Consider the following 115343-nt stretch of genomic DNA (forward strand, 5'->3'; position numbering starts at 1 on the left):
TCGCCGAGGCCGGCGCCAAGGGAGGCACGGCCGTCAGCCCGGCCGTCGCGCTCATCGTCAACTCGGGCGAGTCGACGACCGCGCGCCTCGGCACCGGTCCCGCCATCGACATCAACGGCGCCCTCACGATCGAGGCCGTGCACACCTCCGACCTCACCGAGACCCAGGCCAACGGCGACGTCAAGGCGACGAACGTCGGCGTCGGCATGGCGATCGCCCTGCCGATCGTCATCGGCTGGACGACGCTCGCCGAGCTCTCGCGCAGCGCGACGGTCGACAGCGCCTCCATCACCGCCGAGTCGCGCATCGCCGCGCTCGCCCAGGCCAACGCGAGCTCGGTCGGCCAGGCGAAGACGTCGACGACGAAGACCGCGGACGCCACGGCGACCGACACGGTCAAGAACGACCCCAACGCCGGCGGCAAGGGCGCCGACGCCCCGCCCAAGGCGAACGACGCGGCCAAGGCCGGCTCCTCCGCCTCGAGCGCCCAGTCCGGCCAAGGCAGCAGCTCGGTCGGCATCGCCGCCGCCTTCGGCGTCGTGTGGGTGCAGTCGACCAACATCGCGCGCGTCGTGAACGGCGTGACGATCGACGCGGCCGGCCCGATCACCGTCGGCGCCTACCAGCTGACCGACATCACCTCGCGCGGCACCGGCACCTCGCTCAACACCGACGCCAACTCGACCGGCTTCGGCATCGGCGTGGGCTTCGCCCACCTCGACATCGCGAGCTCCGCCCTCGTCGGCACCGGGACCACCCTCAGCGGTGACGCGATCACCGTCGAGGCGACGACGCCGCTCGACGAGACCACCGGCCTCCCGCTCGGGAACGCCGTCACCGTCTGGGGCATCGCGGCGGCGGGCGGCAAGGGTGACCCGCAGATCGCCGGGTCGGCCGGGATCATCGTCGTGAAGTACGTGACCACCGCCTCGGTCGGCGCCGGTTCCACCCTCACCTCGACGGGCGACCTCACGGTCCGCGCCACCAACCCGATGGGCATGCAGAACCTCGCGCTCGCCGCCGGCCTCGCCTCGAACGGCCAGGGTGTCGGCGCCGCCATCGCGATCACCGTCCTCACCGCGGTCACGACGACGGCGCTCATCGACTCGAGCGCGGCCACGCCGACGACGACGAACGCCTCCGGCGCGACGACCGTCGAGGCCACGGCCCACCTCTCGCCGCTGCCCTTCGACATCATTCACGACCTGCTGAGCGAGTTCGCCGACACGATCAAGAGCCTGCCGGTGCTCGGCATGGACAGCCTCCAGACGCCGCCCTTCTCGTCGGTGGCGCTCGGCGGCGGCGCGGGCTCGGGCGACCTCGGCGTCGGCGGCTCCTTCGTCGTCATCGTCGGCAACCGCTCGACGAGCGCCCGCATCGGCACCGCTGCCCTCGTCAACCAGACCGACCACGGCGACACCGGCCAGAGCGTCACCGTGCTCGCCCGCGACGACGTGTCGACCATCGCCATCGCCGGCGGCATCGGCCTGTCGACGAAGGGCACCGGGGTCGGCGTCGCCGTCATCGTCGCGGTCACCAACCAGGACGTGCGGGCCGGCATCGCGAACGGCGCCAAGGTCTGGGCCGGGGGCGACGTCCGCGTCCGCGCCATCGCCACCGACCCCGTGCTCGCCGCCGCCGCCTCGCTCGGCGTCGCCAAGCAGAACGCCGCCGCCGGCTCCTTCATCGTCATCGTCCAGAACCAGGGCTCCGGCGCGCCCGGCACCTACGCGAGCCTCGGCGGCGGCGCCTCCGCGGCCGACCGCGTCACCGTCACCGCCGGCGGCGACCTCGAGGTGAGCGCCCGCAGTGCCATCGACGACGCCGGCAAGGCCACCACCATCAGGCTGTATGCCGGTGGGCTGGCCATCGGGGCCGGCAACGCAGGCATCGGGCTGGCAGCCTCCGTCCTCGTGCGGGCCAGCCGCGTCAGCGCGACCACCGGGCAGGGCGCCACGCTCGCCGCCCGTGCGGCCACCGCCAGCACGACCCCGGGCCTCACCGTCTCGGCGACCCAGCTCGGCGACATCATGCTCATCGCGATCGCGGGCGGCGCGGGCAAGAGCGTCGGCATCGCCGGCTCGACGACCGTCAACGTGCTCACCGACACGACGACCGCGAGCATCGGCGCCGACTCCCAGGTCAACCAGGCGAACGCCGGCGCACCCGGGCGTCAGGACGTCGTCGTCATCGCCTCCGACCGCACGACGATCGTCGCCGCGGCGGGCATGGTCGCGATCGGCGGCACGGCCGGCATCGGCGCCGGCGCCGACGTCGAGGTCATCACGAAGACGACGACCTCCTCGGTCGGCGACCGCACCCGCATCACCGCCAACGGCGACGTCGTCGTCTCGGCCGTCTCGAGCGAGAAGATCACCTCGATCTCCGTCGGCGGCGCGGTCGGTGGCGACGTCGCGATCGCCCTCAACGCCGGCGTCTCCGTCATGACCGTGACGACCACGGCGACGCTCGGCGCGAGCACCGTCGTCGTCGCCGGCGGCAACGTCCTCGTCACGGCCGACGAGGTGCTCGAGCTGCTCATCGTCGCCGGCAACGTCACCGCCTCCGGCAGCGCGTCGGTCGGCGCGGGCGCGGCCGTCCCGGTCCTCACGAAGACGACGACGGCCACGGTCGGCGACGGAGCCAAGGTCACGGCATACGGCCTCGTGGGGCGGGTTGCCCACGGCACGGTCAACAGCGGCGGCTACACGATGACCCAGCAGGACCCGCGCTTCGACCCGCGCGGCTTCACCGACGGCAACCCCGTGCCGCAGGGTCTCGACCCGAGCGACCCCAACCACTTCGCCATCGTCATGCCGACCCCGCACGGCTTCAGCACGGGCCAGCAGGTCATCTACGACAACGGCGGCGGCGCCGACATCACCGGCCTGCACGACGGCAACACCTACTACGTCAACGTCCTCACCCCGACGCGCTTCACCCTCTCGCTCACGGCCCGCGGACCCCCGCTCGCCCTCAGCCTGCCCAACGCGCTCATGGGCGAGTCCCAGCGCCTCGTGCCGACCAACAGCGCCCAGCCGACCAAGGACGCCTCGCCGCGGTTCATCCCGGCCAAGGACGTCAGCGGCAACACGATCACCCTCCCCTACTCCTTCATCACCCCGATCGCGACCGGCGACGCCGTCATCTACAGCTCCGGCGGCGGCACCCCGATCGGCGGGCTGACCGACGGACAGACCTACTACGCGATCGTCCTCGCGACCACCGGTCCCTTCGGAGCCCAGCAGATCCGCCTCGCGACGACGCGCGACCGCGCCATCTCCGGCCTCGCCATCACGCTGACGGCCTCCGCCGCGACCGGCACCTCCCACAGCCTCGTGCCCTCCGGCGTCCTCCCGGCGCCCGACCCGCGCACGACGAACCCGCAGACCGCCACGCTGACGACGCAGACCGGCTTCAGCGGTGTGGCCGTCACCGCGACGAACAGCGACTCGATCAACGCGATCGGCATCAGCGCCGGCGTCTCCGGCAGCGTCGCCGTCAACGTCTCCGGCACCGTCTCGGTCATCACCGTGACGACGACCGCGAGCATCGGCGCCTCGGCGAGGGTCAACTGCGCCTCCGAGAGCGACTGCAGCACGAACGTCGCGGGTGCCGACCCGGCGCAGTCGGTCATCGTCCTCGCGGGCAACAGCTTCCACCAGCTCGGCATCGCCGCCGCCGCGGCCGGGGCGGGCTCGGTCGCCGCCGGTGCCGGTGTCGCCGTCGGCGTCATCGAGATCACGACCACCTCGAGCATCGGCAACACCACCGTCGTCAACGCCAAGGGCGACATCGTCGTCGAGGCCGACGCGAGCGAGTCGTTCGTGTCGGTGGCCGCCTCGGCCGCCATCGGTGGCGACGCGGGCCTCGCCGGCGCGGTCGGCGTCACCGTCCTCGACCTCACGACGAGCGCGACCACCGGCACCGGCGTCACCCTCCGGGCCGACAACAACGTGCTCGTGATCGCGAACGACACGACCGACCTCGTCCTCGTGGCCGCCTCGCTCGGTGCCGGCGTCTGGGCCGGGCTCGGCGCGGGCGTCTCGGTGGCCGTCGTGACGAAGACGACCGAGGCCCACCTCGGCGGCAACAACGTCGTCGTCGTCCTCGCGAAGGGCGCAGCCGCCTCCGGCATCTCGGACGGCACGTCGACCGCCGCGGGCAGCTTCGGCACGAAGAGCGCCTTCCACGGCCTCGCCGTCCAGGCGGACTCCTCCGAGGAGCTCTTCGGCCTCACCGCGGGCATCGCCGGCGGCTTCGTCGGCATCGCCGGCGGCATCGGCGTCAACATCTTCACCGTCGTCGTCAAGGCCTTCATCGCCGGCGGCACGACGGTCAACAAGGGCACCTCGGGCATCATCGCCGGCGTCGCGTCGGGCCAGTCGGTCGTCGTCGCGGCCACCGACTACCTCGAGACGCTCACCATCGCCGGTGGCGTGGGCATCGGTGCCGGCGGCATCGGTGGCGGCGTCGACGTCGGGGTCGCCAACATCACCGTCCAGGCCTACCTCGGGGTGGGCAGCGACGTCTGGGCCGACGGCACCGTCGAGATCGACGCGCTCGCGACCAAGCACGTGCAGACGTATGCCGTGAGCCTCGGTGGCGGCGTCGTCGGCGTCGCCGGGTCGGTGACCGTCTGGACCGTCGGCACCGCGGCGACGAACACCTACCAGAGCGCCGTGAGCGGGCCGGACCGCGGGGTCTGGAGCTCGGGCACGACCTACGAGGCCGGCGACATCGTCTCCGTGGGTGGCGTGAAGTACTTCGCCCGCAGCCGCAACGTCGGCAAGAACCCCACGAGCAACCCGACCGTCTGGGTGCCGCGGGCGTGGAGCTCCACCGTCACCTACGAGGCCGGCGACGTCGTCACCTACAGCGGCAAGACGTATGCCGCGAAGACGCGGACCGTCGGGGACACCCCGTCGTCGTCGCCCGGTGACTGGGCCCTCGGCGACCAGTCCCCGACCGGCACGTCGACCGGCAGCGCCGACTCGCTCGCCTCGGGCGGCGACACCAACGGCGGCAGCGGCAACGGGTGGGGCAGCGTGCTCGGCGGCTCGGGCAGCATCGAGGGTTGGGTCAGCGGCACCGACTACGTGCAGGGCCAGCTCGTCAGCTCCGGCGGCCACTACTACGTCGCGCTCACCGACATCACCAACTCCCTCGTGGCACCCGAGACGGACGCAGCCTCGGCCACCCCGTCGTGGGCGCTCAGCGACGACAACTACCAGGTGCGCCAGCTGTCGAGCACGAGCGACGCCTCCTCGTCGGTGACCGGCGCGAGCCCCGGCGGGTCCGTCGCCTCGAGTCCCTTCACCCAGCCGGCGCCCCCGTCGGGCACGTCGGCGACGATCTACGGGTCGGTCCACGCCGGCGGCGACGTGCAGGTGCGCGCGACCGACCGGATCGACGTCACGAGCCTCGCGGGCGTCGCCGCTGTCGGCCTCGGCGCGCTCGGCGCCGGCGTCTCGATCGTCACCCTGGGCCTGTCGACCGACGCCGGCATCGCCTCGACCGGGTCGGTGAGCTCGGGAGCCACCGTCGGTGTGCACGCGGTGCTCGACGAGCGCGTCGACGGGCTCGCCGCGGCCGGCGCCCTCGGCGGTCTCGCCATCAGCGGCCAGGTCGTCGTCATCACCGACAGCAGCAGCCAGAGCGCTCACATCGACACCGGCGCGACCGTGCCCAAGGCGGTCACGAAGATCGCCGTCGACACCGTCGCGACCCGCACCATCTCGGCGCGCACCTTCGGCGTGAGCATCGCGGCCGGGGCGGTCGGTGCGGCCATCGCCGTCGCCGTCATCAGCGGCGACACGACTGCCCTCGTCGGCGACGTCGCCATCGGCGCGGACGGCGCCGTCGGCGGCCTCATCGTCTCCTCGACCGACACGATCATCCCGACGAACCAGGCGGTGTCGGTCCAGGGCGGCGTCGGTGCCGCGATCAGCGGAGCCGTCGCGGTCATCACCTACTCCGGCTCGACCCGTGCGGCTTCGGGGGCGCACGGGACGGTCACCATCGGCGGCCTCGGTGTCTCCGTGACCGCGACCGGCAACCACGCGGGCATCTATGCCAACACCCTCAACATCGCGGTCTCGGGCGGCGTCAGTGCCGGCCTCACCCTGGCCTGGGCCACGAACGCCCGCTCGACCGACGCCGCGCTCACCTCGACGAGCAACGTCACGACGTCGGGGGCCGTCTCGGTCGTCGCCACCGCGTGGAACGAGGCACGGGCCGACGCACCCGGCGGCTCGGGCGGTGCCGTCTCCGTCGTCATCGTGCTGCCCGAGGCAACCGTGTCCGGTCACACCCGCGCCCAGCTCGACGGGCAGGCCAGTGGCGCGTCCGTCACGGTCCGGGCCGCAGCGACGAACACCGCCTCGGCGACGACCGTCCTCGTCTCGCTCTCGGTCATCGGTGGGGGCGCCGGCGCCTATGCCCACTCCGTCATCACGCGCGACGCCGACACGAGCGCCTGCGTGGGATCCTTCTCCGCCGCCGGGCTCTGCACGGCCTCCGCCGCCGACATCACCTCCGGCGGAGCCGTGACCGTGCGCGCCGGACGGCCCGACACGACGAGCACCGGCACGGCGCTCGCCCCGACCGACCTCGCCTGCACGACCTCGAGCGTCAACACGATCACCAACCACGGCACGAACTGTGCCTCGTCGGTCGCCTCGGGCGGCGCCGGCGGCATCCTGGCTGCGGCCACCGTCTTCGTCTCCGACGCGAGCGTCGATGCCGGCGTGCGCGCCACCCTCACCGGCATCGTGCGCTCCTCGTCGCGCACCGACGTCACCTCGACCGGGTCGACCTCGGTGACGGCGAAGACGGTGGCCGTCTCGGTCGGCGGCTACGGCGCCCTGGCCGGCTCGGCGTCCCTCGCGAGCATCGGGCAGACCGCCGGCATCACGGCCGTCGTGGCCGCGACGTCTGTGGCGTCGGCCGGCACGGCCACGGTCGCGGCGGCCGGCACGAACACCGCCACGTCGACCGCCGGCGTGGGATCGGGGTCGGTCGGCCTCGCCATCGGCGTCACGGTGCCGACCGCGACCATCGCAGCGCCCGTCACCGCCAGCTTCACCGCCGGCGGCAACGTCAAGGGCCTCTCCGTCACGGCGTCGGCGACCGACACGGCAACGGTCGACGCCGCAACCGGTGCCGTCGCGATCGCGGCCGGCGCGGCGGTCAAGGGCGACGCCGAGATCACCGGCACCGCCGACACCAGCGCCACGGTCGGGCAGGGCTCGCTCACGGTCGGGTCGAGCGGCATCACGGTGACGGCCACGGCCACGAACACCGCGACCGCGACCGCCGGCGGCGGGTCGGGCGGCCTGCTCGGCATCACCGTCATCCTCGCGACGGCCGTCGTCGACGCCGCCGTCAGCGCCTCCTTCGACGCGGCCATGCCGACCGGCGCCGTCGCCACCGGCGCGGTCAGCGTCACGGCCACCGGCACCAACACGGCCACGGCGAGCGGTGTCTCCGTCGCCGTCGGCCTCGGGGCCGGCACCGGCGTGGGTGCCGAGGCGCTCATCGGCAGCGCCGCCATCGTCTCCGCGACCGTCGGCCAGAACGCCGTGCTCCGGGCTGCGGGTGCCGTCACGGTCTCGGCCTCGGCCACCGACAAGGCGAGCGCCACGGGCAACGGCGGCGCGGGCGGCGGCATCTCGATCAGCGCGATGATCCCCAAGGCCGAGGACCGCGGCGGCGCGGCTGCTGCCTACAACGGCGACCTGCTCGGTGCCGCGAGCCTGTCCGTCACCGCCGAGTCGCAGAACCAGGCCACCGCAGACCTGCTCACCGTCGCCATCGGCCTCGGCGCCGGCGCCGGCGGCAGTGCGTGCGCGACGGTCGGCGCGGCCAGCACCGAGACCAACTGCACCCTCGAGCACAGCGACTCCGGCACCGGCGGCGCCGTCACCGCGACCATCGGCGGCACCGCCTCCATCACCGGCCTCGGCACGACGATCGACGTCGGGGCGACGCACACCCAGACCGCCGCGGCGACCGCCAAGGGCGGCGGCGGTGGTGGCGTGGCCATCAGCGTCCTCAACAGCTACGCCCAGGTGCGCGGCACGACGAGCGCCTCGGTCGCCGCCGGCGCCACGATCGGCACCACCGCGAGCAAGGCGGGCGGCCTCAGCGTCACGGCCGACGACACCTCGACGGCGACGTCGACGAGCATCCTCGGAGCCGGTGGAGTCGTGGCCGGCGGTGGCAGCTACGCGACGAGCTCGGTCACCCCCACGGTCACCGCCTTCATCGGCACGGCTGGCACCTCCCAGACGATCGTCCTCTCCGGCGACCTCGAGATCTCGGCCCTGTCGCACCGCGCCGAGTCCAACGCCACGGCGAAGAGCTACGGCGGCGGCGGGGTGTCGGTCGGCGTCGCGAGGTCGAACGTCACGACGAACCCGACGGTCACGGCATACCTCGCTCGTGGCGTCGACGCCCGGATCGGCGGCAACGCCACCGTCAAGGCGGAGTCGCGCAGCGACTCGGGCACGGGCGCGCTGCCCGACACGTACACCGCCAACGGGACGCACGAGGAGCGCGCGCCCGGCGGCCAGCCCGGCGACGTCGTCAACGTCGCGAACGTCAACCTCACGACCAACACCGTCTACTTCCAGTCGCACGGCCTGCAGACCGGTGACACCGTCCTCTACATCGGCACGTCGATCGGTGGCCTGACGACGGCACGGGTCTACACGGTCATCGGCATCGACGACAACTACCTCGCCTTCGGCAACACCTTCGCGACCGGCCAGGTCAACTCCGGCGACCTCGCCGGGGGCCCGGGCGTCGACCCGGTGCGCGACGTCATCCGCTTCGCGACGCCGCACAACTTCGTCACGGGTGACGCCGTCATCCTCTCCGGTGACGCCACCCTCAACGGCTCCATCGCGAGCGGCCAGCGGCTCTTCGTCCGCGTCATCGACGCCTACCGCGTCCAGCTCTACACGAGCCTCACCGCCGCCCAGGCAGCCGCACTGACGTTCGCCCCGAGCGCTGCCTCCGGCACGACGATCACCCTCGGCAACACCTTCGCCCCCGGCCAGCGCGTCACCTACCAGGCACCTGCGGCGGTCGCCTTCGACCCGGGTTCGGTCGACGTCACCGGGTGCCCCGACAAGGACCACTGCTACCTCACGGACACCAGCGCCAACACGATCATGGTCGCGCCGATCATCGGCTACAACACCGACGGTAGCGGCAACCCGACGACGCCGATCCAGACGCCGCACAGCTTCGTGTCCGGCCAGAAGGTGCAGTACATCGGCTCCGGCGGCACCGTCGGCGGTCTCACGAGCGGCAGCTTCTACTACGTCATCGTCGTCGACAGCTACCGCATCCAGCTCGCCGCGTCGCGCTACGAGGCCACCTCGCACACCTACAACTGCGGCACCGCGAGCGACCCCGGCAAGACGTGCACGGACAACCCGGTGGCCATCCCGATCTCGGCACCGAGCGCCGGCAACCACTGGATCGTCCCCGCGCCCATCGGCGGCCTGACGAGCGGGCAGACCTACGTCGTGACGACCCCCAACGGCTCCGGCTTCGGGCTCGCGCCGATCACGTCGTATGCCGCTGACGGCAGCGCCGTCGCCGGCACCCCCATCACGTTCTCGACGTCCGAGACGTACACGATCGCGGGCAAGGGCACCTTCACCGACACCGTCCTCTTCGGCACCCAGAGCATCTGGGCGACCGGCCTGCACCTCACCCCCTCCTGCCTCACCGACGGGTGCTCCGGCCCGACCGACGAGCTGCGCATCGACCTCACGAGCGTCTCGGGCGGCACCTACGGCCTCTACCAGGGCGACCGCAACCCGCTCGACACGACACCCGCCTCACCGGTCTCGCTCCGCACCCTCAACCCGCCCACCGGTGACGGCGAGTCACGCTCGACGGCCGCCGGCGGTGGTGGCGCTGGCGTCGGGGTCACCGTGCCGACGGCCGACCTCAGCAACAGCCCGACCGCGCTCGCCTACCTCGCCGGGTCGGTCACCGCGGGTGGCAACGTCACCGTCACCTCGCACGTCGAGACGAACAACACCTCGTGGGTCACCAACGGCTCCGGTGGCGTCATCGCGGTCGGCGTCGTCAACGCCAGCGTCACGGTCAACGCCAAGAGCACCGCGCTCATCGGCAGCCTCGTGACGCCGGGCGCCGCCATCTCGGGCGACTCGGCCGTCGCGCAGGTCGCAGGCTCGGGCGCGAACGTCACCGCCGGTGGGGACGTCGCGGTGCTCGCCGACAGCAACCACCTGAGCACCGACCACGCGAGCTCCTCGGGCGGCGGCCTCGTCGGCGGCTACACCGCGGGTGCCAACACGACCATCACCGACCGCACGGCCGCCGCGACCGGTGCCGGCGCCCAGATCGCCGGTGACACCGTGCGGGTCAACGCCCACTCCGGGGGAGCCCACTTCCTCTACACCCACGCCGTCATGGGCGCGCTCTTCGGCGGCACGAACACCTTCCCCTACTACACGCTCACCTCGAGCGACATCGCGCTGCTCGACGGCATCGCGAGCAGCGGCGGCTCCGTCACCGGCCGCTACGGCGTCGACGTGCGGGCCTGGCACGACCTGCTCGCTGCCTCGCTCGACGACCACTCGGCGTGCTACTGCATCGGCCCGTCGCTCCACAGCGGCTCGGCGACGGTCAATGCCGACGCCAAGGTCTTCGGGCACCAGGGCGTCGTCATCCACGCCGGCCCGCGCCTCATCCCCGGAGTCAACACGTCCTCGAACGCCCCGGCCTCGCCGCTGATCACCCTGCCGGGCCAACCGAACGCCGCCCACCTCGTGCTCTACGTGCAGGCGGAGAACCCGGCCGGTGTCCAGAGCACCGACGGCGGCATCACGCAGACGCGCCTCATCGACTGGAACTCCGACGTCGTGGTCAACTCCGGACCCGACCCCTACCTGCTCATCGACAGCCAGGGCAAGGTCGTCAAGGCCGTGAACGTCACCGTCAACGGCGTCGCCAACCCCGACATCGGCACGACCTACTCCGGCACGATCATCGTCGGCGACATCCGCAACACCGGCAGCGGCGACATCTGGATGACGTCGAACGACGGCACCATCCAGGGCGGCTGCGCGAGCAACCCACCGGCCGGCACGCACTGCTGGGGCACGTTCACCTTCCACGAGAACTTCCGCACCGTCACGCTGCTCAACAACTCGGCCTTCGCCCTCGTCGTCAACGACATCGACGTCATCAACCGCACGGGCCAGCCGCACGTCACGCTCGCGACGAGCAGCACGGCCTCCGACGCGATCCGCTTCGACCTCGTGCAGGATGCGACGCCGAGCCAGGTCGTCATCGACAACACCGGCGCCTCGGACCTCACGCTGCGCGGCGCGATCACCAACCCGCTCGGGTCGACGTGGGTGCACGCGACCTACGGCTCCATCCTCGCGGCGACGAGCCGTGGCGTTCCGGTCTCGGGTGGCGACGCGCACACGACCCTCATCCAGAGCAACATCGTGCACGTCGACGCCGAGCGCGGCTCGATCGGCACCGCGGCCGCACGCCTCGCGATCGACCTCGTGCAGTATGCCGCCCACGACCTCGCGCTCAGCGTGACCGCGGGCGTCGACGCCCACCTCGACCTGCGCACCTGGCTGCGCGACCCGACGATCCCCGACCCCGCCCTCGCCGCGAACCCTGCCTACGTCGTCACCATCGACTCGCTCGTCGCCGGCGGCGACCTCGATGTCATCCTCCGCGCGACGCTGTGGGGCACGGGACGCACCGGGCTGCCGGGCGTCAGTGTCATCAACCAGCACAACGCGTCGCTGACGAAGACGTACTACAGCTTCTACCACCCCGACGCCGTCAACTGCGTGACGACGCCGCAGGCCGAGGACTGCCTCTTCGCCGTCGCCGTGACGGGCGGCAACAGCCACGCCGTCAAGAGCACCTACGACTTCGCGACGCTCGACTCGGGCTCGGGAGCGAGCACGCCGAACGGCAGCATCACCGTCGCCGCGGCGGACGACTCGCCGAGCGCCACCCGGATCAACGTCATCGGGCTCGTCGCAGTCCACGGCAACGGCACCACGAACGTCGACACCAACGGCTTCATCACGCTGACCGCGACCGCTGCCGCGAGCACCGCCCGCCGGGTCGTCGTGGCCCAGGCGTTCAGCCCCATCGACCCGGCCTTCGTCACGACCTCGGATGTCACCGTCGCGTTCGGCCCGAACCCCGACCTGCGCCTCGGCCTCGTCCGCTCCACCGATGACGACGTGACGCTCACCTCGCCCGCCTCCATCGTCGACGCCCCCGTGGGCAGCGCCATCCCGCCGGTCACCGGCGACGCGGCCGCGGACGTCGTCGGCGTCGACATCACGATGACTGCGGGCACCGGTGGCCCGGGCAGCATCGGCACCGACACGAACTTCGTCGAGATCGACTCGTCCTACGCGCGGTACGGCGTCCTCGACGCCGACGCCGCCGGCGTCATCCGCATCACCGAGACGCCGAGCAGCCCGGCGGGGGCGTATGCCGCCGCCACCCCGGCGCTCGCCGGTGACCTCCACGTCGACACCGTCACGACGTGCGTGCGCTCGAGCGCGACCGCGTGCGCCGATGTCACGCTGACGACGACCGTGGGCTCGATCCTCGACGGGCACAACTCCGGCTCGGGCGGCACGACGGTCAACGTCACCGGCAACTCCATCGACCTGCTCGCCCTCGGCGGCAGCATCGGCACCTTCACCGACGCCGCCACCGGGGTCTTCACCGGCGACCTCAAGGTCGACTCGGCCAAGGGGACCGGGTGCCAGGCCACCTATACCCTCCGCTGGTTCCAGGCGAGCGCCGCCGACCGGGCCGTCACGGCGACCTGCGACATCGCGGCCCAGGCCGACGCCACCATCTACCTCACCGAGCTCGACGGCCCGGCCGCGATCCTGCTGGCTCGCACGCAGGCCGGCGACATCCGCCTGACGACGACCGAGACGACCGCCCCTGGAAACGACCTGCTCGTGCTCCACTCCGGCGGCACGCTCGTCCGTGAGCCGGCGAGCCCGTCGGCCGTGCCGAACGTCCAGGCCGTGCCGAACGGCCTCATCGAGGCGCAGGCGGGCAACGTGCTGCTCCTCTCGGCCGATGACGTCGTCACCGACCCGAGCGCGCAGATCCTCGCGACCGTGGCGTCCGCAGACGCGGGCACCGGCAACACGACCGACCCGAACCGCCCCCGCACGCTGACCGGCACCATCGACATCCACGGCGACTGGCACCCCGGCGTCACGGACGCGACGGCCAACGAGGGCACGGTCATCGTCCTCCGCGGCGAGGTCACCCCGGGCACCGGCGGCCTGACGCGCGTCTTCGGCAACGCGGACGACGACCAGATCGTCTTCGACCAGACGCTGCTCGGCGGCAACACCCGCGCCTACGGCTCGGCCGTCGCGACGTCGCCGGGCGTCTTCGCCCCGGCCGGCGACGGCTCCGACACGCTCACCGTCTACCTCCTGCAGACGATGCCCGTGGCCGGCACGACGCTCACGCTCGATGGCCAGGACGGCACCGACGCCTACGTCGTCTGGACCCACGGCAGCGCGGGTGGCGCCTACCACTACGTGCTCAACGTCCTCGACAGCGGCGCCCCCGACCGCGGAGCCGACACGCTCGAGGTCCACGGCGCCGACAGTCTCCTGGGCGGGATCAACCCGGCGACCGGGCTGCCGTGGACGACCGACGACATCTTCCTCCTGCGCTCCTCGTCCTACATCCCCGGCGAGAGCTCGGCCCGCCCGTCGGTCTACTGCGGCACGACGGCGACGGCGGCGTGCGCCAACCACTCCGGCTACGTCTCGGTGCTCCACCCTGCAGCCCTGGGCGGCCTCGACCCGCTCACCGTCGCCCGCCTCAGCGCCCACCTCGGCGTCGTCGAGCGGATCAACTACGACAACGCCGTCAACGGCCGCTTCGCGGTGCTCGGCCACGGCGGCAACGACCACTTCGCCGTCGACGACACCGTCGCCGTGGCGACGCTCGACGGCGGCGCCGGGAACGACAGCTTCCAGATCGGGCAGGTCTACGGCATGCGCCGCGACGACGCCCACAGCGGTCTCTCGCCTCCCGACTGGTTCGCGACGATCGCCACGACCCGTGGCTACCTCTCGGTGGGCTCGAGCGCGCCGATCGTGGCCCAGGGTGGCAGCGGCGACGACAGCTTCACGGTCTACAGCAACCACGCGGCCCTGCGGCTCGAGGGGAACGACGGCAACGACCTCTTCGCCGTCCAGGCCTTCGCCCTCGCCCAGACCCGCACCGACGGCTCGATCATCATGGGCCCGCTCTTCACGGGCGCCGTCACGATCACCAGCGCGACGAGCACCATCAGCCGCAGCAGCGGCAGCTTCCTCACCGATGGCTTCGCCGTCGGCCAGACCCTCGTCGTCAAGGGAGCCGGAGCCCTCAACGACAACACGACGACGACGGCATACGTCATCTCGGCCGTCACGGCCACCACGATCACCCTGGCCCGCACGCTGACGACCGTCCCGCCGCTGCGCACCTCGGGCACCTTCGCCGGCGTCTCGCTGAGCAGCGGCCCGCTCGCCCGGTCCGGCCTCACCATCGCCGCCGGCGCGACTGCCGGCACGAGCACCATCACCCGTAGCAGCGGCAGCTTCCTCACCGACGGCTTCCTCGTCGGCCAGACGGTCGCCCTCGCCGGCACCGGCACGGGCAACGACAACCTCGCGGGCGTCCCCTACGTCGTCACCGCCGTCACCGCGCTCACGCTCACCGTGTCGTCGGTGCTGACGCCGGGCAGCTTCGCCGACGCCACCGTCAGCGGCGTCCTGCCGAGCCCGAAGCTCACCTCCGGGTTCTCGACCGCGGCCCAGACCGACATCCGTACGGGCAACGGCAACAACCAGGTGCAGTACAACATCAACGCACCGGTCTCGGTCGACGGCGGCACGGGCTTCAACAAGCTCGTCGTCCTCGGCACGGAGTTCGCCGACCACATCGTCGTCACGGCGACCGCGATCTACGGGGCCGGCATCCAGGTCAGCTTCCGCAACATCCAGGTCGTCGAGGTCGACGCCCTGCAGGGCGACGACACGATCGACGTGCTCTCGACGGCCCCCGGTGTCGCCACCCGGGTGCTCGGCGGCCTCGGCAGCGACGTCATCAACGTCGCGGGCGACGTCGTCGGCGACGTCGTGAGCCGCGACCCGAACGGCTCGAGCGCGACGATCAACCACCTCGTCCTCAGCTCCGACGCCGACTACAACGCCATCATCGCGGCCGGCCTCAACGTCTCGGTGGCGCGGCCCTCGCAGGGCGTCGTCATCGTCACCGAGTCAGGCGGCTTCAGCTCGGTGCGCCGCCAGGACAACGGCACGGCGATCGGCACCGTCGACAGCCACGGCGTGCGCCTCGCCAAGGCCCCGACCTCCGACGTGTGGATCACGGTCTCGGCCGCGGCCAGCCCGCGCGAGCAGCGGCCCTACGACGCGCTGCACCCGTTCGACCAGGGCAACCCCTTCGGCGACACCGTCTACGTCTGCACGACCTCCGCCGCCGTATGCGCGACCGCCGCCGGCTACTTCCACACCGTCTACGACGAGCTCGGCGTCGCCCACCTCGTGCCCAACCGTGCCGCGGTGCTGCACTTCACGTCGGCGAACTGGCAGACGACGCAGACGGTCTGGTTCGCCGCCGCCAACGACACCCTGCCGCAGGGCACGATCGTCATGGCGATCAGCCACACCGTCATCAGCGCCGACCCCGTCTTCGCCGGAGCGGTCGTGCGCAACGTCGAGGTCACCGTCATCGACAACCTCACGCCGGACGTCGTCGTCACGCAGCTCGACAACGGCGCCCCCGACACGAACACGACCGTCATCAAGGGCACGCCGACGACGCGCCTCACCGACACCTTCACCGTGCAGCCGTCGAGCCAGCCGAGCGGCACGGTCACCTACGTCCTCACGCCGTCTGACGCGCGGATCCTCCTCTCCAGCAGCGACGCCCGCTTCGCCCTCGGCCCGGTCGTCGGCGGGGTCCAGACCTACCGGGTCACGATCTGCGTCGTCTGCGCCGCAGGCATCCCGGGCTGGACCGTGCCGGTGCTCATCACCGTGACGGCCGTCGACAACTTCCTCGTGCAGGACCCGCACCACACGATGGTCGCCATCACCGTCGACGGCACGGTCTCCGGCCGCGACGCCACCTACGACCAGGTCACCGGGTCGCTCGATGTGCTCGTCCTCGACGACAACTCGCCCGGCGTCTACGTCAAGCAGAGCGGCGGCACGACCGTCGTCAGCCTGCCCGACGGCTCCACTGCCGGCATCACCGACACGTATGCCGTCCGGTTGCTCAAGGCGCCCAAGGCGGCGGTCTCGATCGGCATCGTCACCGACGGCCAGACCTCGATCGTCACCGACCCGACCTGCGGCTCCGGCATCCTCGGCAAGGTCTGCCTCGCCGCCGTCGGGCGCCTCGCGGCCAAGGAGCTCTTCCGCGGCAACGTCACGATCTCCGGCGCGACGCTGTCGCGGGCGGCGGGCTCCGAGCTCGGCAGCTTCCTCGCCGACGGCTTCCGCACCGGTCAGAAGCTGCTCGTCACGGGAGCCGGCGCGTCGAGCAACACGATCGCGACGGCATACACCATCGTCGGCGTCACGGCCGGCACGATCACGCTGTCGTCGGCGCTGCCGGCCGGCGGCACCTTCACCGGCGTGAGCCTCCAGCGGGTTGCTCCTGCAGGCCTGTTCACCGGTGCGGTCACGTGGGACCCGACGGCCAAGGTGCTGAGCCGCACCGACGGCGTCAGCTGGCTCGACAACGGCTTCCTCGAGGGCCAGCTCGTCCAGGTCGCCGGTGTGAGCGGCACCTTCAAGATCCAGTCGATCTTCGGCACCAACCTCGAGAAGATGTCGTTCACCGTGGCGCCCACGCTGGCGAGCGGCACCGTGAGCATGACGCAGTACGCCGCGGTCGCGACCTTCGACGCGACGAACTGGTGGGTGCCGATCACCGTCACCGTCGCGGCCGACGACGCCTACGTGCTGCCGGCCGGGCGCGGCGACCTCATCGTCTTCCCGAAGCAGCCGCACCTGCTCTCCGACATCCGCGGCCCGCTCCAGGTCGACGGTGGCACGGGCGGCCTGAAGCGTGGCCTCGAGTCGGCCGTCATCGCACCCGACGAGATCAACACCCCGCCCTTCGGCATCGGCCAGCAGCCGTCCGAGGCGCGGCAGGTCGACGTGCTCAACATCTTCAATGACGGCAGCCGCGAGAACCTCTCGGGCGACCTGACGAGCACCGCCCTCACCGGCTTCGGGATGGGCCCGTCGATCACCTTCCCGGGCACGACGGCCTTCGGTGAACCGAACGCCTTCCCCGGCGGCATCAGCTACGGCACGATCCGCACCAACGCGGACGGCACCTTCAGCACCGACGGCTCGGTGTCGACCATCGAGTCGCTCAACATCCTGCTCGGCGAGGGCAACGACACCCTGACGATCCACAGCACCCTCGTGCCGGGCGCCGACACGGCCGAGGACGACAAGCTCGCGACCGGCATACCGGCGCTGCACGGTGGCCTGACGGCCGTGCACGGCGGCGGCAACCAGCTGCTCGCGGTCACGGGCTCCTTCACCGTGACGACGTCGGGTGGCGTCGGCCGGGTCACGCGCACCGACGGCGTCGCCTGGGCCACCGCGGGCTTCGCGGTCGGCAACCGTGTCAACCTGCCGGGGTATGCCGTGGGCGCCTTCACCGTCACCGGCTTCGCCGACGGTGGCGCGACCCTGCTGCTGAGCGGACCGGCGGGCGGACCGGTCCTGACGACGGCGACGTGGACCGACGTCACCGTGTCGGTGTACGACCCGAAGTCGCCCGAGACGGGCTACGCCCGGGTCGGCGGCGACCACATCATCGTCCTCGGCGGCGGCGGCCCGACGTCACCGCTCGTCATCTTCGGCGACACCTCGCAGGACGGCATCTGGTACAGCGGCGACCCGACGGCCCAGACCGGCCACCTCTTCGGCCCGAAGCCGACGATCGAGCCGGTCGGCAACGCGCCGAACTACGTCTTCCCCGTCGCGGCGCCGTTCGCCCACGCCGGCAACGACTTCATCGACGCGGGCGCCCTCTTCGCCTCCGTGCCCAGCGGGCAGCTGCCGACGATCGGCCTGACGATCTACGGTGGCGCCGGCCAGGACACGATCATCGGCAGCCAGACCGGCGACATCCTCGCGGGCGGCTCCGGCGACGACCTCATCCTCGGCCAGCGCGGACGCGACCTCATCTACGGCGACTCCGGTCTCAACGTCGACGTCATCACCCGGGTCCTCACCGTCGTCACGGCCAACGCGAGCTCGCTCCAGAGCGCCGACTCGCTCTTCGCCGGCCACGACGTGCTCATCGGCGAGGGCTTCGGCTCGGCCCCGAGCACGGCCACCGGCCAGGCCGACAACGCCGACGTCATCTTCGGTGACCACGGGCAGGTCGTGCAGGACGTGCAGGACGCGCGCACCTGGCGCCTCGACGAGTCGACCGGCACGTTCGCGCCCGACGACGGCGTGCGCCTCCAGCGCCTCCAGACGACGCTCGAGCTCATGCACCTCGCGGTCGTCCAGCCGCAGAACGGCGTCAGCGACACCATCGAGGGCGACCTCGGCAACGACCTGCTTCTCGGCGGTGGCGGCAGCGACACGATCTGGGGCAACGCCGGCAACGACCTCGTCTTCGGCGACCACGGCCAGGTCGACTGCACTCAGGTGCAGGCCGACCCCGGCACGACCGGCTGCCGCATCGAGCCGGCGGGCCTGCCCTTCGACGTGGCCCTCAACAACCACCTCTTCACGTGGACGTCGATCTACACCGGACCGACCGCGAACTGGGGCAACGACCTCGTCACGGGCGACTCCGGCAACGACATCCTCATCGGCGGCGCCGGCTCCGACCGGATGACCGGCGGCGCGGGCGACGACGACCTCATCGGCGGCAACACCGGGGCACCTCTCTCCGCAGCGCCGGGGGCGACGAACGCCGGGCTGCCGGTCCCGGGTGCGGCCGGTTCGGGTGGCGCCGGCGGCTACAACGCCGGGGTCGACTTCAGCGCCGGCGGCGTCGGCTACGGCGACGTCTACGGCGGCACCGGCGGCACGGACGGGCCGCACAGCGCCTGCGTCGGCGCGGGCGCCTGCACCTACGGCGACTACCTCGACGGCGGCTCCGGCAACGACGTCATCGCCGGCGACAACGCGACGATCCTGCGCACCGGAACCACCCTCAGCCCGCGCTTCCGGCTCCTCGCGGGCACGACGATCCTCTCGACCGTCGACGGCTCCGCCCAGACGACGGGCACCAACTACGACGGCACGTCGACGCCGTGCGAGTGGCTCGACGGCAGCGCCTCCGCGGCGACCGCGGCACCGAGCTGCACGGCATACGGCTTCCAGCAGGACCCGCGCGGCGCGGCGGTGCGCTTCGTCACCCTCTTCGACCAGAGCTTCGCGCCGAACCCCGCCACCTTCTCCGACTCGAGCCTCGCGGGCGGCGCAGGCGACGACGTGCTCTTCGGCCAGCTCGGCAACGACTGGATCCAGGGCGACGCCTCCGTCATCAACGACCAGGGTGGCGTCACCGTCGACGTGCAGACGCGCGACACCGTGAACGACCCCCGGGCATCGGTGGAGGACCAGGCCGGGCCGGGCACCGACGGCGCCGACTACGTCGAGGGCAACGGCGGCAACGACGTCGTCTACGGCGGCCTCGGGCAGGACGACCTCGTCGGCGGAAGCTCCACGATGTTCGGGCTCGTGAGCCGGGACCAGCGGCCCGACGGCACCGACTCGATCTACGGCGGCGCCGGCACCCGCGTCGGCATCAACGACCTCGGCGACCTGTCGGCGACCGGTCACGCCCACGACGCCGACGCGATCCTCGGCGACAACGGCAACCTCTACCGCCTCGTCGGCGCGCGCGGCAGCGTGACGACGGACGCCAACGGCACCACGAAGGCGGCGCTCGCGTTCCTCGCCTTCACCTACGACAACTACTCGTCCGTCGAGCGGATCGTGCCGCGGGCGTGGACGCTGCTCGACTACACGTACCGCACCGCCGCGGCCGGCGACATCGGCGGCGCGGACCTCGTCCACGGCGAGGGCGGCGACGACCTCGTCATCGGACAGGTCGGCAACGACGTGCTCTTCGGCGACGGGCAGCACGACACCGTCATCGGCAGCACCGGCAACGACCGCATCTACGGCGGCACCGGCGACGACGCGCTCATCGGCGACGACGGCTACTACAAGACGAGCCGCAACGGCCTCACCGAGCCGCTCTGGGACGTCACGGTCGCGCACGCGACGAACGTGCTCGAGGCGATCCCCGGACCGTTCACGCAGGCCCTCACCTACCCCGTGGGCGAGCTCTTCCACGAGGCGCGGCTCTTCGTCTACCCGAGCGCCGACGCGACGGCCACGGGCTACGCCGACATCGTCTACGGCGGCCTCGGCAACGACTGGATCCACGGCAACGAGGGCGACGACGCCATCTCGGGCGCCGAGGCCCTGCCGTTCTTCTTCAGCGACCTCCAGCAGTCGATGATCCTCTCGCGCTGGGGCATCAACCCCGCCGACCCGCTGCGCTACGACCCGGCGACGACGAAGTTCGCCGACTACAACGCCGACGACCCGTGGTCCAAGATCTTCGACTGCACCGACGGGACGCGCGACATCGGTCTCACGGGCACCTGCGCGGCCGGCCAGAAGGTCGACTTCTTCCTCAACTTCACGCCGTTCGTGCTCGACGCGGCCGGACAGCCGATGCGCGACGCCGCGGGCGGCTTCCTCAAGAGCGACGACGGCTGCGACATCGTCTACGGCGACGTCGGCAACGACTGGCTCGTCGGTGGCACCGACACGAACTGGCTCTTCGGCGGCTTCGGCGACGACCTGCTCCAGTCCTCGCCCTACCTCGAGGTCGACGGCGGCACGAACCGCCAGCCCGTTCCCGAGCGGTGGTCGGCCCCGACCTTCGCCTACGGTGGCTCTGGTCGCGACGTGCTCATCGCCGGCACCGGCCGGGCCCGGATGTTCGACTGGGGCGGCGAGTTCAACAGCTTCGTCGTGCCGTTCGCCCCGTTCGGCGCCCCGGTCGTCAACCGCTCCTTCAGCCCCTGGATCCAGGACTTCATCCGGGCCCTGTCGGTCGCGGGTGGCATGGACATGACCTTCGCGCCGGCGACGCCGCTCGACGAGCTGTCGCTCTCGACGCCGAAGGACTCGTTCTGGAACGCCCAGCACGGCGGTCCGCGGGACCCGCAGCCCGGCAACGTCGGCGGCGTGCAGATCGACTACCGCGGACTCGTCGACCTCGGCGCCGACTGCCCGTGCCACCCGGGCATCGTCATCGCGGTCAACGGTGCGGTCAACGCCGCGAACCCGCTGGCGCCGACGACCATCGAGGACGCCGACGTGCCGCCCGGACGCCTGCTCCCTCCGGGTGGCAGCCTCGCCCTCACCTACCTCGTCACGAACCCGGGCACGACTTCGCTGCAGGTGCTCTCCGTCACCGACGACAACGCCACAGCGAGCACAGCCGACGACGTCCACCCCCGCTACGTCTCCGGCGACGCGAACGGCAACCAGCTGCTCGACCCGGGTGAGGTCTGGTACTACACCGCGGTCGGCGTCGCGGGTGCCCCGCAGACCGCCCTCCCCGGCGACCACCAGCACGTCGTCACCGTGCAGGGCTACGACCCCGTCGCGAGCACCCTCGTCACAGCGGCCGACCCGACGAACTACTCGACGAGCCCCAGGCTGGTCTCGATCGCCAAGGACCTCAACGCCGTCAACATCCTCAACCCGTCGGTGACGGAGCAGGCCGACACGACGGCGACCGCGCCACGCCTCGCGGCCGGCTCGCCGGTGCGCTGGACCTACCGCCTCACGACGACCTCCCTGACGCCGGTGACCGTCGTGTCCGTCACCGACGACAACGGCACGCCGGGCGTCGCGGGTGACGACTGGGCGCCACTGCCGCTGACGACCGTCTTCGCCGGGTCCACCTTCAACGTCGGCGACACGAACTACGACGGCCTGCTCGGTGTCGGCGAGACGTGGCTCTACACCTCCGCCGGGGTGGCGGCTGCGCCGACGACCGCCCAGGTCGGCTGGTTCACCAACACCGTGCGCCTCGCCGCACGGGGTGCGGACGGCAGCGACTACGGCGACAGCAACCAGGCCATCTACCTCGGCACGACCGGCCTCGGCCTCGTCAAGGCCGTGAACGCCGTCGACCCGCTCCGCCCGACCGCCGCCGAGGACGCGAACACGACCGGCCCGACCGTGGCCGTGGGGTCGACGGTCCGCTTCACCTACGTCGTGTCCAACACGAGCGCCGGCCCGATGACCGTCACCGGCCTCGTCGACGACAACGCGACGCCGGGCAACCCAGCCGACGACGCCAGACTCGGGGCGGGCATCGCCCCGGTGCTCGGCACGGGCGGCTACAACGTCGGCGACACGAACGCCAACGGCGTGCTCGACCCCGGCGAGGGCTGGCTCTACGCCTGGAGCCGGATGGCAGGCCAGACGGGCGACTTCACGAACACGGCGATCGTCACCGCCGTCAACGCGGCCGGCCTGCCGGTCACCGGCACGGACCTCGCCCACTACTCCGTGGCAGGCGGCAAGGTCGAGATCCAGACGGCGGTCAACGCCGTCGTGCCGCTGGCGCCGACCGGCGCCGAGGACGCCGACACCCCGCCGGGCGCACTGCTCGCCGTGGGCGCGACCGCGGTCTTCACCTACCGCGTCATCAACACCGGCTTCGTGCCGCTCAAGATCACCTCGGTCACGGACAGCAACGGCTTCACCCCCAAGGCAGTCACCGTGACGGTCGGCGGCGTCGCCTACAACACCGGCGACACGAACCGCGACGGACTGCTCGACCTCACGGAGGTCTGGCTCTACACCTCCGCAGGCGCCAAGACCATCACGGCGGCCGCCGGCCTCTACACGTCGATCTCGACCGTCACCGCCCAGGCCTGCCTCGCAGGGCCCGCGAGCTGCGGCGGCACGGCCCTCAGCAGCCAGGACCCCACGTACTTCACGGCATATACCGTCGGGATCTCGGTCAAGAAGGCCGTCAACGCTGCCAACCCGCTCGCCCCGACGGCGGCCGAGGACGCCAACGACCCGACGAACCCGCGCTACCTGAGGAACGGTACGCCGCTCGTCTTCACCTACCTCGTGACGCGCACGACGAACGTCAAGATCCCGGCCTCCGCCATCGTCCTCATCGACGACAACGGCACGCCGACGGACCCGAGCGACGACTTCCGCCCCGTCTACGTCAGCGGTGACGGCAACGGGAGCGGCACCCTCGACGGCTCCGAGGTCTGGCTCTACACCTCCGCCGGGCTGGGCACGCGCCTCGCCACCGAAGGGCCGCACGTCAACGTCGCCACCGTCACCGCCAAGGTCGGCAACGTCACCTACGGGTCCGTGGACGTTGCGTGGTACCGCGGCTTCGACCTCGGCGTCGTCGTCAAGAAGGCGACCAACGCCGTCGACCCGCTGCACCCGACCGTCCTCGAGGAGGGCGACGACACCGCGCACCAGCTCTACCTCGAGATCGGCACGCCGGTCGTGTGGACCTACCGCGTGACGAACCCCGGCACGGCAGGGGTCCAGGTCGCGGCCTTCGTCGACGACCGCGGCACCGCCGGCACGGCCGACGACTTCACCCCGCTGCCGGTGCTCGCTGCGGGCACGTCGTTCAACACCGGCGACACCAACACCAACGGCCTGCTCGACCCGGGTGAGACGTGGCTCTACACCTCCGCCGGCGTCGCCAGGGCAGCGTATGCCGCCGTGGCCGGCCAGTTCGTCTCCTCAGCCAGCGTGACCGTCCGGGAGCCCCGGTCGGGCGCGACGGCGAGCTCGAGCGACCCGAGCCTGCACTACGGCGCGCTCAACAGGATCGTCATCACCAAGGCGGTCAATGCGAAGGACCCGCTGAAGCCGACACGCTACGAGGACGCGAACGATGCGCCCGGGCCCGTGCTGCTGGCCGGCTCGGCCGTCGTGTGGACCTACCTCGTGAGCAACCTCGGAACGACCCCGGTCGACGTCACGGGGGTGCAGGACGACAACGGCACGGGCAACGCCAACCTCGGCTTCGTCGTCGACCCCGTCGACGCGGGCGACGGCCACGTCGTCGGCGACACGAACAAGAACGGCCTGCTCGACCCGGGCGAGACCTGGCTCTTCCGGGCTACCGGCACCGTGCCGCTCGGCGCCTACAAGAACACCGCGACCGTCACCGGCGTCGTCGTCGGACAGCCCGTGCACGAGGAGCTGACCGCGACCGACGTCGCCAACCTCCTTGGCACGCGCGGCGGCATCGAGGTGCAGAAGTTCCTCCGCGGCCTCCGCTCCACCGACCCCGCGACCCCGGTGCTCGTCGCCGCCGGGAGCACCGCCCGCTGGACGTATGCCGTCCGCAACACCGAGGCGACCCCGCTCGCCAACGTCGTCATCGTCGACGACAACGGCACGCCGGCGAACCCCGCCGACGACCTGACTCCGACACCCGTGCTCGCGACCGGCACGGCATACAACGTCGGTGACACGAACCACGACGGGCTGCTCGACCCGACGGAGACGTGGCTCTACGAGCTGTCACGCACCATGGTCTACGGCCCGTTCGTCAACGTCGTGCGCGTCGGCGGCAGCCTGACGACCAGCTCCGGCACGGTCACCGTCTGGGACGACGACCTGCACTACTCCCTCGGCGTGACGCCGCAGATCACCGTCGTCAAGGCCGTCAACGCCTTCGACCCGTTCCGCCCGACCCCTGTCGAGGACGCCAACACCCAGCCGGCGAAGGAGCTGCTCGTCGGGTCGACCGCGACGTGGACCTACGTCGTGCGCAACACCGGCAACGTCGCCGTCGTCATGTCGACGATCCGTGACGACAACGGCACGCCGAGCACCACGGCCGACGACTTCACGCCGGTCTACGTCAGCGGCGACACCAACGCCAACGGTCTGCTCGACATCGGCGAGGCCTGGCTCTACTCCGCGACGACGGTCGTGCGCAGCGGCGGCTACCTCAACACCTCACGGGCCACGGTCGACGAGCCGATCACCTCGCAGACGGCGAGCGCGAGCGACGTCGCCGGCTACTACGGCAACGGCTACGCCGAGGGGTTGACGCCCGGCTACTGGAAGAACCACACGGCCAGCTGGCCCACGTGGAGCGACGGCACCCAGGTGTGGCGCACCGACCAGCTCGTGGGCTCCATCTTCACCGCGGCGCCGGAGCCGAACCGCAGCATGACCCTCTTCGACGCCCTCAACGACGGAGGCGGCAACGTCGAGGCCCTGCTGCGCCACGCGATCTCGGCACTGCTCTCGACCGGCAGCCAGTTCATCTCCTACCCGGTGAGCGCCCGGTGGATCGTCGACCAGGTCAACGCAGCCCTGGCGAGCGGGGACCCGACGCGCATCGAGAACCTCAAGAACCAGCTCGCCGCGTGGAACCAGCTCGAGGCCAACGTCACGCCGCCCAACGTCGCGCAGACGCTCGTCGCGGCCACGACCTCATCGACGTCGACCTCGACGCTGACGGTCACGGCTGCGACGGTGAGCACCGTGGCGGCCACCGCGGCGGCCCAGTGGATGGCCGCCGGCGCGCCGAGCGACCTGCTCTCCCGCGTGAGCTTCGTCGTCGCCGACCTGCCTGCGGGCGTCCTCGCCCAGACCGTCGGCAACGTCATCTACATCGACCGTGACGCCGCCGGATTCGGTTGGTACACCTCGACATCCGGCTCGCTCTTCACGACGACCAACTCGTCCGGAGACCTCGTCGCGCCGAAGGGTTCGCTCGCCGACGGGCGCATGGACCTGCTCACGGTGCTGCTGCACGAGCTGGGCCACCTGCTCGGGCTGACCAACAACGACGCTGCGGGACCCGGCCGCGTCATGGTCGGATCCCTGCCGTCAGGAGTGCGCCGCACCCTCCCCGCGGGCTACCTCCTCCCCTGATCGAGAGAGCACTTCGTCGGCCTCCACACCGATCGAAAGAGCAGGTCGTCGCCCTCCCACGTGTCCGCGCGGACCCGCTCGACGGCGACGAACCGCTCTTTCGATCGGGGCGCAGAGAGAGGCCGTATGCCGCTGGGTGGGACAGCGGCATACGGCCTCTGGGGGGTGCCGGCCTCAGCTGGGGGAGCCGGCGGGGGTGTCCTCGTCGAACGCGGAATGACGGTCGTCGGGCACCGCGGACGAAGGCGGGGTGGGAGGGGCCTTCGGGCCGGTGTTGTGCTCGACGAGCTTGTCAATGCCCTTGTCGACCGAGGCACGAACCTTGGTCACGGTCTCGGCGTGCTTGCCGCCGTTGGTCTGGACGAGCTTGGCCTCGGCCTTGTCGAGCGCCTCGTCGACCTTGGGCCGGTTGTCCTGGGCGAGTCCCGCCACGAGGGTCACGGCCTCCTTGATGACGTCGGCGACCGCGTCACCGAAGTCCTTCGCCTTCTCCTGCAGGTGGACCTCGTCCGCCTTGTGCTTGAGCTGCTCACCGAATGCCACGGTGTCTCCTTCATGCATGGCACAACCGATCGTCGTGCTCGCTGCCTCCAGAGTCGTACCCTCCGGGCCGGTTTCGCTACCGGGGTCGACCCGGATTCGACCCGGATTCGGTCCCTGAGAGCCGGGCGTCCCTCCTGCGTGTCTCGTTCGTCACACGGGCCCCGTTTGTGACGGGTAGAACTGCGTCGCAGCCGCCGCCTCGCCACGATGGAGAGAACAACAACGGGAGCCCGAACCGAATCGAAGTGATGAGCATGAACCGGCTGGATGGACGTGTAGCCCTCGTGACGGGCGCGGCGAGTGGCATCGGCAGAGCGACCGCACGGCGGCTCACCGAGGAGGGGGCGGCGGTCCTGCTGACCGACGTCAACGAGGCTGCCGGCGCGGCGGCGGCGGCAGAGCTGCGCGACGGCGGCGCCCGCGCGGAGTTCACCCGCCACGACGTCGTGAGCGAGAGCGACTGGGAGGCGGCCTGCGCGAAGGCGAAGGACCTGTTCGGCGGGCTCGACGTGCTCGTCAACAACGCTGGCATGGGCGATCTCGCCCCGATCGAGGAGACGACGCTCGCCGACTGGGAGCGCACGATCTCCATCGACCAGACCGGCGTCTTCCTCGGCATGAAGGTGGCGGCACCGCTGCTCAAGGCATCGGCTCACGGCGCGGTCATCAACATCAGCTCCATCTTCGGCACGAGCGGGGGATTCGGCACGTCGCCGGCCTACCACGCCGCCAAGGGAGCCGTCCGCACGCTGACGAAGAACGTCGCGCTGCACTGGGCTGCAGAGGGAGTCCGGGTCAACTCGATCCACCCCGGTTTCATCGACACCCCCATCCTCGACGGCGCGCGGGGGACGCCCTTCGAGCAGATGATGATCGACCTGACGCCGATGGGGCGCCTGGGTCGGCCCGAGGAGATCGCGGCAGGTGTCGCCTACCTCGCGAGCGACGACGCCGCCTTCGTCACCGGTCTCGAGCTCTACATCGACGGCGGTTACATCGCCCGCTGAGGCAAACAATCGAAAGAGCAGTTCGTCGCCCGTCCACGCGACCGCGCAGGCGCTCGGCGGCGACGAACTGCTCTTTCGATCGGACGAGGAGGGCGATGGGGGCGGGCTCAGGGGAGGAGCTCCCAGTGGAGGCCGTCGCCCCACGACCCGTCGGCGAGTTCGTCGACGGCGTGCTCGCGGCCGAACTCCCTGAAGCCGCAGCCCCGCAGCACCCCGTTGCTCGCCGCGTTGTCGGCCGCGGTCTCGGCGACGAGCCGGCGCAGACCGAGCCCGCCCTCGGCGACCGGGCGCAGCGCGTGGGCGATCGCCAGACGGGCCGCCGTCGACGCGACACCGCGCCCACGCGCACTCGGGAAGAGCTGGTAGCCCAGCTCGGCGACGTCGTCGATGGGGCCCTGCCGGTTGAAGAGGACGACTCCACCGAGGGCCCGGTCGGTCTGCGCGTCGGCGACGCACCACTCGACGGCTGTGCCCTCCGCCATCCGCTCCTCGCGCTGCAGGCGCCAGGTCGCGAAGGTCTCGCGCCGCAGCACAGAGCGCCCCGGCATCCAGTGGGTCGGGTCGTCGTCGCGCGGCTCGATCGCGTCGATGTCGGAGGCCCGCCACGGACGCAGCCGTATGCCGTCCGCCTCGGTCACCGGGGCGGCATACCAGGGCGTGCCGGCCCGGAGCGGGTCGCCGGCCGCGACGCTGCCGGTCCACGTGTCGAGGGCGGTCGGGCCCCCGTCGGGGTCGGGGTGGCTCTCGGGGATCGTGCCGTGCATCGTGAAGCCGCAGGCCCACGCGGTGCGGCGCGAGCCCCAGTTGCCGACGATGGCGCGCCAGTGGATGCGGGTCAGGGGCCGGCCCCATCCGCCGGTGTCGAAGCCGTAGCGGCAGACGAGGCGCACGGCGCGCGCCATGACCCCGTGGCCGCGAGCATCGGGGTGCAGGCCGAATCCGAGCTCGCCCACGGTGACGGAGGCACCGGGACGCAGGTCGATCGTGCCGGCGAGGCGCGACTGGCCACTTCCGTCGACCCACTCGATGGCCCAGGAGCGCTTGCCGCGGGGGTCCTGCCACGCAGCGGCGTTCTCCTGCACCCAGGTGAGGGCCTGGACGCGCGTGTAGCCACGGGGCACCGTGGTCCAACGCTGGCTCTGCGGGTCGAGGCTCTGGGTGACGATCGCGTCGGCGTCGAGGGCGGTGTGCGCCCGCAGGGTCACGATGCCGTCGGTCAGTTCGGGGGCCGGGCCGGTCTCGGTGCTCATCGGCACCACCTTGGCAGGCGCCCGTGCCGGCCCGCCACCGGGTTGTCGTCCGTGCTGCACGACGGGTTGCGCTGCGGTCTTTCGACGACGCGTCGGAGGGTGGGGACATGAAAGGCCGGGAGCCATCCCCTGCTGACTCCCGGCCTCATGTGGACCGCATCCCCTCCACAGGCTGCGAGCCGTTCCCTACGGTAGCCGAACTTTCCGGCGAGCATGCGCACGTTGCGCAATGATGGACACAGCGCAACGAAGGCAGGGGTGCGACGTCACGTCACAGGGGCGAGGGGGTCGCCGGAAGGGGTGAGGGTGCGCAGTCCCAGGGGTGTCGACGACGCACGGCCCACGCAGGCCCGCAGCCCGCGGACAGGATGCTGGCCCGCGCCGGTCCGCGCCGAGGATGACGCTGCGTTGCGTCGGTCCCGGGCTCGCGCAACACGCGACGACGGGGTGGGCCCGTGAGCCTGCTCGCCGAGATGCAGTGGGTGCTGCGCAACGCTCGTCAGCACGCCGACGACCCGGCGATGCGCAGTGCGGCCGGCTTCGCCGACGGGGGCGGCCACGCGCCCACGGTGCACCGGGCCCAGGTGGGGCGCTGGGAGGGTGGCCGGGTCGACATCACGCACGGCCTCGTGCGCCGCTACGAGACGGTGCTGGGGCTGCCGCGGGGTCAGCTCCTCGCCGCCATCGACTTCTTCTCCCGCTCGCGCAACCCGGTGCGCCCCGCGGCGACGCTCTCGCCACCGGGCGACCCCGACGTCGACACGACGCTGGCGCTGCTCGAGAAGGCCCTTGCCGACGAGCGGATGACGGGCCTCGAGTGGGACCGCCTGTCCGACAACCTCGGCCGGATGCCGCACGCGATGGTGCGAGCGGGCGACTGGGAGCGGCTGCTGCGCCGGGGCATCGAGGAGGTGAGCCTGCACCTGCACCTCGACTACGCGCAGCGGGCCGAGGCCGTCGCGCGTCTGGCCGGGCACCCCCGCAGCGGTCCGATCGTCGCCTCGATGGCCGAGGAGGTCGTCGCGAAGCCCGACGCCACCTTCTACAACGACACCCTGAGCCTCCTGCAGTTCACGGTGCACCCGCAGGCCCTGTCGATGATGTTCGGGCAGCTGCGCGACCCGACCAACAGCAGCTCGCTCCGGGCCTGCCTCATCGTGCTGACGACCCTCGTCAAGGGCACCGCGCTCGACCGTGACGTGCGGCTCGAGGCGGCGCGCCTCGCCGTGCGACACCTGCGCGACCCCGACCAGCCCTACCGCGTCCACCGCGGCGCGGCGAACCTCATCCGGTCGCTCGGCCCGTCGGGCACCCACCGGCTCGCGACGGTGCTGACGGCCGAGGACCGCCGGGTGGCCGCCTCGATCATCCGCGACGGCCGCGCGGTCAGCGCGCACGCGATCCGTGAGGCGCAGAAGCGGGTGCGGGCTGCGCTCGACCTCGGCGAGGGCCACACCCTCGCGCGCGAGCCCGTGCTCAGCAGGCTCATCTCGACCGCGCTCGGCGAGACCAACGAGGAGGACCGCTCCAACGCCCTCGCCATCCTCATGATCTCGCCCCAGAGCCGCGTCGTCGGGCGGGTGCACGTCGCGGCCCTCGTCGAGTCGCTGCGGCGCTTCGACATGGTCGCGGCCCACGAGAGCCTCGCGGTCCTGACATGGATGGGGCAGGCCGCCGACCTCGACCTCTTCGAACGGCTCGCGCTCGGGGTCAAGACCCCGGCCGACGTGGCGCAGGAGGCGGCATACGTCGTCGGCAACACCCCTGAGCCCCCGACCCGCCGGCGTGACGAGCGGGAGGTCGCCTTCGCCGAGCGCATCCGGGCCGTGGCGACTGCGGGCGCAGCGTCCGCGGGCGCAGCGTCCGCGGGCGCGGCGTCGGAGTCGACGGCGACGGCGACGGCGGAGTCTCCGTCGGCGGAGGGTCTCGACGCCACGCAGGACCGGCTCCGTGGCCTGTCCTACGTGCTCGGCATGCGCGGCCGCTACGACCTGCTGCGCGAGGTGCGCGACTCGCTGCCCGCCCCGCAGGTCGCGGGCGCCCGCGCCGACGACCCGGCGCGAGGCATCCTCGAGTGGTGGCTCGAGCTGCCCGCTCACATCCGCCCGCTCGCGTGAGCTCCCGGCAGGCGGAGCGGTCGGGGCGCCACGACCGGTGACCACTACCTTGGGGGTGTGGATACGGATGCCGTGCTCGCCCTCCTGCAGGACGTCGCCGCCGAGGTGATCAACCCCCGCTTCCGTGCCCTCGCCGACGGCGAGATCCACGAGAAGAACCCCGGCGACCTCGTCACCGACGCCGATCGTGAGGCCGAGGTGCTCATCACCGCGGCCCTCGTCGCTGCGTACCCTGACTGCGTCGTGCTCGGTGAGGAGGCGCACTCCGCGGACCCGTCGCTCATGGAGCGGTATGCCGCCGCCGACCACGCCTTCACCGTCGACCCCGTCGACGGCACGAAGAACTTCGTGCACGGCTCGAAGGACCACGCCGTCATGGCGAGCGAGACTCGCGACGGCGAGGTCGTGCGGGCCTGGATCTGGCAGCCGCAGCACGACCTCGGCTACGTCGCCGAGCGAGGGGGTGGCACGTGGCGCCACTCGGCCGCCGGCGTCGAGCGGCTCGAGGTGACGCCTCCGTCCGAGGCCGGCGACCTGCGTGGACGCACCTCCCGCCGCGCCTGGGTCGGACGGTCGCTCTCCGGCCTCGCGCCGATGGCCCTTACCTGGGTGTCCTGCGGCATCGACTACCCCAAGCTCGTCGAGGGCGAGGCCGACTACGTGCTCTACCACTCCGCCGCGCCGTGGGACCACGTGCCCGGTGCACTGCTGCTCGCCGAGGCGGGTGGCGCCGTGGGCACGCCCGACGGCCGTCCCTACAGCCCGCGCGACATCGCGCCCCCCGGTCTCGTCGCCGCCGCCGACCACACGGCATACGAGCGCGTATGCCGTGCGCTCGCCTCGAGCGACCACCTGACCTGAGGGCTCGGTGACCTCTTCACCCGCTGCGGAGGCGGTGCCGCACGCCTCGACGGGTCACGCCGTGCTCGCGGGTGTCGTGTGCGGGCTTGTCGGCTTCACGAGCTCGTTCGCCGTCGTTCTCACCGGACTGCAGGCGGTGGGTGCGAGTGCGGAGCAGGCGGCGTCGGGGTTGCTCGTGCTCTGCGTGACGATGGGCCTCGGGTGCGTGCTCTTCTCCTGGCGGCTGAGGATGCCCGTGACGATGGCGTGGTCGACGCCGGGTGCTGCGCTGCTGGTTGCGGCGACGGTGCCGGCAGGCGGATTCGCCTCTGCCGTGGGAGCTTTCATCGTGTGCGGCGTGCTGCTCGCGCTGTGCGGCCTGATCCGGCCGCTCGAGCGTCTCGTCGAGTCCATCCCCGTCCCGCTGGCGAGCGCGATGCTCGCCGGGGTGCTGCTGACCCTCTGCGTCGCGCCGTTTCGGGCCGTCGTCGCCTCGCCTGCCGCGATCGCGCCGGTCATGGTCGTGTGGTTGCTGCTCGTCGCGTTTGCCCGCCGGTGGGCCGTCATCGGAGCGCTCGGTGCGGCGGTCGTCGTCATGGCGGTGACGGGCGTCTTCAGCTCGCTCGACATCGGGCAGCTCTCTCCCGCAGTGACTTTCGTCGCCCCGACGTGGGACGTCACTGCCATGGTCGCCATCGGCCTGCCGCTCTTCATCGTCACGATGACAAGCCAGAACATCCCCGGGATCGCGGTGCTCGGCTCCTTCGGCTACCGCCTCGGCATGCGCGCGCCGCTGCTCTACACCGGCGGCGCGAGCGCCCTCGGGGCGCTCGGGGGAGGGCACGCGATCAACCTCGCCGCGATCTCGGCGGCGCTCGCGGCGGGGCCCGAGGCACACCCGGACCGCAACCGCCGGTGGATCGCCGGGGTCTCGTGCGGGCTCACCTACCTCGCCTTCGGACCGCTCGCGGGGATCGTCACGGCCGCGGCGCGATCGGCGCCCGAGGGTCTCATCGAGACGATCGCCGGGCTGGCCCTGCTCGGAACCTTCGCTGCGTCAGCCGCGGCCGCGCTCGCCGACCCGGCGTCGCGCGAGGCCGGTGCGGTGACGCTCGTCGTGGCGGCGTCAGGAGTCACCATCGCCGGCGTCGGCGCTGCCTTCTGGGGGCTGCTGGCCGGCGTCGTCATGCTCGCTGCGCTCGCGGTCGAGCGCCGCAGGCGCACCCGACACCCGCAGCCGCCGGCCGCAACACCCTGACCACCCGGGCCGCGACGACGTCACCACCCAGTCGAGTGCTCAGTTTCGGACGGGGCTTCGGCGTGGGGAAGTGGGCACTCGACGGGGAGGTGGGTCGAGTGCTCAGTTCCGAACGGGGCAGCGGGCGTGGGGAAGTGGGCACTCGACGTGAAGGTGGGTCGAGTGCTCAGTTCCGGACGGGGTAGCGGGCGTGGGGAAGTGGGCACTCGACGTGAAGGTGGGTCGAGTGCTCAGTTTCGGACGGGGCTTCGGCGTGGGGAAGTGGGCACTCGACGGCTACTCCTTGGCGGCCGAGGGGGAGGCCTTCTTCGAGGCTGCCTTGCGGGCCGGCTGGGCGGCCTTGGTCGCCTTCTTCGCCGCGCGGGCAGCCCGCTTCGCCGTGGCCGAGGTCGTCGCGCCCTTGCGGGAGGCGACGTAGCGCTTGGGGTCCTTGTCGACCGGGCTCACGCCCGAGGCCGCCTTGAGCGACTCGTAGCGCAGGAACTGCACCGCGATCTCGTGCCGCAGCTCGAGGCTGGCCCGCTGCCGGAAGTCTGCGAGGTCCTGGCGCTCCTCCTCGCCCATGTGGTCGCTGTTGTGCACGTTCGCATCGATGACGCCGGTCCACCACGCCGCCGACCCCGTCTTGCAGCGTGCGACCTTGCGGATGGCGGCCCGCAGCTCGTTGTGGTCCTTGACCGCGTCCTCGACCTCCTCGTCGACGGACTCGGCGTCAGCGCCCCCGGTGCCGAGGCGGAGCAGCTCGGGATAGAAGAACTGCTCCTCCGCCTCCGCGTGCGTCTCGAGCAGGATCGCGAGGCGCGTCCAGATCGCCGCCAGCCCCTCGTGGTCGTCGCGCGGCCACTCCTCGAGCATCGCGAACATCCGGCGCTGCTCGTCGTGCTGGTGTGCGATCACCTCGGTGATGTCCACAGGTGCGGTCTCCTTGTCTCGGGGGCCCCGGATCGGCTGGCGATCAGGTGGGATCAGGTGGGGTCTCAGGTGGGTCCACTCTGCACGACGTTGCGCGTTTCGGGTATCACCGGCGACACCGCGTGCCACCGTTGACCAGGACGTTCACCTCAGTGCAGGAGGCGGTTGGTCATGACGAGCAACGACCTGGTCGTGGTGCTTCCGGGGATCACCGGCAGCACCCTCGGCGTGAGAGGTGCCGACGGCTCGCCCGCCAGCGCGAACCTCATCTGGGCTCCGAGCGCAGGCGCGGTGTGGAGGCTGCTGACCGGGGGCAACTCCATCCTCAAGAAGGCGCTGCCCGCGGGCATCGGCGACGCCGCGCCCGACGACGGTGTCGAGCCGGTCGCACTCATGCCCGACGTGCACGTGCTCCCCGGCATCTGGACCCCGATCCGCGGCTACGACGTCCTCATCGACGCGCTCGAGGCGCTCGGCTACAAGCGCGACAACGGGGCCAAGCCACCCAACCTCATCGCGTTCCCCTACGACTGGCGCCTGTCCAACCGCTACAACGGCGAGCGGCTGAAGACCGTCGTCGAGCCGGCCCTCGAGCGGTTGCGCGCCCAGGGCGGCGCCTCGGCGGACGCGCGCATCGTCTTCGTCGTCCACTCGATGGGTGGCCTCGTCGCCCGGTGGTACATCGAGAAGTGCGGTGGCGCCGAGGTGACCCGCAAGCTCATCACGCTCGGCACGCCCTGGCGGGGCGCGACCGGTGCGCTCGAGCAGCTCGTCAACGGGGTCAAGAAGGGGATCGGCCCGCTCAGCATCGACCTCACGGCCTTCTCGCGGAGCATGCCCTCGCTCTACCAGCTGCTGCCGGAGTTCGCGTGCATCAGCACCGCTGGGGGCTACGCCAAGACGACCGAGGTCTCCGTGCCCAACCTCGACACGGCGATGGTCGCCGACGCGATGGCCTTCCAGATGGACCTGCAGTCCGCCGAGTCGGCCCGTGCGGCGAGCCGCGACATGACGCACATGATCGTGGGCATCCGTCAGCCGACGGCGACGACGGTCGAGCTCTCCGGCGGCAAGGCCACGGCCTACCAGAACTTCGGCAGCGACAACGACTACGGCGACAGCACCGTGCCGCTCACCGGTGCCGTCGGTCTCGGCGAGGCCCTGGACACGAACATCGTCGTCCGGGTGCCCGAGCAGCACACGAACCTCCAGTGCAACCAGTTCGTCCTCGACCAGGTGCAGGAGATCCTCACCGCGAAGCCGGTGCGCCGCCGCGAGCTGAAGTCGGTGTCGGTTCGCGCCTCGGTGCCCGACCTCGTGACGCAGGGCTCCGGCCTCAAGGTGGCCTTCGACCTCGAGGCCGACGACCCCGACGCCGATCCGCCCAAGGTGCCCGTCACCGTCACGGTGCGCAGCGCCAAGGGCAAGGTGCTCGCCACGGCGCAGCCCACGCTCCGTGGCGGCCACGGGGTCACGACCTTCGACGACCTCCCTCCCGGTACCCACACGGTCACGGTCGACGGGTCGACACCGTCGTCCCTCGTGCGCCCGGTCACCTCCACGGCCGTCGTGTGGCCCAAGCCGGTGACCTGACCCTCTCGAGCGGGCTCGAGATGCGACCGCTGTCGGTGGTAGGTGCTTGAGTGGATCAGCACGCGAGACAAGGAGATCCACATGAGTGACACCGCCCGTGAGACCGACGCCACGGTGAGCTTCGACTGCATCGCCCTCGACTGCGCAGACCCCGCCGGGGTGGCGCGCTTCTACGCCGACCTCCTCGGCGGCACCGTGAGCGGGGAGGGTGACGACGACGGCGAGTGGTACGACGTGCTGTGGGACGGGCCGCGCATCTCGACGCAGCTCGCCCCGAACCACGAGTCGCCCGACTGGCCGCGGGGGCAGCAGCAGGCGCACCTCGACTTCGTCGTCGCCGACATCGCCGCAGCGCACGAGCGGGTGCTCGCGCTCGGCGGCACGGCCCTCGACCCCGTCGAGCCGCCGCGGCCCGCACCCGAGCGGGGGTTCCGCGTCTACGCCGACCCCGCGGGCCACCCGTTCTGCCTCTGCCGACCGACCAAGGACGCCTGGGGCTGAGCAGCGCCCGGCCCACCCTCCCCGTCGCCCGATGCCGTATGCCGTCAGGGCAGCACGATGCCGAAGTGCTCGGACAGCGCTGGGGCCACATCGCTCTCGGCGAGCTCGACCTCGTCGCGCCGACCGTGCGTCGTCGTGATGAGGCGACACCCGCTGAGGGTCACTCGCCCGGTCGGCGTGAGCCGCGAGGCGACCCGCTGACGCGTGAAGTGGCTGTCCGGCGAGGTCTGCTGCCAGAGGTTGCGCGGCTCGAAGTCCGAGAGCCGGTGCGCGGTCGTCGTGAAGACGTACTGCGTCTGCCACTCGCCGGCGTCCTGGGCCTCCGCGTCGTCCTGGTCCTGCGCGCTCCCGGCACCGTCCGCGCGATCCCCGAAACGCCTGGCGCGGCGGCGCTCGCGATAGTGCCACTCGCCCTCGACCTGGGCGAGGCCGACGTCCTTGCCGGGCTCGTGCGCCTCGATGCCGTCGCGCAGGGGCAGCGGGTCGATGAAGCCGTCGCCGAAGCCGACGTCGGCCAGCACCGCGGCGCCCAGCTCGGGCGAGGTGACGACGAGCGCGAGGTGGTCGAACTCGTCGGTGAGCCCGCCCTCGGCGGTGGCGACCCGGGCGGAGACGAGGTCGACGGCATACCCCAGCGAGCGCAGCAGCGCGGCGAAGAGCCCGTTCAGCTCGTAGCAGTAGCCGCCGCGCTGGCGGTCGACGACCTTGGCGAGCAGGGAGGCGAGGTCGAGCCGGATCGGTCGGCGCAGCGCGATGTCGAGGTTCTCGAACGGCACCCGCACGAGGTGGGCACGGTGCAGTGACGCCAGGGCGCCGAGCGTCGGCGCCTCCGGAGCCGCCACCCCGAGGCGCGCCAGGTAGGCGGCCGCCTCGCCGGGCCGGAGCGAGTCGGTCGCCGCGTCAGTCGTCGTCGAAGAGGTCACCCCGCCATGGTGTGACCTCAAGGGGGCTCGAGGTCAAGACGGTTCCGCGGGCGGGAGGGGCAGGGTCACTCCGACCATCGTCACCCCCCGCCCGTCCCACTCGTAGGCCGTCTGCTCGAGCAGGCGGGTGGCGGTCGCCCCGACGACCTCGGGGTCGACGGTCGGGGAGGGGAGCGGCCCGCGCTGCTGCACGTGGGCACCGTCGTCGTAGCGCACGAGGACCTCGATCCGCCGGGGCACGCGCGGAGCTCCGTCGAGAGCGACCACCCGGTGAAGGGCCCGGCCGACGCACTCCTCGAGGACCCCCTCGACCGTGGAGCGGGTGCGGGTCGACGGCAGCGAGCGGCTCGCACTCACCGAGCGACGTGGCCCCGGCAACCGGATCGTCGCGTCGTCGGTGCCGTCGGCGATCGAGAGGAGCCGGCGGGCCATGGCAGTCGTCACGATGCGCCCGAGGTCGTCCTCCGACCACCCGTGCAGGTCGGCGACGACGTGCAGGCCCGCGGCGTGCAGACGCCTCCAGGTCGTCGGACCGACACCCCAGAGCTCGTCGAGACGCAGGCGGGGCCGCACCCGTGACTCGAGCTCGGCATCGACGACGACGAGCCCGTCGGGCTTGGCACGCCGGCTCGCGAGCTTGGCCATGAGCTTGGTCCGGCCCACGCCGACCGACACCGGCAGGCCGAGCTCCGCGCGGGCGACGGCGCGCAGGGCCGCCGCCATGCCCCCGGGGTCGCCGCGGTCGCGACCCGCGACGTCGAGGAAGGCCTCCTCGATCGAACCCGGCTCGACGAGTGGGGTGAAGCGCCGGAAGATCTCGAACAGCCCGGCCGAGGCGGCCTCGTAGGCTTCCGGGCGGTAGCCGGTGACGAGCACGTGGGGCCATCGGCGACGCACCCGGCCGAGCGGCATACCGGCATGGATGCCGAGGGCGCGCGCCTCGTAGGAGGGGCAGGCGACGACCTCGTGCGCGACGACGAGGGGCCGGCCGCGCAGGCGGGGGTCGTCACGTTGCTCGACGGAGGCGAGGAACGCGTCGGCGTCGGCGTGCAGGATCACCCGACCACTGTGACGCGCACCGCTGACAGTGCCGCGCCGCCGACAGAGCAGCCAGCGCCGACGACGCCCGACGGCGCCGACGACGCCGACGACGGCAGCGCTAGTAGCCCGCCTGGTCGAGGGCCTCGCTCGCGAGCCGCCGCCCGAGGTCGATCATCTCGGCCGCGCGGTGGAAGTCGAGCGTGCGCACCGCGTTGGACGGCACGGTGATGAGCACGTCGGGCGGGTTGCTCGCCATCCGGTAGCGCGAGATGAGCGCCGACATCGTCTCGAACGACATGTTGAGCAGGTCGACGAGCCCGATGTCGGCGTTGACGCGCAGCAGGGCGTCGGTCGGGGTCTGGGTCGTGTCGACCGCGAGGTCGGCGCTCGCGGCCGCGGCCACCGAGATGCCAGGCCGCGCCGCGGGCCCCTCGGCGGCGGGAGCCCGCCCCTCTGGTGCATCCGTGAGGTGCACGCCGTCGGGGGCGAAGGCCGCGGGATCGAGGTGGTCGGGCTCCTCACGCGCGTGGGTGAACCGCCCGGTGATGGCCCGCACCCGCTCCGAGTCGAGCACCTCCGCCGCGCTGCGCCGCAGCCGGGAGGTCCACTCCTCGCGCGGCCGCTGCTCCGACGAGGCCTTGACCGGGGTGGCGGTGGCCCCCGCGGCCCGCATGCCGGAGAGGGAGACCGCGATCGTGAGGTCGGCGGCGGCCGCCGCGGTGGGCTCGATGGGGACGGGGTTGATGAGCCCGCCGTCGACGAGGACCCGGCCGTTGATCACCGCCGGGGTGATGACGCCCGGGATCGCGATCGAGGCCCGGATCGCCTTCTCGACCGGTCCGCGCTGGAACCACACCTCGCGTCGGGCGTTGATGTCGGTCGCGACGGCGGTGAAGGGGATCGGCAGGCTCTCGATCGTCGCACCGTCGAGGATCTCGCCCACCTTCTGGATGATCCGCTCGGCCCGGATGGCGCCACCCGGTGCGGTGATGGAGAGGTCGAGCAGCCGCCACACCTCGCGCTGGCTCAGGCTGCGAGCCCACTCGGTGTAGGCCTCGAGCCGGCCGGCCGCGGTGACGCCGCCGACGAGCGCGCCCATCGACGTGCCGGCGATCGCGACGACCTCGAACCCGCGCTCGCGCAGCACCTCGATGACACCGATGTGCGCGTAGCCCCGAGCGCCCCCCGATCCGAGGACGAGTGCAGCGCGTGCTCCCTCAGCCACCCTCCGACCCTACGACGGGCCCGTTGGTCGGCGCAGGCGCATGCGCGTCACGTCTCAACCTGACACGAACCCGCGACCCGAGGCCGTCCGATGCCACCCCACGCCACTCGACGCCACCCGGCGCTCACGACGCCCCCACGCTCACGACGCGCCCGGCGCCTCGCCGGGGCGCGGCTCGCGCAGGTAGGTGAACTCCGTCGTGGTGAGCCACTCCCGGTCGGCGATGAGCTCGATGCCGGTGACCCGCTCGCCGACCACGGTGAAGGAGAAGGCGACCTTCGGCTCGCCGCGCAGCGTCCACACGGCCCCGACCTCGCCGATCCCGCCCGCGTCGTCGGTGCCCAGGACCGCGAGCCGGGCCGACCTCGCGCCGCCGTTGAAGACCTCGGCCACTCCGGTGCGGCCGCGCACCAGCGCTGCCGCACCCATCGCCGCGGCGGCCGGGTCGGCGCGCATGACGACGTCGGGGTCGAGCAGCTCGAGCAGGGCGGCGAAGTCGCCGGCCCGTGACGCCGCGAGGAACGCCTCGACGACGCGGCGCTGGCGGGCCCGGTCGGCGTCGCACTCCACCTGTGCCGATCGCACCCGGCGTCGGGCGCGGCTCGCGAGCTGTCGGGTCGCCGCGGGGGAGCGGTCGACGATGTCGGCGATCTCCTCGAAGGGCAGGCCGAAGAGGTCATGCAGCACGAAGGCGAGCCGCTCGGCCGGGGTCAGCGAGTCGAGGACGAGCAGCAGGGCGACACCGACCGAGTCGGCGAGCTCGGCCTCCTCGGCCGGGTCGGGGGCCACCGTGCGGTCGAGGTGCAGCCGTCCGTCGCGTGACTCGGCGACCAGCTCCGAGAGCTCGCTGTCCCAAGCGTCCTCGCGCCGTGCGCTCCGGGAGCGCAGCATGTCGAGGCTGATCCGGGCGACGACCGTCGTCAGCCAGCCGCCGAGGTTGTCGACCTGGCTCGCGTCCGTGCGCCCGAGCCGCAGCCAGGCCTCCTGCACGGCGTCGTCCGCGTCGCTCGTCGAGCCGAGCACGCGGTAGGCCACCCCCCGCAGCCGCGCACGGTGCGCCTCGAAGTCCCGCACCACCCAGTCGTGCGAGTCCTCGCCGCCGTCTCCAGTGCCTTCGCCGTCGCCGGTGTCGTCGCCCCGTTGCGTCGTGTCCATGAGCCGTCCCGTCCGTGGTGTCGCGTCACGCCGTCACATTCTGCGCCCGGCATCCGTCACACCTCTGACGAGCCGCAACCGCCGGATGTGACATCGCCCCGGCAGCCCGCCGCACCCACGGCCCAGCAGCCGTCATCCACCGATCACGAGGAGCAGGACATGACCGCAGTCGACACCATCATCTTCCCCGTCGCCGACCTCACGGCCGCCAAGAGTGTCTTCACGACGCTGCTCGGTGCCGAGCCGCACACCGACCAGCCCTACTACGTCGGCTACAACGTCGACGGGCAGGAGTTCGCGCTCGACCCCAACGGGCACCGCAAGGGCCTGCGCGGCACCGTGCCCTTCTGGCACGTCGACGACCTCGACGCCTCGAGTGCGGCCCTCGTCGCCGCGGGAGCCTCCGTCGTGCAGCCCCCGACCGAGGTCGGCGGAGGCCGCCGGACGACGGTCATCGCCGACGCCGACGGCAACCAGTTCGGTCTCATGCAGGGCTGAGTCGCCTCCGGCGGAGGAGCCGGTATGCCGTCCGGTGGGCACCGCGCCCGCCGGGCGGCATACCTGTGCCTGGGGTGGCGCCACGATCCACGAAAGTGGCTGGGAGACAACAGAACTCGCCTGTGGCGTCGTCGGGCCCACACGGCGCAGCACGGTCCGATCCGAGCCTGCTCGCGAGACGGGGGGTTGCGCAATCCGGACGACATGGGCACCATGGGGAGCGATGTAAGCGCTTACACCCCGTCATTCGCCGGGATCGGTGGGTACGGAGAAAGCGCATTCACGACTCGACGACGAGACGAAGGAGGCGGCACGTGGCGACGACCCCACGCCAACGGCCCGAGCGGGCGGCCCGCCCGTCGACACCGTCCACCGCCTCGATGCCCGACCCGTCCACGCCGGGGGCGACGCCCGCTGCCGGTGCGACGATCTACTCCGTCGCCGAGCGGGCAGGGGTGTCGATCGCGACGGTCTCGCGGGTCCTCCAGGGCCGGGCCGTCGTCTCCGAGGCCACCCGCCAGAAGGTGCTCGAGGCCGTCGACGCCCTCCACTACGTGCCGCTGGGCGCCGCGCGCAGCCTCGCCGTGCGCCATCACGAGGCCTACGGTCTCGTCATCCCGGAGCTGACCGGCCCCTACTACTCCGAGCTGCTCATGGGCTTCGAGACGCGGGCCGCCGAGCTCGGCCAGAGCGTCATCCTGCTGCTCGCGAACGGCAAGAGCGACGTGCCGAGTGCCGTGGGCCACCTCGCCACGAGGGTCGACGGCATCGCCGTGCTCGGCTCGGCCGCCGTGCCGCCCACCCTCACCCGCGCCCTGCGCGGCCGCAAACCCGTTGTCGTCATTGCCGGTTCGTCGTCCGACGTGCCCGGTGGCGAACGCGTCGAGCTCGTTGCCGCGGAGAACGTCCACAGCTCCGAGCAGCTCACGGCCCACGTCCTCGACCACGGCCGCTCACGCCTGCTCTACGTCGGTGACCCGGCCCCGGCGCCCGACATCTCCGAGCGGTATGCCGGCTTCGTCGCCGCGCACACCGCCCGCGGTCTCGACCCGGCCGAGCCGGTGCGCGTGCCCTTCCTCGAGAGCGAGGGCGTCGCGGTCGCCGACCGCATCCTCTCCGGTGAGCTCGAGGCGGACGCACTCGTGTGCGCCAACGACGAGCTCGCGCTCTCGATCATGACCCGACTGCAGGACGCCGGCCGCGACGTGCCCGGTGACATCGCCGTCGTCGGCTGGGACGACGTCATGACCTCGCGCTACGTCCGTCCGGGCATGACGACGGTCCGCCAGCCCGTGCACGAGCTCGGGGTGCTCGCCGCGGAGCGGCTCCACCAACGCGTCGACGGCGCAGCGCCGCTGCCGGCCCCCGTCGTGCTGCCGACCGAGGTGGTGCTGCGCGGCTCGTGCGGCTGCGCGACCCCCTAGCCCCTCACCGGCGTGGCAGCACCCTGCCAGGCCTCCCCCCGATCCCTTCGACCCCTGCCGACGCCGAACCCACCTCCACAGGCCCCCAGCCCTCGTGGCACCCAGAAAGTGAGACACCCGATGAGACGCACCACCGCCATCACCGTCGCCTGCATGACCGCCGCCGCCCTCACCGTGACCGCTTGCGGTCGCAGCTCCGACACGGGCGGGACCAGCGCCGGACAGACCGGCGCAGCCGTCAGCACCGGAGCCGCCAAGGGCACCATCACGATGTGGGCCATGGGCGCCGAGGGGGACAAGCTGCCCGAGCTCGCCAAGGACTTCGAGGCGGCCAACCCCGGCGTCAAGATCAACGTCACCGCCATCCCATGGGACTCCGCGCACGACAAGTTCACGACTGCCATCACCGCCAACAAGACGCCTGACCTCGCCATGGTCGGCACGACGTGGATGGGCGAGTTCGCAGGCCTCGGCGCTCTTGACCCCACCCCCGCGCAGATCGACAAGTCCGTCTTCTTCGACGGCGCCCAGAAGACGACCGAGGTGAACGGCACGTCCTACGGCATCCCGTGGTACGTCGAGACCCGCGTCCTCTTCTACCGCTCCGACCTCGCGAAGAAGGCCGGCTACGACGCCGCCCCGACCGACCAGGCCGGGCTCAAGGAGATGGCCAAGGCCATGCAGACCAAGGCCGGGGCCAAGTGGGGCATCGGCCTGCAGGCCGGCGGCACCGGCTCGTGGCAGACGCTCATGCCGTTCGCATGGTCCAACGGCGCCGACCTCACCAAGGACGGCGGCAAGGCCTACAACTTCGACAGCCCGCAGGTCCTCGAGGCGACGAAGTACTACCAGTCGTTCTTCACCGACGGAATCTCCGACAAGGCCGCGCCTGCGACGCCGACGACCGAGCCCGACTTCGCGAGCGGCAAGGTGCCGATGTTCATCTCCGGCCCGTGGATGATGTCCGCGGTCGAGAAGGTCGGCGGCGCCGGCTTCAAGGACAAGTACAACGTCGCGCCCATCCCTGCGGGCTCGGCCGGCTCGTCGTCCTTCGTCGGCGGCTCGAACCTCGCCGTCTTCAAGAACACCCAGAACCGCGACACGGCGTGGAAGTTCGTCCAGTGGCTCGCCGACCCCAAGGTGCAGGCGAAGTGGTACTCGTTGTCGACCGACCTGCCCTCGGTCAAGAGCGCGTGGCAGGACCCCGCGCTCGCCGCCGACAAGAAGCTCGCCGTCTTCGGCAAGCAGCTCGAGACCGCCAAGGCCCCGCCGTCGTTCTCGACGTGGGAGCAGGTCGTCAACCAGTTCGACACCGAGCTGGAGAAGGTCACGAAGACCGGTTCCGACCCCGCTGCCGCCCTCAAGACCGTGCAGCAGCAGGCGGACTCCATCGGGACGGGTCAGTAAGAGATGACCACCCAGACCGTCTCCCGTCGGCCGGAGCGTCGCTCCGGCCGACGGGAGGGGCGAGCGGCGTGGGTCCTCGCGATCCCGTTCTGCCTGCTCTTCCTGGCCTTCACCGCCTGGCCGGTTGTCCAGTCGCTCTTCATGAGCATCACCGACACCAAGGCGCGTGACCTGCGTTCCCCGTTCTCGGTGAACATCATCGGGCTGGACAACTACACCAAGGCGCTGTCCGACCCGGTCTTCCGCAGGGCCGCCCTCAACACGGCGTACTTCGTGCTCATCGGTATGCCGCTGACGCTCGTCCTCGCGCTCGCCGCGGCAGTCGCGCTCGACAAGGGGATCACCCGGTTCCGCTCGATCTTCCGGCTCGGCTTCTACACCCCGGTCATCACCTCGATCGTCGCGGTGGCCGTCGTCTGGCGCTTCCTGCTCCAGGACCCGGGCGGCCTCATCAACACGGCGCTCGGGTGGGTCGGCATCGACGGGCCGAACTGGCTCGGTGACCCGAACTGGTCGATGCCCGCCCTCATCATGATGGCGTCCTGGCGCAACTTCGGCACGGCGATGATCATCTTCCTCGCCGGCCTGCAGGCGGTGCCGCCCGAGCTGCATGAAGCCGCGGCCATCGACGGCGCCGGCACGTGGCGGCGGTTCCGCCACATCACGATGCCTCTGCTGCGACCGACCCTGCTCTTCGTCATGGTGACGACGGCCATCGGCTACCTGCAGTTCTTCGAGGAGCCGTTCGTCATGACGAAGGGTGGCCCGCTCAACAGCACCATCTCGCTGTCGATGTACACCTACAACCAGTTCGGCTACGGCAACTACGGCCTCGCCTCGGCGATGAGCTACCTCATCTTCATCGTCATCGCGATCGTCACGGCCGTGCAGTTCCGCCTCCTCCGAGAGAGGACATGACCATGTCCGTCGACACCGCTCCACGCAGCGTCGCCCAGCCGTCACGTGACGACCAGCCCGCCGGGCGTCAGCCCCGTGCCGGCATGGTCGGCTCGGGCCACGGCGGCCACTGGTGGCTCTACCTCATCCTCGTCGTCGCCCTCGTGGCCGTCATCGCCCCGTTCGTCTGGATGATCCTCGGCAGCTTCAAGAGCGAGGGCGAGCTGCGCCAGGTGCCGCCGACGTGGTGGCCCGAGACGGCCTCGCTCGACAACTACACCCAGCTGTTCAGCCGGCTCAACTTCGGGCAGTTCTTCTTCAACTCGGCCGTCGTCGCCGTCGTCGTCACGGTCGGCAACCTCGTCTTCTGCTCGATGCTCGGCTACGCCCTGGCGATGCTCGACTTCAAGGGCAAGAAGGTCATCTTCGTCGCCGTCATGGCCACGCTCATGATCCCCGGCGTCGTGACCTTCGTGCCGCTCTTCGTGCTCGTCGCGAATGCCGGCCTCGTCGACACGCTCCCCGGCCTCTTCCTGCCCTTCCTCGTCAGCCCGTTCGGTGTCTTCCTCATGCGCCAGTTCATCATCGGGCTGCCCAAGGACCTGCTCGACGCCGGCCGCGTCGACGGCGCCGGTGAGCTGACGATCTTCGCCCGGATCATCATGCCGCTCTGCGGCCCGGCCCTGGCGACCCTCGGCATCCTCACCTTCCTCGGCAGCTGGAACAACTTCCTCTGGCCGCTCGTCGTCGCGCAGTCCGAGGAGAAGTACACCCTGCCCGTCGCGCTCGCCCTCTACTCGACGGGGCAGAACAGCACCAACTACGGCCTGCTCCTCGCCGGGGCCACCGTCGTCATCATCCCGATCCTCCTCATCTTCCTCATCTTCCAGCGGAAGTTCATCGAGGGCATCGCCACCACCGGCCTCAAGTGACCCTCGTCTGAGGTCCGCAGTCCCATCGACCGACCCCTCGACGCAAGCGTGAACCGACCCAGAAACGGAGCACAGCCCATGTCAGACCCCACCCCCACCCACCCCGCCCAGGACCGCCCGGCGACGACCCGTCGCGCGCTCCTCGTCGGTGGCGCCGCTTCCGTCGCGGCCTTCGCCCTCGCCCCGGCGCCCGGTGCCGCTGCAGCGTCACGAAACGCCCCGGCATACCTGCGTGGGTCGGCGACCCTCGCCCTCGACAACGGTCGCGTGCGCACCTGGGCGGCCGACACGTGGCGCAGCCTCGTGGCGATGACCGACCCGAGGACCGGCCTGCCCGCCGACAACATCCCCGAGTCGCTTGCCGCCGGCGACCGCTCCGGTTACACCTCGCCGACGAACATCGGTGGCTACCTCTGGTCGACCGTCGTCGCCCGCGAGCTCGGCATCATCACCCGTGGCGAGGCGTCGGCCCGCCTCATCCGCACCCTCAAGACGGTGGAGCGGATGGAGCACCACACGCCGAGCGGCATGTACTACAACTGGTACGACGAGGCGACCGGCGCCGTGCTCTACGAGTTCCCTGGCAGCGGCGACCGGATCTATCCCTTCGTGTCCAGCGTCGACAACGGCTGGCTCGGGGCGGCCCTTCTCGTCGTCATGAACTCCGACCGAGCTGCGTCGGTGTGGGCGAGGCGGATCTTCGACCGGATGCGCTGGGACATGTTCTACGACACGAACGTGGCGCTCAAGCCGGGGCTCATCCACGGCGGCTTCTACGACGCGCCCCCGCCTCCCGGGTTCTCCGGCTACACCGGCAACCACATCGGCATCGGCCCGGACGTCTGGTACACCAACCACCACTACGACACCACCGTGTCGGAGACGCGCATCACGAGCTACCTCGGCATCATCACCGGGCAGATCCCGGGTGCCCAGTACTACGCGATGTGGCGCACCTTCCCGGCCACCTGCGACTGGTCCTGGCACGAGATGCAGCCGGTGGGCGAGCACCGCACCTACCTCGGCGTCAACGTCTACGAGGGTGCCTACACCTACCGGGGCATGCACATCGTGCCCGGCTGGGGCGGCTCGATGTTCGAGGAGCTCATGCCCGACGTCTTCGTCGACGAGGCAGCCTGGGCGCCGAACTCCTGGGGACGCAACCACCCGCTCCACGTGCGAGCGCAGCGCGAGCACGGGCTCATCGAGGCCGGCTACGGCTACTGGGGCTTCTCCCCGTCGAGCAACCCCGCAGGCGGCTATCGCGAGTACGGCGTCGACGCCTTGGGCCTCAACCCGGAGGGCTACTTCTCCGACCAGGAGAAGACGAACTACGACGTGGGCTTCGGCGACTGCCGCCCGGCGACGAACCCGTCGCCGACCTACGGTGACGGCGTCGTCACACCGCACGCGTCGTTCCTCGCGATGATGCACGAGCCGGCGCAGGCCTTCACCAACCTCGCCAACATCCAGGCCGACTTCGACTCCTACGGCCGTGGCGGCTTCTTCGACGCCATCGCGGTGACGTCGGGCACCGTCGCGCGCCGCTACCTCTCGCTCGACCAGGCGATGGTGATGGGCGCGATCGGCAACGTGCTGGGGCGCGACGTCATCCGGCGGGCCTTTAGCACGCCGGCCGTCGAGAAGGTGCTCCGGCCCGTCATCGGCATCGAGGAGTTCGGCGCGAGCCCGACCGCCTGACCTCCGGCACCCGGCGCGCTGACCCGGCGCCTGACCGGCACCGGGGACGGCACCCCCCTAGACCTCGTGGCCGCCCGACCGCACGCATCGGGCGGCCACGAGATTCCCCACCGAACGAAAGGCCCCACCCGTGCGCCCCGAGCTCAGCACGACGGAGGACGGCGTCGCCTACCGCGACCTCAACGGCAACGGCCGGATGGACCCCTTCGAGGACCCCCGGCTGTCGGTGGAGGAGCGGGTGGAGGACCTCGTCGGCCGCCTCTCCCTCGAGGAGAAGGTCGGCCTCATGTTCCAGACGGTGATCGAGGCCGGTGCCGACGGCTCCCTCATCGAGGAGCCGGGCGCCATCAGCAAGTCGCCGACGACCACGGTCGTGCGTGACAAGCACCTCAACCACTTCAACGTCCACGCCCTGGGCGACCCCCGCCTCGCGGCGCGGTGGAGCAACCGGCTGCAGGCGCTCGCCGAGACCACGCCACACGGCATACCGGTGACGATCTCCACGGACCCGCGGCACGCGTTCATCGAGAACGCCGGCGTCTCCTTCTCCGCTGGCGCCTTCTCGCAGTGGCCGGAGCCGTTGGGGCTGGCCGCCCTTCGCGACCCCGCAGCTGTCAGGGCCTTCGCCGACATCGCCCGGCAGGAGTACGCCGCCGTCGGCATCCGGGCGGCCCTGCACCCCACGCTCGACCTCGCGACCGAGCCGCGGTGGGCTCGCCAGGCAGGCACGTTCGGGCAGGACCCCGATCTCGTCACAGAGCTGGGGGTGGCGTATCTCAAGGGCTTCCAAGGGGATTCGCTCGGTGAGACGAGTGTCGCGTGCACGAGCAAGCACTTCCCGGGCGGCGGCCCGCAGAAGGACGGCGAGGACGCACACTTCCCCTACGGTCGCGAGCAGGTCTACGGCGGAGGCAGATTCGCCGACCATCTCAAGCCGTTCCCCCCGATCGTCGCGGCCGGCACCGCAGGCATCATGCCCTACTACGGTATGCCGATCGACCTCGTCATCGACGGAGAGCCCATCGAGCCAGTGGGTTTCGGCTACAACAAGCAGGTCGTGACCGGCCTGCTGCGCGAGAAGCTCGGCTACGACGGCGTCGTGGTCACCGACTGGGAGCTCGTCAACGACAACCACGTCGGCGACCAGGTCCTGCCCGCCCGCGCCTGGGGGGTGGAGCACCTCGACCCGCACGGTCGCATGGAGCTCATCCTCGAGGCGGGCGCCGACCAGTTCGGGGGTGAGGAGTGTGTCGAGATCCTGCTCGACCTCGTCGCCCGAGGCAGGGTCACCGAGGGCCGCATCGACGAGTCAGCCCGCCGCCTGCTCGCCGTGAAGTTCCGGCTCGGCCTCTTCGACAACCCCTACGTCGACGAGGACGCCGCAGCCGCGACCGTCGGCCGGGCCGACTTCCGCGAGCAGGGCCATGCCGCCCAGGCGCGGTCGGTCACCGTGCTCGCCGCGCGCGCCGACACCCTGCCCCTCGGGTCGGGTCTGCGCGTCTATGCCGAGCGGGTGTCGGACGAGGCGCTGGCGGGGCACGGGTTGACCCGCGTCGAGCGGCCCGAGGACGCCGACATCGCCCTCGTGCGCCTCATGGCCCCCCACGAGCCGCGCTCCGACCTCTTCCTCGAGGCGTGGTTCCACCAGGGCTCGCTCGACTTCGCGCCCGGGCTCGTGCACCGTCTCGCGCGGATCGCTGCGGTCTGCCCGCTCGTCGTCGACGTCGTCCTCGACCGCCCGGCCGTGCTCTCACCCCTGCTCGACACGGCCGCGGCCGTCGTCGGCACCTACGGCAGCAGCGACGACGCCCTGCTCGACGCGCTGACGGGTGTCATCCCCCCGCGGGGCCGGCTGCCCTTCGACCTGCCCCGGTCGATGGAGCAGGTGCGCCGACACCACGAGGACGTGCCCGGCTACGACGACCCGCTGCTGCCCTTCGGGCACGGGCTGTCGCTCCCGCCTCAGCCGATGTAGCCCTCGACGGTGCGCTCGGACCGCACCTGCGCCTCGTCGGGGTTCTCGCCGAACTCGCGCTTGGCCCGGCGCTGGCGCAGCAGGTCCCAGCACTGGTCGAGCTCGACCTCGACCTGCCGGAGGCGGGCGTTCTCCTCGTCGCGAGAGATCGAGCCGGCCTGGAGGGCGCCGCGCAGCTGGTGCTCCTCGTCGATGAGCGAGCTGATGCGGTGAGCGATCGTCGTGTCGTCAGCCATGTCGACACCTTCGCACGCGCCCGCCCGTGCCGTCGAGCGCCGTTCGGCCCTTCCGCGCTCGCCCGTGGACGGTGAACACGGGGTGGGTGGCCGGCAACGACGGATGGATGGGTGACGATCTGCCGGACGTCGAGGACCCGGTCGTCTCCGGGTCTCCGGTGTCGCGCCCTACGACTCCGCCGACCCCGTCGACCGCTTGACGCGTCTTGCGCTGTTGCGGCGTGACGTGGCGCTGACCGAGTCCGGCGGCTGGAGCGGCCGCTTGCGCCGCTCCGGCGGCGGGGAGCCGGCGCGGTCCTGACCGCCCGCCCGTCGACGTCTGCGCCGCGGGACGCCGAGCGTCGTCTCACGCGCCTCCAGCGTCCAGGCGACCCGCACCTCGCGTGCCGGGCTCTCGTCACCGGAGATCCGGCGCGAGAGCAGGTCGAGCGCCTCGCGCGCCAGCCCGGTCAGGTCGGGCGAGATCGTCGTGATCGTGGGGTTGGCGAAGCGGGTCTCGGCGATGTCGTCGAAGCCGACGAGGGCGACGTCCTCGGGCACCTTCACCCCCGACTCGACGCAGGCGCGCAGGGCCCCGATCGCCATGAGGTCGTTGAAGCAGAAGACGGCGTCGGGCGGCTCGGGCAGCTCGAGCAGTCGCAGCATCGCCGCGTGCCCGTCGGCCCGGTCGTAGTGCGGCACGTCGATGACCAGGGTCGGGTCATAGGGGAGGCCCGCCGCCCGCAGGGCCTGGCGATAGCCGCGCAGCCGCTCCGACGCGGTGCCGCGCACCGCTTCGCGTCCGACGGCGGCGATGCGCCGGCGGCCCACGGCCACAAGGTGTTCCGTGGCCGCGCGTGAGGCCGCGACGGAGTCGACGGCGATGTGGTCGAAGCCGGTCGGCACGGGGCGCTCGCCGAGCAGCACCATGGGCAGGTCGTCGTCGCGCCGGCTGATCTCCTCGGCCGAGAGCGCGAGAGGCGAGAAGATCACGCCGTCGATGACGTGCGAGCGCATGCCCTCGAGCACGACGCGCTCGGCGTCGGCGTCTCCTCGGGTGACATCGAGCAGGACGATGAAGCCGAGGGCAGAGGCCTCCTCGGTGATGCGGGCGGCGAGCTCGGCGAAGTAGGGGGAGTCCATCGCCGGGACGGCGAGGGCGAGGAAGCCGGCCCGCCCGTGCTTGAGGCTGCGGGCAGAGAGATTGGGCCGGTACTTCAGCTCCGCCATCGCCTTCTCGACGCGGGCGCGGGTCGACGGCTTGATGTGTGGGTAGTTGTTGAGCACGTTCGATGCCGTCTTGACCGACACGCCCGCGCGCTCGGCGACGTCGCGAAGCCGTGCAGCCATTCGTCCTCCACCCGTCGGATCACCCACCCCAACGCTAGCGAGTGGACACCGCCACGGTTCCACAACCTGGCGACAGGGTCTGGACAACGGAATGTTAACCGTTGTAGAAATGGCGCCATCGCAGAAAGTCAACCGTTGTAAATCGGTTGGCCCACGGCCAGGTCAAGGAGGACCCATGGGCGCGGCATCCGTGCGGCTCGATCCCGCCTTCACGGTGGGGCCGCTCAACCGCAGGATCTTCGGCACCTTCGTCGAGCACATGGGTCGATGCGTCTACACCGGCATCCACGAGCCCGGCCACCCCACTGCCGACGAGCACGGCTTCCGCACCGACGTGGCCGAGCTGGTGAGTGAGCTCGGGCCCACGATCGTGCGCTACCCGGGCGGCAACTTCGTCTCCAACTACCGGTGGGAGGACGGGGTCGGGCCCAAGGAGGACCGGCCCACCCGGCTCGACCTCGCGTGGCGGTCGATCGAGACCAACCAGGTCGGCACGGACGACTTCCTGTCGTGGGCGTCGCGGCTCGGCATCGAGCCGATGCTCGCCGTCAACCTCGGCACCAGGGGCCTGACCGAGGCGATCGAGCTGCTCCAGTACTGCAACGCCGAGCCCGGCATCGAGCTGTCGGACCGTCGGGTCAAGAACGGCCACCCAGACCCGCACGACGTCCGGGTCTGGTGCCTCGGCAACGAGATGGACGGGCCGTGGCAGATGGGGCACAAGACCGCCGAGGAGTACGCTCGCCTCGCCGAGGAGACGGCCCGCGCCATGAGGCGCTTCGACGACTCCCTCGAGCTCGTCGCCTGCGGCTCCTCGAACCGTTCGATGCCCACCTTCGGCACGTGGGAGCGCGTCGTGCTCGAGCGGTGCTTCGACTTCGTCGACCACATCTCGGCACACGCCTACTACGAGCCGGTGGACGGTGACGTCGACTCCTTCCTCGCCTGCGCCGAGGACATGGACCGCTTCATCCGTGCGGTCGTCGCGACGGCCGACCACGTCGCCGCCGTCAAGGGATCGGACAAGCGGGTCAGCGTCTCCTTCGACGAGTGGAACGTGTGGTTCCAGGCACGCTTCGACGGCGAGAGCAGCCTGGCCGTCCGCGAGGCGCCCGAGCTCATCGAAGACGTCTACTCGGTCACCGACGCCGTCGTCGTCGGCAGCCTGCTCATCACCCTGATGCAGCACACCGACCGGGTCTCGATGGCGTGTCAGGCCCAGCTCGTCAACGTCATCGCCCCGATCGCCACCCGGCCCGGTGGCCCCGCCTGGCGCCAGGCGATCTTCCACCCGTTCGCGCTGACCGCGCGGTATGCCGCCGGCACCGTCCTGCGCCCTGCCGTCGTCTCCGACGTGGTGCAGACCCAGGCCTTCGGCGCCGTCGACCAGCTCCTCACGACCGCGACGCTCGACCCCGACACGGGCGACCTCGTGGTGTTCGCCGTCAACCGCAGCCGCACCGAGGACTGCGCGCTGACCATCGACCTCGACGCCCTGGCCCACTCGGTCGCGAGCGTCGGGAGCACCGGGAGCACCGGGAGCACCGGGAGCACCGGGAGCGTCGGGGGAGCAGGGGGCCGGGCGGCATACCCCTCCGGTCGTCGGCTGGAGCACCTGACCCTGCACGACGCCGACCCGAACGCCCACAACACCGAGGCAGAGCCGGAGCGCGTCGTGCCGCGCGCCGGCGACGCCGTCCTCGACGGCGGCACCGTCCGAGCCGTCCTCCCGCCCATCTCGTGGCACTGCATCCGCATCACCGAAGGGAACAACTCATGAGCACCCCATCCGGCCCCCTCACCCGCCGACGCATGCTGACCGGGGCCCTCGGGCTCGGAGGCGCTATCGCCCTCGGAGCCTGCGGCAGCGGATCGGGCAGCGTGCCCGGCCAGGCCCCCCAGACGGTCGGCGGCGGTGGCGCCACCGGCTACAGCGGCCCGAAGGTCTCCCTGGCCTTCTGGAACGGCTTCACCGGCGGCGACGGGCCGTACATGAAGAAGCTCGTCGACCAGTTCAACGGCGAGCACCCCAACATCGCCGTCAGCATGAACACGATGCAGTGGGCCGACTACTACACGAAGCTGCCCGCAGCGGTGACCGCGGGCAAGGGCCCGGACATCGGCATCATGCACGTCGACTCGGTCGCCACCAACGCGGCGCGCAAGGTGATCCAGCCGCTGGACGACGTCGCGAGCGCTCTCAAGATGACCGAGTCCGACTTCGCACCGGTGCCGTGGAAGGCGGGCATCTACAAGGGGCAGCGTTACGCCATCCCGCTCGACGTGCACCCGCTCGGCTTCTTCTACAACAAGTCCGTCATGGAGCAGGCCGGCCTCGACCCCGAGAAGCCGCCGACGAACGCCGACGAGTACGGCGCGGCCCTCGACGCGATGAAGGCCAAGGGCGTGCAGGGTCACTGGGCGAGCCCCTTCCCCTTCACCGGCGGTCTCACCGTCCAGGCGCTCATCTACCAGTTCGGTGGCTCGCTCTTCAACGACGACGGCACCCAGGTGCTCTGGGCCGAGGAGCCCGGCGTCAAGGCCATGACGTGGTTCCAGGACCTCGTCAAGAACGGCCACTCGGCGGCGAAGATCGCCCAGGACGCCGACCTCGTCGCCCTCGAGAACGGCAAGACGGCCTTCAACTGGAACGGCATCTGGACCATCAACACCCTCGGGGCCAAGACCGGTCTCGAGTGGGGTGTCGCCCCGCTGCCCAACATCGGCGGCACCAAGGCGGCGTGGGCGGGCTCGCACCAGTTCGTCCTGCCGACGCAGCGCACGCCCGACGAGAACAAGGCGGTCGCCTCGCGCGTCTTCCTCAACTGGATCAGCACCAAGAGCCTCGAGTGGGCCAAGGCCGGCCAGGTGCCGGTGCGCAACAGCGTCCGCGAGTCGGCGGAGTTCAAGGAGCTCACCGACCAGGCGGCGCTGGCGAGCCAGATCGACGACCTGCACTTCCCGCCGACGGTGGCCGGCATCGGCGACGCCATGCCGGAGTTCGACAAGGCGCTCAACCTCGCCATCAACGGCGGGCAGGACCCGGCCAAGGTGCTGTCCGACGCGGCTGCCCGCGCCACGAAGATCCTCGAGGCCAACCAGAAGAAGTACGGCGGCTGACGACATGGCTGTGACGACGACACAGCCCCCGAGACCCGCCTCGGGAGCGGAGCCCGCGCCGGGCGGGCGCCGCTCCCGAGGTCGGACCAGCGGCATCCACGGGTCGCGGTGGACCCCCTACCTCTTCCTCGCGCCCTTCCTCGCGCTCTTCACGGTCTTCGTCCTCGTGCCGGGCGTGCTGGGGGTCTGGATCTCCCTGCACAGCTGGGACTTCCTCCTGCCCAACAAGCCGTTCGTGGGCGGCCAGAACTACGTCGACCTCTTCGACAGCTCGTCGGTGCAGTTCGAGTCGTTCTGGAACGGCATGAAGGCCACCGCCTTCTTCGTGCTCATCAGCGTGCCGTTCCTCGTCGTCCTGCCGCTCCTGCTCGCGATCCTGCTCAATCGCAGGTTCCCGGGGCGCACCTTCTTCCGCGCCATCTTCTTCGCGCCGTTCGTGCTCGGCGTGGCCGTCATCGGGCTCATGTGGGCCTACCTGCTCGACCCGTCCTTCGGCCTCGTCAACGGACTGCTCGGCGCGGTCGGCCTGCCCGACGACACGGCGTGGACGACCTCGCAGCCCTACGCGTGGATCTCGCTGGCCGGCGTCACCATCTGGTGGACGATGGGCTTCAACGCCGTCATCTACCTCGCCGGCCTCGGCGACATCCCGCCCGACCACTACGAGGCGGCAGAGCTCGACGGGGCCTCGGCCTGGCAGCAGCTGCGCTACATCACGATCCCCGGGCTGCGGCCCGTGCTCATCTTCGTCGTCATCACGACGATCCTCGCCAGCGCCAACATGTTCGGCCAGAGCTACCTCATCACCCAGGGCGGGCCGGGTGACACCACGCGCACGGCGATCATGGTCATCACCGACCTCGGCCTGTCGCAGTACCGCATGGGCGAGGCGTCCGCCATGAGCTACGTGCTCGCGGTCTTCCTCTCGCTCATCGCCCTCGTCAACTTCTGGGCCCTCAGGGAGAAGAAATGAGACGCCGCAACGGGCCGCTCTTCTGGGCAACCCTCGCCATCCTCACGGTCGTCTTCGTCGGACCGCTGCTGCTCATCCTGCTGACGTCCTTCAAGACGCAGAGCGAGGCGCGTTCGGTCCCACCGACCTGGATCCCCCAGGAGTGGACCCTCCGGGCCTACGACGTGCTCTTCTTCCAGGACGCCGCCAGCCCGGTTCTGCGGTGGTTCGCCAACTCGATGGTGGCCGCGACGCTCCACTCGGCCCTCGTCGTCACGGTGTGCTCCATGGCCGGATATGCCTTGGCTCGCATGGAGTTCCGCTTCAAGAAGGCGATCTTCGCCGGAATCATCATGACGCTCTTCGTGCCCGGCTTCATCTTCCTCATGCCCAACTTCCTCATCCTCGACCAGCTGGGCTGGCTCGACACCATCTGGGCGCTCGTGGTGCCGGGTGCCGCCGGAGCCTTCGGCGTCTTCTTCATGCGCCAGTTCTTCATCGGCCTGCCCAAGGAGCTCGAGGAGAGTGCACGCCTCGACGGCGCCAGCCCCTTCCGCACCTTTCGCTCGGTCGTGCTGCCCAATGCCCGGCCGGCCCTGGTCACCCTCGCCGTGCTGAGCTTCCTGGCCAACTGGAACGACTTCATCTGGCCGATCTACGTGCTTTTCTCGCCGGAGCGGCTCACCCTGCCGGCCGGGCTCAGCCGGCTGCAGGGCGCCTACACGATCGACTACCCCGTCGTCATGGCGGGCGCCATGCTCGCCGCCATCCCTGTGCTGCTCATCTACTCGTTCGTCCAGAGATACGTCATCGAGGGCGTCGCCAGCAGCGGCGTCAAGGGCTAGGAGAGATTCGATGTCCCGTCCACCCCGCACGACCCGACGCGGCCGTCGGATGACCGCCGTGCTGGCGGCGCTCGCCGCACTGGGTGCCACCGCCGCCACCACCGCCACCACCGCCACGGCCACGTATGCCGCCGAGCCGGGCCCCGCGGCATACGCCAACGCCGTCTCGGACCCGTTCTCCGACACGTTCGCGGACCCAGCCGTGATCCGCGGCCGCGACGGCTGGTGGTATGCCTACGCGACGTCCGACCCGCTGCGCGCGGGAGATGCGCCGGGCGCGATGCACATGGCGCGCACGCGCGACTGGTCGAGCTGGGAGTACCTCGGGACCGTCTTCGATGCGGGCAACCGCCCGTCGTGGGCGACCCCGACCGCGGGACTGTGGGCGCCCGACATCCGTTACGTCGCAGGGAAGTACGTCCTCTACTTCACGGTGACCGACACGACCCTCAACCCCGGGGACGACTCGGCGATCGGCGTCGCGACGGCAGCCTCGCCAGCCGGCCCCTGGACCGCGACGGACTCGCCGGCCGTGCCCCCACGCCGGGCGCCCGGGGGCGGCTTCCTCTGGACCTTCGACCCGGCCGGCTTCACCGACGTCGACGGCCAGCGCTACCTCTACTTCGGCAGCTACTTCGGTGGCCTCTGGGCCACGCGCGTCTCGCCGGACGGGCTGACCCCGGTCGGCACGGCGACGCAGGTCGCGATCGACAACCGCTACGAGGGGTCCTTCGTCGTGCGCCACGACGACTGGTACTACCTCATGGGCTCGGCCGCCAACTGCTGTGCCGGCCCCACGACGGGCTACTCCGTCTTCGCCGGCCGCTCGCGCTCGCCGTTGGGGCCGTTCGTCGACGCGGAGGGCACGTCGCTACTCACCTCCCGCGTGGGCGGCACGATCGTGCTGACGCAGAACGGCAACCGCTTCGTCGGGGCCGGCCACCACGCCGTCATCACGGATGCCGAGGGCCGTGACTTCATCGCCTACCACGCCCTCGACCGCACCAACCCGTGGCTGACGTCGACCTTCGGCATCAACCGCCGGCCGATGCTGCTCGACCGTCTCGACTGGGTCGACGGCTGGCCACGGACCCGTGCGGGGGCGGGCCCCTCCGACACCCCGCAGCCCGCCCCGATCCTGTCGTCGGGACTCGGCATCACACCGACCGATCCGGCGGCCGGGGGCTTCCGGCGGATGGCCGACGGACCGAGCGACCCGGTCACCGGCGACACCGGACTCGTGCGCGGCACCGCGTCGACGACCTCGTCGGCGCCGGCCGGTCCGCTGCACGTGCGGCTCGACCACCGCGGCACCGAGCCGCTCCGCCTCCTCGTCGGTCGCGACCCGGCCGTCAAGGTCACGCTCGACCCGAAGGGGGGCCGTCTCACGGCCCAGGTCGACGACGGCACCGTCCGGTCGTCGACGACGGCGCTTCCCGTGCTCCCTGCACAGGCTTGGCGCACCCTCACCGTCGACCTGACGGCGGGTGGTCTCACCGCCGAGGTCACCGAGAGCGACCTCGCCGACGTCCTGGCGCGCGTCCACGTGTCGGGCGACGCGCGTCCGGGCGCGGCTCCGGTGCGGCTCAGCAGCAGCCGCGCCGTCGTCGACAACGTCGTCGTCAACCCGGCAGCCGCGGACGCTGCCACCCTCGCGCCCGTGCCGGTGGCCGGGGCGCTGCTGGCGTCGGAGGACTTCGACGACCCGAGCCTCAGCGGCTTCACGTGGGTGCGGCGCAACCCGGCGGTCACCGTCTCCGGGGGGAGCCTGCGGTGGCCCGTCGAGGGCACCGACCTCGTCGGCGGCGGCAACACGGCGAGCGTGCTCCTGCACGACACCCCGGGCGACGGGGACTGGATCGCCGAGGCGAAGACGACGCTCGACCTCGGCACCGACGCGGTGCGCAACTACCAGCAGGTGGGACTCGTGGCGTACGAGAACGACGACGACTTCGCGCGCCTGTCGGAGGTCGCCATCTGGAACACGCGCCAGACCGAGTTCGGCCGCGAGACCGCTGCCGACCCGAAGGACCCGAGCGGGCCCACGAGCTATGGCGGAGCCATCGTCGGCACCGCGGCGCCGACCCTCTGGCTGCGGCTCGCCCACCACCGCAGTCCCACCGGTGAGCACCTCTACCGTGCCGGCACGAGCAGGGACGGAGTGACGTGGACGTGGGGGGCGACCTGGTCCTTCCGCCCCGGCACGAACCCCCGCATCGGGCTGGTCGCCCATGGTGGCGCCGCTCCGGCCGTCGTCGCGCACGTCGACCACCTGAGGTTCTATGCGTCGAGCTGGCCCGCCGACCCGGGCGCAGGATGAGGGTCCTCCGCCGACGACTGACCGTGACCGCAGCCCTCGGAGCCGTGCTCCTCGCGGGGTGCGGGAGGGCGACCGAGACCACCTCTGGAGGCAGCGTGACAACACCGGCGAGCACATGGGCGAGCAGGCCCGCAGCGGCCGCGACGAACCCCGTCTGGCCGAGCAACTTCCCCGACCCGCAGATCCTGCCCGACGGCGACGGTTGGGTCGCCATCGCGACGAACGGCAACGGCATGAACGTGCAGACCCTCGTCAGCGACGACCTCACGTCGTGGACGCAGGGCAGCGACGCGATGCCCGAGCTGGCGTCGTGGACCACGCCGGGCAAGGTGTGGGCCCCGGAGGTGCACCGCTTCGGCGACCGGTGGGTCATGTACTACACGACGACGGCGCCCGACCCGAGCATCCAGTGCATCGGCCTCGCCGTCGCCGACGACCCCAAGGGTCCCTACCGCGACACGGGCAGCACACCGCTCGTCTGCGAGCAGGACCAGGGCGGGTCGATCGACGCCTCGCCGTTCGTCGCCGCGGACGGCACGGCATACCTCTACTGGAAGAACGACGGCAACGCCGTCGGCGTCGACACGTGGATCTCGGTCCAGCGTCTCTCAGCCGACGGCATGCGGCTCGAGGGTGAGGCGAAACGACTGATCCGCCAGGACCTTCCGTGGGAGGGGCACCTCGTCGAGGCGCCCTTCGTCTGGGAGCGCGACGGCGTCTTCCACCTCTTCTACTCCGCCAACGACTACGGCAGCGACCGGTATGCCGTAGGGCACGCGACGGCGTCGTCGCCGACGGGGCCGTTCACCAAGGACGCCGAGCCGGTCCTGACGAGCACCGACGTCGCGGCCGGGCCGGGCCACTGCGCCCTGTTCGACAAGGACGGCCGGGTGCTCATGGTCTACCACGCATGGGCGCCGGACGCCGTCGGCTCCGAGGTGCCGGGCCGGACGATGTGGCTGAGCGAGGTCACGTTCGACGGGACACAGGTGTCGGTGACCCCGGCGCAGAGCCGGCTCCCGGCCGGCCTGTGAGTCGCCTCCACGATCGTGGGGTGGGGACGTATCAGGGGCCGCCCGGCGTGCACTGATGCGCAGGGGAACGGTGCGGGGCAGGGGGCCGCCCCGCACCGCCCCTCGACGTGCAGCGGGCGCCGGGTCCGGCCAGGGAGCGGACCCGACGCCCGCTCGGCCGCGCGGCCGAGCTCAGGTCGTCGCCGAGGCGAGCACCTGTCCCGCACCGTCGCGGATCTCGAGCCGTCGGATCTCGTCGGGTCGCAGGGCGGTCGCCCCGGTGAGCCGGGAGTATCCCGTGGGGGTGCCGAGCCATGACGCTGCCGCGGTCGAGGCTCCTTGGCGGTCGATGACGTAGAGGGTCAGCTGCCCGGCCGTCGGCATGTCCTCGCAGTCGAGGTCGAGCTGGGTGCCCCAGCCCCGGGTCACGAGGGCGACGTCGACGCGGACCGACGATCCCGGTGCGGGCGACGCGACGACGTGGGTCGTCGGTAGATCTGGAGGAGCGGTGAGCCGCGGGCCGAGCCAGAGGCCGGCGCCGAAGAGGACCGTCGCAGCGGCCGCAGCCACGGCGGCGAGCCACCGGCGCCGGGTCCGTCGCTTCTGGGCGACGGCAGAGAGCAACCGGGCGACGCGCGCGTCGTCGACCCCGTCCGGCGCGTCGACAGCGACTGCCTCCGCGGCTTCGGCATCAGGCGAGAGGTGGGGGCCGCCGGCCGGCCCGGCGAGGTCGAGCAACCGCGGCAGCCCCGACACCTGCCCCAGCTCGGCCTGGCACGCGGAGCAGCCGCGCAGGTGCTCGGTGAAGGCGCGGTGGTCGGCATCGGACAGTCCTCCGAGCAGGTAGCCGCCGAGGAGGACGTGCAGGTCATCGGATCCGACGGTCATCTCGTCACTCCCATCTCGTCGAGGATGGCGCGCAGGTTGCGCACGGCGTAGTAGGCCCGTGACTTCACCGTGCCCTCGGGTGCTCCGACCCGCTTCGAGGTCTCGGCGATGCTCAGACGCTCGTAGTAGAGGCAGCGCACGACGTCTCGGTGATCGGGCTGCAGCCGGCCGAGCGCCTCCTCGACGAGCACCTGGTCGAGTGCACGGTCGAGGTCGGCGTCGTCGACGGGTAGGTCGACGAGGGCGGTCTGCTGCGGCCGTCGGGTCGCGGCGCGGTGCTGGTCGACGATGAGGTGCCGGGCCGTCGTGATCAGGTAGGCACGCAGGTTGTCGGTCTCCGGCGCCTGCCGCCACACCCGCAGGATCACCTCCTGCACGATGTCCTCCACGCGGTTGGCGTCGCTCGTCGCGCGCCAGACGACCCGGCGCAGCATCGGGCCGTGCTCGCGGTAGATCGCCGCGACCGCCTCGTCGTCGAGCGACATGCCGGCCCACCTCCTCACTGGTGCTCCCGGTCCAAGGACGTCGTACCGCCCATCGTGGTTCACCGGTGCGGATTCGGCCTAGCGTTGCCGGCATGGCTCCCGTCGACCTTCCCAACCCTGCCGCGCACCCCGTGACCGGTGGGCTCTTCCGGTCCCCGGTGCCGCCGGGGACCGGCTGGCCCGGTGACCCGGCGACTGCGGAGACGCCCGTGGCCCGCACCCCCGCGCAGGTGCGGCGGCTGGCGAAGGGAGCGGACGGCATACCGGAGCTCGATGCGCGGATCAGCGTGTGCCGGGCGTGCCCACGGCTCGTCGCGTGGCGCGAGACGGTGGCGGTCGAGGGGCGGCGGGCGTCGTTCGCGGACCAGCCCTACTGGGGCCGCCCGGGTCCGTCGTTCGGGGACCCCGACGCCGAGGTCCTCGTCGTCGGGCTCGCCCCGGCGGCCAACGGCACCAACCGCACCGGCCGGATGTTCACCGGGGACCGGTCGGGCGACTGGCTGTATGCCGCGTTGCACCGTGGGGGCTACGCGAGCCGGCCGACGTCGGTCAGCTCGGGCGACGGGCAGGTGCTGCGGGGTCTGCGGATCGTCGCTGCCGTGCGGTGCGCACCGCCGGAGAACAAGCCGACGACCGAGGAGAAGGCCACGTGTGCGGCCTGGCTCGACCGCGACCTCGAGCTCTCGGAAGGGCGGCTCCGGTCGATGCTCGCGCTCGGCTCGATCGCCTGGGACGCGGCGATCGGCGCGGCGCGGCGTCGCGGATGGCAGGTGCCGACTCCCAAGCCGCGCTTCGGCCACGGCGCGGAGGCCGTGCTGACGACGGCCTCCGGGCGCCGCGTGCGGCTCGTCGGCAGCTACCACGTGAGCCAGCAGAACACCTTCACCGGCAAGCTCACCGAGGCGATGCTCGACGAGGTCATCGGTCGCTTGTGAAGGCCGCTTCGTCTGCGCGCGTCCTCGTCGTGTGCTTGGGTCGACCCATGGCTGAGAACGCGGCTGACAACGTGGGTGACAACGTGGCTGACAACGTGGGTGACAACGCGATCCACGGCACGGAGTGGACGGTCCAGGAGCTCGGCGGCGAGGTGACCGCGTTGCCGAAGCCGCAGCTGTCCTTCGGCGCCGACGGCCGGCTCACCGGCACGACGGGCGTCAACCGGCTCATGGGGGAGTTCGAGGTGCGCGACGGGCTGCTCGTCGTCGGCAACGCAGCGACGACCCGGATGGCCGGGCCGCCCGAGGCGATGGCCCAGGAGCAGCGCCTCCTCGAGCTGCTCGGCGCCGAGCAGGCCTTCGTCATCACCGGCGACCGCCTCGAGATCGGTGACGGTGAGACCGCAGCCCTCCTCGTGCGGCCGAGCATCCAGCCCGTGCCCGTTGTGGACGCCGGTGAGGACAACGCTGCGGGCGGTGCCGGGGCGCCGGGGACGACCTAGGACGGACGGGGTCGAAGCCGCCGCGTCGTCAGGTCTGTCGGCTGCTGAGGACCGAGGAGCGGTCGATCTTGAGCTGGCCGTCCTGGCGCACGAGGGAGTAGGACGTGCGCTCGATGAACGTCCGACCGTCGGCATAGTCGTAGCGCAGGGTGGCGACCACCGACGAGGGTGCCTCGCTCGTGACCTGGGAGACCTGGACCCGGCTGATGCTCCCCCAGAACCGGTCGTAGTAGGCGCGGCTCGTCGCCGTCGTGCGCTGGTAGCGCTCGGTCAGCCGTGCCCAGCCCGCGTCGGTGTTGCCCGGGAGCAGCGCGTAGTAGTCGCGGACCGCCCGGCTCAGGGCGCTCGCCGTCACCGCGCCGCCGCCGGCCGGGGGTGCAGCGGTGGTGCTCGGTGCGGGCGCCGAGCTCGTCGCAGGCGGCGTGCCCCTGTGGGTCGGGGTGGGCGACGCGGGACGTGAGGTCGGTGATGCGGCGGCCGAGGAGGAGGAGGACGCGGAGGTCGGTGCGGGCGAGGCCGTCGACGACGGGGAGGTCGCAGCGGTGACGCGTGGTGCCGGTGCCGCCTCGCTCGCGGGGTCGTTCGCGCGCTGCACGGCCCAGACGGCGAGGAGGACCAGCACGAGGGCGCCCGCCAGGACCGCAGCCCCGCGCCGACGCCGCCTCGCGGGGTCGACGAGGTCGCCCGGTGCTCCGGGTGCGCCGGGTGGCGCCCCCTCCGGCCCGGCATCGGGCGCGGGAGCGGGAGCGGGAGCGGGGGCCTGCTGGACGGCGGGAGTTCCGAGGGGCGCGGAAACGGGTGCGGAGTCAGGTGCGGAGACGGGCGGCGGGGGCGGATCGCTCGGCAGCTCGACGGTGTGACCACCCTGCGCTCCGAGGCCTCCGGCGCCCACGAGGGCTGCGCCGGCGACGGGCAGCACCTTCGTCGACCCCGGCCGCTCGCCGGCACCCGCAGCGTCACCGGCACCGGCACCCGCACCGGCACCCGCAGCGGCCCGGTCGGCCAGGCGTGACAGGGCCCGCGATGCCTCCTCCATCGTCGGCCGCCGATCCGGGTCGGCGTCGAGCATCGTCAGCAGGACGTCGGCGAGCGCACCCTCCTGCCGCGGCGGGTCGATCGTGCCCGACGCGACCTTGTGCAACAGGGCCATCGGGTTGTCGCCGGCCCCGAAGGGCGGCGTGCCCTCCGCCGCGGCATACAGGGTCGCGCCGAGGGAGAAGACGTCGGACGCGGGGGTCGAGCTCGCCCCGCGCGCCACCTCGGGTGCGAGGTAGGCGGGCGTGCCCGTCAGCATGCCCGTCGACGTCAGCGAGACGTCGCCGAAGGCGCGCGAGATGCCGAAGTCGGTGATGAGGGCGGTGCCGTCGTCGGTGATGAGGATGTTGCCCGGCTTCACGTCGCGGTGCACGATGCGCGCCGCGTGCGCTGCGGCGAGGGCCGAGGCGACCTCGCCGCCGACCTTGGCGACGCGCAGTGGCGGCAGGGTGCCCTCTGCCCGGAGGAGCTCGTGGAGGCTGCGTGACGGGATGTACTGCATGACGAGGCACGGTTGCCCCTCGTGGTCCACCACGTCGAAGACGGGCACGGCGTTCGGGTGGTCGAGCCGGGCCGTGATGCGGGCCTCGCGCATCGCGCGCTCGTGCGCGACGGCGGCCTCGTCCTCGGGGAGGTCCGCGAGCGCGCGCAGCTGCTTGATGGCAACGGCGCGGCTCAGCCGCTCGTCCCAGGCCAGCCACACGTGGCCCATGCCGCCAGACCCGATGCGGTGCTGCAGTCGGTAGCGACCTGCCATGAGGTCCCGCTGCTCGCTCACGTCTTCGCTCCTCGTCACTCGACCGGCTTCTTCGCACGCAGGCCATCGGCAGACCCACGCCCTCGTCCAGTGCACGTACCCCGCCGGCAGCGGATCGCACCCTGCAGTGCTGCCCGCCATGCGGCATACGGAATCGTCTAGCGTGGACGCCATGGCTAGTCAGCCCTCGTGGGAGAGCCCCGTGGAGAAGCAGATCCGCGAGGCGCAGGAGCGCGGCGACTTCGACAACCTGCCCGGCGCGGGCAAGCCGCTCGACCTCAGCGACTCGGGCGACCCCGACTGGTGGCTCAAGCGTTTCGCCGCGCGCGAGAACCTCGATCTCGGCGGTGCGCTGCCCGGTGCGCTCGCGCTGCGCAAGGAGGCGGCGGGCTACCCCGCATCCCTGGCCGATGTGCGCACGGAGGCGAACGTCCGCGAGGTCATCGAGGACTACAACAAGCGCGTGCTCGCCGACCGGCTGCGACCCGCGGTCGGCAACCTGCCGCCCATGATCGCGAAGACCCTCGACGCCGACGAGATGGTCGCCCAGTGGCGCGTCCTCCGGGACGAGGTCGAGGAGCAGGAGCGGCAGGCGCGTGCCGAGCGCGAGGCGGCGCAGCGCCTCGAGCACGAACGCGAGGACCGCAGGCCGTGGTGGCGGCGCCTCCTTGGTGGCGACTGACCCGCGCCTGACCCTGCCTGACCTCTCGCGACCTACCCAAGGGCGGTGCCGCCGTGTCACGATCGGGTGTCCCGAGGTGACCCTCGGCGCCGACCCACCGCACGCTCCGTCCCAGATGTCCGTCGCAAAGGTGCGCATGACCACAGCCTCCGGACTCGAAGCCGCCCTGACGGCGTTCGAGGATCCCGCAGCCAAGGCGCGTGACCTCCTGCGCCTGCACCGCACGTGGTCGCACACGCGTGAGGTGCCGCAGGGTGCGCGCGGGGTGGTGGCCCGGTCGTGGCTGCGGCAGACGCCGGAAGGCGACAAGGTGTCGCGCCCGATCTCCGACGACGCCCTGCTCGGACGCCGCGAGCGGTCGCAGCTGCTCGGCTCGGTCGTGCCGTTGCTCAAGGAGCGCCTCCTCCCGCTCGCGCACGAAGCCGGCAACGAGCTCGTCATCAGCGACGACGAGGGCTACCCGCTCTGGATGTTCGGCCCCTCGCCCGTGCGCCGGCAGAGCGACGGCCTCGGCTTCGTCGAGGGCGCCCGCTGGCGCGAGGGCGACGTCGGCACCAACGCGCTCGGCACGGCGATGGAGGAGCGGCGTCCCGTCCAGATCTTCGGTCCGGAGCACGCCCGTGAGGACCAGCACGCGTGGGTCTGCACGAGTGCCCCGATCCTCGACCGCCGAGCCCGTATGCCGCTCGGCGTCGTCACGCTGAGCGGTGCCTTCCGCACCGCCCACCCCCACACGCTCATGCTCGTGACGATGGCCGTGCGCGAGGCGGTCGAGAAGCTCGCGGGGGAGCACGACCGCGACCTGCGCCGGGTCGCGCGGGCGAGTGAGCCGTATGCCGGCGCCGGACGTTTCGTCGTCGTCGACCGTCACGGGTGGGTGGCCCGGGCGGAGGGTTACGGCGTCGGCGAGCGGGTGTGGGTGCCGAGCAGCCTGCGGGCCGGCTCGCTCTGGGTGCCCGAGATCGGGCAGGTGCGGGCGGAGGCGATCAGCGGCGGGTGGGTGCTGCACGAGGACGTCGCGCTCGCCGCCGCCGTGCGGGTGGAGGTCGTGCGGCGCCCGCCCGCGCACGTCGTCGTCGCGAGCGGCGACACGACCGTCGAGGTGCCGCTCAGCGAGCGCCACGCCGAGATCGTCGCCCTGCTCGCGGAGCACCCGGCGGGCCTCGACACGGCCGCCCTGATGTCCCGGCTCGACGGGGTGGGCTCGCCCGTCACGATCCGCGCCGAGATGTCCCGGCTGCGCAAGCGCCTCGGCGGGCTCATCGAGAGCCGGCCCTACCGCCTCACCGCCCCGGCCACGGTGCGCCCCGACCCCACCTGACCCCCCACACGCACACAATCGAAAGAGCAGTTCGTCGCCGTCGTGCGCGCCGGCGCGGCCCCGTGGGAGGGCGACGAACTGCTCTTTCGATTGCCGCCCGGGGCGCTCGCCCACCCGACGAACTGCTCTTTCGATCGGGGGTGCAACGTTCTGCAACTCTGTCGCGGCCGGCGGCGGGCTCCTAGCGTCTGCCGGAACGACCCACCACGTGGACAAAGGAGTTGGCGATGGGTGAGCAGCTGACGGCGGGCGCCTGGCTCGAGAGCTTCGGCGAGGCCCTGGCCTCCGGTGAGACCGACCGGGTGACAGACCTCTTCGGTGAGGAGTGCTACTGGCGCGACCTCATCAGCATGACGTGGAACATCCACACGTCCGAGGGGCGCGACGCGATCGCGACCATGCTCGGCAGCGTCGGGACCGGCGCCTGGCCCGGAGAGCTGGTGACCACCTCGGAGTCGCAGGCCGACGGGGTGGCCGAGGCGTGGTTCACCTTCGGCAACGCGACCTTCACGGGCAAGGGCCTCGTCCGCGTGCGCGACGGCAAGGCGTGGACGCTCCTCACGAGTGCCCAGGCCCTCAAGGACCACCCTGAGCCGTCGGGAACGCGCCGGCCGCGCGGCGCCGAGCACGGGGTCAACGTCTCGACCGAGAACTGGCTCGACCGGCGCCGGCAGCAGGTCGAGTCCTACGGCGTCGACGCCGAGCCCTACGTGCTCGTCGTCGGCGGCGGGCAGGGCGGCATCGGGCTCGCGGCCCGGCTGAAGCGTCTCGACGTGCCGACGCTCGTCATCGACAAGTACCCCCGGCCGGGCGACCAGTGGCGCAGCCGCTACCACTCGCTCTGCCTGCACGACCCGGTCTGGTACGACCACATGCCCTACCTCCCCTTCCCCGACCACTGGCCCGTCTTCACCCCCAAGGACAAGATGGGCGACTGGCTGGAGAGCTACACCACGGTCATGGAGCTCGACTACTGGAGCAACACCGAGGCGACCTCGGCCTCCTTCGACGACGCCACCGGCACGTGGACCGTCCACGTCACGAGGGAGGGTCGTGAGGTCGTGCTCCACCCGTCGCAGCTGGTGCTCGCGACGGGCATGAGCGGCATACCGAACGTGCCGACCCTGCCGGGGCACGACGTCTTCCGTGGCGACCAGCACCACAGCAGCAAGCACCCCGGAGGGGCGCGCTACGCGGGCAAGAAGGTCGTCGTCATCGGGTCGAACAACTCGGCCCACGACATCTGTGCCGACCTGTGGCAGAACGGCGCCGAGCCGATCATGCTCCAGCGCTCGAGCACCCACATCGTGAAGTCCGACTCGCTCATGGACAAGGTGCTCGGACCGCTCTACTCCGAGGAGGCCGTCGCCGCCGGAATCGACCACGAGACAGCGGATCTCGTCTTCGCCTCCATCCCCTACAAGATCCTCGCGGACTTCCAGCGACCGGCGTTCGACGCGATCCGCGAGCAGGACAAGGACTTCTACGCCGCACTCGAGGCCGCGGGCTTCGACCTCGACTTCGGCGACGACGACTCGGGCCTCTTCCTCAAGTACCTCCGGCGCGGGTCGGGCTACTACATCGACATCGGCGCCTCGGAGCTCATCGCCAAGGGCGCGATCCGGCTCGTGCGAGGGCAGGTCGACCACCTGACCGAGCACGCCGTCGTGCTCGCGGACGGCACTGAGCTCGAGGCCGACGCCGTCGTCTACGCCACCGGCTACGGCTCGATGAACGGCTGGGCCGCGCAGCTCATCAGCCAGGAGGTCGCCGACACCGTCGGCAAGTGCTGGGGGCTCGGCTCCGACACGACGAAGGACCCGGGGCCGTGGGAGGGCGAGCTGCGCAACATGTGGAAGCCCACGCAGCAGGACAACCTGTGGTTCCACGGCGGCAACCTCCACCAGTCGCGCCACTACTCCCGCTACCTCGCCATGCAGCTCAAGGCCCGGCTCGAGGGGATCGACACACCGGTCTTCGCACTCGCCCCGTCGCACCACAAGGCCTGATCCTCACCATCGAAAGAGCAGTTCGTCGCCACCGCGGCGCGCCCCCACCAATCGAAAGAGCAGTTCGTCGCCGCCGAGCGGGCCTGTGCGGTCGCGTGGAAGGGCGACGAACTGCTCTTTCGATTGCCATCGGGGGGGCGGGCAGCCGACGGAGTGCTCTTTCGATGGGGGGCGACGGATACCCAGAGGGGTATGGTGGTAGCGACTCGCACCACCGAAGGAGCCCTCGTGAAGATCCGACCCGCATCCGCCGCACTCGTCCTCGTGGCCGTCCTCGCGGGCGGAGGCGTCGCGGCCTGCGGTGCGGATCCGGCGCCGCAGGGGACGACCACCGCCACCAGCGTCACCAGCGCCGCGGTCGCACCATCCTCCGGGGCCATGGTCGACGCCGACACCTTCGCCGCCGCGCTGGCCACCCCGGGCACGACCGTCGTCGACGTGCGCACGCCCGCGGAGTACGCCCAGGGCCACCTCCCGGGTGCCGTCAACATCGACGTCTCGGCGCCTGACTTCGCGACGCGCATCGCCGCGCTCGACCGGGCCGGGTCGTATGCCGTCTACTGCCACTCGGGCAACCGGTCGGCCGCCGCGGTGGCCGCGATGACCGGCGCCGGTTTCACCCACGTCTACCATCTCGCGGGCGGGATTGGGGCGTGGGCGGATTCGGGCCGCTCAGTCGTCACGGGCTGAGGCCGCAGGTCGCCCAGCGGCCACCCGCTGACCCCGCGGTATGCCGCGTGGCGGGCCGCACGGCATACGGGATCGTCAGCTGGGGTCGGGGTCGCCCACGAGCTCGACGAGGTCGGCCACGGAGTCGACGACCCGGGTCGGGCGGTAGGGGAAGTGCTCGATCTGGGCGCGGCTCGTCGATCCGGTGAGGACGAGCACGGTGCGGAGGCCGGCCTCGAGGCCGCTGATGATGTCGGTGTCCATGCGGTCGCCGACCATGAGCGTCGTCTCGGAGTGGGCGTCGAGCCGGTTGAGGGCGCTACGCATCATGAGCGGGTTCGGCTTGCCGATGTAGTACGGCTGGCGGCCGGTGGCGGTGGAGATGAGGGCCGCGACCGAGCCGGTCGCCGGGAGGGTGCCGGCCGGGCTCGGCCCGCTCGGGTCGGGGTTGGTCGCGATGAAGCGGGCTCCCTTCTCTATCAGGCGGATTGCGCGAGTGATCGCCTCGAAGGAGTAGGTGCGCGTCTCGCCGAGCACGACGTAGTCGGGGTCGCGGTCGGTCATGACGTAGCCGACGTCGTGCATCGCCGTGACGAGCCCCGCCTCGCCGACGACGTAGGCACTGCCCTCCGGGCGCTGCTCCGCGAGGAACTGCGCGGTCGCCAGGGCGGAGGTCCAGATCGCCTGCTCGGGCACGTCGATCCCGCTGCCGCGCAGGCGAGCCGCGAGGTCGCGGGGGGTGAAGATCGAGTTGTTGGTCAGCACGAGGAAGCGCTTGCCCGACGCCTTGAGCACCTCGACGAACTCGGACGCCCCCGGGATGGCGTCCTCCTCGTGGACGAGCACGCCGTCCATGTCGGTGAGCCAGGTGTCGACGCGGCGGTGATCGGTCATGGACCCATTGTGGTGGGCCTGCGCCGCCCGCGGTCAGGACGCGGACTGCGCGGCGATCGCGAGGTCGACCCGGTCGGCCGCGAGGGCGTGCTGGATGACCATGGTCGCGGCCCCGATGACGCCCGCCTGGACGCCGGTCGTCGCCGCGACGATCTGCAGGTCGCTCGTGGCGAGGGGGAGCGAGCGCCCGTAGACGACCTCGCGGACCCCGGCGATGAGGCTCTCGCCCGCCTGGGCGAGGGAGCCGCCGATGACGATGACCGACGGGTTGAGCAGGCTGACGCAGGTGGCGAGCACCTCGCCGATGGTGCGGCCGGCCTGGCGAACGGCGTGGGCCGCGGGGATGTTGCCGCCGCGCACGAGGTCGACGATGTCGGCGTTCGACGAGGCGGAGATGCCGATCTCGGCGAGGGCTCGCATGATCGCCGGGCCGCTCGCCACTGCCTCGAGACACCCGAGGTTGCCGCAGGAGCACAGCACCTCGGGCGCGTGTGGGGCTGCGACGTGACCGAGGTCGCCGGCTGCGCCGACCGCTCCGCGGTGGAGCCGGCCACCGCTGATGATGCCCGCACCGATGCCGGTGGCGACCTTGACGAAGAGGAGGTGCTCGACGTCGGGATGGGCGACGGCGTGCTCGCCGAGCGCCATGATGTTGACGTCGTTGTCGACGAGGACGGGCACGTCGAAGACACGGCCGACGTGGGCCGGCACGTCGTAGTTGTCCCAGCCGGGCATGATCGGCGGGCGCTTCGGGCGCCCGCTCGAGTGCTCGACCGGACCGGGCACGCCGATGCCGACCCCGATGAGGTCGTGCGTCGTGCGGCCGGTCATGTCGAGCATCCGCGAGGTCGTCGACGTCACCCAGTCGAGCACGGTGCCGGGTCCGTCGGTGATGGCGACGTCCTCCCCGAGCTCGCAGAGCGGACGCCCCGCGAGGTCCGTCAGCGCGATGCGGCCGTGGGTGGCTCCGAGGTCGGCTCCCACGACGACGCGGGCCTCCGGGTTGAAGGCGAAGCGCACCGGCGGGCGACCCCCGGTGGAGGCGGCCTCGCCGCTCGGGGCGAGCAGCCCGCTGGCGAGCAGGGCATCGACCCGGGCCCCCACCGTCGACCGGGCCAGGCCGGTCAGCTTGGCGAGCTCCGCCCGAGTGCGCGGTGTCTGGTCGCGCAGCAGCTGGAGCAGCTCACCTGCGCCGGTCGACGGCGCAATGGGCTGCGAGGACGGGGCGATACGCACCTTCGAAGTGAAGCACATCCGGCTTCTGCATGTCACGAATCAGTCTTTGTCAGATCGATTACAAACTTTTGCTTGACGCCCCGACAGAAGTGGTCCACGGTGTGACGCATGACATCTCGACGACGAGACGAGGCGAACGCCCCTCTCCTGCGCATGACCGGCGTGGTGAAGCGATTCCCCGGGGTCGTCGCCCTCGGCGGCGTCGACCTGGACGTCCAGCGCGGTGAGGTGCACTGCCTGCTCGGCCAGAACGGCGCAGGCAAGAGCACGCTCATCAAGGTGCTCGCCGGCGTCCACGAGCCCAACGAGGGCACGATCGAGTGGGAGGGCGAGCAGGTCACCCTCAGCCACCCGCAGGCCGCGATGGACCTCGGCGTCGCGACGATGTACCAGGAGCTCGACCTCGTCGAGGGCCTCTCCGTCGCCGAGAACATCTTCCTCGGGCACGAGCAGACGCGCTTCGGCTTCTCGCAGCGATCCGCGGCCCGCCGCGAGGCGGCGGCACTGCTCGCCCGGCTCGGCCACTCCGAGATCTCGCCCGCCGCCGAGGTCGGCACGCTCTCGGCCGCCTCGTGCCAGATCGTCAGCATGGCCCGCGCCCTCTCCCTCGACGCGAAGCTCATCATCATGGACGAGCCCTCGGCCGTCCTCGACGCCGGCGAGGTGAGCCAGCTCTTCCGCGTCATCCGCGAGATCACCGACCAGGGCGTCGCCGTCATCTACATCTCCCACCGCCTCGAGGAGATCCGCGAGATCGGCGACCGGGTGACCGTCCTCAAGGACGGCCGCACGGTGACGACCGGCCTCGACGCCAAGACGACCCCGACCCAGGAGCTCATCCGGCACATGACCGGGCGCTCGATCGAGTACGTCTTCCCGCCCAAGCCCGAGGTGCCTGCCGGCGAGCCGCTCCTGCGGGTCGAGGGTCTGGGCCGCACGGGCGAGTTCTCGGGCGTCAGCTTCGACGTGCACCCCGGTGAGGTCGTCGGGCTCGCGGGTCTCGTCGGCTCCGGCCGCTCCGAGGTCGTCGAGACGATCTTCGGGGCGCGCAAGGCGACGACCGGCACCGTGACGGTCGACGGCCGCCTCGTACGGCCCGGCTCGGTGCCCGCCGCGGTGTCCGCCGGGATCGGCCTCTGCCCTGAGGAGCGCAAGAGCCAGGCGCTCGTGCTCGGTGCGTCGCTGGCGTCCAACATCAGCCTCGCGTCCCTCGCCCGCTTCTCGCGTGCGGGCCTGCTCGACCGTGACGGCGAGAACACCTCGGCCGAGGAGCTGCTGGAGTCGCTCGACGTGCGGCCCCGGGGGATCCACCGCGAGTCGCGCACCCTCTCGGGCGGCAACCAGCAGAAGGTCGTCCTCGCGCGCTGGCTGCTCCGCGGCTGCCGCGTGCTCCTGCTCGACGAGCCCACCCGTGGCGTCGACGTCGGCGCCCGCTCCGAGATCTACGCCCTGATCCGCCGCCTCACCGACGACGGCGTCGCCGTCGTCGTCGTCTCCAGCGAGATCCCTGAGGTGCTGGGGCTCTCCAACCGGGTGCTCGTCCTCGCCGACCGCACCGTCCGCCACGAGGGCCTCGCCGACGAGCTCGACGAGCACGCCGTCCTCGACATCATCCTGAAGGGAGACGCGGCATGAGCGCCGACGTCACGAAGGTCGACCAGACGCCGGGAGACCAGGCGCCAGACGGGGGCACGGGGGGTGGGCACGACACCAGCACCCAGGGTCCCCCGGTCGGGGGAGCGCCCGCGCGCGCGGGCGGCATCGCCGGCTTCCTCGGCGGGCCGCTCGGACGCAACGCGGGTCTCGTCGTCGCGCTCGTGCTGCTCATCATCGTCGGCATCATCACGGCGGGCGACCGCTTCGCCAGCCCCGAGAACGCCCTGACGATCCTGCGCCTCGGCTCGGTCATCGGCGTCGTCAGCGTCGGCATGACCTTCGTCATCTGCGGCGGCGGCATCGACCTGTCGGTCGGCGCGATCGTCGCGCTCTCGTCGGTGTGGGCGACGACCGTCGCCACCCAGACCCTCGCGGCCGACTTCCACTGGATCGTCATGGTGTTCGCCGCGCTGGCCGTCGGAGGCGTATGCGGCCTCGTCAACGGAGTGCTCATCGCCTACGGGCGCATAGCGCCGTTCATCGCCACCCTCGCGATGCTCGCTGCGGCCCGAGGCCTCGCCGAGATCATCGCCAAGCGGCGCACCCAGATCATCCGCGACCGCGACTTCATCACCTTCTTCGGCGGCAGCGTCCTCGGCATCCCGGTGCTCGTCATCCTCTTCGCCATCGTCGCGGTCGTCGGCTGGATCCTGCTCAACCGCACGACGTTCGGCCGGCGGACCCTCGCGATCGGCGGCAACCCCGAGGCTGCCCGCCTCGCCGGCATCCGGGTGCAGCGTCAGACGATGTACCTCTACATCCTCCTCGGCATCGCCTGCGGCATCGCCGCCGTCATGATCATGGCCCGCACCACGACGGGCACCTCGACGCACGGCACGCTCTACGAGCTCGACGCCATCGCGGCCGTCGTCATCGGCGGCACGCTCCTCAGCGGCGGTCGCGGCACCGTCGTCGGCACGGTCCTCGGCGTGCTCATCTTCACGACGCTCACCAACGTCTTCACCCTCAACAACCTCGACACCTCCACGCAGGCGGTGGCAAAGGGAGCCATCATCGTCGCCGCCGTCCTGCTCCAACAGCGGGTCTCCCGCACCAGGTCGACCTAGCCGCCACGGCTGTCGTCCGGTCGGCCTCTCCCACCGAGGGGGGCGTCGACCACTCGCCAAGGGGGGGACTTCCCGAGGCGCTGCACCACAACTCACGGCATCACCTCACCACCCCGCTCACATAGGAGTCAGCGTGTCTGCATCACTTCCCCTCACCACCAAGCGCATTGCCTTCGCGGCGATCACCCTGAGCGCTGCTCTCGTCGCCGCGGGCTGCACGAGCAACGAGCCGGCCACGACGCCGGCCGCCTCGACGCAGCAGCCGGCAGGCAACGCGGGCAGCAGCAACGACGCTCCGGGCAAGAAGGTCGTCATCGGCTTCTCCGGCCCCGCGGCCGACCACGGCTGGCTCGCAGCCATCAACAACTCGGCGCTCGAAGAGGCCAAGAAGCACAGCGACGTCGAGCTCAAGGCTGCGGAGGGCACCAACGACGCGAGCCTCCAGATCAGCCAGATCGAGACCTTCATCAACGACAAGGTCGACGCCATCGTCCTGCTGCCGACGGATGGCGCCGCCCTCACCGAGGTCGCGACGAAGGCGATGCAGGCCGGCATCCCGGTCATCAACGTCGACCGCGAGTTCTCCAGCCCGTTCGCCGCACGCTCGACGATCCTCGGCGACAACTACGGGATGGGCGTCTCGGCCGGCACCTACGCCTGCCAGGTCGTCAAGGAGAAGAACCTCACCAACCCGGTCATCGCCGAGATCGCGGGCATCGACGCACTGCCCCTGACGCAGGACCGCTCCAAGGGCTTCGCCGATGCGCTCAAGGCGTGCAACCAGACCGTCGACAACCGCGTCGCGGCCGAGTTCACCGTTGAGTCCGGCGAGAAGCAGGCCTCGAACCTGCTCCAGGCCGCTCCGAAGATCGACGTCCTGTGGAACCACGACGACGACCAGGGTGTCGGCGTCATGGCCGCCCTCGACCAGGCGAACCGTCACGAGATGGCCTTCATCGGCGGCGCCGGGTCGGCCAACGCCATGCGCTGGATCCAGGAGGGCAAGATGGCCGCCACGGTCATCTACCCCCCCACGCAGGCCGCCGACGGCATCAAGCTCGCGCGCCTCATCGCCCAGAACAAGGGCCTGAGCGACCTCGTCCAGGTCGAGGTGCCCAAGCGCATCGTCCTCAACGCGCCGGTCGTCACCAAGGACAACGTCGAGCAGTACCTGCCGCTGGGCTTCGAGTCCTGATCGCCGGCTGCCCGCGCCGGGTCACCCGGCGCGGGCGGCGGATCGGGACCACCGGAACCCACTGACCTCGGATGTGAGGACGACATGACGAACTCTGGCAAGCCTGCCCTCGGGGTGGGGATGATTGGTTACGCCTTCATGGGGCGTGCCCACTCGCAGGCCTGGCGCAACGCACGCAGCTACTTCGACGTCCCGGCGGTCCCGCGGCTCGCGGCCGTCGCCGGGCGCAACGAGGCTGCGGCCCGGGACACGGCGGACCGCTTCGGCTGGGAGTCCGTCGAGACCGACTGGCGGCGCCTGCTCGAGCGCGACGACATCGACATCATCGACATCTGCACGCCGGGCGACACCCACGCCGAGATCGCGGTCGCCGCGCTCGAGGCGGGCAAGCACGTGCTGTGCGAGAAGCCGCTCGCCAACTCCGTCGAGGAGGCCGAGCGGATGGTGCAGGCGGCGCAGGCCGCCGCCGCCCTCGGCGTGCGGTCGATGGTCGGCTTCACCTACCGCCGGGTGCCCGCCATCTCGTATGCGCGCCGCCTCGTCGAGGAGGGCCGGCTGGGCCGCATCGTGCACGTGCGCGGTGCCTACCTCCAGGACTGGCTCGTCGACCCCGAGTCGCCGCTCACCTGGCGGCTCCAGAAGGAGCGCGCCGGGTCCGGCGCCCTCGGCGACATCGGTGCGCACATCATCGACCTCGCCCAGTTCGTCACCGGCGAGCAGCTGACCGGGGTGTCGGCCCTCACCGAGACGTTCGTGCGCGAACGTCCGGTGAGCGACCCCAGCCTCGTCGGCACGAGCGGCATCAGTGGCACATCGGCAGGCAACGGATCCGCCACGCGCGGTGCGGTCACCGTCGACGACGCCGCCGTCCTCGTGTCGCGGATGAGCGGGGGAGCCCTGGCGACGTTCGAGGCCACGCGCTTCGCCACCGGCCGTAAGAACTCGATCCGCCTGGAGATCAACGGAACTCGCGGCTCACTCGCCTTTGACTTCGAGGACATGAACGTCCTGAACGTCCACGACGCGACGGTCGACGCGCGAGACGCAGGCTTCACCCGCGTGCTCGTCACCGAGGCGACCCACCCCTACGTCGCGGGGTGGTGGCCCCCCGGCCACGTGCTCGGCTACGAGCACGCCTTCACCCACCAGGCGGTCGACCTCGTCACCGCGATCGCCGAGGGCACCGACCCTCGGCCCTCCTTCTCCGACGGGTTCCAGGTGCAGCGGATCCTGTCGGCGGTCGAGACCAGCGCGGAGCGGGAGGGGTCCTGGACCCCGATCGGCGGGGCCCGCGTGCCGTCTCCATCCCTGTCCTGACCAGCCACCACGTGCAGACACGTCGCCCGCGCCGAAAGGAGCCTCGTTCCACCCCAGCCAGACCCGTTCGACCAGCTCGACCAGCTCGACACGTACGAACCAAGTCTCTGTCACTCCCTGAAGGAGCACGCACACCATGCACAACGACAACGACGTCAACCCGCTGAAGCTCGTCACGAAGCTCGGCCTCAACCGCCGCCAGTTCTTCGCGGCGACGACGGGGATGGCGGCCGCCGTGACCATGACCGGTGCTGCGGCCAAGGCCGCCCCCGGCGCGAACGGCATCCTCATCCCCGCGCCCCGTCGCGGCATCATCCTCTACACCGTGCGCGACGCGGTCAGCCGTGACCCGCTGGCCTCGCCCTACGCCTCCGGCTTCAAGGAGGTGCTGACCGAGCTCTCGTCGATCGGCTACCGCCAGATCGAGTTCGCCGGCTTCCGCCAGCACGCCAACGCCGAGGGCGGTGCCGACCTCAACACGGTCGCCGGCGCCACCCTCCTGCGCACGTGGCTCGACGACCTCGGTCTCGAGGCCGAGGGCAACCACGGCTCCATCCCGTCGACCATCACCGATGCGACGATCGCGCAGTTCGACACCGCGTGCGAGATCGCCAACATCCTCGGCATGGGCCACATCGGCACCGGCAGCGACCCGACCGGCAGCGCCTACGTCGCCGACTGGGAGGCAGCGGCCGCTCGGTGGAACTTCTTCGGCGAGCGTGCGGCCGCGCACGGTCTCAAGCTCTACACCCACAACCACGACATCGCCTACAGCTTCCTGCTCGACAGCGGGCCGCTCGACGCCAGCGGCCGCCCGACCCGGTCCTCCGGCATCCGCCGTCTCGAGTACTTCCTCGCCAACACCGACCCGAAGTACGTCTTCCTCGAGATGGACATCTACTGGGCGCACGTCGCGCAGTACAAGCACAAGTCCTACACCGCGCCCGACGGGTCGGTCGTCACCTCGATCTTCGACCCCGCCGGCGTCGTCGAGGCCCAGACGATGCGCTTCCCGCTCTTCCACGCGAAGGACGGCAAGGTCGACACCTCGCAGGCCAACGGCTACGTCATGGCGCCGTTCGGTCAGGGCGACATCGACTACTCGACGTTCCTGCGTCGGGTGGGCGCCAAGGGCGCGCACAACCCGATGTGGGAGATGGACACCGCCCCCGGCGGCACCGCCGCCCCGAACCAGTCGCTGGAGCTCTCCAAGGTCAGCTACGACGCGATGGCCGCGCTCCGCGGCTGACCCGGCCACCGAACGACCGCAGCCCCGTCACACGCCGGCGGGGCGGCATACCGGAAACACCGGCCCCCGGAGGGCGCAAGATGCCGTTGCAGCGGCGCGCCCCCCGGGGACCGGCTCAGCCCGTCTCTGTCAAGAAGGACGTACCGATGAATGCTACAAGTCGTTTGAGAGGCCGGAGGGCACTTGCGGCAACTGCCGCAGCTGCCCTGGCCGCGACCATGCTGGGCGGGGTGATGGCCTCGCCCGCCGTCGCCCACGACGGCGTCGACCACGGCGCCGAGCCGGCGCTCGACTGGTCGAACTACGAGAAGATCCTGCTCACCAAGGACACCGGCGAGCCGATCGACATGGCTGTCCTGCCCGACCGCCGTGTGCTCACGACCGCCCGCAACGGCGACGTGCGCCTCGTCAACCCCGACACCGGCGTCACCAAGGTCATCAACACCCTGTCGGTCTACAACAACTCGGAGGACGGCCTCCAGACCGTCACCCTCGACCCCGACTTCGACACGAACAAGTGGGTCTACCTCTACTACGCGCCCAGGACGATGACGGCGCCGTACGTCACGACGACGCCGACGGGGTCGGCGCCGAACAGCCTGCCCGCCGGCGCCGACGCGTCCTACTGGGACCAGTGGAAGGGCTACAACCAGCTCAGCCGCTTCAAGTGGGACGACGCGACCGACAAGCTCGACCTCGCGAGCGAGCAGGTCATCATCAAGGTCGAGGTCCAGCGCGGCCAGTGCTGCCACGTGGCCGGTGACGTCGACTTCGACGCCGACGGCAACCTCTACCTCTCGACGGGTGACAACACGCCCGCGAGCGCCCCTGGTGCCAACGGCTACGCGCCGAACAACAACGCACCCGGCTTCAACCCCGGCTTCGACTCCCGCCGGGGCGCCGGCAACACGAACGACCTGCGCGGCAAGATCCTGCGCATCAAGGTCGGCGCCGACGGGTCCTACACGATCCCGTCGGGCAACCTCTTCACCCCGGGCACCGCCAAGGCGCGCCCCGAGATCTTCGCGATGGGCCTGCGCAACCCGTTCCGCATGGACGTCGACCCGATCACGAACTCGGTCTCGTGGGGTGACTACGGCCCCGACGCCGGCGCGCCCGACCCGCAGCGCGGCCCGATGGGCTACGTCGAGTGGCAGACCACGGCCATCACCAAGCCGATCAACGGCGGCTGGCCCTACTGCCACGGCCCGAACGCGAACTACAACGAGTGGAACTTCGCGACGGCGACGCCCGGCCCGTGGTTCGACTGCAACGCCGGAGCGCTGAACAACTCGACGTGGAACACCGGCCTCGCACAGGTGCCGCCGGCCACCGCGCCGACGCTCTACTACGGTGACAACAACACCCACCAGCCGTGGCCCGAGCTGACCGACTTCTCCCCGGCCGGTGGCCAGGGCCCGATGGGTGGTCCGGTCTACCACTTCGACGCCGCCAACACCTCGACGACGAAGTTCCCGGCCTACTGGGACAAGAAGGCGTTCTTCGCCGAGTTCTCGCAGGACTACCTCGCGGTGTTCGACGTGCAGTGGCCGAACGGTCCCGTCGACCACATCACGCACTTCCTGCCCAACTCTGCCCTCGAGACGAACGGGCAGCCGATCACCGACAGCCCGATCGACATCGAGTTCGGGCCGGACGGCTCGCTCTACGTCCTCGACTACGGCGACGGCTTCTTCCGGCAGAACCCCGACGCGGGCCTCTACCGCATCGACTACGCGCCCGGGAACAAGGCGCCGCAGGCGAGCATCAAGGCCACCCCGGTGAGCAGCAGCACTGCACCCCTGACGGTCTCCTTCGACGGCTCGGCTTCGGTCGACCCCGAGGGTGGGGCCCTGTCCTACGAGTGGGACTTCGACGGTGACGGCACCTTCGACGCCACCGGAGCCACCTCGCAGTACACCTACACGACGCTCGGTCGCTACAGCGCTCGGCTCCGGGTCACCGACCCGGAGGGCAAGCGTGGTCTGACGAGCACCGTCATCAGCGTCGGCAACGTCGCTCCGACGGTGAACATCACCACCCCGCCCAACGGCGCCTTCTTCGACTGGGGCCAGGCCGTGCCGTTCAACGTCACGACCACCGACCCCGAGGACGGCACCGCGACGGTGTGCTCCCGCGTCTCGTGGACCTTCGGCCTGGGCCACGACGCCCACGCCCACCCGCTGAGCCAGGGCACGGGATGCCAGTTCGCGATCCCGACCCCGGCCGACGCGACGCAGCACGGCGAGACCGAGAACATCTTCGGCGTCGTCGTCATCACCTACACCGACAACGGCGCCAACGGCCTGCCCGGTGCGACCACCACCGAGCAGCTCATCCTCAACCCGAAGAAGCAGGAGGCCGAGTGGGCCGACGCGACGCAGGGTGTGGAGATCACGGGCGACGACACGGCGAGCGGCCTGCGCAAGGTCACCTCGTTCGACGCCGGTGACTGGCTGGCCTGGGACCCGGCGAACCTCGTCGGCATCACCGGTGTGAGCGCTCGCGCCACGGGCACCGGCACCCTGTCGCTCCGTTGGGACTCGCCGACCGCGGCTCCCTTCGGCACCATCGCGGTGAACGGCTCCGGCTGGACCGACGCGGCAGCGACCCTGTCGTCGAAGCCCACCGGAACGGGTCGTCTCTACGTCACCTCGACGGGCGGGGTCGTCCTCGACTCGCTGACCTTCACGGGTGACGGCGTCGCTGACGTCACGCCTCCCACCGTCTCGGTGACGCTGAACCCGGCGACCCCGAACGGCGCGAACGGCTGGTACACGAGCAACGTCACCGTCACGGTCAACGCGACCGACAACGGCACCGTCGCCTCGCGCCAGCGCTCCACCGACGGCGGCACGACGTGGGTCAACGCCAACACCGCCCTGACCGTCTCGACCGAGGGCACCACCACCGTCCTCTACCGGGCCACCGACAACGGCGGCAACGTCTCCCAGGTCGGGTCGGTGACGATCAAGCTCGACAAGACGGCGCCGACCGTCGCGGTCTCCGGCGCGGCCGAGGCAGCCTCGGTCGGCAACTCGGGCGACATCACCTGGACGGCGACGGACGCCACGAGCGGCATCGACTCCGTGACGGCCACCGTCGACGGCGTCGCCGTCGCGGCCGACAAGCCGCTCGCGCTGTGGACCCTCTCGCTCGGCAGCCACACGCTCGTCGTCAAGGCGACCGACAAGGCTGGTCTCGTCACGACGACGACGAGGACGTTCACCACGAAGACCTCGATCCTCACGCTGACGGCGCTGACGGAGCGGCTGGCCCGCGAGGGTCTCGTCACCCCCGCCGGCGAGAAGGAGCTCGAGAAGCGACTCCAGCAGGCGGAGAAGCACATCGCGGGTGGCCGCACCAGTGCAGCCATCTCGCAGCTCGAGGGGTTCATCGCCGCAACGAAGTCCACGTCCAACGTCCGTGATGCGGCGGCTGCGGCTGCCCTGGCGCGCGACGCCGACGCGGTCATCGCCTCGCTGCGCTGACCCGACCGGTTCCCGGCGGCGAGGACCCATCACCTCGCCGCCGGGGCACCGGCCCCAGCACCACCCGCACCACCCAGCACCGCACCACCCCGAACCACCCGAACCACCCGATCCACCCGAACCACCCCGCCGCACGACCTCCCAGCACGCCCCCGACCCCGATGAGGAGAACGAGACATGAGCGACGCACGAACAGGTCTCTGGCTGGTCGGAGCCCGCGGCTCCGTGGCCACCACCGTGGCGACCGGACTCGCCCTCATCACCGCCCGCGGCCACGGGACCGACGGCCTCGTCACCGAGCAGCCCGACCTCGCAGCCGCCGGGCTCGTCGCCCTCGACCGCCTCGTCCTCGGCGGCCACGACGTCGTCGACGTGCCGCTCCTCAAGCGCGCGGCACAGCTCGCCGACGCCGGCGTCATCCCGCACACCGCCCTCCACCTCGTGCACGACGAGCTCGAGCGCACCGACCACCGCCTGCGTGGCGGCTACCGACCCGGTCACGAGGACCAGGCCGCCGCCGTCGAGCGGCTCGCCGCCGACATCCGCGCCTTCCGCGACGCCGAGTCGCTCGCCCGGGTCGTCGTCATCAACGTCTCCTCGACCGAGGCCGTCGTCGAGGAGCGGCCCGGCCACGAGAGCCTCGATGCGCTCGAGCGCGCCTGGGCAGCCGGCGAGTCGCCGTTGCCGCCGAGCGCCGTCTATGCCGCGGCAGCCTTCACCGCCGGCGCCGCCTTCATCGACTTCACCCCCTCGACCGGCGCCCGGCTGCCGGCACTCGGCGAGCTCGCCGAGCGGCACGGTGTGCCGTGGGGAGGCAGTGACGGCAAGACCGGTGAGACCCTCGTCAAGTCGGTGCTCGCCCCGATGTTCGCCGCCCGCTCGCTCCGCGTCCGCTCGTGGGCCGGCACCAACCTCCTCGGCGGCGGCGACGGCGCCACCCTCGCCGACCCCCAGGCGATGGAGAGCAAGGCCCGCAGCAAGGCGCGGGGTCTCGAGGCCATGCTCGGCCACCCCGTCGACGGCCCCGTGCACATCGACAACATCGCCGACCTCGGTGACTGGAAGACGGCGTGGGACCACCTGACCTTCTCCGGCTTCCTCGGCACGCGGATGTCGATGCAGTTCACGTGGCAGGGCTGTGACTCCAGCCTCGCGGCACCCCTCGTCATCGACCTCGCCCGGCTCGCCGACCTCGCGCTGCGCCGCGACGAGGTGGGTCCGCTGCCCGCCCTCGGCTTCTTCTTCAAGGACCCGGTCGGCTCCGACGAGCACCGTCTCTTCGAGCAGCACCGCGCGCTGACGGAGTGGGCGACGGCGTCGTGACCCGACTGCGTGACCTCGCCGAGCTGGTGCGGGCGCCCGCGGCACTGAGCGTGCCGGGTGACTCCCTCGCCGGTGCGTCGAGCTCGGGCTGGCCGGCGGGGGCCGGCTGGCCCGATGGCCTGCGCTCGGGGGCGCTGCCCCTGGCCTCCACCTGCCTCTACTGGGCGGGGATGGCGCTCAACGACTGGGCCGACCGTGAGGTCGACGCGGTCGAGCGTGCCGAGCGGCCGATCCCCTCCGGGCGGGTAGCTCCCCGAACGGCGCTCGCCCTGGCCGGCGGCCTCACCGCAGCAGGCCTCGGCATCGCCGGACTGGCGGGCGGGCGTCGCACCCTTGCCGTGGCAGCTGCGCTCGCGGCCGCAGTCTGGGCCTACGACCTCGCCCCGAAGGAGGGGCCGCTCAGCGTCGCCACGATGGCCTCGACGCGAGGTCTCGACGTGCTTCTCGGCGCCAGTGCAGGCGGCTGGCCGACGCTTCGGAGCGCCGCTGCCCCAGCCGCTCTCGTGGCGCTCCACACGGCCGGTGTCACCGCGCTCAGCAGGGGAGAGGTGCGTGGCGGCTCCGTCGCGGTCGCGCAGGGCTGTGTCGCGACGACGAGCGTCGTCGCGGTCGGCTCGGCGGTGCGAGCACTGACCGCACCCTCCTCCGGCACAACGGGTTTCGTCTCACGAGCCCTCTCGCTCGCCCTGACGGGGTGGTATGCCGTGGGCGTCCTACGCGCGCAGGTGGCCGCCGTGCGCACTCCGGACGCGGCGACCGCACGACGGGCGACGGGCGTCGGCATCCGCGGGCTCGTGCCGCTCCAGTCGGCTGCCATCGCGGCCGCCGGCAACCCCGGCACGGCGCTCTGCGTCGCCGCGTCGGCCCCGGTGGGCGCCTTCGCGATGAAGCGGGTGTCGGCCACATGAGCCTCCGCTTCGGGTACGGCCTCAACGGCTTCACCGACCACCGCCTGTCCGACGCCCTCGCGGTCCTCGCCGACCTGGGCTACGACGGGGTGGCCCTGACCCTCGACCACGCCCACCTCGACCCCTTCGCTCCGGATCTCGCGGCCCGCACTGCTGCTGTCGCCGCCCTCCTCGCCCGTCACGAGCTCGGTGTCGTGGTCGAGACGGGTGCCCGCTACGTGCTCGACCCACGGCGAAAGCACGAGCCGACCCTCGTCTCGGATGACGGCCGCGAACGACGGATCGACCTCTTGCACAGGGCGATTCGAGTTGCCGCAGATCTGGGCTCCTCGGCCGTCTCCTTCTGGAGCGGCATCGCTCCCGCTGGCGCCGGCCCGGGGGAGTGCTGGGCGCGGGTGGAGGAGGGTGTCGAGTCGCTGCTCCCCGTCGCCGAGTCGCGCGGCGTCGACCTCGCCCTCGAGCCCGAGCCCGGCATGTTCGTCGAGCGCATCGCCGACGTCCTCGAGCTGAGGCGCCGGCTCGGGTCACCCGACCGGTTGCGCCTCACCATCGACGTCGGGCACCTGCGCTGCACGGAGGACGCCGACCCCGCCGCATGCGTGCTCGGTGCGGCCGACCTCGTCGCCAACGTGCAGATCGACGACATGCGTCGCGGGGTCCACGAGCACCTGCCCTTCGGGGAGGGCGAGGTCGACTTCCCGCCCGTCCTCGCCGCGCTCTCGGCGATCGACTTCAGGGGCCTGGTCGCCGTCGAGCTGCCCCGTCACCCGCACGCCGCGCCTGCTCTCGCTGCGGCGAGCCTCGACTTCCTGCGCGACGCCGAGCGGCGGGCGCAGGTGGACCGTCCGCACCGACGACCGCAGGAGGTGGCCCGATGAGCCGCATGACGACCGCCACGACAGCAGACGCGCTCGCGCAGGTCGCGAGCGACCCCGCCACGATCGAGCGGCACTTCCCGGCCGCCGCGCGAGTCGCGGGCCGCGAGGGGGGTGACGGGGACGCGGCCCGCGAGGCGCTGCTGCTCGCGGTGCCCGGGCAGGCGGCATACGTCGTCGACGTGGTGCGTCGCCTCTATGAGCACGGCGACCCCGCCGAGCGGCGGGCGGTGCTGCTTGCGCTCCCCGCGCTCGACGCACCCGAGCGCAGCAACGCCATCGGTGACGCGGCGTTGCCGATCGTGCGAGATGCGTTGCGCACCAACGACACTCGCCTCGTTGCTGCTGCGCTCGGGCCGTATGCCGCCACGTACCTCGACGACGACGCCTGGCGTCAGGCGGTGCTCAAGGTGATCTTCATGGGCATCCCTGTCGAGCAGGTCGCCGGCCTGGCGGCGCGCTCCGACGCGGAGCTGGCCCGCATGGTGCGCGACTTCGCCGACGAACGTCAGGCTGCGGGTCGCGTCGTGCCCGCGGACGCCCTCACCTTCCTCGCTCTCGTCGACACCCCCGACCCCAGCCCCATCCGGGCAGACTGAAGGAGCCTCACGTGCGCATCTTCGACCCCCACATCCACATGACCTCGCGGACGACCGACGACTACGTGCGCATGCACGCGGCCGGTGTGCGCGCGGTCGTCGAGCCGTCCTTCTGGCTCGGCCAGCCGCGCACGAGCGTCGGCTCGTTCACCGACTACTTCGACTCGATCCTCGGGTGGGAGCCCTTCCGTGCGTCGCAGTACGGCATCGCGCACTTCGCGACGATCGGGCTGAATCCCAAGGAGGCCAACGACGCCCGCTGCCGCGAGGTGCTCGACGTGCTGCCGCGCTACCTCGTCAAGGACCGCGTCGTGGCGGTGGGCGAGCTCGGCTACGACTCGATGACACCGGAGGAGGACGACGTCTTCGCCGCGCAGCTCGCCCTCGCCGCCGAGCACGAGCTGCCCGCGCTCGTGCACACCCCGCACCGCGACAAGCTGACCGGCACACGCCGCACGCTCGACGTCGTGCGCGAGTCCACGCTTGACCCAGGTGCCGTCATCGTCGACCACCTCAACGAGATGACCGTCGGCGTCGTGGCCGAGTCCGGCTGCTGGATGGGCTTCTCCGTCTATCCGGACACGAAGATGGACGAGCACCGGATGGTCGAGATCCTGCGCCGCTACGGGCTCGACCGGATGATCGTCAACTCCGCAGCCGACTGGGGCAACAGCGACCCGCTGAAGACGGTGCGGGTCGCCGAGGCGATGCTCGCGGCCGGCTACACCGACGACGACGTCGACCGGGTGCTGTGGCGCAACCCCGTCGAGTTCTACTCGCAGAGTGGGCGACTCGACCTGCCCGACACGGAGCCTGACGGTACGCAGACCCATGACGACGAGCTCGTCGGTGCAGGCGCGACGTTCCAGGGCAACTCCGTGCTGCGCGGCGCGGGGGACTGACCGTGCGCCTGCACCACTCCGACGGGCAGACGATCCACGTCGCCTACTGCACCAACGTCCACCCCGGTGAGGACGTCGACACGATCATCGGCCAGCTCGACCGCTTCGCCCTGCCGGTGCGCCGGCACCTCGGCGCCGACGTGCTCGGCCTGGGTCTGTGGCTGAGTGCGCCGGTCGCGCGCACCCTCGCCGGGGACCCGTCCGCCACCGACCGCCTGCGCGGCGAGCTCGACTCGCGTGGGCTCGAGGTCGTCACCCTCAACGGCTTCCCCTACCGCGGCTTCCAGGACGAGGTCGTCAAGCACCGGGTCTACCACCCGGACTGGACCGAGCGGGCACGGCTCGACTACACCGTCGACCTCACCGAGGTGCTCGCCCGTCTGCTGCCCGACGACGCAGCACGGGGCAGCATCTCGACGCTGCCGCTCGGGTGGCGCCATCCGTGGTTCGGCGACCGCCAGGCGCTCGCGGCCGAGCAGTTCGCCCGGCTCGCCGACCACCTGCACGTGCTGCGCGAGCGCACCGGCCGCGAGATCCGGGTCGGCGTCGAGCCGGAGCCCGGCTGCGTCATCGAGACGACGAGCGACCTCGTCGAGCGGATGAGCGGCTGGGACACCGACGTGCTCGGCGTCTGCCTCGACCTCTGCCACCTCGCCGTCGGCTTCGAGGACGCGGAGGTCGCCGTGCCCCGGCTGGCGGCTGCGGGGCGCCGGGTCGTCAAGGCGCAGGTGTCGGCGGGTCTGCACCTCGAGCACCCGGCTGACCCGGCGGCACGTCTCGCGCTCGCGGCCTTCGACGAGGACCGCTTCCTCCACCAGGTGCGGGCGCCCGGCGACACGGCCCGACCCGGGGAGAGCGGGGAGCTCGGGGAGCTCGGAGAGCGCGGGGAGCGTGGCCCCCTGCGAGCCCGCGACGACCTCGGCGACGCCCTCGGCGGCATACGGCCCCTCGACCCTGCTCCGGGCGGGGTCGAGCAGCCCTGGCGCGTCCACTTCCACGTGCCCCTGGGCCAGGCGCCGGAAGCGCCGCTCGCGGCGACCACGGACGACCTGCGTGCCTCGCTCGCGGTCCTCGTCGGTGGGGAGCGAGCGCTGACCGACCACCTCGAGGTCGAGACCTACACGTGGTCGGTGGTCCCCGAGGCCCACCGGCCGACCGACGACGCCGCCCTCGCCCGGAGCATCGCCGGCGAGCTCGCCTGGCTGCGCGACACGCTCATCGACCTCGGACTCAAGGAGCCCGCATGACGACCGACGCCCTCCCCACCCCGCAGCCGACCGCGGTGCTGCTCCTCGACGTCGTGGGGCTCACCCCCCGGGCGCTGCAGGACATGCCTCGCCTGCGCCGGCTCGCCTCGACGGGCTGGCAGGCGCCCCTCGAGACGGTGCTGCCCGCGGTCACCTGCTCGGTCCAGTCGACGATGCTCACCGGACGACCCGTCGCCGAGCACGGCGCCGTCGGCAACGGGTGGTACTTCCGCGACCTCGGCGAGGTGTTCCTCTGGCGCCAGCACAACGCACTCGTCGAGGGCGAGAAGGTGTGGGACGCGCTGCGTCGCGCGCACCCCGGAGCCCGGGTCGCCAACGTCTGCTGGTGGTACGCGATGGGCATGGACGTCGACTCGATCGTCACCCCGCGACCGATCTACCACGCCGATGGCCGCAAGTCGCCGGACTGCTACACCCGCCCGGCTGCCTTGCACGACAGGCTGACTGAGCGCCTGGGGGCATTCCCCCTCTTCCAGTACTGGGGCCCGACGGCGTCGATCGCGTCGTCGCGCTGGATCATCGAGGCGACCCGCATCCTCCTGCCCGAGCACGACCTCACGCTCTCCTACGTGCCACATCTCGACTACGACCTCCAGCGCTTCGGCCCGGAGTCGCCGCAGGCCCGGGCCGCTGCTGCCGAGCTCGACGTCGCGCTGACGCCGCTCCTCGACGACGCCGAGCGCCTCGGCGTCAGCGTCGTCGTCGTCAGCGAGTACGGCATCACCGCTGTCGACCAACCCGTCGACGTCAACCGGGTGCTGCGCCGCGCCGACCTGCTCGAGGTGCACACGCAGGCCGGGATGGAGTACCTCGACCCGTGGGCCTCCGAGGCCTTCGCCGTCGCGGACCACCAGGTCGCGCACGTCTACGTCCGCGACCTGGAGCGCCTCGACGAGGTGCGCGCCCTGCTCGAGGCCACCCCAGGGGTCGACCAGGTGCTCGACCGGGCCGGCCAGGCGGCATACCGCCTCGACCACGAGCGCAGCGGTGACCTCGTGCTCGTGGCGACACCCCGCGCGTGGTTCACCTACTACTACTGGCTCGACGACGACCGGGCGCCGGACTTCGCCCGCGGCGTCGAGATCCACCGCAAGCCCGGCTACGACCCCGCCGAGCTCTTCTTCGACCCCGCCGACCGCTCGGCGAAGGCCCGCGCGGGCCTCAGCCTCGTGCGCAAGAAGCTCGGGCTGCGGTATGCGATGAGTGTCGTCCCGCTCGACCCGCGGTGGGTGCGGGGCAGTCACGGACGCCTGCCGGAGGACCCGACCGACGGGCCCGTCATCCTCACCTCCGACGCGGGCCTGCGCCGCGACACGGTGGCGGCGGCGGACGTCCACGACCTGGTGCTCGAGGCGGCCGGCGCCGCCGTGGCGGCGAGCCGATCCCAGTGAGCGTCGGGACCCCGACCCACCGTGACGTCCAGGTGGACCACCGGAAATTCGGAGGAAACCTTGACGTTCGTGACATGTCGTCTTTAGTTTGTTGTCCCAACGTACTAGCGACGACGCTGGTCACTTCGGAGGGGGCGGCCGTGACGGTCTCGGAGGGCACGGCAGCGCGTCTCGGCGCACGCACGGCCGACCAGATGAGCGTGCGACGCCACAACCTCTCCGTCGTGCTCAACCACCTGCGCGTCCACGGGGGGCGCTCGCGGGCCCGCATCGCCGCGGAGACCGGGCTCAACAAGGCCACCGTCTCGAGCCTCGTCGCCGAGCTCCTCGCGCGCGGCCTCGTCCGTGAGGGTGAGATCGAGCGCGGCAGCGTCGGCCGGCCGGGGCAGACGATCGAGCTCGACGCGCACAACTTCATCGCCCTGGGCGCCGAGGTCGCCACCGACTACGTCTCCGTCATCGCGATGAACCTCCGCGGCGAGCCGGTGTCCGAGCAGCGGCTGGCCCTCGACACGGCAGGTCTGCGGGCCGAGGCGGTCCTGCGCCGACTCGCGGGCCTCGTCGACTCGGTCATCGACCCCCTCGCGGCCCAGGGCGCCGTGCCCGTCGGCCTCACCCTCGCCCTGCCGGGCATCACCGACCCGGCCTCGGGCCTCGTGTGGGACGCCCCCAACCTCGGATGGCACGAGACCGCCGTCCTCGAGCCGCTGCGCACGCACCTCGGCGAGCCCGGCTACCCCATCCTCATCGAGAACGAGGCGAACGCGGCGGTCCTCGCCGAGCTCGACGTGCGAGGCCGCACCTCACCCCCCGACCTGCTCCTCATCACCGGCGCGACGGGCGTCGGCGGCGGCATCGTCACCGGCGGCCGGCTGCTGCGCGGCAGCCGTGGGTTCGCCGGCGAGCTCGGCCACATGCAGGTCGACCCCGCGGGGCGTCGCTGCCGGTGCGGGCGCGTCGGCTGCTTCGAGACCGTCGTCGGGCTCGGCGCCCTGCTGCGCGCACTCGCACCCGCCGACGACCCGGTGCGCGACCCGTCGATCGACGTCGTCCAGCGGCTCGACGTGGTGCGGAGCCGCTTGGAGGCGGGCGACCCGCGCGCGCTCGCCGCCGTCGAGCAGATCGGTGACGGCCTCGTCCAGGGCTGCGGCAGCCTCGTCAACATCTTCAACCCCGGCATGGTCGTGCTCGGCGGCTACTTCGCCGCCCTCGGGCCGTGGTTCGCGCCCCGCCTGCGGTCCGACCTCGACACGGAGGTCTTCGCACCGAAGTCGGGCGGCTGCCGGATCGAGCTCTCGACACTGGGCTTCTCCGCAGCCGTCCGCGGGGGCGCGCTGCGTGCCACGCGTCATGTCTTCGACGACCCCGGCCTCGTGCCGTATCGCGCCGAGGCCGGCCATCTGTCGGGCGTCATGTCCTGACCGGCGCCACACATCGCCTGCTCGGGTGCACCGAGCAGTGAGGGGGCGCCGGCCCGAGACCCCGGCGCGGAACGACACCGCCTCCACCACAGCAGAGCCGCAGGACCAGAGCAGGGCCGCAGGACTACAGCACCACCGCAGGACCAAGGGCCGAACGACCGGGGACCCGCCCCGGACCGCAGGGAGCGCAACCACACCACCTTCTCGAGGAGGAGCAGGGGATGAGATTGCTCACGAGTAGGGCATGGCAACGCACACGGCGACTGGTGGCCGTCGTCGTCGCCATGCTCGTTGTGCTGCCCATGGCGGTCACGTGGTCCGCCGGGGCTGCGTCGGCCCACGACGGCCACGGTGAGACCGACCCGTTCACGGCACTGGTCTTCAGCAAGACGGCCGCGTTCCGTCACGGGTCGATCCCGGCCGGTGTCGCGGCGATCCAGAAGCTCGGCGCCGACCACGGCTTCACCGTCGACGCCACCGAGGACGCCGGCGCCTTCACCGACGCCAACCTCGCCAAGTACGACGTCGTCATTTGGCTTTCCACGACCGGCGACGTCCTCGACACGACCCAGCAGGCGGCCTTCGAGCGCTACATCAAGGCGGGCGGCGGCTACGCGGGCGTCCACGCCGCATCCGACACCGAGTACGACTGGCCGTGGTACGGCGAGCTCGTCGGGGCCTGGTTCTCGGGCCACCCCGCCGGCACCCCCGCCCACACCGTCAACGTGCAGGACCACGCCCACCCGTCGACGGCCGGGCTCCCCAGCCTGTGGAACCGCACCGACGAGCTCTACAACTTCCGCACCAACCCCATGGGCAAGGTGCACGTCCTCGCCTCCCTCGACGAGAGCTCGTACGCGGGCGGCACGATGGGCAGCGAGCACCCGATCTCCTGGTGCCGCGACTACGACGGCGGCCGCACGTGGTACACCGGTCTCGGCCACACCGACGCCAGCTTCACCGACCCGCAGTTCCTCACCCACCTGCTCGGCGGCATCCGGACCGCGGCGGGCGTCGTCTCGGCCGACTGCGCGGCAACGCTCCCGGCCAGCTTCGAGAAGGTCACGCTCGACGACAACACGGCCAACCCGATGGAGCTCGACATCGCCGAGGACGGTCGCGTGTTCTACGTCGACCGGGGCGGTGACGTCCGGGTGATCCAGACCAACGGCAACGTCTCCACCGCCGGGACCCTCCCGGTCTACACCGGCCAGGAGTTCGGGTTGCTCGGGATCGCCCTCGACCCCGACTTCACCTCGAACAACTGGCTCTACCTCTACCACTCGCCGGCCGGCGCCGCGTCGGTCGACCGGGTGACGAGGTACACGGTGAGCGGCAACACCCTCAGCACGGCGTCCGCGACCGAGATCATCGAGATTCCGGTGCAGCGCAACGAGTGCTGCCATGCCGGAGGAGCCCTCGAGTTCGACAACGACGGCAACCTCTACATCGCGACGGGTGACAACACCAACCCGTTCGCCTCAGACGGCTACGCGCCGCTCGACGAGCGCGCCGGCCGGTCCGCCTGGGACGCCCAGCGCTCGTCCGCCAACACCAACAGCCTCTCGGGCAAGATCCTCAAGATCACCCCGAAGGACGCTGGCGGCTACGACATCCCCGCGGGCAACCTCTTCGCGCCGGGCACGGCGAAGACCCGTCCCGAGATCTTCGGCATGGGCTTTCGCAACCCGTTCCGCATCGGGCTGGACGAGCAGACCGGTGCGGTCCTCGTGGCCGACTACGGCCCGGACGCCGGGTCCTCGAACCCGAGTCGCGGACCGGACGGTCGGGTCGAGTGGAACATCGTCGACAAGCCCGGCTTCTACGGCTGGCCGTACTGCGTCGGGGCCAACACCCCCTACGTCGACTACGACTTCGCCACGACCCAGTCGGGCTCGGCCTACACCTGCGCCGCTCCCGTCAACGACTCGCCGAACAACACGGGTCTGACCCAGCTGCCGCCGGCCATCGGCGCAGAGCTGTGGCAGGGCAAGTCGAGCACGGCGAACCCGGAGGTCGGCGGCAGTGGTGCGCCGACGACCTCGGGCACGTACGCCTACGACCCCGACCTGAAGTCGGACCGCAAGTGGCCGGCCTACTTCGACGAGAAGGCGATCTGGGCCGACTGGAACAACAGCCGGCTGTTCACCGTGCAGCTGAACGACCAGCACACGGACGTCGTCGACCTGAACCGCTTCCTGCCGAACCTGCCGATGACGCGGCCGCACGCCCTGCAGTTCGGTCCGGACGGCGCGCTCTACATGATCGAGTGGGGCAGCGGCTTCGGTGGCAACAACGCCGACTCGGGGATCTACCGGATCGACTACGTCCAGGGCAACCGGGCACCCATCGCGCGGGCGACCGCCACGCCCCTCTCCGGGCCGGCGCCGCTCAAGGTCGACTTCGACGGCTCCACGTCGCGAGACCCCGACGGCACCGAGGTGACCTTCGCCTGGGACTTCGACGGTGACGGCACGACCGACTCGACCGACGCGGTCACGTCGCACACCTACACGACCGTCGGTGACTACACGGCGCGCCTCACCGTCACCGACGCGGACGGCCGCACGGCCGTGTCGAACCTCGACATCGTCGTCGGCAACACGGCGCCGAAGGTCGAGATCATCGCACCCGTCGACGGTGGCTTCTTCGAGTTCGGCGACACCATCTCCTACGAGGTGAAGGTCACCGACCCGGAGGACGGCGTCATCGACTGCGACAAGGTCGTCGTCCAGCCTGCCCTCGGCCACGACGAGCACGCCCACGGCTACGAGCAGTACTCGGGATGCTCGGGGACCTTCCCCCTGCCCGGTGACGAGGGCCACGTGGGCGCCGACATCTTCGGCACCATCACGGCCTCCTACACCGACAAGGGTGCGACCGGCGCCTCGGCCCTCACCGGCCAGGACACCGTCGTCGTCCACACGAAGCGCAAGGAGGCGGAGTTCTTCGACGCCACCGGCCGCGTCGGCAGCGGCACGAACGGCGACCCCGGTGTCGTCGTCGAGGCCGCCGGTGACAACCTCGGCGGGGGCAGCAACATCGGGTACATCGAGCCCGGTGACTGGATCCGGTGGGACGTCATGAACCTGACGAACATCGACACCATCACGATGCGCGCGGCGTCCGACGCCGGCGGCGCCGACTGGGAGGTCCGCACCGGTGCTCCCGACGGCCCGGCCGTCGCCAAGATCCGGGTGGAGCCCACGGCTGGCTGGCAGAGCTACCAGTACTTCTCGGGCACGGTGAGCGGTGCGAGCGCCAGGGTGTCGGGTCCGCTCTTCTTCGTCCAGCTGACGGGTGGGTCCAACATCAACTGGATCGACTTCGGTGGTCGCGGGGTCACCGAGAACCAGCGGCCCGCGCTCAGCCTGACGGCGACGCCGACGACCGGTGACGGGCCCCTCGAGGTCGCCTTCACCGCGACGGCGACCGACCCCGACGGCGACGTCCCGATCACCTACGCGTGGAACTTCGGTGACGGAGCGACTGACGACACCGGCCAGACCGGTGCGGCGACGCACACGTACACCAAGCCGGGCAGCTACCGGGCGACGGTCACCGCGACCGACTCCCGGGGCGCGAAGGCGACCACGTATGTGGCGATCCGGGTCAACACGCCGCTCCCGACGTGCTTCACCGGACGGTCCGACGGCTTCGACGGCACGGCGCTCGACACGAAGCGGTGGGACAGCACCGTGCGGGCCGACAGCGATCTGTCCGTCGCCGACGGTCACCTCGTCATCAAGCTCGCGGCCCCCGACCTCTACGGAGCCACGGGCGGTGCCACGCCGAACCTCGTGCTGCAGCACCTCCCCGGTGGTGCGTTCGAGGCCACGACCAAGGTGACGTTCCCGGCGGTCCGCCAGTACCAGCAGGCGGGCCTGATCATCTACGGCGACGACAACAACTACCTGAAGCTCGTCATGCAGGGCCGCACGGCATCGCCCGACAAGGCGGGCCGCGTCGTCCAGTTCCTCGCCGAGGTGGGTGGCTCCGCGTCGGAGACGAACTCGGCCGCCCTGGGCGCCTCCTTCCCGGAGACGTTCTGGCTGCGCCTGTCGAGCAGCAACGGGCTCGACGTCACGGCTCAGTACAGCGCCGACGGCAACACGTGGAGCACGATCAGCGGAACGCGGTCCCTCACGGGGATCAACGAGCCGCGGATCGGTCTCTGGGGCACGGCCAACCAGGCCGCCGCCCTGCCGATCACCGCGACGTTCGACTACTTCACGCTGACCCCGGACGACACCGCGACCGACTGCACCGTCAAGGACACGACGGCGCCCGTGGTGACGGTGACCAGCGACCCTGCATCCCCTGACGGGGCCAACGGGTGGTTCACCGGGCCGGTGACGCTCACCGCCGCGGCCACGGACGACGTGACCAAGGCGCCCGCCATCGAGTACCGCATCGGTGACGGCGCGTGGGCGGCATACGCGGGTCCCGTCGGGCTGACCACGGACGGCACGTATGCCGTGCAGTTCCGTGCCACCGACGAGGCCGGCAACACCTCCGAGGTCAAGACGGTCGGCGTCAGGATCGACTCGGTCGGACCGACGGTGACGGCCAAGGACGGCGCGCAGTTCACGCTCGGGTCGGACGGCGTCTACGCGAAGGTGTCGTTCACGCTCTACGACCTCAACAAGGTCGACCGCCTCACCCTGAACGGGAAGGAGATGGACCTGACGGACAACGTCTGGTCCGACCTCAACTCGGTCACGCCGGGTGCCTTCAGCGCCACGCTGGGTGAGAACACCCTCGTCGTCCGGGACGTCGTCGGCAACGCCACCACCGTGACGTTCACGCTGGAGCAGCCGTGGACGGTCGCCCGGATGGTGATCGCGGACGGCGTCGAGGCCGGTGACCTGACGGCCCCGCAGGCCAAGGGACTCACCGACCGGCTCGACAACGTCGAGCGGCAGATCGCCGCCGGCAACACGGTCGCGACCGGTCGGGTCATCGACACCTTCGTGTCGCGGGTGGAGACCTCGGTGACGCAGGCGGAGCGCAAAGCCGTCCTGCTCGCCCTCGCGGGCCTGATGCGGACGGGTCTCTAGGCAGTGTTCCGTCACGAGCAGCTCGGTCTCGACCCGGACTCGCGCCGGTGGACCACCCGCCCGCCGGTGGATTTTCGGCACACCGGCGGACGGGAGCCGAGCTCCCCGTGACGGAGGGGCGCGGGTGCCCATGGCACCCGCGTCCCGGTGGGCCGGCGCCGGGGCAGTGCGCTCCGTCCCGGCGCCGGTCCGCCGCAACCTACCAACGTCCCGCACCCCCGGGACTGCACTGAGAGAAAGAGAGAGCACCTCATGACACGACCCATCACCCTCTTCACCGGACAGTGGGCCGACCTGCCTTTCGAGGAGGTCGCCCGACTCGCGGGGGAGTGGGGCTACGACGGACTCGAGATCGCGTGCTGGGGCGACCACCTCGACCCGTGGCGTTGGGACGACGCCGACTACGTCCAGTCCAAGCGGGACGTGCTGGAGCGCAACGGCCTCTCGGTCTGGACCATCTCGAACCACCTCAAGGGGCAGGCCGTCTGCGACGACCCGATCGACACGCGACACCGCGACATCCTGTCCGACCGCGTCTGGGGCGACGGGGACCCCGAAGGGGTGCGCCAGCGCGCCGCCGAGGAGATGAAGAACACGGCCCGGCTCGCGGCCGCGCTGGGGGTCTCCACCGTCACGGGCTTCACCGGCTCGTCGATCTGGAAGTACGTCGCGATGTTCCCGCCGGCCTCCGACGCCCTCATCGAGGCCGGGTACCAGGACTTCGCCGACCGGTGGAACCCCATCCTCGACGTGTTCGACGAGGTCGGGGTGCGCTTCGCGCACGAGGTGCACCCGTCCGAGATCGCCTACGACTACTGGACGACGGTGCGCACCCTCGAGGCCATCGGGCACCGCGACGCGTTCGGCCTCAACTGGGACCCCAGCCACATGGTCTGGCAGGACATCGACCCCGTCGGCTTCCTCTGGGACTTCAAGGACAAGATCGCCCACGTCCACTGCAAGGACACGAAGAAGCGGGTCGGCAACGGCCGCAACGGCCGGCTCTCGTCGCACCTGCCCTGGGCCGACCCCCGTCGCGGCTGGGACTTCATCTCGACCGGACACGGCGACGTGCCGTGGGAGGACGCGTTCCGCATGCTCAATGCCATCGGCTACGACGGTCCGCTCTCGGTCGAGTGGGAGGACGCCGGAATGGACCGTCTCGTCGGAGCGCCCGAGGCGCTCGGCTTCGTGCGCCGGCTCTCGTCGTACGAGCCGTCGGCCGCCGCCTTCGACGCCGCCTTCTCGACGAAGGACTGACCCGGCGCCCACGAGGCAGCACTCCCGCCACCTCACCCAGCAGCTCACCAGAAGCACCTCACACAGCACCTCACACAGCACCTCACACAAGGAGACAACCATGACAACGACACACCGACGTGTCGGCCCGGGCCGCCTGCTCGGGACCTTCGCCGGACTCGCCGCGCTCCTGCTCGGCTTCGGGGCAGCGTCGGCCGGCGCCGCCGGCGCCGCCGGCGCCGCCGGCACCGCAGCCGGCACCGCAGCCGTCACCGCTGGCACCGCAGCCGTCACCGCCGGCACCGCGGCCGCCACTACAGGGGAGTACAAGGTCCTCGTCGTCGGCAAGACCCTCGGCTTCCGCCACTCGCACATCGACGAGACGACGAACGCCGTCATCGACATGGGCCGCGAGAGCGGCTTCACCGTCGACGTCTGGGACCCGCCGAACAGCTCCGGCGGCTGGTGGGGACCCGGGTCGCCGGGTCAGCCCGCCCTCACGATGGCGAGCACCCCGTTCACGAGCGCCGAGAACCTGTCGAAGTACGCGACGATCATCTTCGCCTCGCCCGTCGACAACACGAACAGCATGAACCCGGCGACGCCGAGACTGCTCAACGACTCGGAGCTCGCAGCGTTCCAGGGCTACATCCGCGGCGGCGGTGGCTACGTCGGCCTCCACGCGGCGACCGACACCATGCACTCGGTGCCGTGGTACAGCAAGCTCTCGGGCGGCGGGGCCCGCTTCGTCAACCACCCCGCTCAGCAGACCGCGACCATGCGCGTCGAGGACCCGACGCACCCCTCGACCACGCACCTGCCGAGCGCGTGGGTCCGGTTCGACGAGTGGTACAACTTCTCGTCGAACCCCCGCGACTCCGTGCGGGTCCTCATCACGCTCGACGAGTCGACCTACAGCGGAGGCCGGATGGGCGCCGACCACCCGATCGCCTGGTGCCACAACTTCGAGGGTGGTCGCTCCTGGTACGAAGGCGCCGGTCACGTCGACTCCTCGTACTCCGACCCGGTCTTCCTCGAGCACCTCAAGGGCGGGATCGAGTGGACCGCCGGCAGGGTGAGCGGCGGCGGGGACTGCGTGACCTTCGCCGAGGTCAAGGGCCTGCTGACCGCCTCCGACGACGGCTCGGTGCGTTCGGAGAAGCTCACGGCTCAGGTCGAGGAGCGGCTCGCCGCCGCCGAGGCCGCAGCCGAGGCCGGCGACCGCGACGCCGCGCTGCAGGCGCTGCAGACGGCGCGGGGAAAGGCCAACGGTCTCATCGACGAGCACGAGGTCTCCGGCAAGATCGCCGACCTCATGGAGTGGCAGGAGGGCCTGCGCACCGCCGGCAGGTGAGGCGAGGCCCGGCGCTCCGAGCGCCCGGGGCCGAGGGGGCGTGGTCGCTGCGCGCGACCGCGCCCCTTCGGCGCACCCGGCCTTCCGGCACACCCGGCCTCGCGGCAGACCTGCCTCTCGACGGGTCTCCAAAGACGGGGCTACCGTGCGGGGATGACGCTCGTGCAGATCGCCCAGCACGCCGAGGACCTCGAGCGCGCGACCGCGTTCTACGCCGACCTGCTCGGCGCTGGGCCCGTCGCCACCTTCGACCCGCCGGGCCTCGTCTTCTTCGACCTCGGCGGCGTGCGCCTCCTGCTCGACCGGGCCGCGCCGAGCGCCCTGCACTACCTGTCCGTCGACGACATCGACGCGACGGTCGAGCGCCTTCGCCGTGCGGGTGCACCCGTCGAGGCCGAACCCCACGTCATCTTCGCCCACGAGGACGACTCGCTCGGGCCCGCGGGCACCGACGAGTGGATGGCGTTCGTCAGGGACAGCGAAAGCAACCTCGTGGGCCTCGTCGAGCAGCGTCCGCGGCCCTGACCGGAAGCGGTCGGACGCAACTGTCGATCGCAGCTGTCGATCGCGCCGGGTCTCGTTCGTGTAGAGGGTGAGCGGCGACCGTCCCGGCGCCGTCACCTCACCGCCACACCATCCGGCACGAGCACCAGGAGCGACCATGGACACCACGCGGACCTACCTCATCAGCCTCTTCTCCGGCGACGGCCCCCCGCCGCCGGAGGTCGACCTCGCGGCGATCATGGCCGAGCTCGAGAAGATCAACGACGACATCCGTGCCGCTGGCGGCTGGGTCTTCGCCGGCGGTCTCGCGGCCACCTCGTCGGCCACGGTGGTGCGCAAGCCCGACGCCGTCAGCGACGCGCTGCTCACCGACGGCCCGTTCATCGAGGCCAAGGAGCACCTCGGCGGCATCTCGATCGTGCGCGCGGCCGACTACGACGTCGCACTCGGGTGGGCCGAGCGCATCGCCGGAGCCACGGGCCTCACCGTCGAGATCCGCCCCTTCGAGCAGGGCGGCCCGGGTCAGCAGCCGACGACGGAGTGAGCATGCCCGATCCCGCCGGTCGGCCCCCGGTGACGAGCGCCGACATCGCCCGTGTCTTCCGCGCGGAGCACGGGCGGGCGGTGGCGGTCCTCATCCGCGCCCTCGGTGACATCGACCTCGCCGAGGACGCCGTGCAGGACGCCTTCGCCGTGGCGGTCGCGCGCTGGCCCCGAGACGGTATGCCGCCCAGCCCCGCCGGCTGGATCATCACCACCGCGCGTCGCCGGGCCATCGACCGGCTGCGCCGGGAGGCCAGTCGCGACGCGCGTCAGTCGGAGGCGGCGTTGATCGCCGCTCCGGACGAGCCCCGAGAGGAGGGTCCCGTGCGCGACGAGCGACTCCGCCTCGTCTTCACCTGCTGCCACCCGGCCCTGTCGAGGGAGGCCCAGGTGGCACTGACACTCCGCCTCCTGGGCGGCCTCACGACAGCGGAGATCGCCCGGGCCTTCCTCGTCCCCGAGGCGACCATGGCGCAGCGGATCGTCAGGGCCAAGAGGAAGATTCGCGACGTGGGCATCCCCTATCGGGTGCCTCGAGACGCTGACCTGCCGCCCCGCGTCACCTCGGTGCTCTCGGTCGTCTACCTCGTCTTCACCGAGGGCCACACGGCGACCTCGGGCAGCGAGCTGGGGCGCCCCGACCTCGCGGCCGAGGCGATCCGGCTCGGCCGCGCCGTCGTCGAGCTCATGCCCGACGAGCCGGAGGCGAAGGGGCTGCTCGCCCTCATGCTGCTCACCGAGGCACGGCGCCCGGCCCGCACCGACGCGGCGGGCGAGCCGGTGCTGCTCGCCGACCAGGACCGGGCCTGCTGGGATGCCGCGCTCGTCGCCGAGGGCCATGCCCTCGTGCGGGAATGCCTGCGGCGCAACGCTCCCGGGCCGTTCCAGATCCAGGCAGCGATCAACGCGGTGCACACCGACGCCGCGACGGCGTCGGACACCGACTGGGTGCAGGTCGTGGCGCTCTACGACCAGCTTCTCGAGGTGTTCCCGACCGACGTCGTGCGACTCAACCGGGCCGTGGCCGTGGCTGAGGTGGAGGGGGCTGCCTCGGGGCTCGGGCTCGTCGAGGGGCTCGACCTCGGCGGCTACCCCGCGTTCCACGTCGTGCGAGCCGACCTGCTCGCACGGCTCGGCCGGTCAGCGGAGGCGGCAGCCGCGCTCGACCGCGCCAGGTCGCTCACCGCCAACCGGGTCGAGGAGCGGCTCATCGGGCTGCGGGCTGCGCGGCACGACGCCTGACGAGCCTCAGGTCCGGCGGGTAGGTTGCGCCCATGTCGAGCCAGCAGTCCTTCGAGCCGCACGCCGCGAGCGCGGCCCAGCCCCTCGACCTCGCGGCACCGTGGGGCGCACCCAGCCGGTCGGTCGACCTCGACGGCCCGGTCCACTACGTCGACTTCGGCGGCCCGGACGGGTGCGACGACCCTGACGCACCGTCGCCGGTCGTCCTCGTGCACGGACTCGGCGGCTCCCACCTCAACTGGGTCGGCATCGGACCGGCGCTCGCGCGGACGCGGCGCGTCGTGGCCCTCGACCTCGCCGGCTTCGGGCTGACGCCCTCACTCGGCCGGTCGACGTCGGTGCACCACAACGCGGCGCTGCTGAGCCGCTTCGTCCACCGGGTGCTCGGGCGGCCGGCGGTCCTCGTCGGCAACTCGATGGGCGGCATGGTCTCGCTCCTGCTCGCCGACCGTCGTCCCGAGCAGGTCGCGGGTCTCGGACTCATCGACCCCGCGCTGCCGATCGCGCGACAGCGTCAGGACCCCCAGGTCGCAGCCACCTTCGCGCTGTATGCCGTGCCGCGGGTCGGCGAGGCCGTGCTCACGCGCTACACCGCCCGCTACTCCGACCGTCAGCGGGTCCTCGGCACCATCGCGCTCTGCTTCGCCGATCCCTCCCGCGCCGACGACGACCTCATCGGCGCGAGCGTGCAGCTCGCCGCCTGGCGCCGCACCATGCCCGCGCCGGAGGCGGACTTCCTCGGTGCCGCCCGCTCGCTCCTCGCGGTGCTCCGCCGCCCGCGGCGCTACGACGCGCTCATCGCGGGCATCGACCGGCCGGTGCTGCTCGTGCACGGCGAGGACGACCGTCTCGTGCCGGTGGCGGCAGCCCGACGGACCGCGACGCTCAACCCGAGCTGGCGCACGGCATACCTCGACGGCGTCGGGCACACGCCCCAGCTCGAGGTGCCGGGAGACGTGCTCGGCGTCCTCGAGCCCTGGCTCGACAGCGTCGCCACCTGAGCGCGCTCACCACGGGCGAGCACAATGAGTCCCATGGATGCGAACGCGTGGAACGAGCGGTATGCCGCCTCCGAGCTCGTCTGGTCGGCTGAGCCCAACCGCTTCGTCGCCGAGCTCGTCGGACCGCTGGAGCCCGGCAGCGCAGCCGACATCGCCGCGGGCGAGGGTCGCAACGCGATCTGGCTCGTCGAGCAGGGCTGGACGGTGCTCGCCACGGACTACTCCGACGTCGCGATCAGCCGCCTGCGCGACCGGGCTGCGTCGGTGCTCGGTGACCGGGCCGACCGCCTGACCGCGGTCGTGGCGGACGCCACCCTTCCCGTCCCGGGGGCAGGTGGGCACGACCTCGTCCTCTTCTCCTACCTCCAGCTGCCAGCCGAGCAGATGCGAGCCGCCCTTCGCGCCGGCCTTGAGGCGGTGCGCCCGGGTGGGCGCCTCGTCGTCGTCGGCCACGCGGGTCGCAACCTCGAGCACGGCTGGGGTGGTCCGAGCGAGCGGTCGGTCCTCTACGACCCCGAGGAGGTGCTCGCCCATCTCGACCTCGACGCCGCGGGAGCCCAGGTCGAGGTGGCCGAGATCCGCGTCCGACCGGTCGACACCGACGAGGGTCCCCGCGAAGCGCTCGACACCGTCGTCGTCCTCCGCCGCTGACCGGAGGCTCCCCGCCCACATGGCGCGGGCACGTGTACCGGCTTGACGGGCTCTCCCCAGCTGTCCACCGACGGGGTCAGCGGCGACCGTACTTCTTGTGGACGGCCTGGCGCGTGACCCCCAGCTGCTCGGCGATCTCGGCCCAGGGCATACCGCCCACGCGTGCGCGGCGCACGACCGCAGCCTCGGTGCGATCGGCGGCGCGGCGCAGCTCGCGAGCTGCTGCGAGCGCCACCCGTGGGTCGTCGTCCCCGGTCGCGCGTGCGATCGTCAGCACCTCGTCCACCTCCACGGGACCTCCAGAAGTTGTCAACGTCAGTTGACACGCTACGTGTCTCACCTTCCGACGTCAACCAAGGTTGACGAAGCGCATTCGGCGAGGGGCGGACATCGACGGCATCACTGGCAGAACCGTGCGCCGTTCACGCGCCGCCACCTATGCTCTGCGCATGCTCATCATCGGCATCATCCTCTTCGGCATGCTCGTCGGCGCCGCGGCTCAGCTCATCCTCGGTCGGGGAAGCAAGGGCATCGACTGGACGATGGCCTTCGTGGCCGGCATCGTCGGCTCCTTCGTCGGCGGTCTGCTCGCCAGCCTCATCGCGGGCGACGGCCTCGAGCTGCGTCCCAGCGGCATCATCGGCTCCATCGTCGGTGCGGTCATCGTCACCGCGATCTGGCGCTGGAGCGCCGCGCGCCGCAAGGTCGGCTGACCCCGCAAACTCCGTGGCGGCGGCGGCGCGCTCCGCGACAGGATGGCGGCCATGGCCCTCGTCCTGTCGCACACGACCGTCAACGCCCTCGATGCCTACCGCCAGTCGGTGTGGTGGGCCGACCTGCTCGGCTACCACGAGGATCCGGACGACCCCAACGAGCCGGCTCACGAGGAGTGCATGATCTTCTCGCCGGACGGGTCCCACCGGATCCTCTTCATCGACGTGCCCGACGCGAAGCAGCTGCGCAACCGCGTGCACTTCGACCTGCGTCCCACCGACCGCCCGCGCGACGAGGAGGTCGAGCGGGTCACCGCTCTCGGGGCCACCGTCGTGCAGGACTGCCGCACCCCTGAGGGGCGGGGCTGGGTCGTCATGGCCGACCCCGAGGGCAACGAGTTCTGCATCCTCCGCAGCGACGACGAGCGCCGCGCAGCCGGCGACCTCTGACCGTCGCGGCGCCGTTCTGGTCGCGCCCCGGTGCGACGATGACCCGGTGACCGTCGCCCGATCGATCCTCCTCTTCGTCGTCGCCGCCTTCGCCGAGATCGGTGGTGCGTGGCTCGTCTGGCAGGGCGTGCGCGAGCACCGCGGCTGGGCCTGGATCGGTGCGGGCGTCATCGCGCTCGGCCTCTACGGCTTCGTCGCCACCCTCCAGCCCGACGCGAGCTTCGGGAGGATCCTCGCGGCATACGGCGGCGTCTTCGTGGCCGGCTCGCTGCTCTGGGGGATGGTCGTCGACGGCTTCCGGCCCGACCGCTGGGACGTCGGCGGAGCGCTGCTCTGTCTGGTCGGCGTGGCCGTCATCATGTATGCGCCACGCCACGGGTGAGTCCATGGCCCGTCTCACGCCCGCTCCCTCTGGACGCCGCGTCGTCGCCGGCGGGATCATGGGAGCAGAGAGGTGGTCATGATGCAGACTCAGCCTGACACCGTTCGGTCCGCCACCACGGGGTCCGAGCTCACCGCCTATCTCGACCAGGTGCGCACCCGTCGCGCCGAGCTGCACGAGTCGTTGAGCGCGGTCGACCTCGCCCTCGAGTCGGCGATCGGGCGAGGTGGCGCCTGGCGAGAGCGGCTGCACGCTGCCCTCGCCGAGCTCGCTCACGACTTCGCCGACCATGTCGAGGTCACCGAGCGACCCGGCGGCATCTACGACCGGATCAGCGCGTCCGCGCCGCGGCTCGTGCCGGCGATCGAGCGGCAGCGCGCCGAGCACCGCGACTTCGTCGAGGCCATCGACGGCTCCCTCGCGATTCTGGAGCACGGCGGCACGATCGCCGACCTGCCCGCCTTCCGCGAGGAGGTGACGACCCTGGTGGGTCGCCTGCGCCGGCACCGTCAGGTCGGCGGCGACATCGTCTACCAGGCCTACGAGGTCGACCTCGGCGGATCCGGCTGACCGTCCGCCGAGCCATCCACCCCCCAATCGAGAGAGCAGTTCGTCGGACGTCTCCTGGCTCGCGTATCACCGGGATGGGCCGACGAACTGCTCTCTCGATTGCCGGGTCAGAAGTCTGACGGCTCGTAGCGCGGTCGAAGCGGGAAGCCGGACACGCCCTCGCTCGTCGTGCGCGACGCCAGCACCTGGTGCAGCTGGATCTCGTTGCGCTCGAAGGCAACTCGAGATCCGGCGAGGTAGAGGCCCCACACCCGCGCTGTGTCGACCCCGGCGAGGGCGACGCAGTCGTCCCAGTTCTTCGACAGGTTGGTGTTCCAGCCGGCGAGGGTCTTCGCGTAGTGCTCGCGGAGGTTCTCGTGGTGACGCACCTCGAAGCCCTCGTCCTCCATCGCCCGCACGATGTCGCCCGACCCGGTGAGCTCGCCGTCGGGGAAGACGTAGCGGTTGATGAAGCCCCGCGAGGGGAGGCCGGCGTGCTGGTTGTCGGGCCGCGTGATGCAGTGGTTGAGCAGCCGCCCCTCGTCGCGCAGGCGCTCGCGCAGGAAGCGGAAGTAGGCGGGGTAGTTCTTGACCCCGATGTGCTCGGTCAGGCCGATCGAGCTCACGGCGTCGAAGCCACGCTCCGTCACGTCGCGGTAGTCGGCGTGCCGCACCTCGGCGCGGTCGCCGAGTCCCTCGGCCTCGATGCGCGCCTGGGCCCAACCGGCCTGCTCCTTCGACAGGGTGACGCCGAGCGCCGTGACGCCGTAGTGCTGCACGGCGTGCCGCACCATGCCGCCCCAGCCGCAGCCGACGTCGAGCAGCCGCATGCCTGGCTCGAGACCGAGCTTGCGGGCCACGAGGTCGTACTTGTACGCCTGGGCGTCCTCGAGGGTCGCAGCATCGCTGGGGTAGCAGGCGCACGTGTAGGTCATCGACGGACCGAGGACGAGCTCGTAGAACTCGTTGCTCACGTCGTAGTGGTGGTGGATCGCCTCGGCATCGCGGGAGCGTGCGTGCCGCAGCCCGTGGCTGAGGCGCCGCAGCGGGCTGGGCGCCTCGACGGCGGGCAGCTCTGGCACGCGCAGGCCCGAGCGACCGACGAACGCCGCGAGCTCGGCGACGTCGCGCGGGCCGAGGCGCCGGGGCACGAGCCCGCCGGCGACGAGCCGCAGGACCTCGTAGGGGTCGCCCTCGTCGAGGCCGTCGATCTCGAGGTCACCCATGAGGTAGGCCCGGGCGAGGCCGAGGTCGCCCGGTGCCGTGAGGAGGTAGTTGAGGCCACGAGCGCTCTTGAGACGCATCACCCGCCCCGACGGCATGCCTCCCGTCGAGCCGTCGAAGGCCACGAGCCGGAAGGGAGTCTCCGCACCGAAGATCCGATCGAATGCCGCGCCCACCGTCATCGTCATCTTGCCTGCACCGCCTTCTCGTAGAGGGTCGCGAACCGCCCGTCGGGGTCGTAGCGCCGTTTGACGGGCCGGTATGCCGCGTCGCCGTAGAGCCGGGCGAAGGTGGCCTCGTCGTAGTAGGCGTCCGAGTAGAGCGACTTGTGTCCGCCGAGGTCGGTGACCTGTCGCTCGATGGCGCGGTTGACATCACCGTCGGCTGCGCCGGGCGCGACGGGGACGGTCGACCAGAAGCCGACGTTGACGTAGCGCTCGTCACGGCGCATCGGGTAGAGGGGCCACGGCGGGTCGTCGCCGGGGTCGTCGTGCCGGCCGTGTGTATCGGGACGGAGCTGGATGGGGCAGAGCCAGATCGGCTCGATCGGCACCTCGCGCAGGAACCACGACACGAAGTCGGCCGTGCGGTGCAGGGGGATCTCGACGTCCTGGACGACCCGCTCGTTCGGTGGGCGGCCGCGCCAGCGGTCGATCCGGCCCATCACGTGGTGCCGGTTCTCGAGGGCGACGATGCGCCAGTAGACGTCGCTGCGGAGCAGGTGGCGCGGCCAGAGCCGGCGCACGGCCGGGACCTGCGCCCCGAAGGCACGGCTGCACCAGAACCAGTCGGTGTCCCACCGCCAGAGGTAGTCGTGCGCGGTGAGCACGTCGCGGCGCCGGGTCTGGATCGAGCGGTAGAAGATGTCGTCACCGGTGTAGTCGCTCGGACGCACCCGCCCCTCGAGGTCGTCGGTCCACCGGGCGAGGGTCAGGTAGGACTCGGTCGCACTGAAGACGACGCCGTCGACGAAGTCGACCCGCTCTCCCGCGTGGGCCCGGGTCGTCATCACCGCGTCGACGACGTCCTGCAGGGCCGCGACCGACGGGAAGCGCACGTGGCGGAGGCTGACGTAGGGCAGCGCCGGCTCGAGCTCGATGACGAGGTCGAGGGCGTAGCCGAGCGAGCCGTAGGAGTTCGGGAACGTGCGGAAGAGGTCCGCGTGCTCTCCGTCCGGGGTCGCGGTGACGACCTCGCCGGTGCCGGTGAGGATGCGCATCTCGAGGACCGACTCGTGCGGTAGCCCGTTGCGGAAGGAGGCGGCCTCGATGCCGAGACCCGTCACCGCGCCGCCGATCGTGATGGTGCGCAGCTGGGGCACGACGAGCGGCACGAAGCCGTGTGGCAGCAGCTCGTCGACGAGCTGCTCGTAGGTCGTGAGGCCCCCGACCCGTGCCGTGCGGGCCACCGCATCGACCTCGATGACGCCCTGCAGGGCCGACAGGTCGAGGCCCGGAGCCGTCGCTGCAGCGCGTGTGCGGAAGAGGTTGGACGTGCGCTTCGCGAGGCGGACCGGCTGGTCGGGCGGCAGGGCGGCATACGCCGCGGCGGCCTCTGCGACGGCTCGCTCGTGCTGACGGGCCCGTGCGTGCGTGTCCGACGGGCCCGTCAGCACCGGCGAAACGAAGGTCACCCCTCCGTCATATCAAAGGCGCGAGGCCGGTGTGACAGAGATCGACTGGGGATTGACTGGGTTTTGCCTGAGTGTTGCGGCTACTCGCGGGCGAGCAGGGTCACCCCGAGCCCGACCATCATCGTGCCCCCGGCGGCGCCGAGGCGGTCGAGGCGGTGCGGCTTCCGGGCGAACCAGTCGCGGGCCTTGGAGGCGAGCAGCGCCCAGATGCTGTCGGAGCAGATCGCCATGAGACCGAAGACGAGGCCGAGCACTGCCATCTGGACGCTGACGTGGCCGGCTGCGGTGTTGGTGAACTGCGGCAGGAAGGCGACGAAGAAGAGGATCGTCTTCGGGTTGGTCACCCCGACGACGAAGCCGATGCGCAGTGCGTGCCCCTGGGAGGCCGCAGTCTCGGTCTCGAGCGCCTGGCGCGCCTCGCCCCGGTGCCGGATGGCCTGGATGCCGAGCCAGATGACGTAGGCGGCACCGACGACCTTGATGACCGTGTAGGCGGTGGCGCTCGCGGCGACGACGGCGCCGAGCCCGACGGCGACGAGCAGCACCTGCACCGTCACGCCGATGCCGTTGCCGACGACGGAGAGCAGCGCCTCGCGCCGGCCGACGGTCAGGGCGCGGCCGATGGTGAAGAGCAGACTCGGGCCCGGCACCTGGATGAAGAGGATCGAGGCGACGAGGAAGGCGAGCCACTGGCTGGAGGTGGGCACCGCACCAGTGTGAGGCCGGCGCGGGCGCCGGTCATCCCGTTTCCGAGGGCTGGTCAGGCGCGCCGGAGGCTCGTCGCAGGCAGAAGCGCCGCAGCGGCTCCGCCTCCATGACCTCCGCGAGGTCGCGGTAGAGCGCCGTCGCCTCGTCTCGCCGCCCCGTGCGCCACGCGATGTCGGCGAGCGCCAGGGCAGCGTCCCGGCGGGCGTATGCCGCCGCGCCGGCTTCCAGCGCCCGCAGCTCCCGCTCGACCTCGGCGGTGTCCGCTCCACGGGCGAGGCACCCGTGCGCGGTCGCGGTGAGGCGAGCGACCTGCACGGAGGGTGAGGGCCAGCGCTGCTCGAGCGCGAGGTAGAGCGAGACGATCCGCTCCCAGTCGGTGTCGGCGAAGGTCCGGGCGCTGGAGTGCAGCCCCGCGATCGCGGCTTCGAGGGCGAAGCGTCCGTCGCCGGCCGCAGCCAGGGTCGCATCGGCGAGTCCGGCCCGCAGGAGGGTGAGGTCCCACCGGGTGCGGTCGACCTCGTCGAGGGCGAGCCCCGTGCCCGTCTCGTCGACCCGGCCGGGTCGACGGGCGAGGCCCAGCCGGATCACGGCGCGCAGACCGCGGACCTCGGTGTCGGAGGGGTAGGCCGCGACGACGGCGTCCGCGATGGAGAGCGCCTGACGCCCGGTGTCGGCGACGGCATCGGCCGGGTCGAGCACCGTCCGGTGGGCGACGGTGAACATGCCTGCGACACAGGCGAGGACCACCGGTAGCCGGCGCCGGCGCTCTGACGCGTCGGGGATGTGGAAGCTGCCGCGAGCCTCGCTCAGGGCGCGCTTGGCCCGGGTGAGCCGGGCGGCTGCCGCAGTCTCCTGGATGCCGAGATGGCTCCCGATCTGAGGCACGGTCAGCCCGCAGACGACCCGGAGGGCGAGCACCATGCGCGACGCGGGTGAGATCGCCTCGTCGCAGGCGACGAAGAGCAGGGCGAGCCGGTCGTCGAGGCCCGCGCGGGAGAGGTCGTCGGCATCCATGGCGGTCCGGTCGGTGACGGGGGCGGCCGTGAGGTCCGTGTCGGAGCGGGCGAGCTCGGGGGCGAGCCGCTCGAGGACGGTGCGGCGGCGGGCGTCGTCGAGCCACGCCCGCTTGGCCACCGAGGTGCACCACGCGGCATACGACTCGATCGGCCCGCCGCCGCCGTTCTCGTGCGCGGCGGCCCGCGCGACGGCTTCCGCGGCATACTCCTCCGCGTCGTCGAGGCTGCCGGTGAAGGAGGCGAGGGCGCGCACGATGCGCGGCCACGCCTCCTCGAACTCACCCGGCCCGAGCGGCACTCACATCCCCGTCGGGAAGACCTTGCGCCACTCGATGTGGCCACCGGTCGGCACGAGAGCGGCGACGCGGCGGGCGGTGTCCTCGTCGTCGGTCTCGACGAGGTAGAAGCCGGTGATGACCTCCGCGGTGTCGGCGAACGGCCCGTCGGTGTAGACGGCGTCCTCGACGAGCCGGTCCTTCGGGCCCGGTGTGACGGTGCCGCCGTGGCGCGAGTTCTGCAGGGCGGCCCCGCCGACGATCCGGGCGCCGAGGTCGGCGACCGCCAGCTGGAAGGCCTTGTGCTCGGGGAAGGACGCGTCCATGTCGGCCGGGGCGCCCTCGGCACCCGGCGCGCTCGGGTCCTTGCCGGCAGGGGCAGCACCGGGGTCGGTGCCGTCGAGGAAGGCGTCGGAGTTCCAGTCACCCTCGTGGATCAGGTAGACGTACGTGTCAGCCATGGCAGGCTCCTTCGTGCTCTGGTGCGCCGTGTCGAGATGCGGTCCGAATGACGTGAGCGCTCGTGGCGACCCTCGCCACATCATCCTGACGAACTCGCCCGTCGGGAATCGACACGAGCGCCGGATCAGTCGCGCAGCTTGTGCAGCCGGGTCTCGAGGGAGGCGCGGCGGTGCGCGTTGCCGGGCAGCTCGACGTAGCGCTCGCCGAACGTCGCGAGCAGGGCATCGTCGAGCCGTCGCACGGCGCCCGGCGGGTAGCGGTAGCCCATGCGCAGGTTGAGGTCGGCGCCGTCGACGGGGGCGATGACCTCGGCCAGCTGCTCCACCGACGTGATGCCGAGCTCGAGCAGCAGCCCGGACACCCACGTGTAGTGGTCACCGCGCGACCACCCGGCGTCGGCGTACTTGCCGGCGAGGAACTTGGCGAGGTCCTGGGCGTCGATGCCGCCCCCGCCCCCGGTCTCGTCGGGGTCCGCAGGCCGCTCGGGCAGTGCCTGCTGGAGCCGGTCGCGGATGGCGGAGAACTCGCGGTCGGCGAGCTCGAGCAGGCCGGCGGCGAGGGTGAAGCGCCGGTCGAGGTCGTGGGCGTGCTCCTCGGGCACCGTGCCCTTGTAGCGGATGTCGTGCTCGAACTCGGCCCACGCGTGCTGGAGCACCGTGCGGATCTGCACCGAGGCGCTGCGCCGCCGCAGCGAGGCGTATGCCGCGGGGATCGTCCTGCTTGCGTCGACGGACACGAGCAGGTGGCGGCTCGCATAGCCGAAGCGGCCCGCCCGTGCGGTCTCCTGACCCATGTCGCGGTCGTCGATGACGGCGAGCTCCTCGGCGAGCAGCTTGGCCACGGCAGTGACGTCGTCGGGGACGAAGGTGATGACCCGGACCCCGATCTGGTCGGTGATGTCGACGAGCGGCTGGGGGTGGAGCAGCACGCCGTCGCGGCGCTGCTCGGCCTTGGCGGCAAAGGACTCGACGCTCTTCGTGCGGCCCGTCACCGAGAGGTAGTTGATGCCGGCGTCGTCGAGCAGCTCGCGCACGAGCTGCACGAAGCGCTCGGTGGCCTCTTCGAGCTCCGGGCGCCCGGCGGCATACGCGGCGATGGCTTCGGTGATGACGGAGTCGTGGGGCATGGCGCCATCCTGCCGTGCGCGCCGGTGCTGCGGCGGCGGGACCACCGGCCTCGGAGATCGCTGCCGGGTCCACCAGCGGGCGTTCTCACACTCGCGCGACCAGTTGTACCGGCCGCCCAGCCAGTCAGGGACCTCGCCCACCCGGAGCTCGGCATGGGCCGGGAAGGCCCGGCCTGCCCGGTCGACGAAGGCCACCGAGCCGTCATCCTCCCACCGTGCGCAGGCGGGCTCGAGCTCGGCGAGCTCGCGTTGGCTCAGCTGCCGCGCCTGACGGACGTGGCGCAGCGCGTCAGAGAAGGCGTCTGGCCCGTGGCCCGCTGCGTCGATCATGTGGCGAGCCTGCGGTGGGCAGGTCAGGCGACGGAAGGGCCTGGGTCATTGCTGTGGATGACCGCGTGACCCTGCGCTCTGCGCAGAGGGGGATGTGGACGGGGAGGTGACGGCGACCTGCGGGAGGCGGTCCCGGAGTCGACGCGCGCGTGGTGGTGTGAGCTGGTCGCTCTGCGTTGAGTCGCTGCGTGACTCAGCCCGGCTCCCCTGGAGCCGGACCCGGTCCGGGTCGCCGCGACTGGGGCGAGCTGAGTCGTGTGGTGACTCATTGCAGAGGGGGCCGGAGACTCTCCTGTGGCAGATGCCACCGCCCGATACCTGCGTGCCCGCGAGGCCCGTCGTGCGCAGCGCAATGTGGATGACGGCGGTCGCCCGGCCGTGCGAGCGTGACCTCATGCACGTCGAGACCCCTCGCCTGATCGTCCGCCCGTGGAGCCACGACGAGGCCGAGCGCCTCCTCGACATCCAGAGCCGCCTCGAGGTCGTGAAGTGGCTCGGCGACGGCGAGCCGGTGCTCATGAAGGACCTCGACGAGGCACACGAGCGGATCGATCGCTACCACCGCAGGAGCGAGAGCCCGCCGCTCGGCTTCTGGGCCGTCGAGGTGCGCGCGACGGCAGACGAGCCGGGCCGGATCGCCGGGTCCGTCATCCTCCTGACGCTGCCGAACGACGACCACGGCGAGGTCGAGATCGGCTGGCACCTGCACCCAGACTCGTGGGGCAGGGGCTACGCCACCGAGGCCGCAGCAGCAGTCATGCAGCACGGCTTCGACGGGGGGCTGCCCGAGATCTTCGCCCTCACGCACACCGACAACGAGCCCTCCAAGGCCGTGTGTCGCCGCCTCGGCATGGACGATCTCGGCATCATCGAGAAGTACTACGAGGGTGAGTCGTGCCTCTTCCGGATGACGCCGGAGCAGTGGTCCGCCACCGGTGGTAGAGCAGCGACAGGCTGACGATCCCCAGCGCCCACAGCGCGTGGAGTCCGTTGGCGACCAGCAGCCCGAGGACGCTGACGAAGGCGACGCCAGCGGTCCACCACGGGGCAGACCACCGTCGTAGCAGCCTCAGAGCCGACGCCGTGCCGAGCACGTAGACGAGCGTGAAGCATCCGGTGGCCAGCAGCATGAGGGGTGTCAGGCCGATGCCGAGAGCCGCCGTGACGAGCAGCGACAGCGTCGCCGCTGCGGCGATGACGACGACGCCGCGCCGGGGGACCTCGCCCGCCCCCGAGCCGGGGGCGAGCCAGCCTGGCAGGGCGCCTTCACGTGCCAGCGCCGCGGCGAGCCGGGAGCCACCGGCGAAGTAGGCGTTCATCGCCCCCAGCGTCAGGAGCACGGCGACGACAGCCGTCACCACGCGGGCCTGGTCGCCCACCGCGATGGCGAGCAGGTCCGAGAGCGGCGCCTGGCTGCGGCCGGCGTCCGCGCCGAGCACGAGGATGCTCGTCGCGGCCAGTCCCATGTAGAGCACACCGATGACGACCACCGCCAGGGCAGTCGCCCGCGGCACGTCGCGCCGGGGGTCGCGGTACTCCCCGGCGAGCGAGGCCACGGCCTCCCATCCGGCGAAACCCCAGACGAGCACGGCGGCGGCGGACCCCACGGCGCCCCAGCCGTTGGGTGCGAACGGCGTGAGGGACGCAGTGCTGCCGTGCGGCAGTGCGAGAGCCATCGTGGCGGTCATCAGCAGGGCCAGCACCGCGGCGAGCACGAGCTGCACCCGGCCGGAGAGGCGCAGCCCCGCGATGTTCAGCCCGGCCGTGCCGAGGATCAGGGCCAGGGCGACGCCGAGCGCCGTGCCCCGTCCGCCCCCGACGACGTCCGCCACGTAGCCGCCGGCCATCATCGACGCCGGCGGCGCCCCGACCGGCACGGCGAAGACGAAGCACCAGCCCACCGCCGCGGCTGCGCGGTCGCCGAAGGCCGCCCGGACGTAGGTGGACACGCCCCCCGAGTCGGGGTAGCGCGACCCGAGGGCGGCGAAGGTGCTCGCCAACGGCACGGAGAGCACGATGAGTGCGCCCCACGCCACGAGCGAGGCCGGCCCCGCAAGGTCTGCGGCCAGCGCCGGCAGGGTGATGACCCCCGTGCCGAGAACGGCCCCGACCGACAGCGCGGTCCCCTGGGCGAGCGAGAGCGCACCGCGGTGGGTGGTGGGCACGTGGCCGGTGGGCGCGGCAGGTCCATGGCTCGTCGCGAGTCCGTCGGTCGTCGTCACGGGTCGAGCCTGCCGTCCCAGTGGCCCGCTCAGAAGGTCCACCTCAGGCCATTTCGCATGGTCCAATCGGCGTATGCCCCGTCGTGGTACCGAGATGCACGTCGAGCTCACCGGCTCGGGGGACCGCGCTGCCCAGATCTACGCGCAGCTGCGCCAGGCCATCCTCGACGGACGGCTGGACGGCGGCGACCGCGTACCCGCCTCGCGTGACCTCGCGACGACCCTCGGCGTCGCTCGCGGCACGGTGACGGCGGCCTACGACCGGCTCGTGGCCGAGGAGTTCCTCGTGTCGCGACGGGGCGCGGGCACCTTTGTCGTGCAGGGCTGCTCGCTCGCGGCCAGCCAGACGGGGGCTCACCCTGCCCGCACGGCACGTCACGGCGCGGTCCGACCGGCGGCAGTGTGGCAGCGCGAGACTCAGCCCGTGCGCGGGCCCGACGGGGCGGCATACGACTTCTCGCTCGGCGTGCCCGACACCACCCTCTTCCCGTATGCCACGTGGCGCCGTCTCGTCACGGCGCACCTGCGCTCCGGCCGGGTCGACCGTGGCACGTACGACAGCAGCGGCCACCCACGTCTCCAGGCCGAGATCGCGCGGTATGCCGGCCTCGCCCGCTCGGTGCTCGCCTCGGGTGACGACGTGGTCGTCACCGCGGGGGCGCAGCAGGCGCTCGACCTCGTGGCCCGGGTGGTGCTCGACCCGGGTGCGGTCGTCGCCGTGGAGGATCCCGGCTACGAGGCGGCGCACCGCCTCCTCGAGACCCACCGGGCCGTCGTGCACGCGGTGCCCGTCGACGACGAGGGCCTCGTCGTCGACGCGCTGCCGGCCGGTGCGCGTCTGGTTCACGTCACGCCGTCGCACCAGTTCCCCACCGGGGTCACGATGTCGAGGGCGCGACGAAACGCCTTGCTCGAGTGGGCAGCCCGTCACGACGCGCTCATCGTCGAGGACGACTACGACAGCGAGTTCCGCTTTGCGGACCGGCCCCTCGAACCGCTGCAGAGTCTCGACCGCGACGGTCGTGTCGTCTACATCGGGTCGTTCTCCAAGTCGCTGCTGCCGGCGCTGCGGATTGGCTACGCGATCGCCCCTGTCTCGCTGCAGCCGGCCCTGCGCGAGGCACGTCGGGTCACCGTGTGGAACGGCGACGCGGCCACCCAGTCGGCGCTCGCGGACTTCCTCGCCGAGGGCCACCATGCCGCGCACGTGCGACGCGCGAGCAAGATCTACCGCGAGCGACGCGACGAGCTGGTCGCGAGTCTGGGGGCACGACTCGAGCCGTGGCTGCGCGTCGTGCCGTCGGCGGCGGGCCTGCACGTCACGACGCTGCTGCGCGACCCCGGGTCGTCGGACGTGGCGGTGGCGGAGGTGGCGCGCAGCGCAGGCGTCTTCGTCGACACGCTCTCGACCCGGCACCGGGGGACTGACCCGCGGCACGGGCTCGCCTTCGGTCTCGGCGGCGTGGCCGCGCCAGACATCGACCCGGCGATCGCGCTCGTGCAGCGTGCCCTCGAGTCGGCCCTCACACCGGAGCGGCGGCGTCGACCCTCCGACGGATGATGGCGAACTGCGAGGCAAGCGGGATGATGCCGAGGATGAGCACCATCGGCACCGCGAAACCGAGCCTCAGGTTCTCGGAGCCGACCGCGCCGGTGAGCACCGCGCCGAGCAGCGCTCCGACGTAGTTGAACTGGTTGAAGCGCGCGACCACCTGGTCGACCCGCTCGATGCGGCGCACGTCGTCGAGACCCTCGCCACCCGCGACCGCCCCGGCGGCCGAGAAGGACAACGGGGCGATCGTCGCGACCGCTCCGCCGAGCACCGTGAAGCCGGCGACGGCGACGACCCACGTCGGGGCGAAGACGATGACCGCGAGCGACAGCGATGCGACGACACCGCAGATGCGCAGCAGCCAGACGGCGCCGTAGCGGTGCACGAGCCCGTCGCCGATCCCGCGGGCGATGAGCGTGGCGACGAGGTAGGGGAGGGTGGCGAGCGCGGTGAGCCCGCTCGGCGCACCGAGCGTCCCGTCGAGGTAGACCGGACCCCACGTCGTCGCAGCCGTGTCGACCATGTAGAAGAGCACCATCGCGATGCCGAGCAGCATGATGCGGCGCCACGGCACGTCCAGCGACTCGCCCGTCGGTGCGAGCCGGTCGCGGGTGACGAAGGGAGCGGCCAGTGCCGCCACCGGGAGCAGCAGGAGCGGGAGGAGGGCCGCGCCCAGGGCGACTCCGGACGTCGCGAGCGTGACGAGGGTCGCGACGATGCCGCCCGCGGTCCAGAAGGCATGGAACGACGGGAGGATCGGGCGGCGGTAGAGGTGCTCGACCGTCACCGCCTGCATGTTGCTCGACGCGTCGACGAGGCCGAGGCCCACCCCGTAGGCCGCGAGCCCGGCCACGAAGACGGGAAAGGCCGGGGCGAGCAGGAGCGTGCCGAAACCCAGAGTGGCGACGATGAGGCCCAGCCGCACGACGACCGCGCTCGACGACCTCCCGGCGACCACCTCGGCCACGACCGAGCCGACGCCGGCGAGCAGCACGACCATGAGCAGCAGGCCGCTCACGGCGAGCTCGTCGAGCGACCACCGGTCCTGGATCTGGGGCAGCCGCGTCGTCAGGGTGATGAAGAGCAGCCCCTGGACGAAGAAGGCGGCTCCGGCCGCGAGGCGGGCTCGGCGGTGCGCGGCTGTCGGTGCTGTCGGTGCTGTCGAGGCGGTCGGTGCGGTCGGTGCGGGAGCCTCGGGCGGTGGGGTCACGGGTGGTCACCCTGTCCTCACGAGGAGCCCCGCGTCAAGGAGTTCCGGTCGCGCCCGGCCGGGAGTCCCGGGGGCCCCGCCGACCCGGGACGGCGACGACCACGCATTCGCCAGCAGACGGGATGCGGGCTAGCATCGCTCTATGGCGATGACAACGACAGAAATCGATGAGGGCGTCGTCGACGAGCCGGAAGCGCTGAGCGTGGCCGCGTTGCTCTTCCACGGGCTCAGTGACCCGAGCCGACTCGCCATCCTGCGTCACCTGACGCTGGGGGAGCACCGCGTCGTCGACCTCACCGCGCACCTCGGGCTCGCCCAGTCGACGGTGTCGAAGCACCTGGCCTGCCTGCGCGACTGCGGGCTCGTCGCGTCCCGACCGGAGGGGCGCGCCTCCCTCTTCCGGCTGGCGGAGCCGGAGGCCACGCTCGAGGTCTTCGGGGCCGCCGAGCGCCTCCTCGCCCTGACGGGCGACGGTGTCGCGCTCTGCCCGACGTCCGGTCTGGAGTCGTCATGACGCAGAGCCCACGCCGAGACCTCGGGCTCACTCCGGTGACCCCCGCCCACGGCGACCACGGCGACCACGACCACGGCGACCACGACCACGACCACGGCGCGCCGGGGCACTCGCACTGGGTGAGCGACCCGGCGGAGCGGCTGCGGCTCGGCCGTCGAGCCCAGCTGCTGGCCGGCGCGTCGGTCGCCTACAACGTCATCGAGGCCGGGGTCGCCATCGCCGCCGGGCTCGTG

The 115343-nt window shown here is 71.7% G+C and carries 79 protein-coding genes (1 of these 79 running past the window's edge); 56 read left to right on the forward strand and 23 right to left on the reverse strand.

Going from position 1 to position 115343, the window contains the following annotated elements:
* Positions 1–137: 137 nt before the first annotated feature.
* Positions 138–26060: a carbohydrate-binding protein gene (locus tag FBY41_RS19730; protein ID WP_221629365.1), complete on the forward strand. Its 25923-nt coding sequence runs from the start codon at positions 138–140 to the stop codon at positions 26058–26060.
* A 174-nt stretch (positions 26061–26234) separates the two neighbouring features.
* Here the strand turns inward: FBY41_RS19730 and FBY41_RS19735 are convergent, their stop codons facing one another.
* On the reverse strand, positions 26235–26603 hold the full coding sequence (locus FBY41_RS19735) for an antitoxin (RefSeq protein ID WP_141846396.1): 369 nt from the start codon (positions 26601–26603) through the stop codon (positions 26235–26237).
* A gap of 248 nt (positions 26604–26851) precedes the next feature.
* On the opposite strand from FBY41_RS19735, the gene FBY41_RS19740 reads away from it, so the two are divergent.
* Positions 26852–27610, forward strand: a complete 759-nt coding sequence (locus tag FBY41_RS19740; RefSeq protein WP_260439932.1) for an SDR family NAD(P)-dependent oxidoreductase — start codon at positions 26852–26854, stop codon at positions 27608–27610.
* Positions 27611–27717: 107 nt separating this feature from the next.
* On the opposite strand, the gene FBY41_RS19745 is transcribed toward FBY41_RS19740, so the two are convergent.
* Positions 27718–28860: a GNAT family N-acetyltransferase gene (locus FBY41_RS19745; RefSeq protein WP_141846399.1), complete on the reverse strand. Its 1143-nt coding sequence runs from the start codon at positions 28858–28860 to the stop codon at positions 27718–27720.
* A gap of 455 nt (positions 28861–29315) precedes the next feature.
* Between FBY41_RS19745 and FBY41_RS19750 the strand changes: the two genes are divergently transcribed.
* Genes FBY41_RS19750 through FBY41_RS19760 form a run of 3 tightly spaced genes read left to right on the forward strand, consistent with a single transcriptional unit; the run spans position 29316 to position 33075 of the window.
* Positions 29316–30977, forward strand: a complete 1662-nt coding sequence (locus FBY41_RS19750; RefSeq protein ID WP_141846401.1) for a hypothetical protein — start codon at positions 29316–29318, stop codon at positions 30975–30977.
* 57 nt (positions 30978–31034) lie between these two features.
* The gene (locus FBY41_RS19755; RefSeq protein WP_141846403.1) at positions 31035–31838 is read left to right on the forward strand and encodes an inositol monophosphatase family protein; all 804 of its coding nucleotides are present in this window, start codon (positions 31035–31037) and stop codon (positions 31836–31838) included.
* A 7-nt stretch (positions 31839–31845) separates the two neighbouring features.
* Complete coding sequence (locus FBY41_RS19760; protein ID WP_141846405.1) at positions 31846–33075, forward strand: benzoate/H(+) symporter BenE family transporter; 1230 nt, start codon at positions 31846–31848, stop codon at positions 33073–33075.
* 276 nt (positions 33076–33351) lie between these two features.
* On the opposite strand, the gene FBY41_RS19765 is transcribed toward FBY41_RS19760, so the two are convergent.
* Positions 33352–33987 carry a hemerythrin domain-containing protein gene (locus tag FBY41_RS19765; protein WP_141822386.1) on the reverse strand — a complete coding sequence of 212 codons (636 nt, stop codon included), beginning with the start codon at positions 33985–33987 and terminating at the stop codon, positions 33352–33354.
* Between the two features lie 171 nt (positions 33988–34158).
* On the opposite strand from FBY41_RS19765, the gene FBY41_RS19770 reads away from it, so the two are divergent.
* Positions 34159–35580 carry an esterase/lipase family protein gene (locus FBY41_RS19770; RefSeq protein WP_141846408.1) on the forward strand — a complete coding sequence of 474 codons (1422 nt, stop codon included), beginning with the start codon at positions 34159–34161 and terminating at the stop codon, positions 35578–35580.
* An 81-nt stretch (positions 35581–35661) separates the two neighbouring features.
* Positions 35662–36081: a VOC family protein gene (locus tag FBY41_RS19775; protein ID WP_141846410.1), complete on the forward strand. Its 420-nt coding sequence runs from the start codon at positions 35662–35664 to the stop codon at positions 36079–36081.
* A gap of 44 nt (positions 36082–36125) precedes the next feature.
* Here the strand turns inward: FBY41_RS19775 and FBY41_RS19780 are convergent, their stop codons facing one another.
* From FBY41_RS19780 to FBY41_RS19795, 4 genes are all read right to left on the reverse strand, one after another.
* Complete coding sequence (locus tag FBY41_RS19780; RefSeq protein ID WP_141846412.1) at positions 36126–37004, reverse strand: arylamine N-acetyltransferase family protein; 879 nt, start codon at positions 37002–37004, stop codon at positions 36126–36128.
* Positions 37005–37037: 33 nt separating this feature from the next.
* Complete coding sequence (locus FBY41_RS19785; protein WP_141846414.1) at positions 37038–38063, reverse strand: Y-family DNA polymerase; 1026 nt, start codon at positions 38061–38063, stop codon at positions 37038–37040.
* 100 nt (positions 38064–38163) lie between these two features.
* Complete coding sequence (locus tag FBY41_RS19790) at positions 38164–39270, reverse strand: patatin-like phospholipase family protein (protein WP_141846416.1); 1107 nt, start codon at positions 39268–39270, stop codon at positions 38164–38166.
* A gap of 141 nt (positions 39271–39411) precedes the next feature.
* A complete protein-coding gene (locus FBY41_RS19795) occupies positions 39412–40425 on the reverse strand; it encodes a sigma-70 family RNA polymerase sigma factor (protein WP_141846418.1) in 1014 nt (337 codons plus the stop codon).
* A 159-nt stretch (positions 40426–40584) separates the two neighbouring features.
* Between FBY41_RS19795 and FBY41_RS19800 the strand changes: the two genes are divergently transcribed.
* The 7 genes from FBY41_RS19800 to FBY41_RS19830 all read left to right on the forward strand — a co-directional run bounded on the left by FBY41_RS19800 (position 40585) and on the right by FBY41_RS19830 (position 49259).
* Entirely contained in the window at positions 40585–40923 is a 339-nt protein-coding gene (locus tag FBY41_RS19800; protein WP_141846420.1) for a VOC family protein, read from the forward strand.
* Positions 40924–41237: 314 nt separating this feature from the next.
* Entirely contained in the window at positions 41238–42347 is a 1110-nt protein-coding gene (locus tag FBY41_RS19805) for a LacI family DNA-binding transcriptional regulator (RefSeq protein ID WP_260439933.1), read from the forward strand.
* 120 nt (positions 42348–42467) lie between these two features.
* Positions 42468–43754 (forward strand): sugar ABC transporter substrate-binding protein, encoded by a 1287-nt coding sequence (locus FBY41_RS19810; protein ID WP_141846422.1) that lies wholly within the window; start codon positions 42468–42470, stop codon positions 43752–43754.
* Between the two features lie 3 nt (positions 43755–43757).
* A complete protein-coding gene (locus FBY41_RS19815) occupies positions 43758–44672 on the forward strand; it encodes a carbohydrate ABC transporter permease (protein ID WP_141846424.1) in 915 nt (304 codons plus the stop codon).
* A 2-nt stretch (positions 44673–44674) separates the two neighbouring features.
* Complete coding sequence (locus FBY41_RS19820; RefSeq protein WP_141846426.1) at positions 44675–45583, forward strand: carbohydrate ABC transporter permease; 909 nt, start codon at positions 44675–44677, stop codon at positions 45581–45583.
* A 78-nt stretch (positions 45584–45661) separates the two neighbouring features.
* Positions 45662–47284, forward strand: coding sequence for a glucoamylase family protein (locus FBY41_RS19825; protein WP_141846428.1), 1623 nt, complete (start codon positions 45662–45664; stop codon positions 47282–47284).
* A gap of 130 nt (positions 47285–47414) precedes the next feature.
* Positions 47415–49259, forward strand: coding sequence for a glycoside hydrolase family 3 protein (locus FBY41_RS19830; protein ID WP_141846430.1), 1845 nt, complete (start codon positions 47415–47417; stop codon positions 49257–49259).
* Here the strand turns inward: FBY41_RS19830 and FBY41_RS19835 are convergent.
* Entirely contained in the window at positions 49247–49495 is a 249-nt protein-coding gene (locus FBY41_RS19835; protein ID WP_141846432.1) for a DUF2630 family protein, read from the reverse strand. The genes FBY41_RS19830 and FBY41_RS19835 overlap by 13 nt on opposite strands.
* Before the next feature lie 168 nt (positions 49496–49663).
* Positions 49664–50824: a LacI family DNA-binding transcriptional regulator gene (locus tag FBY41_RS19840; RefSeq protein WP_141846434.1), complete on the reverse strand. Its 1161-nt coding sequence runs from the start codon at positions 50822–50824 to the stop codon at positions 49664–49666.
* Positions 50825–50999: 175 nt separating this feature from the next.
* On the opposite strand from FBY41_RS19840, the gene arfA reads away from it, so the two are divergent.
* Genes arfA through FBY41_RS19870 form a run of 6 tightly spaced genes read left to right on the forward strand, consistent with a single transcriptional unit; the run spans position 51000 to position 59095 of the window.
* The gene (arfA, locus tag FBY41_RS19845) at positions 51000–52604 is read left to right on the forward strand and encodes an arabinosylfuranosidase ArfA (protein WP_141846436.1); all 1605 of its coding nucleotides are present in this window, start codon (positions 51000–51002) and stop codon (positions 52602–52604) included.
* Entirely contained in the window at positions 52601–53944 is a 1344-nt protein-coding gene (locus FBY41_RS19850; RefSeq protein WP_221629366.1) for an ABC transporter substrate-binding protein, read from the forward strand. The genes arfA and FBY41_RS19850 overlap by 4 nt, the downstream gene beginning before the upstream one ends.
* A gap of 4 nt (positions 53945–53948) precedes the next feature.
* Entirely contained in the window at positions 53949–54917 is a 969-nt protein-coding gene (locus FBY41_RS19855) for a carbohydrate ABC transporter permease (protein ID WP_141846438.1), read from the forward strand.
* Complete coding sequence (locus tag FBY41_RS19860) at positions 54914–55741, forward strand: carbohydrate ABC transporter permease (RefSeq protein ID WP_141846440.1); 828 nt, start codon at positions 54914–54916, stop codon at positions 55739–55741. Before FBY41_RS19855 ends, FBY41_RS19860 begins: the two co-directional genes overlap by 4 nt.
* A gap of 10 nt (positions 55742–55751) precedes the next feature.
* Positions 55752–58061 carry a family 43 glycosylhydrolase gene (locus FBY41_RS19865; RefSeq protein ID WP_141846442.1) on the forward strand — a complete coding sequence of 770 codons (2310 nt, stop codon included), beginning with the start codon at positions 55752–55754 and terminating at the stop codon, positions 58059–58061.
* 23 nt (positions 58062–58084) lie between these two features.
* Positions 58085–59095: a glycoside hydrolase family 43 protein gene (locus tag FBY41_RS19870; RefSeq protein WP_260439934.1), complete on the forward strand. Its 1011-nt coding sequence runs from the start codon at positions 58085–58087 to the stop codon at positions 59093–59095.
* 171 nt (positions 59096–59266) lie between these two features.
* Here the strand turns inward: FBY41_RS19870 and FBY41_RS19875 are convergent, their stop codons facing one another.
* A complete protein-coding gene (locus tag FBY41_RS19875) occupies positions 59267–59962 on the reverse strand; it encodes a zf-HC2 domain-containing protein (RefSeq protein WP_141846446.1) in 696 nt (231 codons plus the stop codon).
* Positions 59959–60447 (reverse strand): sigma-70 family RNA polymerase sigma factor, encoded by a 489-nt coding sequence (locus tag FBY41_RS19880; protein WP_141846448.1) that lies wholly within the window; start codon positions 60445–60447, stop codon positions 59959–59961. The genes FBY41_RS19875 and FBY41_RS19880 overlap by 4 nt, the downstream gene beginning before the upstream one ends.
* Before the next feature lie 92 nt (positions 60448–60539).
* Here FBY41_RS19880 and FBY41_RS19885 point away from each other — a divergent pair, with 92 nt between their 5' ends.
* Positions 60540–61382 carry a uracil-DNA glycosylase gene (locus FBY41_RS19885; protein ID WP_141846449.1) on the forward strand — a complete coding sequence of 281 codons (843 nt, stop codon included), beginning with the start codon at positions 60540–60542 and terminating at the stop codon, positions 61380–61382.
* A gap of 47 nt (positions 61383–61429) precedes the next feature.
* Positions 61430–61885: an META domain-containing protein gene (locus FBY41_RS19890; protein ID WP_141846451.1), complete on the forward strand. Its 456-nt coding sequence runs from the start codon at positions 61430–61432 to the stop codon at positions 61883–61885.
* 28 nt (positions 61886–61913) lie between these two features.
* Here the strand turns inward: FBY41_RS19890 and FBY41_RS19895 are convergent, their stop codons facing one another.
* Complete coding sequence (locus FBY41_RS19895) at positions 61914–63698, reverse strand: serine/threonine-protein kinase (RefSeq protein WP_185749174.1); 1785 nt, start codon at positions 63696–63698, stop codon at positions 61914–61916.
* A 151-nt stretch (positions 63699–63849) separates the two neighbouring features.
* Here FBY41_RS19895 and FBY41_RS19900 point away from each other — a divergent pair, with 151 nt between their 5' ends.
* The 4 genes from FBY41_RS19900 (at position 63850) to FBY41_RS19915 (ending at position 68379) form a co-directional block, all read left to right on the forward strand.
* A complete protein-coding gene (locus FBY41_RS19900) occupies positions 63850–64359 on the forward strand; it encodes a DnaJ family domain-containing protein (RefSeq protein WP_141846455.1) in 510 nt (169 codons plus the stop codon).
* A 136-nt stretch (positions 64360–64495) separates the two neighbouring features.
* Complete coding sequence (locus FBY41_RS19905) at positions 64496–65680, forward strand: helix-turn-helix domain-containing protein (protein ID WP_141846457.1); 1185 nt, start codon at positions 64496–64498, stop codon at positions 65678–65680.
* A 227-nt stretch (positions 65681–65907) separates the two neighbouring features.
* On the forward strand, positions 65908–67689 hold the full coding sequence (locus FBY41_RS19910) for an NAD(P)/FAD-dependent oxidoreductase (RefSeq protein WP_141846459.1): 1782 nt from the start codon (positions 65908–65910) through the stop codon (positions 67687–67689).
* 228 nt (positions 67690–67917) lie between these two features.
* Positions 67918–68379, forward strand: a complete 462-nt coding sequence (locus FBY41_RS19915; protein ID WP_260439935.1) for a rhodanese-like domain-containing protein — start codon at positions 67918–67920, stop codon at positions 68377–68379.
* A 75-nt stretch (positions 68380–68454) separates the two neighbouring features.
* On the opposite strand, the gene FBY41_RS19920 is transcribed toward FBY41_RS19915, so the two are convergent.
* Both FBY41_RS19920 and FBY41_RS19925 read right to left on the reverse strand, forming a co-directional pair.
* A complete protein-coding gene (locus tag FBY41_RS19920) occupies positions 68455–69252 on the reverse strand; it encodes an HAD-IIA family hydrolase (RefSeq protein ID WP_141846463.1) in 798 nt (265 codons plus the stop codon).
* Positions 69253–69285: 33 nt separating this feature from the next.
* Positions 69286–70506: an ROK family transcriptional regulator gene (locus FBY41_RS19925; protein ID WP_141846465.1), complete on the reverse strand. Its 1221-nt coding sequence runs from the start codon at positions 70504–70506 to the stop codon at positions 69286–69288.
* A gap of 135 nt (positions 70507–70641) precedes the next feature.
* Here FBY41_RS19925 and FBY41_RS19930 point away from each other — a divergent pair, with 135 nt between their 5' ends.
* The 22 genes from FBY41_RS19930 (at position 70642) to FBY41_RS20035 (ending at position 100744) form a co-directional block, all read left to right on the forward strand.
* Positions 70642–72123, forward strand: a complete 1482-nt coding sequence (locus tag FBY41_RS19930; protein ID WP_141847082.1) for a sugar ABC transporter ATP-binding protein — start codon at positions 70642–70644, stop codon at positions 72121–72123.
* Positions 72120–73211: an ABC transporter permease gene (locus FBY41_RS19935; protein ID WP_141846467.1), complete on the forward strand. Its 1092-nt coding sequence runs from the start codon at positions 72120–72122 to the stop codon at positions 73209–73211. The genes FBY41_RS19930 and FBY41_RS19935 overlap by 4 nt, the downstream gene beginning before the upstream one ends.
* 133 nt (positions 73212–73344) lie before the next feature.
* Positions 73345–74406, forward strand: coding sequence for a substrate-binding domain-containing protein (locus tag FBY41_RS19940; RefSeq protein ID WP_141846468.1), 1062 nt, complete (start codon positions 73345–73347; stop codon positions 74404–74406).
* A gap of 84 nt (positions 74407–74490) precedes the next feature.
* Positions 74491–75723 (forward strand): Gfo/Idh/MocA family protein, encoded by a 1233-nt coding sequence (locus FBY41_RS19945; protein ID WP_141846469.1) that lies wholly within the window; start codon positions 74491–74493, stop codon positions 75721–75723.
* Between the two features lie 136 nt (positions 75724–75859).
* Positions 75860–76972, forward strand: a complete 1113-nt coding sequence (locus FBY41_RS19950; RefSeq protein WP_141846470.1) for a sugar phosphate isomerase/epimerase family protein — start codon at positions 75860–75862, stop codon at positions 76970–76972.
* Positions 76973–77205: 233 nt separating this feature from the next.
* Complete coding sequence (locus FBY41_RS19955) at positions 77206–80463, forward strand: PQQ-dependent sugar dehydrogenase (RefSeq protein ID WP_141847084.1); 3258 nt, start codon at positions 77206–77208, stop codon at positions 80461–80463.
* Between the two features lie 177 nt (positions 80464–80640).
* Positions 80641–81786 carry an inositol-3-phosphate synthase gene (locus tag FBY41_RS19960; protein ID WP_141846471.1) on the forward strand — a complete coding sequence of 382 codons (1146 nt, stop codon included), beginning with the start codon at positions 80641–80643 and terminating at the stop codon, positions 81784–81786.
* Complete coding sequence (locus FBY41_RS19965; RefSeq protein WP_141846473.1) at positions 81783–82694, forward strand: SCO3242 family prenyltransferase; 912 nt, start codon at positions 81783–81785, stop codon at positions 82692–82694. The genes FBY41_RS19960 and FBY41_RS19965 overlap by 4 nt, the downstream gene beginning before the upstream one ends.
* A complete protein-coding gene (locus tag FBY41_RS19970; RefSeq protein ID WP_141846474.1) occupies positions 82691–83572 on the forward strand; it encodes a sugar phosphate isomerase/epimerase family protein in 882 nt (293 codons plus the stop codon). The genes FBY41_RS19965 and FBY41_RS19970 overlap by 4 nt, the downstream gene beginning before the upstream one ends.
* The gene (locus tag FBY41_RS19975; protein WP_260439937.1) at positions 83569–84168 is read left to right on the forward strand and encodes an EboA domain-containing protein; all 600 of its coding nucleotides are present in this window, start codon (positions 83569–83571) and stop codon (positions 84166–84168) included. The genes FBY41_RS19970 and FBY41_RS19975 overlap by 4 nt, the downstream gene beginning before the upstream one ends.
* An 11-nt stretch (positions 84169–84179) precedes the next feature.
* The gene (locus tag FBY41_RS19980) at positions 84180–85070 is read left to right on the forward strand and encodes a TatD family hydrolase (protein ID WP_141846476.1); all 891 of its coding nucleotides are present in this window, start codon (positions 84180–84182) and stop codon (positions 85068–85070) included.
* A 2-nt stretch (positions 85071–85072) separates the two neighbouring features.
* Positions 85073–86317 (forward strand): metabolite traffic protein EboE, encoded by a 1245-nt coding sequence (gene eboE / locus FBY41_RS19985; protein ID WP_141846478.1) that lies wholly within the window; start codon positions 85073–85075, stop codon positions 86315–86317.
* On the forward strand, positions 86314–87729 hold the full coding sequence (locus tag FBY41_RS19990) for an alkaline phosphatase family protein (RefSeq protein WP_141846479.1): 1416 nt from the start codon (positions 86314–86316) through the stop codon (positions 87727–87729). The genes eboE and FBY41_RS19990 overlap by 4 nt, the downstream gene beginning before the upstream one ends.
* Positions 87730–87869: 140 nt before the next feature.
* Entirely contained in the window at positions 87870–89150 is a 1281-nt protein-coding gene (locus FBY41_RS19995; protein ID WP_221629368.1) for an ROK family transcriptional regulator, read from the forward strand.
* Positions 89151–89371: 221 nt separating this feature from the next.
* Positions 89372–94210, forward strand: a complete 4839-nt coding sequence (locus tag FBY41_RS20000; RefSeq protein WP_141846484.1) for a ThuA domain-containing protein — start codon at positions 89372–89374, stop codon at positions 94208–94210.
* A gap of 252 nt (positions 94211–94462) precedes the next feature.
* Positions 94463–95470: a sugar phosphate isomerase/epimerase family protein gene (locus FBY41_RS20005; RefSeq protein WP_141846486.1), complete on the forward strand. Its 1008-nt coding sequence runs from the start codon at positions 94463–94465 to the stop codon at positions 95468–95470.
* A gap of 100 nt (positions 95471–95570) precedes the next feature.
* Positions 95571–96803: a ThuA domain-containing protein gene (locus FBY41_RS20010; RefSeq protein WP_185749175.1), complete on the forward strand. Its 1233-nt coding sequence runs from the start codon at positions 95571–95573 to the stop codon at positions 96801–96803.
* Positions 96804–96956: 153 nt separating this feature from the next.
* A complete protein-coding gene (locus FBY41_RS20015; protein WP_141846488.1) occupies positions 96957–97328 on the forward strand; it encodes a VOC family protein in 372 nt (123 codons plus the stop codon).
* Positions 97329–97464: 136 nt separating this feature from the next.
* A complete protein-coding gene (locus FBY41_RS20020) occupies positions 97465–97851 on the forward strand; it encodes a YciI family protein (RefSeq protein WP_141846490.1) in 387 nt (128 codons plus the stop codon).
* Positions 97852–97853: 2 nt separating this feature from the next.
* On the forward strand, positions 97854–99092 hold the full coding sequence (locus FBY41_RS20025; RefSeq protein WP_141846492.1) for an RNA polymerase sigma factor: 1239 nt from the start codon (positions 97854–97856) through the stop codon (positions 99090–99092).
* Positions 99093–99124: 32 nt separating this feature from the next.
* Positions 99125–100093 carry an alpha/beta fold hydrolase gene (locus tag FBY41_RS20030; protein WP_141846494.1) on the forward strand — a complete coding sequence of 323 codons (969 nt, stop codon included), beginning with the start codon at positions 99125–99127 and terminating at the stop codon, positions 100091–100093.
* A gap of 33 nt (positions 100094–100126) precedes the next feature.
* Positions 100127–100744 carry a class I SAM-dependent methyltransferase gene (locus tag FBY41_RS20035; RefSeq protein WP_141846496.1) on the forward strand — a complete coding sequence of 206 codons (618 nt, stop codon included), beginning with the start codon at positions 100127–100129 and terminating at the stop codon, positions 100742–100744.
* A gap of 76 nt (positions 100745–100820) precedes the next feature.
* On the opposite strand, the gene FBY41_RS20040 is transcribed toward FBY41_RS20035, so the two are convergent.
* Positions 100821–101036, reverse strand: coding sequence for a sigma factor-like helix-turn-helix DNA-binding protein (locus tag FBY41_RS20040; RefSeq protein WP_141846498.1), 216 nt, complete (start codon positions 101034–101036; stop codon positions 100821–100823).
* A gap of 157 nt (positions 101037–101193) precedes the next feature.
* Between FBY41_RS20040 and FBY41_RS20045 the strand changes: the two genes are divergently transcribed.
* The 4 genes from FBY41_RS20045 to FBY41_RS20060 all read left to right on the forward strand — a co-directional run bounded on the left by FBY41_RS20045 (position 101194) and on the right by FBY41_RS20060 (position 102859).
* Positions 101194–101457, forward strand: coding sequence for a GlsB/YeaQ/YmgE family stress response membrane protein (locus FBY41_RS20045; RefSeq protein ID WP_141846500.1), 264 nt, complete (start codon positions 101194–101196; stop codon positions 101455–101457).
* A 51-nt stretch (positions 101458–101508) separates the two neighbouring features.
* Entirely contained in the window at positions 101509–101907 is a 399-nt protein-coding gene (locus FBY41_RS23535; RefSeq protein WP_185749176.1) for a VOC family protein, read from the forward strand.
* A gap of 46 nt (positions 101908–101953) precedes the next feature.
* Positions 101954–102289, forward strand: a complete 336-nt coding sequence (locus FBY41_RS20055) for a YnfA family protein (RefSeq protein ID WP_141846502.1) — start codon at positions 101954–101956, stop codon at positions 102287–102289.
* Positions 102290–102370: 81 nt separating this feature from the next.
* A complete protein-coding gene (locus FBY41_RS20060) occupies positions 102371–102859 on the forward strand; it encodes a hypothetical protein (protein ID WP_141846504.1) in 489 nt (162 codons plus the stop codon).
* A gap of 107 nt (positions 102860–102966) precedes the next feature.
* On the opposite strand, the gene FBY41_RS20065 is transcribed toward FBY41_RS20060, so the two are convergent.
* The 6 genes from FBY41_RS20065 to FBY41_RS20090 form a co-directional block, all read right to left on the reverse strand.
* Positions 102967–104250 (reverse strand): SAM-dependent methyltransferase, encoded by a 1284-nt coding sequence (locus FBY41_RS20065; protein WP_141846506.1) that lies wholly within the window; start codon positions 104248–104250, stop codon positions 102967–102969.
* On the reverse strand, positions 104247–105695 hold the full coding sequence (locus FBY41_RS20070) for an FAD-binding oxidoreductase (RefSeq protein ID WP_260439938.1): 1449 nt from the start codon (positions 105693–105695) through the stop codon (positions 104247–104249). The genes FBY41_RS20065 and FBY41_RS20070 overlap by 4 nt, the downstream gene beginning before the upstream one ends.
* An 80-nt stretch (positions 105696–105775) precedes the next feature.
* Positions 105776–106402, reverse strand: coding sequence for a LysE family translocator (locus FBY41_RS20075; protein WP_141846508.1), 627 nt, complete (start codon positions 106400–106402; stop codon positions 105776–105778).
* A gap of 31 nt (positions 106403–106433) precedes the next feature.
* On the reverse strand, positions 106434–107717 hold the full coding sequence (locus FBY41_RS20080) for a DUF6596 domain-containing protein (RefSeq protein ID WP_141846510.1): 1284 nt from the start codon (positions 107715–107717) through the stop codon (positions 106434–106436).
* The gene (locus FBY41_RS20085) at positions 107718–108155 is read right to left on the reverse strand and encodes a YciI family protein (RefSeq protein WP_141846512.1); all 438 of its coding nucleotides are present in this window, start codon (positions 108153–108155) and stop codon (positions 107718–107720) included.
* A 125-nt stretch (positions 108156–108280) separates the two neighbouring features.
* Positions 108281–109612 (reverse strand): GTP pyrophosphokinase, encoded by a 1332-nt coding sequence (locus tag FBY41_RS20090; protein ID WP_311769425.1) that lies wholly within the window; start codon positions 109610–109612, stop codon positions 108281–108283.
* Between the two features lie 322 nt (positions 109613–109934).
* On the opposite strand from FBY41_RS20090, the gene FBY41_RS20095 reads away from it, so the two are divergent.
* A complete protein-coding gene (locus FBY41_RS20095; protein ID WP_221629369.1) occupies positions 109935–110570 on the forward strand; it encodes a GNAT family N-acetyltransferase in 636 nt (211 codons plus the stop codon).
* Here FBY41_RS20095 and FBY41_RS20100 read toward each other — a convergent pair.
* Complete coding sequence (locus FBY41_RS20100) at positions 110479–111834, reverse strand: amino acid permease (protein ID WP_141846514.1); 1356 nt, start codon at positions 111832–111834, stop codon at positions 110479–110481. The genes FBY41_RS20095 and FBY41_RS20100 overlap by 92 nt on opposite strands.
* A 73-nt stretch (positions 111835–111907) precedes the next feature.
* Here FBY41_RS20100 and pdxR point away from each other — a divergent pair, with 73 nt between their 5' ends.
* Positions 111908–113395 carry a MocR-like pyridoxine biosynthesis transcription factor PdxR gene (gene pdxR / locus FBY41_RS20105; protein ID WP_141846516.1) on the forward strand — a complete coding sequence of 496 codons (1488 nt, stop codon included), beginning with the start codon at positions 111908–111910 and terminating at the stop codon, positions 113393–113395.
* Here pdxR and FBY41_RS20110 read toward each other — a convergent pair.
* Positions 113358–114596, reverse strand: coding sequence for an MFS transporter (locus FBY41_RS20110; RefSeq protein WP_260439939.1), 1239 nt, complete (start codon positions 114594–114596; stop codon positions 113358–113360). The two genes, pdxR and FBY41_RS20110, sit on opposite strands and share 38 nt — an antisense overlap.
* Before the next feature lie 142 nt (positions 114597–114738).
* Here FBY41_RS20110 and FBY41_RS20115 point away from each other — a divergent pair, with 142 nt between their 5' ends.
* Together FBY41_RS20115 and FBY41_RS20120 are read left to right on the forward strand one after the other, a co-directional pair.
* A complete protein-coding gene (locus FBY41_RS20115) occupies positions 114739–115110 on the forward strand; it encodes an ArsR/SmtB family transcription factor (RefSeq protein WP_141846518.1) in 372 nt (123 codons plus the stop codon).
* Positions 115107–115343 carry the 5' end (the start) of a cation diffusion facilitator family transporter gene (locus FBY41_RS20120; RefSeq protein ID WP_141846520.1) on the forward strand. 492 nt of this gene lie beyond the right edge of the window, so the window shows 237 of its 729 coding nt (coding positions 1–237); the start codon lies at positions 115107–115109; its stop codon lies beyond the right edge, outside the window. The genes FBY41_RS20115 and FBY41_RS20120 overlap by 4 nt, the downstream gene beginning before the upstream one ends.

Source organism: Humibacillus xanthopallidus (genome assembly GCF_006716675.1).
Lineage (GTDB): Bacteria > Actinomycetota > Actinomycetes > Actinomycetales > Dermatophilaceae > Humibacillus > Humibacillus xanthopallidus_B.

What these genes read in the sequence shown, in the direction of transcription:
- FBY41_RS19950 (WP_141846470.1), top strand. Translation starts at nt 75,860, where the DNA reads ATGCACAACGACAACGACGTCAACCCGCTGAAGCTCGTCACGAAGCTC.
- FBY41_RS20045 (WP_141846500.1), top strand. Translation starts at nt 101,194, where the DNA reads ATGCTCATCATCGGCATCATCCTCTTCGGCATGCTCGTCGGCGCCGCG.
- FBY41_RS19955 (WP_141847084.1), top strand. Translation starts at nt 77,206, where the DNA reads ATGGCCTCGCCCGCCGTCGCCCACGACGGCGTCGACCACGGCGCCGAG.
- FBY41_RS19745 (WP_141846399.1), bottom strand. Translation starts at nt 28,860, where the DNA reads ATGAGCACCGAGACCGGCCCGGCCCCCGAACTGACCGACGGCATCGTG.
- FBY41_RS19975 (WP_260439937.1), top strand. Translation starts at nt 83,569, where the DNA reads ATGAGCCGCATGACGACCGCCACGACAGCAGACGCGCTCGCGCAGGTC.
- FBY41_RS19855 (WP_141846438.1), top strand. Translation starts at nt 53,949, where the DNA reads ATGGCTGTGACGACGACACAGCCCCCGAGACCCGCCTCGGGAGCGGAG.
- FBY41_RS19880 (WP_141846448.1), bottom strand. Translation starts at nt 60,447, where the DNA reads ATGTCGCTCGACGACGAGGCGGTCGCGGCGATCTACCGCGAGCACGGC.
- FBY41_RS20065 (WP_141846506.1), bottom strand. Translation starts at nt 104,250, where the DNA reads ATGACGATGACGGTGGGCGCGGCATTCGATCGGATCTTCGGTGCGGAG.
- FBY41_RS19820 (WP_141846426.1), top strand. Translation starts at nt 44,675, where the DNA reads ATGTCCGTCGACACCGCTCCACGCAGCGTCGCCCAGCCGTCACGTGAC.
- FBY41_RS19860 (WP_141846440.1), top strand. Translation starts at nt 54,914, where the DNA reads ATGAGACGCCGCAACGGGCCGCTCTTCTGGGCAACCCTCGCCATCCTC.
- FBY41_RS20060 (WP_141846504.1), top strand. Translation starts at nt 102,371, where the DNA reads ATGCAGACTCAGCCTGACACCGTTCGGTCCGCCACCACGGGGTCCGAG.
- FBY41_RS19795 (WP_141846418.1), bottom strand. Translation starts at nt 40,425, where the DNA reads ATGGACACGACGCAACGGGGCGACGACACCGGCGACGGCGAAGGCACT.
- FBY41_RS19770 (WP_141846408.1), top strand. Translation starts at nt 34,159, where the DNA reads ATGACGAGCAACGACCTGGTCGTGGTGCTTCCGGGGATCACCGGCAGC.
- FBY41_RS19800 (WP_141846420.1), top strand. Translation starts at nt 40,585, where the DNA reads ATGACCGCAGTCGACACCATCATCTTCCCCGTCGCCGACCTCACGGCC.
- FBY41_RS19865 (WP_141846442.1), top strand. Translation starts at nt 55,752, where the DNA reads ATGTCCCGTCCACCCCGCACGACCCGACGCGGCCGTCGGATGACCGCC.
- FBY41_RS23535 (WP_185749176.1), top strand. Translation starts at nt 101,509, where the DNA reads ATGGCCCTCGTCCTGTCGCACACGACCGTCAACGCCCTCGATGCCTAC.
- FBY41_RS20020 (WP_141846490.1), top strand. Translation starts at nt 97,465, where the DNA reads ATGGACACCACGCGGACCTACCTCATCAGCCTCTTCTCCGGCGACGGC.
- FBY41_RS20090 (WP_311769425.1), bottom strand. Translation starts at nt 109,612, where the DNA reads ATGATCGACGCAGCGGGCCACGGGCCAGACGCCTTCTCTGACGCGCTG.
- FBY41_RS19960 (WP_141846471.1), top strand. Translation starts at nt 80,641, where the DNA reads ATGAGCGACGCACGAACAGGTCTCTGGCTGGTCGGAGCCCGCGGCTCC.
- FBY41_RS19825 (WP_141846428.1), top strand. Translation starts at nt 45,662, where the DNA reads ATGTCAGACCCCACCCCCACCCACCCCGCCCAGGACCGCCCGGCGACG.
- FBY41_RS19910 (WP_141846459.1), top strand. Translation starts at nt 65,908, where the DNA reads ATGGGTGAGCAGCTGACGGCGGGCGCCTGGCTCGAGAGCTTCGGCGAG.
- pdxR (WP_141846516.1), top strand. Translation starts at nt 111,908, where the DNA reads ATGCCCCGTCGTGGTACCGAGATGCACGTCGAGCTCACCGGCTCGGGG.
- FBY41_RS19905 (WP_141846457.1), top strand. Translation starts at nt 64,496, where the DNA reads ATGACCACAGCCTCCGGACTCGAAGCCGCCCTGACGGCGTTCGAGGAT.
- FBY41_RS19935 (WP_141846467.1), top strand. Translation starts at nt 72,120, where the DNA reads ATGAGCGCCGACGTCACGAAGGTCGACCAGACGCCGGGAGACCAGGCG.
- FBY41_RS19810 (WP_141846422.1), top strand. Translation starts at nt 42,468, where the DNA reads ATGAGACGCACCACCGCCATCACCGTCGCCTGCATGACCGCCGCCGCC.
- FBY41_RS20115 (WP_141846518.1), top strand. Translation starts at nt 114,739, where the DNA reads ATGGCGATGACAACGACAGAAATCGATGAGGGCGTCGTCGACGAGCCG.
- FBY41_RS19840 (WP_141846434.1), bottom strand. Translation starts at nt 50,824, where the DNA reads ATGGCTGCACGGCTTCGCGACGTCGCCGAGCGCGCGGGCGTGTCGGTC.
- FBY41_RS19890 (WP_141846451.1), top strand. Translation starts at nt 61,430, where the DNA reads ATGGCTGAGAACGCGGCTGACAACGTGGGTGACAACGTGGCTGACAAC.
- FBY41_RS20005 (WP_141846486.1), top strand. Translation starts at nt 94,463, where the DNA reads ATGACACGACCCATCACCCTCTTCACCGGACAGTGGGCCGACCTGCCT.
- FBY41_RS19815 (WP_141846424.1), top strand. Translation starts at nt 43,758, where the DNA reads ATGACCACCCAGACCGTCTCCCGTCGGCCGGAGCGTCGCTCCGGCCGA.
- FBY41_RS19920 (WP_141846463.1), bottom strand. Translation starts at nt 69,252, where the DNA reads ATGACCGATCACCGCCGCGTCGACACCTGGCTCACCGACATGGACGGC.
- FBY41_RS20085 (WP_141846512.1), bottom strand. Translation starts at nt 108,155, where the DNA reads ATGGCTGACACGTACGTCTACCTGATCCACGAGGGTGACTGGAACTCC.
- FBY41_RS19885 (WP_141846449.1), top strand. Translation starts at nt 60,540, where the DNA reads ATGGCTCCCGTCGACCTTCCCAACCCTGCCGCGCACCCCGTGACCGGT.
- arfA (WP_141846436.1), top strand. Translation starts at nt 51,000, where the DNA reads ATGGGCGCGGCATCCGTGCGGCTCGATCCCGCCTTCACGGTGGGGCCG.
- FBY41_RS19740 (WP_260439932.1), top strand. Translation starts at nt 26,852, where the DNA reads ATGAGCATGAACCGGCTGGATGGACGTGTAGCCCTCGTGACGGGCGCG.
- FBY41_RS19925 (WP_141846465.1), bottom strand. Translation starts at nt 70,506, where the DNA reads ATGTGCTTCACTTCGAAGGTGCGTATCGCCCCGTCCTCGCAGCCCATT.
- FBY41_RS20000 (WP_141846484.1), top strand. Translation starts at nt 89,372, where the DNA reads ATGAGATTGCTCACGAGTAGGGCATGGCAACGCACACGGCGACTGGTG.
- FBY41_RS19835 (WP_141846432.1), bottom strand. Translation starts at nt 49,495, where the DNA reads ATGGCTGACGACACGACGATCGCTCACCGCATCAGCTCGCTCATCGAC.
- FBY41_RS19900 (WP_141846455.1), top strand. Translation starts at nt 63,850, where the DNA reads ATGGCTAGTCAGCCCTCGTGGGAGAGCCCCGTGGAGAAGCAGATCCGC.
- FBY41_RS19945 (WP_141846469.1), top strand. Translation starts at nt 74,491, where the DNA reads ATGACGAACTCTGGCAAGCCTGCCCTCGGGGTGGGGATGATTGGTTAC.
- FBY41_RS20025 (WP_141846492.1), top strand. Translation starts at nt 97,854, where the DNA reads ATGCCCGATCCCGCCGGTCGGCCCCCGGTGACGAGCGCCGACATCGCC.
- FBY41_RS19990 (WP_141846479.1), top strand. Translation starts at nt 86,314, where the DNA reads ATGACGACCGACGCCCTCCCCACCCCGCAGCCGACCGCGGTGCTGCTC.
- FBY41_RS20035 (WP_141846496.1), top strand. Translation starts at nt 100,127, where the DNA reads ATGGATGCGAACGCGTGGAACGAGCGGTATGCCGCCTCCGAGCTCGTC.
- FBY41_RS19775 (WP_141846410.1), top strand. Translation starts at nt 35,662, where the DNA reads ATGAGTGACACCGCCCGTGAGACCGACGCCACGGTGAGCTTCGACTGC.
- FBY41_RS20030 (WP_141846494.1), top strand. Translation starts at nt 99,125, where the DNA reads ATGTCGAGCCAGCAGTCCTTCGAGCCGCACGCCGCGAGCGCGGCCCAG.
- FBY41_RS19875 (WP_141846446.1), bottom strand. Translation starts at nt 59,962, where the DNA reads ATGACCGTCGGATCCGATGACCTGCACGTCCTCCTCGGCGGCTACCTG.
- FBY41_RS19930 (WP_141847082.1), top strand. Translation starts at nt 70,642, where the DNA reads ATGACCGGCGTGGTGAAGCGATTCCCCGGGGTCGTCGCCCTCGGCGGC.
- FBY41_RS20010 (WP_185749175.1), top strand. Translation starts at nt 95,571, where the DNA reads ATGACAACGACACACCGACGTGTCGGCCCGGGCCGCCTGCTCGGGACC.
- FBY41_RS19970 (WP_141846474.1), top strand. Translation starts at nt 82,691, where the DNA reads ATGAGCCTCCGCTTCGGGTACGGCCTCAACGGCTTCACCGACCACCGC.
- FBY41_RS19850 (WP_221629366.1), top strand. Translation starts at nt 52,601, where the DNA reads ATGAGCACCCCATCCGGCCCCCTCACCCGCCGACGCATGCTGACCGGG.
- FBY41_RS20015 (WP_141846488.1), top strand. Translation starts at nt 96,957, where the DNA reads ATGACGCTCGTGCAGATCGCCCAGCACGCCGAGGACCTCGAGCGCGCG.